General features: G+C 71.3%; 103 protein-coding genes, 7 pseudogenes and 1 riboswitch (1 of these 111 only partly in view). Of the genes and pseudogenes, 60 read left to right on the top strand and 50 right to left on the bottom strand.

The window, feature by feature from the left end; translation table 11 throughout:
• Positions 1-1,840, top strand: the 3' portion of a protein-coding gene (locus ABD369_RS25935; RefSeq protein ID WP_344638954.1) for a coiled-coil domain-containing protein. The gene continues 431 nt to the left of window position 1, outside the view; only the last 1,840 of its 2,271 coding nucleotides appear in the window; its start codon lies off the left edge, out of view; it ends in the stop codon at positions 1,838-1,840.
• Positions 1,841-1,998: 158 nt separating this feature from the next.
• Here the strand turns inward: ABD369_RS25935 and ABD369_RS25930 are convergent, their stop codons facing one another.
• The 3 genes from ABD369_RS25930 to ABD369_RS25920 form a co-directional block, all read right to left on the bottom strand.
• A complete protein-coding gene (locus ABD369_RS25930; protein ID WP_344638953.1) occupies positions 1,999-2,316 on the bottom strand; it encodes a hypothetical protein in 318 nt (105 codons plus the stop codon).
• Positions 2,317-2,587: 271 nt separating this feature from the next.
• Positions 2,588-5,359, bottom strand: coding sequence for a cation-translocating P-type ATPase (locus ABD369_RS25925; protein WP_344638952.1), 2,772 nt, complete (start codon positions 5,357-5,359; stop codon positions 2,588-2,590).
• 516 nt (positions 5,360-5,875) lie between these two features.
• Positions 5,876-6,331, bottom strand: coding sequence for a hypothetical protein (locus ABD369_RS25920; protein WP_344638951.1), 456 nt, complete (start codon positions 6,329-6,331; stop codon positions 5,876-5,878).
• A gap of 151 nt (positions 6,332-6,482) precedes the next feature.
• Here ABD369_RS25920 and ABD369_RS25915 point away from each other — a divergent pair.
• The 3 genes and pseudogenes from ABD369_RS25915 to ABD369_RS25905 form a co-directional block, all read left to right on the top strand.
• Positions 6,483-6,584 (top strand): annotated as a pseudogene (locus tag ABD369_RS25915) (DUF2267 domain-containing protein); the annotation flags it as partial.
• A 53-nt stretch (positions 6,585-6,637) separates the two neighbouring features.
• Positions 6,638-7,036 (top strand): DUF2267 domain-containing protein, encoded by a 399-nt coding sequence (locus ABD369_RS25910; protein WP_344638950.1) that lies wholly within the window; start codon positions 6,638-6,640, stop codon positions 7,034-7,036.
• A 168-nt stretch (positions 7,037-7,204) separates the two neighbouring features.
• Positions 7,205-7,849 (top strand): carbonic anhydrase, encoded by a 645-nt coding sequence (locus ABD369_RS25905; protein WP_344638949.1) that lies wholly within the window; start codon positions 7,205-7,207, stop codon positions 7,847-7,849.
• Between the two features lie 32 nt (positions 7,850-7,881).
• On the opposite strand, the gene ABD369_RS41250 is transcribed toward ABD369_RS25905, so the two are convergent.
• The 3 genes from ABD369_RS41250 to ABD369_RS25895 form a co-directional block, all read right to left on the bottom strand.
• Positions 7,882-8,103, bottom strand: coding sequence for a glycosyl hydrolase family 65 domain-containing protein (locus tag ABD369_RS41250; protein ID WP_425557771.1), 222 nt, complete (start codon positions 8,101-8,103; stop codon positions 7,882-7,884).
• A 158-nt stretch (positions 8,104-8,261) separates the two neighbouring features.
• Positions 8,262-8,816: a transposase gene (locus ABD369_RS25900; RefSeq protein WP_344638948.1), complete on the bottom strand. Its 555-nt coding sequence runs from the start codon at positions 8,814-8,816 to the stop codon at positions 8,262-8,264.
• On the bottom strand, positions 8,774-10,126 hold the full coding sequence (locus ABD369_RS25895) for an NAD(P)H-dependent glycerol-3-phosphate dehydrogenase (RefSeq protein WP_344638947.1): 1,353 nt from the start codon (positions 10,124-10,126) through the stop codon (positions 8,774-8,776). Before ABD369_RS25895 ends, ABD369_RS25900 begins: the two co-directional genes overlap by 43 nt.
• Positions 10,127-10,467: 341 nt before the next feature.
• Here ABD369_RS25895 and ABD369_RS25890 point away from each other — a divergent pair, with 341 nt between their 5' ends.
• From ABD369_RS25890 to ABD369_RS25865, 6 genes and pseudogenes are all read left to right on the top strand, one after another.
• Positions 10,468-12,819: a phosphoketolase family protein gene (locus ABD369_RS25890; protein ID WP_344638965.1), complete on the top strand. Its 2,352-nt coding sequence runs from the start codon at positions 10,468-10,470 to the stop codon at positions 12,817-12,819.
• A gap of 167 nt (positions 12,820-12,986) precedes the next feature.
• Positions 12,987-15,000 (top strand): annotated as a pseudogene (locus tag ABD369_RS25885) (phosphate acyltransferase).
• A 115-nt stretch (positions 15,001-15,115) separates the two neighbouring features.
• Positions 15,116-15,388 carry a hypothetical protein gene (locus tag ABD369_RS25880; RefSeq protein ID WP_344638946.1) on the top strand — a complete coding sequence of 91 codons (273 nt, stop codon included), beginning with the start codon at positions 15,116-15,118 and terminating at the stop codon, positions 15,386-15,388.
• A gap of 70 nt (positions 15,389-15,458) precedes the next feature.
• Entirely contained in the window at positions 15,459-15,668 is a 210-nt protein-coding gene (locus tag ABD369_RS25875) for a ferredoxin (protein ID WP_344638945.1), read from the top strand.
• Positions 15,658-17,028, top strand: coding sequence for an NAD(P)/FAD-dependent oxidoreductase (locus ABD369_RS25870; RefSeq protein ID WP_344638944.1), 1,371 nt, complete (start codon positions 15,658-15,660; stop codon positions 17,026-17,028). The genes ABD369_RS25875 and ABD369_RS25870 overlap by 11 nt, the downstream gene beginning before the upstream one ends.
• 35 nt (positions 17,029-17,063) lie before the next feature.
• On the top strand, positions 17,064-18,275 hold the full coding sequence (locus ABD369_RS25865) for a cytochrome P450 (RefSeq protein ID WP_344638943.1): 1,212 nt from the start codon (positions 17,064-17,066) through the stop codon (positions 18,273-18,275).
• 373 nt (positions 18,276-18,648) lie between these two features.
• Here ABD369_RS25865 and ABD369_RS25860 read toward each other — a convergent pair whose 3' ends face one another.
• Positions 18,649-20,205, bottom strand: coding sequence for a UbiD family decarboxylase (locus ABD369_RS25860; RefSeq protein WP_344638942.1), 1,557 nt, complete (start codon positions 20,203-20,205; stop codon positions 18,649-18,651).
• Positions 20,206-20,383: 178 nt separating this feature from the next.
• On the opposite strand from ABD369_RS25860, the gene ABD369_RS25855 reads away from it, so the two are divergent.
• From ABD369_RS25855 to fumC, 3 genes are all read left to right on the top strand, one after another.
• Complete coding sequence (locus ABD369_RS25855) at positions 20,384-20,815, top strand: pyridoxal-phosphate dependent enzyme (RefSeq protein WP_344638941.1); 432 nt, start codon at positions 20,384-20,386, stop codon at positions 20,813-20,815.
• A gap of 182 nt (positions 20,816-20,997) precedes the next feature.
• Positions 20,998-22,671 carry an NAD-dependent malic enzyme gene (locus ABD369_RS25850; protein ID WP_344638940.1) on the top strand — a complete coding sequence of 558 codons (1,674 nt, stop codon included), beginning with the start codon at positions 20,998-21,000 and terminating at the stop codon, positions 22,669-22,671.
• Positions 22,668-24,152 (top strand): class II fumarate hydratase, encoded by a 1,485-nt coding sequence (gene fumC, locus ABD369_RS25845; protein WP_344638939.1) that lies wholly within the window; start codon positions 22,668-22,670, stop codon positions 24,150-24,152. The genes ABD369_RS25850 and fumC overlap by 4 nt, the downstream gene beginning before the upstream one ends.
• Before the next feature lie 164 nt (positions 24,153-24,316).
• On the opposite strand, the gene ABD369_RS25840 is transcribed toward fumC, so the two are convergent.
• From ABD369_RS25840 to ABD369_RS25825, 4 genes are all read right to left on the bottom strand, one after another.
• Positions 24,317-25,528, bottom strand: coding sequence for a copper resistance D family protein (locus tag ABD369_RS25840; RefSeq protein WP_344638938.1), 1,212 nt, complete (start codon positions 25,526-25,528; stop codon positions 24,317-24,319).
• A 239-nt stretch (positions 25,529-25,767) separates the two neighbouring features.
• Positions 25,768-26,358 carry a GNAT family N-acetyltransferase gene (locus ABD369_RS25835; protein ID WP_344638937.1) on the bottom strand — a complete coding sequence of 197 codons (591 nt, stop codon included), beginning with the start codon at positions 26,356-26,358 and terminating at the stop codon, positions 25,768-25,770.
• A 332-nt stretch (positions 26,359-26,690) separates the two neighbouring features.
• A complete protein-coding gene (locus ABD369_RS25830) occupies positions 26,691-27,455 on the bottom strand; it encodes a maleylpyruvate isomerase family mycothiol-dependent enzyme (protein WP_344638936.1) in 765 nt (254 codons plus the stop codon).
• 53 nt (positions 27,456-27,508) lie between these two features.
• Positions 27,509-29,506 carry an aldehyde dehydrogenase family protein gene (locus ABD369_RS25825; protein ID WP_344638935.1) on the bottom strand — a complete coding sequence of 666 codons (1,998 nt, stop codon included), beginning with the start codon at positions 29,504-29,506 and terminating at the stop codon, positions 27,509-27,511.
• Positions 29,507-29,633: 127 nt separating this feature from the next.
• On the opposite strand from ABD369_RS25825, the gene ABD369_RS25820 reads away from it, so the two are divergent.
• A complete protein-coding gene (locus ABD369_RS25820) occupies positions 29,634-30,053 on the top strand; it encodes a MarR family winged helix-turn-helix transcriptional regulator (protein ID WP_344638934.1) in 420 nt (139 codons plus the stop codon).
• A gap of 156 nt (positions 30,054-30,209) precedes the next feature.
• On the opposite strand, the gene ABD369_RS25815 is transcribed toward ABD369_RS25820, so the two are convergent.
• On the bottom strand, positions 30,210-30,860 hold the full coding sequence (locus ABD369_RS25815; RefSeq protein ID WP_425557765.1) for a formylglycine-generating enzyme family protein: 651 nt from the start codon (positions 30,858-30,860) through the stop codon (positions 30,210-30,212).
• A 709-nt stretch (positions 30,861-31,569) separates the two neighbouring features.
• Between ABD369_RS25815 and ABD369_RS25810 the strand changes: the two genes are divergently transcribed.
• Together ABD369_RS25810 and ABD369_RS25805 are read left to right on the top strand one after the other, a co-directional pair.
• Positions 31,570-34,035 (top strand): hypothetical protein, encoded by a 2,466-nt coding sequence (locus tag ABD369_RS25810; protein ID WP_344638932.1) that lies wholly within the window; start codon positions 31,570-31,572, stop codon positions 34,033-34,035.
• A gap of 150 nt (positions 34,036-34,185) precedes the next feature.
• Positions 34,186-34,677 (top strand): GNAT family N-acetyltransferase, encoded by a 492-nt coding sequence (locus tag ABD369_RS25805; RefSeq protein ID WP_344638931.1) that lies wholly within the window; start codon positions 34,186-34,188, stop codon positions 34,675-34,677.
• Here the strand turns inward: ABD369_RS25805 and ABD369_RS25800 are convergent.
• The gene (locus tag ABD369_RS25800; RefSeq protein ID WP_344638930.1) at positions 34,669-34,959 is read right to left on the bottom strand and encodes a hypothetical protein; all 291 of its coding nucleotides are present in this window, start codon (positions 34,957-34,959) and stop codon (positions 34,669-34,671) included. The genes ABD369_RS25805 and ABD369_RS25800 overlap by 9 nt on opposite strands.
• Before the next feature lie 260 nt (positions 34,960-35,219).
• Here ABD369_RS25800 and ABD369_RS25795 point away from each other — a divergent pair, with 260 nt between their 5' ends.
• The 3 genes from ABD369_RS25795 to ABD369_RS25785 all read left to right on the top strand — a co-directional run bounded on the left by ABD369_RS25795 (position 35,220) and on the right by ABD369_RS25785 (position 38,853).
• Positions 35,220-35,693 carry a hypothetical protein gene (locus ABD369_RS25795; protein WP_344638929.1) on the top strand — a complete coding sequence of 158 codons (474 nt, stop codon included), beginning with the start codon at positions 35,220-35,222 and terminating at the stop codon, positions 35,691-35,693.
• Positions 35,694-35,724: 31 nt separating this feature from the next.
• On the top strand, positions 35,725-37,020 hold the full coding sequence (locus ABD369_RS25790; protein WP_425557764.1) for an MFS transporter: 1,296 nt from the start codon (positions 35,725-35,727) through the stop codon (positions 37,018-37,020).
• A 504-nt stretch (positions 37,021-37,524) separates the two neighbouring features.
• Entirely contained in the window at positions 37,525-38,853 is a 1,329-nt protein-coding gene (locus tag ABD369_RS25785; RefSeq protein ID WP_344638928.1) for a cryptochrome/photolyase family protein, read from the top strand.
• A gap of 146 nt (positions 38,854-38,999) precedes the next feature.
• Here ABD369_RS25785 and ABD369_RS25780 read toward each other — a convergent pair.
• Positions 39,000-39,086, bottom strand: a pseudogene (locus ABD369_RS25780) (hypothetical protein); the annotation flags it as partial.
• A gap of 178 nt (positions 39,087-39,264) precedes the next feature.
• Between ABD369_RS25780 and ABD369_RS25775 the strand changes: the two are divergent.
• Complete coding sequence (locus ABD369_RS25775; RefSeq protein WP_344638927.1) at positions 39,265-39,423, top strand: hypothetical protein; 159 nt, start codon at positions 39,265-39,267, stop codon at positions 39,421-39,423.
• Positions 39,424-39,709: 286 nt separating this feature from the next.
• Positions 39,710-40,840: an amidase domain-containing protein gene (locus ABD369_RS25770; protein ID WP_344638926.1), complete on the top strand. Its 1,131-nt coding sequence runs from the start codon at positions 39,710-39,712 to the stop codon at positions 40,838-40,840.
• A 147-nt stretch (positions 40,841-40,987) separates the two neighbouring features.
• Here ABD369_RS25770 and ABD369_RS25765 read toward each other — a convergent pair whose 3' ends face one another.
• Positions 40,988-42,016, bottom strand: a complete 1,029-nt coding sequence (locus ABD369_RS25765) for an alpha/beta fold hydrolase (RefSeq protein ID WP_344638925.1) — start codon at positions 42,014-42,016, stop codon at positions 40,988-40,990.
• Between the two features lie 180 nt (positions 42,017-42,196).
• Here ABD369_RS25765 and ABD369_RS25760 point away from each other — a divergent pair, with 180 nt between their 5' ends.
• A complete protein-coding gene (locus ABD369_RS25760; protein WP_425557770.1) occupies positions 42,197-42,805 on the top strand; it encodes a helix-turn-helix domain-containing protein in 609 nt (202 codons plus the stop codon).
• A gap of 347 nt (positions 42,806-43,152) precedes the next feature.
• On the opposite strand, the gene ABD369_RS25755 is transcribed toward ABD369_RS25760, so the two are convergent.
• Positions 43,153-43,728: a CGNR zinc finger domain-containing protein gene (locus ABD369_RS25755; RefSeq protein WP_344638923.1), complete on the bottom strand. Its 576-nt coding sequence runs from the start codon at positions 43,726-43,728 to the stop codon at positions 43,153-43,155.
• A 90-nt stretch (positions 43,729-43,818) separates the two neighbouring features.
• On the opposite strand from ABD369_RS25755, the gene ABD369_RS25750 reads away from it, so the two are divergent.
• Together ABD369_RS25750 and ABD369_RS25745 are read left to right on the top strand one after the other, a co-directional pair.
• Positions 43,819-45,102 (top strand): MFS transporter, encoded by a 1,284-nt coding sequence (locus ABD369_RS25750; protein ID WP_344638922.1) that lies wholly within the window; start codon positions 43,819-43,821, stop codon positions 45,100-45,102.
• A 235-nt stretch (positions 45,103-45,337) separates the two neighbouring features.
• Positions 45,338-46,609, top strand: a complete 1,272-nt coding sequence (locus ABD369_RS25745) for a competence protein CoiA family protein (RefSeq protein WP_344638921.1) — start codon at positions 45,338-45,340, stop codon at positions 46,607-46,609.
• 179 nt (positions 46,610-46,788) lie between these two features.
• Here the strand turns inward: ABD369_RS25745 and ABD369_RS25740 are convergent.
• Positions 46,789-46,923 (bottom strand): annotated as a pseudogene (locus ABD369_RS25740) (ArsR/SmtB family transcription factor); the annotation flags it as partial.
• Between the two features lie 328 nt (positions 46,924-47,251).
• On the opposite strand from ABD369_RS25740, the gene ABD369_RS25735 reads away from it, so the two are divergent.
• Positions 47,252-47,779: a DinB family protein gene (locus ABD369_RS25735; protein ID WP_344638963.1), complete on the top strand. Its 528-nt coding sequence runs from the start codon at positions 47,252-47,254 to the stop codon at positions 47,777-47,779.
• A 201-nt stretch (positions 47,780-47,980) separates the two neighbouring features.
• Positions 47,981-48,403, top strand: coding sequence for a hypothetical protein (locus ABD369_RS25730; protein ID WP_344638920.1), 423 nt, complete (start codon positions 47,981-47,983; stop codon positions 48,401-48,403).
• Between the two features lie 307 nt (positions 48,404-48,710).
• Here the strand turns inward: ABD369_RS25730 and ABD369_RS25725 are convergent, their stop codons facing one another.
• The gene (locus tag ABD369_RS25725; RefSeq protein WP_344638919.1) at positions 48,711-49,988 is read right to left on the bottom strand and encodes a vanadium-dependent haloperoxidase; all 1,278 of its coding nucleotides are present in this window, start codon (positions 49,986-49,988) and stop codon (positions 48,711-48,713) included.
• A 664-nt stretch (positions 49,989-50,652) separates the two neighbouring features.
• Positions 50,653-51,837 (bottom strand): erythromycin esterase family protein, encoded by a 1,185-nt coding sequence (locus ABD369_RS25720; RefSeq protein WP_344638918.1) that lies wholly within the window; start codon positions 51,835-51,837, stop codon positions 50,653-50,655.
• A gap of 77 nt (positions 51,838-51,914) precedes the next feature.
• Here ABD369_RS25720 and ABD369_RS25715 point away from each other — a divergent pair, with 77 nt between their 5' ends.
• The 3 genes from ABD369_RS25715 to ABD369_RS25705 all read left to right on the top strand — a co-directional run bounded on the left by ABD369_RS25715 (position 51,915) and on the right by ABD369_RS25705 (position 53,814).
• The gene (locus tag ABD369_RS25715; RefSeq protein ID WP_344638917.1) at positions 51,915-52,601 is read left to right on the top strand and encodes a MerR family transcriptional regulator; all 687 of its coding nucleotides are present in this window, start codon (positions 51,915-51,917) and stop codon (positions 52,599-52,601) included.
• A 280-nt stretch (positions 52,602-52,881) separates the two neighbouring features.
• Positions 52,882-53,028, top strand: a complete 147-nt coding sequence (locus ABD369_RS25710; RefSeq protein WP_344638916.1) for a hypothetical protein — start codon at positions 52,882-52,884, stop codon at positions 53,026-53,028.
• Positions 53,029-53,220: 192 nt separating this feature from the next.
• Positions 53,221-53,814, top strand: coding sequence for a hypothetical protein (locus ABD369_RS25705; protein WP_344638915.1), 594 nt, complete (start codon positions 53,221-53,223; stop codon positions 53,812-53,814).
• Positions 53,815-54,081: 267 nt separating this feature from the next.
• Here ABD369_RS25705 and ABD369_RS25700 read toward each other — a convergent pair whose 3' ends face one another.
• From ABD369_RS25700 to ABD369_RS25690, 3 genes are all read right to left on the bottom strand, one after another.
• Positions 54,082-55,152: a UbiA family prenyltransferase gene (locus tag ABD369_RS25700; RefSeq protein WP_344638914.1), complete on the bottom strand. Its 1,071-nt coding sequence runs from the start codon at positions 55,150-55,152 to the stop codon at positions 54,082-54,084.
• A gap of 12 nt (positions 55,153-55,164) precedes the next feature.
• On the bottom strand, positions 55,165-55,287 hold the full coding sequence (locus ABD369_RS25695; RefSeq protein WP_344638913.1) for a hypothetical protein: 123 nt from the start codon (positions 55,285-55,287) through the stop codon (positions 55,165-55,167).
• A gap of 157 nt (positions 55,288-55,444) precedes the next feature.
• Positions 55,445-55,840 carry a MarR family winged helix-turn-helix transcriptional regulator gene (locus tag ABD369_RS25690; protein ID WP_344638912.1) on the bottom strand — a complete coding sequence of 132 codons (396 nt, stop codon included), beginning with the start codon at positions 55,838-55,840 and terminating at the stop codon, positions 55,445-55,447.
• Positions 55,841-56,084: 244 nt separating this feature from the next.
• Here ABD369_RS25690 and ABD369_RS25685 point away from each other — a divergent pair, with 244 nt between their 5' ends.
• Positions 56,085-56,789 (top strand): SDR family oxidoreductase, encoded by a 705-nt coding sequence (locus ABD369_RS25685; protein WP_344638911.1) that lies wholly within the window; start codon positions 56,085-56,087, stop codon positions 56,787-56,789.
• Between the two features lie 176 nt (positions 56,790-56,965).
• Here ABD369_RS25685 and ABD369_RS25680 read toward each other — a convergent pair whose 3' ends face one another.
• Positions 56,966-57,469, bottom strand: a complete 504-nt coding sequence (locus ABD369_RS25680; protein WP_344638910.1) for a class I SAM-dependent methyltransferase — start codon at positions 57,467-57,469, stop codon at positions 56,966-56,968.
• Between ABD369_RS25680 and ABD369_RS25675 the strand changes: the two genes are divergently transcribed.
• From ABD369_RS25675 to ABD369_RS25650, 6 genes are all read left to right on the top strand, one after another.
• A complete protein-coding gene (locus ABD369_RS25675; RefSeq protein WP_344638909.1) occupies positions 57,435-58,013 on the top strand; it encodes an ArsR/SmtB family transcription factor in 579 nt (192 codons plus the stop codon). The genes ABD369_RS25680 and ABD369_RS25675 overlap by 35 nt on opposite strands.
• 239 nt (positions 58,014-58,252) lie before the next feature.
• On the top strand, positions 58,253-59,023 hold the full coding sequence (locus ABD369_RS25670) for a helix-turn-helix domain-containing protein (protein WP_344638908.1): 771 nt from the start codon (positions 58,253-58,255) through the stop codon (positions 59,021-59,023).
• 205 nt (positions 59,024-59,228) lie between these two features.
• Entirely contained in the window at positions 59,229-59,849 is a 621-nt protein-coding gene (locus ABD369_RS25665) for a GOLPH3/VPS74 family protein (protein WP_344638907.1), read from the top strand.
• Between the two features lie 269 nt (positions 59,850-60,118).
• A complete protein-coding gene (locus tag ABD369_RS25660) occupies positions 60,119-60,628 on the top strand; it encodes a YbhB/YbcL family Raf kinase inhibitor-like protein (RefSeq protein ID WP_344638906.1) in 510 nt (169 codons plus the stop codon).
• A 713-nt stretch (positions 60,629-61,341) separates the two neighbouring features.
• The gene (locus ABD369_RS25655; RefSeq protein WP_344638905.1) at positions 61,342-62,379 is read left to right on the top strand and encodes a hypothetical protein; all 1,038 of its coding nucleotides are present in this window, start codon (positions 61,342-61,344) and stop codon (positions 62,377-62,379) included.
• Positions 62,380-62,595: 216 nt separating this feature from the next.
• Positions 62,596-62,925: a hypothetical protein gene (locus ABD369_RS25650; RefSeq protein ID WP_344638904.1), complete on the top strand. Its 330-nt coding sequence runs from the start codon at positions 62,596-62,598 to the stop codon at positions 62,923-62,925.
• Positions 62,926-63,015: 90 nt separating this feature from the next.
• Here the strand turns inward: ABD369_RS25650 and ABD369_RS25645 are convergent, their stop codons facing one another.
• A complete protein-coding gene (locus ABD369_RS25645; protein WP_344638903.1) occupies positions 63,016-63,909 on the bottom strand; it encodes an MBL fold metallo-hydrolase in 894 nt (297 codons plus the stop codon).
• Positions 63,910-63,920: 11 nt separating this feature from the next.
• Positions 63,921-63,988, bottom strand: a riboswitch (guanidine-III (ykkC-III) riboswitch).
• A 206-nt stretch (positions 63,989-64,194) separates the two neighbouring features.
• Positions 64,195-64,446 carry a TetR-like C-terminal domain-containing protein gene (locus ABD369_RS25640; RefSeq protein WP_344638902.1) on the bottom strand — a complete coding sequence of 84 codons (252 nt, stop codon included), beginning with the start codon at positions 64,444-64,446 and terminating at the stop codon, positions 64,195-64,197.
• Positions 64,447-64,561: 115 nt separating this feature from the next.
• Between ABD369_RS25640 and ABD369_RS25635 the strand changes: the two genes are divergently transcribed.
• The 8 genes from ABD369_RS25635 to ABD369_RS25600 all read left to right on the top strand — a co-directional run bounded on the left by ABD369_RS25635 (position 64,562) and on the right by ABD369_RS25600 (position 71,260).
• Positions 64,562-65,170, top strand: coding sequence for a GNAT family N-acetyltransferase (locus tag ABD369_RS25635; protein ID WP_344638901.1), 609 nt, complete (start codon positions 64,562-64,564; stop codon positions 65,168-65,170).
• A gap of 126 nt (positions 65,171-65,296) precedes the next feature.
• Complete coding sequence (locus ABD369_RS25630) at positions 65,297-66,313, top strand: DUF4129 domain-containing protein (RefSeq protein WP_344638900.1); 1,017 nt, start codon at positions 65,297-65,299, stop codon at positions 66,311-66,313.
• Positions 66,314-66,432: 119 nt separating this feature from the next.
• The gene (locus ABD369_RS25625; protein ID WP_344638899.1) at positions 66,433-66,804 is read left to right on the top strand and encodes a hypothetical protein; all 372 of its coding nucleotides are present in this window, start codon (positions 66,433-66,435) and stop codon (positions 66,802-66,804) included.
• A gap of 25 nt (positions 66,805-66,829) precedes the next feature.
• Complete coding sequence (locus tag ABD369_RS25620) at positions 66,830-67,846, top strand: AAA family ATPase (RefSeq protein WP_344638898.1); 1,017 nt, start codon at positions 66,830-66,832, stop codon at positions 67,844-67,846.
• 38 nt (positions 67,847-67,884) lie between these two features.
• Complete coding sequence (locus tag ABD369_RS25615; RefSeq protein ID WP_344638897.1) at positions 67,885-69,300, top strand: DUF58 domain-containing protein; 1,416 nt, start codon at positions 67,885-67,887, stop codon at positions 69,298-69,300.
• On the top strand, positions 69,297-69,824 hold the full coding sequence (locus ABD369_RS25610) for a hypothetical protein (protein WP_344638896.1): 528 nt from the start codon (positions 69,297-69,299) through the stop codon (positions 69,822-69,824). The genes ABD369_RS25615 and ABD369_RS25610 overlap by 4 nt, the downstream gene beginning before the upstream one ends.
• Positions 69,825-70,408: 584 nt before the next feature.
• Positions 70,409-70,747 carry a DoxX family protein gene (locus ABD369_RS25605; protein ID WP_344638895.1) on the top strand — a complete coding sequence of 113 codons (339 nt, stop codon included), beginning with the start codon at positions 70,409-70,411 and terminating at the stop codon, positions 70,745-70,747.
• 279 nt (positions 70,748-71,026) lie between these two features.
• Entirely contained in the window at positions 71,027-71,260 is a 234-nt protein-coding gene (locus tag ABD369_RS25600; protein ID WP_344638894.1) for an MOSC domain-containing protein, read from the top strand.
• Positions 71,261-71,415: 155 nt separating this feature from the next.
• On the opposite strand, the gene ABD369_RS25595 is transcribed toward ABD369_RS25600, so the two are convergent.
• Positions 71,416-72,069, bottom strand: coding sequence for a GNAT family N-acetyltransferase (locus ABD369_RS25595; protein WP_344638893.1), 654 nt, complete (start codon positions 72,067-72,069; stop codon positions 71,416-71,418).
• 388 nt (positions 72,070-72,457) lie between these two features.
• Entirely contained in the window at positions 72,458-73,258 is an 801-nt protein-coding gene (locus ABD369_RS25590; protein WP_344638892.1) for a hypothetical protein, read from the bottom strand.
• Between the two features lie 701 nt (positions 73,259-73,959).
• Here ABD369_RS25590 and ABD369_RS25585 point away from each other — a divergent pair.
• Positions 73,960-74,499, top strand: coding sequence for an LppU/SCO3897 family protein (locus tag ABD369_RS25585; RefSeq protein WP_344638891.1), 540 nt, complete (start codon positions 73,960-73,962; stop codon positions 74,497-74,499).
• A 39-nt stretch (positions 74,500-74,538) separates the two neighbouring features.
• On the opposite strand, the gene ABD369_RS25580 is transcribed toward ABD369_RS25585, so the two are convergent.
• The 5 genes from ABD369_RS25580 to ABD369_RS25560 form a co-directional block, all read right to left on the bottom strand.
• Positions 74,539-74,667 (bottom strand): hypothetical protein, encoded by a 129-nt coding sequence (locus ABD369_RS25580; protein ID WP_344638890.1) that lies wholly within the window; start codon positions 74,665-74,667, stop codon positions 74,539-74,541.
• A gap of 221 nt (positions 74,668-74,888) precedes the next feature.
• Positions 74,889-75,563, bottom strand: a complete 675-nt coding sequence (locus ABD369_RS25575; RefSeq protein WP_344638889.1) for a class I SAM-dependent methyltransferase — start codon at positions 75,561-75,563, stop codon at positions 74,889-74,891.
• Positions 75,564-75,679: 116 nt separating this feature from the next.
• Positions 75,680-76,159, bottom strand: coding sequence for a hypothetical protein (locus ABD369_RS25570; RefSeq protein WP_344638888.1), 480 nt, complete (start codon positions 76,157-76,159; stop codon positions 75,680-75,682).
• Between the two features lie 91 nt (positions 76,160-76,250).
• Complete coding sequence (locus ABD369_RS25565; RefSeq protein WP_344638887.1) at positions 76,251-77,153, bottom strand: serine hydrolase; 903 nt, start codon at positions 77,151-77,153, stop codon at positions 76,251-76,253.
• Positions 77,150-78,037, bottom strand: coding sequence for a LysR family transcriptional regulator (locus tag ABD369_RS25560; RefSeq protein WP_344638886.1), 888 nt, complete (start codon positions 78,035-78,037; stop codon positions 77,150-77,152). Before ABD369_RS25560 ends, ABD369_RS25565 begins: the two co-directional genes overlap by 4 nt.
• A gap of 83 nt (positions 78,038-78,120) precedes the next feature.
• Between ABD369_RS25560 and bla the strand changes: the two genes are divergently transcribed.
• Complete coding sequence (gene bla, locus ABD369_RS25555) at positions 78,121-79,026, top strand: class A beta-lactamase (RefSeq protein ID WP_344638885.1); 906 nt, start codon at positions 78,121-78,123, stop codon at positions 79,024-79,026.
• Between the two features lie 141 nt (positions 79,027-79,167).
• Positions 79,168-80,502, top strand: coding sequence for a hypothetical protein (locus ABD369_RS25550; RefSeq protein WP_344638884.1), 1,335 nt, complete (start codon positions 79,168-79,170; stop codon positions 80,500-80,502).
• On the opposite strand, the gene ABD369_RS25545 is transcribed toward ABD369_RS25550, so the two are convergent.
• Positions 80,463-82,082 (bottom strand): AMP-binding protein, encoded by a 1,620-nt coding sequence (locus ABD369_RS25545; protein ID WP_344638883.1) that lies wholly within the window; start codon positions 82,080-82,082, stop codon positions 80,463-80,465. The two genes, ABD369_RS25550 and ABD369_RS25545, sit on opposite strands and share 40 nt — an antisense overlap.
• Positions 82,083-82,427: 345 nt before the next feature.
• Between ABD369_RS25545 and ABD369_RS25540 the strand changes: the two genes are divergently transcribed.
• On the top strand, positions 82,428-85,082 hold the full coding sequence (locus ABD369_RS25540; protein WP_344638882.1) for an amino acid permease: 2,655 nt from the start codon (positions 82,428-82,430) through the stop codon (positions 85,080-85,082).
• A 113-nt stretch (positions 85,083-85,195) separates the two neighbouring features.
• Entirely contained in the window at positions 85,196-87,379 is a 2,184-nt protein-coding gene (locus ABD369_RS25535) for a SpoIIE family protein phosphatase (RefSeq protein ID WP_344638881.1), read from the top strand.
• A 122-nt stretch (positions 87,380-87,501) separates the two neighbouring features.
• On the opposite strand, the gene ABD369_RS25530 is transcribed toward ABD369_RS25535, so the two are convergent.
• Complete coding sequence (locus tag ABD369_RS25530; protein ID WP_344638880.1) at positions 87,502-87,726, bottom strand: hypothetical protein; 225 nt, start codon at positions 87,724-87,726, stop codon at positions 87,502-87,504.
• 365 nt (positions 87,727-88,091) lie between these two features.
• On the opposite strand from ABD369_RS25530, the gene ABD369_RS25525 reads away from it, so the two are divergent.
• On the top strand, positions 88,092-88,628 hold the full coding sequence (locus ABD369_RS25525; protein WP_344638879.1) for an HIT family protein: 537 nt from the start codon (positions 88,092-88,094) through the stop codon (positions 88,626-88,628).
• A gap of 116 nt (positions 88,629-88,744) precedes the next feature.
• Here the strand turns inward: ABD369_RS25525 and ABD369_RS25520 are convergent, their stop codons facing one another.
• Positions 88,745-89,497, bottom strand: coding sequence for an SOS response-associated peptidase (locus ABD369_RS25520; protein ID WP_344638878.1), 753 nt, complete (start codon positions 89,495-89,497; stop codon positions 88,745-88,747).
• A 301-nt stretch (positions 89,498-89,798) separates the two neighbouring features.
• Here ABD369_RS25520 and ABD369_RS25515 point away from each other — a divergent pair, with 301 nt between their 5' ends.
• The gene (locus tag ABD369_RS25515) at positions 89,799-90,377 is read left to right on the top strand and encodes a maltokinase N-terminal cap-like domain-containing protein (protein WP_344638877.1); all 579 of its coding nucleotides are present in this window, start codon (positions 89,799-89,801) and stop codon (positions 90,375-90,377) included.
• Between the two features lie 312 nt (positions 90,378-90,689).
• Here ABD369_RS25515 and ABD369_RS25510 read toward each other — a convergent pair whose 3' ends face one another.
• From ABD369_RS25510 to ABD369_RS25490, 5 genes are all read right to left on the bottom strand, one after another.
• Entirely contained in the window at positions 90,690-91,640 is a 951-nt protein-coding gene (locus ABD369_RS25510; protein WP_344638876.1) for an NAD-dependent epimerase/dehydratase family protein, read from the bottom strand.
• Positions 91,641-91,948: 308 nt separating this feature from the next.
• Positions 91,949-92,704: a dienelactone hydrolase family protein gene (locus tag ABD369_RS25505; protein ID WP_344638875.1), complete on the bottom strand. Its 756-nt coding sequence runs from the start codon at positions 92,702-92,704 to the stop codon at positions 91,949-91,951.
• 276 nt (positions 92,705-92,980) lie between these two features.
• A complete protein-coding gene (locus tag ABD369_RS25500) occupies positions 92,981-93,277 on the bottom strand; it encodes a hypothetical protein (protein ID WP_344638874.1) in 297 nt (98 codons plus the stop codon).
• Between the two features lie 235 nt (positions 93,278-93,512).
• A complete protein-coding gene (locus tag ABD369_RS25495; protein WP_344638873.1) occupies positions 93,513-94,394 on the bottom strand; it encodes an NAD-dependent protein deacetylase in 882 nt (293 codons plus the stop codon).
• Between the two features lie 70 nt (positions 94,395-94,464).
• Complete coding sequence (locus ABD369_RS25490; protein ID WP_344638962.1) at positions 94,465-94,824, bottom strand: FtsX-like permease family protein; 360 nt, start codon at positions 94,822-94,824, stop codon at positions 94,465-94,467.
• A 133-nt stretch (positions 94,825-94,957) separates the two neighbouring features.
• On the opposite strand from ABD369_RS25490, the pseudogene ABD369_RS41245 reads away from it, so the two are divergent.
• From ABD369_RS41245 to ABD369_RS25480, 3 genes and pseudogenes are all read left to right on the top strand, one after another.
• Positions 94,958-95,020: pseudogene (locus ABD369_RS41245) on the top strand (hypothetical protein); the annotation flags it as partial.
• A 162-nt stretch (positions 95,021-95,182) separates the two neighbouring features.
• Positions 95,183-95,317 (top strand): annotated as a pseudogene (locus ABD369_RS25485) (LuxR C-terminal-related transcriptional regulator); the annotation flags it as partial.
• A gap of 234 nt (positions 95,318-95,551) precedes the next feature.
• Positions 95,552-96,652, top strand: coding sequence for a M20 family metallopeptidase (locus tag ABD369_RS25480; RefSeq protein WP_344638872.1), 1,101 nt, complete (start codon positions 95,552-95,554; stop codon positions 96,650-96,652).
• A 537-nt stretch (positions 96,653-97,189) separates the two neighbouring features.
• Here ABD369_RS25480 and ABD369_RS25475 read toward each other — a convergent pair.
• The 7 genes and pseudogenes from ABD369_RS25475 to ABD369_RS25450 all read right to left on the bottom strand — a co-directional run bounded on the left by ABD369_RS25475 (position 97,190) and on the right by ABD369_RS25450 (position 104,617).
• Positions 97,190-97,855, bottom strand: a complete 666-nt coding sequence (locus ABD369_RS25475; RefSeq protein ID WP_344638871.1) for a PhzF family phenazine biosynthesis protein — start codon at positions 97,853-97,855, stop codon at positions 97,190-97,192.
• Positions 97,856-97,969: 114 nt separating this feature from the next.
• Positions 97,970-99,376 (bottom strand): outer membrane protein assembly factor BamB family protein, encoded by a 1,407-nt coding sequence (locus ABD369_RS25470; protein WP_344638870.1) that lies wholly within the window; start codon positions 99,374-99,376, stop codon positions 97,970-97,972.
• 175 nt (positions 99,377-99,551) lie between these two features.
• Positions 99,552-99,857, bottom strand: a pseudogene (locus tag ABD369_RS41240) (GNAT family N-acetyltransferase); the annotation flags it as partial.
• Positions 99,858-99,888: 31 nt separating this feature from the next.
• Entirely contained in the window at positions 99,889-100,449 is a 561-nt protein-coding gene (locus ABD369_RS25465) for a histidine phosphatase family protein (RefSeq protein WP_344638869.1), read from the bottom strand.
• A 198-nt stretch (positions 100,450-100,647) separates the two neighbouring features.
• Positions 100,648-102,603 (bottom strand): S53 family peptidase, encoded by a 1,956-nt coding sequence (locus ABD369_RS25460; RefSeq protein WP_344638868.1) that lies wholly within the window; start codon positions 102,601-102,603, stop codon positions 100,648-100,650.
• A 629-nt stretch (positions 102,604-103,232) separates the two neighbouring features.
• A complete protein-coding gene (locus ABD369_RS25455; protein ID WP_344638867.1) occupies positions 103,233-103,748 on the bottom strand; it encodes a carboxymuconolactone decarboxylase family protein in 516 nt (171 codons plus the stop codon).
• Positions 103,749-103,963: 215 nt separating this feature from the next.
• Positions 103,964-104,617, bottom strand: coding sequence for a peptidoglycan recognition protein family protein (locus ABD369_RS25450; RefSeq protein ID WP_344638866.1), 654 nt, complete (start codon positions 104,615-104,617; stop codon positions 103,964-103,966).
• Positions 104,618-105,246: 629 nt separating this feature from the next.
• On the opposite strand from ABD369_RS25450, the gene ABD369_RS25445 reads away from it, so the two are divergent.
• The 5 genes from ABD369_RS25445 to ABD369_RS25425 all read left to right on the top strand — a co-directional run bounded on the left by ABD369_RS25445 (position 105,247) and on the right by ABD369_RS25425 (position 110,345).
• The gene (locus ABD369_RS25445; RefSeq protein ID WP_344638865.1) at positions 105,247-106,401 is read left to right on the top strand and encodes a GDSL-type esterase/lipase family protein; all 1,155 of its coding nucleotides are present in this window, start codon (positions 105,247-105,249) and stop codon (positions 106,399-106,401) included.
• A 442-nt stretch (positions 106,402-106,843) separates the two neighbouring features.
• Positions 106,844-107,257, top strand: coding sequence for an NTP pyrophosphohydrolase (locus tag ABD369_RS25440; protein WP_344638864.1), 414 nt, complete (start codon positions 106,844-106,846; stop codon positions 107,255-107,257).
• Positions 107,258-107,710: 453 nt separating this feature from the next.
• On the top strand, positions 107,711-108,982 hold the full coding sequence (locus ABD369_RS25435) for an SCO2583/SCO2584 N-terminal domain-containing protein (protein ID WP_344638863.1): 1,272 nt from the start codon (positions 107,711-107,713) through the stop codon (positions 108,980-108,982).
• Positions 108,983-109,155: 173 nt separating this feature from the next.
• Positions 109,156-109,791 (top strand): hypothetical protein, encoded by a 636-nt coding sequence (locus ABD369_RS25430; RefSeq protein ID WP_344638862.1) that lies wholly within the window; start codon positions 109,156-109,158, stop codon positions 109,789-109,791.
• A gap of 107 nt (positions 109,792-109,898) precedes the next feature.
• Positions 109,899-110,345 (top strand): type II toxin-antitoxin system PemK/MazF family toxin, encoded by a 447-nt coding sequence (locus tag ABD369_RS25425; RefSeq protein WP_344638861.1) that lies wholly within the window; start codon positions 109,899-109,901, stop codon positions 110,343-110,345.
• An 83-nt stretch (positions 110,346-110,428) separates the two neighbouring features.
• On the opposite strand, the gene ABD369_RS25420 is transcribed toward ABD369_RS25425, so the two are convergent.
• The 3 genes from ABD369_RS25420 to ABD369_RS25410 form a co-directional block, all read right to left on the bottom strand.
• Entirely contained in the window at positions 110,429-111,070 is a 642-nt protein-coding gene (locus ABD369_RS25420; RefSeq protein ID WP_344638860.1) for a DUF6461 domain-containing protein, read from the bottom strand.
• Positions 111,071-111,309: 239 nt separating this feature from the next.
• Positions 111,310-112,203, bottom strand: a complete 894-nt coding sequence (locus tag ABD369_RS25415; protein WP_425557761.1) for a GDSL-type esterase/lipase family protein — start codon at positions 112,201-112,203, stop codon at positions 111,310-111,312.
• Positions 112,204-112,580: 377 nt separating this feature from the next.
• Positions 112,581-113,384: an MBL fold metallo-hydrolase gene (locus ABD369_RS25410; RefSeq protein ID WP_344638858.1), complete on the bottom strand. Its 804-nt coding sequence runs from the start codon at positions 113,382-113,384 to the stop codon at positions 112,581-112,583.
• A 198-nt stretch (positions 113,385-113,582) separates the two neighbouring features.
• Between ABD369_RS25410 and ABD369_RS25405 the strand changes: the two genes are divergently transcribed.
• The coding region (locus ABD369_RS25405) for an ADP-ribosylglycohydrolase family protein (RefSeq protein ID WP_344638857.1) at positions 113,583-113,865 on the top strand (283 nt) is incomplete at its 3' end.

Raw genomic sequence — 113,865 nt, 5'->3', positions numbered from 1 at the left:
CGCTGTCGAAGTGGCGGCCTGGTTCGCGAGCGACCGCGCCCAGACGGTGGCCTCGGCGCTGGGCGCCGCGCGCACCGCGCTGGACGAGGTGAACCGGCGGCACACCGAGGAGCGGACCATGGCCGCGCTGATCGGCGCGCTGCGCGAACGGCTGGACCTGGCCCGCGCGGGCCTCCTCCCGGCGGAGCCCGAGGACGGCGTCGCGCTCCCGGAGCAGCTGCTCGACGCGATCCGCCAAGTCGAGGAGGCGCTTCACCGCGCCGCGGCGGCCGCGGCCGCGACCGTGCCGGGCGAGCGGCTTCCCGCAGTGCGCGCCTCGGTCAGGAACGGCGACGCTGGGCTGCGCACACTTGAAGCGGCCCGGGAGAACGCCACCCGGCAGCTGGAGCGCGACCGGAAGGAGCGGCAGCGGGAACAGGCCAAGCTGGCCGACGAGGCGAGGCAGCTGTCCCGGAAGCTGAGCCGCGATATCGCCTCCTTCCAGCGCGATATGGCCCTGGCCCGGCCGTCCGAGGCGCAGTGCGCGGCCGACCCGGTGCTGGCGGCGGGCGTCGACCGCGTCGACGCCGCGCTCCAGGTCGCCGCAGCGGCCGCGCGCGGCGGCGAGCCGGACCGCAAGCAGCTGGTCGCCCAGGCGCTCCAGCAGGGCCGCAGCGCCCTCGGCGAGCTGGCCGGCGTTCGCGCGGAGACGACCGAACTGACCGACGCCGTCGCCGGCTTTCGCAGACAGCTGGCCGAGACGGCTCCCCCGGAGGACAGGGCGGCCGCCACGGCCGAAGCCGCGGCGATCGCCGCGGAGCGGCGGGACGCGTGGCTCGCCCTGGCGGCGGCCGAAGCGGCGCTGCGCACCCCAGGCGGGCACCGCGCCCGCCGCGTCTTCGCGGCGCTCGGCGACGGACGCGCGGCGCTGGTGCGGCTGATAGCGCTGCGTCGAGGCGAGCCGGTCCCGCTGGAGCTGGCCACACCGGACGAGCTCGCCAGGCCCGATTGGGAACGGCACCCGACCAGCTCCGCCGCCCGGTTCCGCTTCCGCGGCACCGGACCGGCCGAAGTGCTGGTGGACCGCCCCGAGCCCGGCCGCCCGGCCCTGGTGGAGTTCTCCGTGCGCCCGCCGACCGAGGACCTCTCGTTCCTCGGCGACCGTTCGCATCTTGACTTCGTGAGCCGCACCGAGGCCGCGACCGAGAGCTTCGAGGGCAAGAAGCTCACCGGAACCGCCCAGGGTGTCTTCCTGCTGCCCATCGGGATCACCCACCTGAAGGTCGCCTGCGATCCCAAGGCGAAGTGGACGCTGCGGCTGGCGCCCACCACCGAGGCGCCCGAGGTCACCGGCAGGCTGCGCGGGCAGGGCCCCGTGGTACTGCGCTGCACGGGACGCGGTGCGCGCCTGCTGCGCGCGCAGGCGCTGGCGAAGGACGAGAACTCCTACATCGGGTACGTCGACGCCGCCGGCGAGCGGCGGTCGCCGCGCTTCGGCGGGTTCCTCGGCGGCCTCGCCGCGGATCTGGTCGCCAACGGGATCGGCGAGGCACGCGGCGAGCGCTGGGTCGAGGGACCCGGCCTGGTCGTGGTCGACAGCGTCGGCCGCTGGGAGGTGGAGACCACCTCCGAGGGATCCGTCCCGAAGGCCGCGCGGCCGAAGGCGCCCACGGCCGAGCTGCACCGGGAGCTGCGCGAGCTGGTACGCGCACGCGAGCCGCTCTGGGAGTTGATGGCGCTACGCCTCTACCAGGCCCACACCGGGGCCGGCCGGATGCACGGGACGCCGTACCTGCGGGCTGTGATCAACGAGGTGTACCTCGCCGCCGAGGCCGAGCGGGAGCAGGCGCGGCAGCTCTGAGCCCCTTCGGCGGGCGCCGGGCCGGCCAGCGTCATGACGGGCGATCCACTCCAGTTGTCGCAGGATGTTCTCCGAGCGTGCCGGGCGGCGCACCGCGAGCACATCGATGCCGGTCTCGCCCGTCGAGGCACAGACGAACACGCTGCCGTCCAGGGCCATCATGGCGAAGCCCGGGTGGCCCGCGTGCACGCCGAGGAACGCCGATTCCGCGCCCCGGCCCATGATGTCCCAGGGGCCTGGTCCATCTCGTCGAACTCGGTGCCGCGGTAGCGCATGCGGCGGGCCGGGACGAGTTCCAGGGCGTCGAGTTGTGCGGCGGTGTCCTCACGCTCGTGCAGCTCGACGACGCCGACCGCGACGTCATCGCCCGCCTCCATGAGCCGGCGGCCCTCGGCCAGCAGCGCGTACGTCTTCCCCGCTCCGGGGGCGATACCCAGGTAGAGGTGCAAAGTGCCCCGGGGGACGGTCGGCGTCATCCGCCCTCGCCTCCCTCGGGTCTGCTGTTGCCCTCACGTGCAGGATCCCGCGTGGTGCTGCGCATCGCATCTCGCCGTGCCCTGGGCAGGCCGGGGTGGTGGGAGTGGGCCGCAGGCAGCAGAGAAGCGTCTCACAGCCGTGCCAACGCCGAGGAGGCTGTCACGGTACCGAGGGCGGCGAGTCCGCCGTGGATTCGGCGCCACCCCCACGAGGGCTTCTCGCTGGCCAGGCGGATGATCAGGGCGCGGGTCCGACCGGACCGTGGGAGGTTCACGCCGCCGGTGCGGTTCCGGATTCGGTGGCGGCGGTGCGGCGGCGCATCAGCCAGCGGCGTAGTTCGTCGGCGCCCCACACGATCACGGGGTAGGGCAGGAGCAGCACCAGGTTGTGGGCGGGGAGGGCGGCGGTTTCGAGGAGGGATTGCAGGGGTGGGGCGTAGACGCAGGCCGCGGCGAGGACGAGTTCAGCCGCTATGGCCGCCAGCAGGTGGGGGTTGCTGGTGATGCCGATCGAGCGCAGGGACGCGTGTTGTGTGCGTACGGCGAAGGCGGTTCCGATCTGGCCTGCGATCATGCCGAGGAAGCTCATGGTGGTGGCCTGCTGGTAGACGTGGTGCAGCTCGCTTCCGGGGCCGACGGGGGCGCCGGGGTGCCAGCCGCCGGCGATGAGGACGGCGAAGAAGCCGGCCATCTGCAGGGCTGCGACGATCACGCCGAGGAACAGCCAGGCGCGCACCAGCATGGGACCGCGGATCACCGGTTCGGTGTGCGGGCGCGGTGGTCTGGTCATGGTGCCGGGCTCCATGGGCTCGCGGCTCAGGGCGAGGGAGGGCAGGGTTTCGGTTCCGACGTCGAAGGCGAGCAGTTGCAGGACGGTCAGGGGCAGCGGTACGGCTCCGCCGCCGAGGGCGAAGACGAGGAACGGGACGACCTCCGGGGTGGCGTGGGCGAAGATGTAGACGATGAACTTGCGGACGTTGTCGTAGACCTGTCGCCCGGCCTCGATGGCGGCGACGATGCTGGTGAAGCTGTCGTCGGTGAGGATCATGGTCGATGCCTCGCGTGCGACGTCGGTGCCGGAGCGTCCCATGGCGACGCCGATGTCGGCGCTGCGCAGGGCCGGTGCGTCGTTGACGCCGTCGCCGGTCATGGCGACGACGTGGCCTTGGGCGCGTAGGAGCTCGGCGATGTGGAGCTTGGCTTCGGGTGAGGAGCGGGCGAAGACGAGTTCTCGTTCGCCGGCAAGGACGTCGTCGAGCTGTTTTTCGTGCAGGTGCCCGAGGGCTTGGGCGTTGACCACGGTCGGCTGGTCGCCGCCGACGCCGACCTGGCGTGCGACCGCCTTGGCGGTGAGGGGGTGGTCGCCGGTGATGACGATGATGCGGATGCCGGCGGTGTGGCAGCGGGCGACCGCCTCGACGGTCCCAGGGCGGGGTGGGTCGAGCATGGTGACCAGACCGAGGAAGCACAGCTCGGTCTCGGCCTCCTCCCTGGGAGGCGGTGGCTGACCGGGCGGCAGGGCGCGGCGGGCGAAGGCGAGGACCCGTAACCCCTGGTTCGCGAACGCCTCGACTTGGACGGTGACCCTGATCCGTTCCTCCTCCGTGAGGGCGACCTGTTCGCCGTCCGGCGCGAGCCGGGTCTCGCACCGCGGCAGGACGGCTTCCGGGGCGCCCTTGGTGTGCAGCCAGTCGCGGTCGGCGGGTCCGGTGTCGAGGGTCGACATGAGTTTGCGTTGCGGTTCGAAGACGTAGGCGTGGCGGCGACGGCGGGTGCGGGTGTCCGGGTCCACGTCGGCGCCCAGGAGGCGGGCGGCGGCGAGCACGGCCACCTCGGTCGGATCGCCGGTGTCGCCGTGGCCGTTCGTGCCGAGGGCGGCGTTGTTGCAGGCCGCGGCGGCGGCGGCGAGGATGGCGAGGGTGGGGTCCGGCTCACCCGAGGGGGCGCCGGAGCGCAGGTCGGCTTGGGCGGTCGTGGTCCAAGTCGTCGCGGGCCGCATGTGGTTCTCGGTGAGGGTCCCGGTCTTGTCGGTGCAGATGACGTCGGTGGAGCCGAGGGTCTCCACGGCACTGAGGCGTTTGACCAGGGCGCCGCGACGGGCCAGGGCTCTGACCGCGACGGCCAGCGCGAGTGTGATGACGGGCAGCAGTCCCTCGGGGACGTTGCCGGCGAGCAGGCCGACCGCGAAGACGACGCTGTTCCTGATGGACAGGCCGGCGCCGAACACGGCGATGGGGACGAAGGCGATCGCCATGGCGATGGCGATGAAGGCGATCAGCCACGCCACGCGCCGTACCTGTGCCTCCAGGGGGCTGGGGCGCTCCTTGACCCGTTCGGACAGTGCGGCGATGCGGCCGAGCTGGGTGTGCATGCCGGTGGCGAAGACCACGCCCCGGGCCTCGCCGCCGGTGCAGGTGCTGCCGCTGAAGACGAGGTCCGGTGCGTCGAGGCGGTGGGCGCGAAGGTCGGTGAGCTCGGCGGAGCGCAGCACCGGGACCGACTCCCCGGTGAGGGTGGACATGTCGACGTCGACGGCACCGGAGAGCAGGCGGACGTCGGCCGCGATCCGCACACCCTCCTCGATGACCACCATGTCGCCGGGCACGAGTTGTCGCGCGTCGATGACCGCCGGCTCGCCGTCGCGGACCACCGTGACGTGCGGCGGCAGGTAGCGCGCCAGTGCCTCTACGGCGCGCTCGGCCTGGAGTTCCTGGACGAAGGCGAACAGGGCGTTGAGCACGATCACCAGGACCACGGCGATGGCCACGTTGCGGCTGCCCACCGCGTACGACAGCGCGGCGGCCACCCACAGCAGCAACGCCAGCGGGTGTGTCACCTGCCGCGCGAGCTCACCCGGCCACCGGCGTCCGCCCCGCCGCCGCAGTTCGTTCGGTCCGTACTGCAGCAACCGCCGCGCCGCCTCCCGCGCGGACAGGCCCCGCCGGGAGGTGTGCAGATGATGCAGGAGCAGGTCCGGCGGCTCGTCGGGAACGGGCTCCGCCAGAGACTGCACGCTCGCCTGGGCCTCACTCGCATCGGACATGCCTCACCCCGCCGGTGATCGTGAGGTCGACGTTCGTCAGGCACCCTGCGCAGCCTCGGGCCGGGGCAGGCTGCGCAGCCCACGCCGGGGGAGCGATCTCCCCCGAAGTACGGTCGAGGTTCAAGGATTCCTCCAGGAGTAATCGACAACTTTCGGGGGCCCGGCTGGGGATCCGAAGCGGTGACCGCGTTTCGGAAGGCAGCGTCCCAGCTGTTGAACCGGCGGGCGAGGCAGGGCACTCCGAAGAGGGCCCGCGTGTTCGACAGGCTACTCTGCGTGTCGACCATGGGGGCGCAGGCTTTTGGACACGCTGGCCCAGGCGTCGCACTCCCGTTCTCAGGCGCTGGAAACGGCAGGGCAAGCCGAGCCGAGCAAGACGAAAGCGAACGGCGACGATGATCCACCAAGGACCTGGCCGCCCCTGGGTCCCCTGCCCGGCTACCGTGTAAACGATTGCGCGGCTGCACTGGCCCCACCGAAGGCACAGCAACGCCGCACCAGCTCGTTCGTCACTGGCTAACTCGTGTTGGGCGACGAGCGGGCGGCGTTCACGAGCACATCGGCCGCCTCGGCCGGAAGGTCGAGGTGATGAATGAGCCACGGGACGTCATGGCCTTGCGTCGCGAAGAGCCACGCGACGTACAGCCGGTTGAGGCTTGGCGCATCCGGAGCGCGCAGAAGCGGTCGGACGGCCTCCATCGGGAATCCCTCGAGATCCTGGCGGCTGAACCAATCGCCGTCCGTGACCTCCGGCAGTGGGCGGCGGGCCTCTCGAACGGTTCGACGGGAGTGATGCAGGACCGCCGCGGTGGTGACGAACGCTGCGGCTGCGGCGCCGATGAGGGTGCCGCCGACCAGCGGACGGTCCTCGACCGGGGCGATGCAGAGAGTGATGATCTCCAGTAGCAGGAGGAGCAGGATGCCGAGCAGCGACATGCCTTCGCCTGTTCGCGGGCGGAATCCGGTTCCCATCCTGGCTACTCCTCCTGTCGTCATGATGCCCCGGATGCGGCCCAGTCGATCTGACCGGTTCAGGGGAGAGCCTCCTGCTCCGGCGGTCAATGCCGTCCTCCACGCGCCGGAGCGGCTCACGGACGCCTGACCCGATCAGAACTGGGAGGAGTCGGACGCCGCCGACGCCGACCTCATGGGGCGCATCCTGCTCCAACTGCCTCCCGGCTACGAGCTCCTCTTCGGCCGCCCCGAATCCGGCCACCGATCCTGACCCGCACCGCGCCGCCGCCACCGCGCGGCCGGCCCACCCGGAAAGCCACCGCCATGACACGGCAGCGCCACCTCCTGAAGCAGGTCCGCACCGCAGGCCGCTACATCACTGACCAGGAAGCCGAACGCGCCCTGGACGCGGTCCTGACCGCCCTCGGCTCCCAACTCACCGGCGACGAACGCTGCGAGCTGGCCGCCGTCCTCCCCGACCGTTCCCGCGCCACCTTCACCGCCCAGGTCCCCCTGCCCGAACCGGCCACGGCCCCCGCCTTCGTCGAAGCCGTCGCCTGCACCCTGAACACCAGCCTCACCAACGCCCGCTGGGACGTCTCCTCCGTCCTTGCCGCCCTCACCACCCTCGCAGGCGATCAGCTCACCGACCGCCTCCTGGCCCACCTGCCCCGCGGCTACGCGCTCCTGTTCGGCCGAGCCGACCTCACCGCCGCCGCCTGAGAAGACGCCCGGCCCGGCTGGCGGCGCTGGCCATTGAGGGCGAGCGGGCCCCGGTGACCGCCGGCGTCCGTACCCGGGCACGCAGCCACCAGGCCGCACCGTCGCCCGTGACGGCCGGCGGGCAGAGCCGATCGCGCGGCGTTACGGAGTGGGCCGTAGTCTGCGGTCATGACTGACATCCTGGCCCCCACTCCCGCCGAAGCCTTCGAGCTGTTGCTGGCCGGCAACCAGCGGTTCGTCACTGGCTCGCCCGAGCATCCGAACCAGGACGCCGCGCGCCGCACCGAGACCGCCCCCGCGCAGAACCCGTTCGCGGTGCTGTTCGGGTGCTCCGACTCCCGCCTGGCAGCCGAGATCATTTTCGACCGGGGGCTGGGCGACCTGTTCGTCGTCCGCACCGCCGGACACGTCATGGGGCCGGAGGTGCTCGGCAGCATCGAGTACGGCGTGAGCGTGCTCGGCTCCCCCCTGGTCGTGGTGCTCGGCCACGACTCCTGTGGCGCGGTCGCCGCGACGAGGGCCGCCGTCGAGGAGGGCACCACCGCGGACGGCTACGTGCGGGACGTGATCGAGCGGGTGACCCCCAGCGTCCTGGCCACCCGCGCCGCCGGGCACACCGATGACGCGGACTTCGTAGCCGAACACACCCGGCACACCGTCGACCTGCTGCTGGATCGCTCCCGCACCCTCGCCGAGGCGGTCGACGGCGGCCGGGCCGCGGTGGTCGGCCTGTCCTACCGCCTGGTCGACGGCACCGCCCACCTGGTCACCGCCCTCGGGCTGGACCTGCCGGTCGACACCGCAGCGGCGTGATCCTCAGCGTTCCCGCAGGTGCGGAGCGGCCGTCAGTGGGGGCGCTCGGGCCGGCGTCCCGGTGGCTGGGAGGGTTCTGGCAGGGCGGTGGGCGGCTTGAGGGGGCGGGTTTCCACGTTGCCGCAGCGTACGGTCACGGTCTGTCCGCAGTGCTGGATCTGGATCGGTTCTCCCTCCGTCAGGGTGTATGAGGCCTGTGTGCGCGTGATCTCGACCCGCAGGCATCGCTGCCGGACCTGTACCGAGAAGGCCAGTCGGCTGGGCCCGAATCCACCGAGGTGATTCGAGAATGATCACGTCCGGGGTCTGGTTGGGGGTGACTGGGTAGAGGGCGTGGGGTGTCCGCTGGTCTGCCCAGCTCTTCCACGTCTGCTCCGGTCGGGCCCTGTCGGGCTGGTGGTCAGGTTGTTGATCAGACCGGTGGTGGGTGGGCGGCGTTGAAGAGGTCGGTGAACGCGTGCTGCCAGGGCCAATGGCCGGGCAGATGGAGCGTCAGCCGTCTGGCCGGGCGGGCGATGCGGGCCGGGACGTGGATCAGGTGATCGCGCAGGGTTCCGGTGGTGGCCCTCGCGTGGAAGGTCCCGGCGAGGGCTCCGGCGGCCCGCAGCAGGTTGTGGGCGATGGCCCACAGGGTCAGCCATGCGTTGTTCGCCTGGAAATTGCCGGAGGGCAGGTGAGCCAGTACTGATCCCTTGCCGTCCGCGATGACCTGCTCGATCGTGGCGTGCTGCCGGTGGTGGAGCTCGGCCTGCAGCATGGTGAACGGGCTGTCGGTGAACACGGGGTGGTAGCGCCAGGTGGTGAACAACTCGCCCTGTCCGGCGGCTGCTTCGGCGCCCCGGCGGCGGACCCGGCGCACGATCAGGCGAGCGGTGGTCTGTTCGGCCTTCTTGCGTCCGGAGAACGCGGTGTAGCGGGTCTCGGCTACCTCGGCGTCGGAGACCAGCTCGCCGGTGTCCGGGTCCACGAACGCCTCGGGGTAGCGGATCGGTGTCCAGGCGTCCTCGCCGATCGCGCTGATCGCGGCGGCGATAACCCGCCTGCCGCGTCGGTGGGGCGGGTCGCGAGGGCGGCCAGTGTCCGGGGCGCGTGCAGCACTGCGGCCGCCAGCCGGGCGGATGCGGCGCGCACGCCGCCGTTCACCTGCTCGCGCAGCGCACCCCACGATCCGATCGGCTCACCCACGGGCGGCTCGCACTGCCACTTGTGTGAGGCGTGTCTACGCCGACGGCTGTGCAGCAGGGCCAGCATCTGCATGCCGCCGAGCCCGTCGGTGAGGCTGTGGTGCGTCTTGAGCAGGTAGACGGCCGGCCCCCCGTCCGGGCCCTCGATCAGCAATGCCTGCCACGGCGGTCGAGCCGGGTCGAAGGGCTCGCTGACGACCGTCTGGCACACCCGCAGCGCCTGTTCGAACGTCGCCGGTGTCGGCAGGAGCTGGCGCCGGACGTGGAAGCTCAGGTCGAAGTTCGGGTCCACGGCCCAGAGGGGGTTGCCCAGGCGCAGCGGCGTGTCCACGACGCGCATCCAGGCTCGGGGGAGGATCCGGGTGGCCCACTCGTGCGCGGCCAGGAACCGGTCCCGGTCGGGCGTGCGGTCGAGGACCTCCAATGCGGCCACCGGAGAGCGCAGCCTGGGGTCTGCCTCCAGGCGCCACAGCATCGCCTCGAAGTCCGGACTCCCGCCCATCGCGACCCCCAGACGGGTCATCTCGGCAACCCCTCGGCTGATCACCAGAGCCCGGGTGTTGTCCCCGGTCCCCAGACCGTCCGCCATCCCGGCGGCGATCGCAACGACGTTCTTGACCGCGCCGCCGACTTCCACACCGATCACGTCGGTAGCCGTGTACACCCGGAAGCGGCTCGTGCGCATCAGGCGCTGCGCGACGGACAGATCAGGGATCGCCAGGACCGCCGCAGCGGCCAGCCCCTCGAGCACCTCCTTCGCCAGGGTCGGCCCGGACAAGACGCCGGCGGGATGGCCGGGAAGCTCCTGCGTGATCACCTCGGTCATCCGCTTGTTGGTGTGCTCCTCGAAGCCCTTGGCGGCACTCACCACGGGGATCCAGGGGCGGACTCGGGGCGTCAGCTCCGCCAGGACCTGCCGGAACGCGTGCGTCGGCACGGCCATCACGACCACGTCCGCCTGCTCGGCGGCATCGGACAGCACCGCCGTTGCCCGCAGTTCCGGATGCAACGGCTGGCCCGGCAGGTAGTCTGGGTTCTCGTGCGCTGCGGTGATCCGCTCGGCCAGTCCCGGCTCCCGCGCCCACAACAGCACCGGACCAGCACCGGACCATTGCGGGCGGCGAGCGACGCGATGGCGGTTCCCCAGGAACCGGCGCCGACCACCGTCATCCGCGGCGTGCGCATACCGCCAGGCTGAGCAGGCGAGCAGGGCGACTCAAACGCAGTCCGGGGACGACCGCCTGAAGCCACCCGAGCGGCAACGCGGCAGAGTGCGAGAGCAGCGGTCGACCCGTTCGCCCCGCGTGCGCCGCACCGACGCGGCTGAAAGACTGGAGATTCCCCCGTGCAGGGTCGAACGGCAATCACCATCTCCTGGCCGGGAGGTTCTCCGTGCACCCCGAACCCGACAACGGCGCATCCCCGTCCGCGCCGCTGGATGACCGGGAGTTCGCCGAGGTCGATGCCCAGTGGCGTGCCGCGAACTACCTCGCGGTCGGGCAGATCTACCTGCTGGCCAACCCGCTGCTGCGCGAGCCGCTGCGTCCCGAGCACGTCAAACCCCGGCTGCTCGGCCACTGGGGTACCTCACCGGGGCTGAACCTCGTCTACACCCACCTCAACCGGGTGATCAAGGTCCGCGATCTGAACGCCATCTGCGTCTGGGGCCCCGGCCACGGGGGACCTGCCGTGCTCGCCGGTTCCTGGCTGGACGGCAGCTACACCCGGACCTACCCGGACATCACCCGCGACGAGGCCGGCATGGCGAAGCTGTTCCGCCGGTTCTCCTTCCCCGGTGGCGTACCCAGTCACGTCGCCCCGGAGACGCCCGGCTCGATCCACGAGGGCGGGGAGCTGGGCTACTCCCTCTCCCACGCCTACGGCGCCGCGCTGGACAACCCCGACCTGCTGGTCGCTTGCGTGGTCGGCGACGGCGAGGCGGAAACCGGCCCGCTGGCCGCCTCCTGGCACTCCAACAAGTTCCTCGACCCCGTCCACGACGGCGCGGTGCTGCCGATCCTGCAACTGAACGGCTACAAGATCGCCAACCCCACCGTGCTCGCCCGCATCCCCCAGGCGGAGCTCGACGAACTGCTGCAGGGCTACGGTCACGAACCGATCCACGTCACCGGCGACGACCCACACACGGTGCACCAGGACATGGCCGCCGCCATGGACCGGGCACTCACCACGATCGCCGCCATCCAGAGCGCCGCCCGCACCGAGGCCGTCACGGCACGGCCGCGCTGGCCGATGATCGTGCTGCGCACCCCGAAGGGCTGGACGGGCCCGCACGAGGTGGACGGCGTGCCGGTGGAGGGAACGTGGCGCGCCCACCAGGTCCCGCTGGCGGAAGTACGCGACAACCCCGACCACCTGCGGCTACTGGAGTCGTGGCTGCGCTCGTACCGTGCCGAGGAGCTGTTCGACGAACACGGCCGCCCCCGGCAGCAGGTGCTCGCCTGCCTGCCCGAGGGCGAGCGCCGCCTGGGCGCCAACCCGCACGCCAACGGCGGACTGCTCACCCGCGAACTACCCGTGCCGCCGCTGGAGAACTACGCCGTCGACCTCGACAAGCCCGGCACCAGCCTGCACGAACCCACCCGTGTCCTCAGCGACCTGCTGGAACAGGTCATGGCGGACACCGCCGAGCGCCGCGACTTCCGACTCGTCGGCCCGGACGAGACCGCCTCCAACCGCCTGCAGGCCGTGTACCAGGCCACCGGAAAGGCATGGCAGGCCGAGGTGCTGCCCACCGACGAACACCTGACACGCGACGGGCGGGTGATGGAGATCCTCTCCGAACACACCTGCCAGGGCTGGCTGGAGGGCTACCTGCTGACCGGCCGGCACGGCCTGTTCTCCTGCTACGAGGCGTTCATCCACATCGTCGACTCGATGGTCAACCAACACATCAAGTGGCTGCGCACCACCCGCCGCCTGCCCTGGCGCGCCCCCATCCCCTCGCTCAACTACCTGCTCACCTCGCACGTCTGGCGCCAGGACCACAACGGCTTCTCGCACCAGGACCCCGGCTTCGTCGACCACGTCCTCAACAAGAGCCCCGAAGCGGTGCGGGTCTACATGCCGCCGGACACCAACACCCTGCTGGCCACCGCCGAGCACGTCCTGCGCAGCCGCGACTACGTCAACGTCGTGGTCGCCGGCAAGCAGCCGTGCTTCGACTGGCTCACCCTGGACGAGGCCCGGGAGCACTGCGCGCGCGGCGCGGGAATCTGGGAGTGGGCCGGGAACGAGGACGGCACCCGGGAGCCGGACGTCGTGCTGGCCTGCGCCGGCGACGTACCCACCCAGGAAACCCTGGCCGCCGCCGACCTGATCCGACGCCACCTGCCCGACCTGACGGTACGGGTGGTCAACGTCGTCGACATCGCCCGCCTCATGCCCGCCGAAGAGCACCCGCACGGCATGCCCGCCAACGAGTACGACTCCCTCTTCACCCGCGACAAACCCGTCATCTTCGCCTACCACGGCTACCCCTGGCTCATCCACCGCCTCGCCTACCGCCGCACCGGACACCCCCACCTGCACGTACGCGGCTACAAAGAAGAGGGCACCACCACCACACCCTTCGACATGGTCGTCCGCAACGACCTCGACCGCTACCGCCTCGTCATGGACGTCATCGACCGCGTCCCCGGCCTCGCCGTACGCGCCGCGATCGTCCGCCAACAGATGACCGACGTGCGCACCCGCCACCACTCCTGGATCCGCGAACACGGCGTCGACCTACCCGAGGTCGCCGAATGGACATGGCCGCACTGACCGTTCGCGTCCGATCCGCGCGATCCCCGGTACGCCACCGCGTCCGCACCGCGCGATGCCCGGCCCGGCCCTGACCACCGCCGACCGTTCACGACAGGTCCGACGAGAAGGTACGACAACAACTACCCGTGGCAGCAGACCAGCCTGGTCGAGGACGGAGTAGGGGCGTGACCCGCAGCGTGTACATCACCGGCGTCGGACGCGGTGACGGCCGCGAGGTCGTCGACCTGGGAATGATGGAGCTGCTCACCCGCCACGTAGCGCGGGTGGGCGTGTACCGCCCCTTGACCCGTGAGGGCCCCGACCACTTGTTCGACCTGCTGCGCTCCCGCTACCGGCTCTCCCAGGTCCCGGCCACCGCCCATGGCATGAGCTACCCACACGGCGCATCGCTCCAGGCCGAACACGGCACCGACGAGCTGGTCTCCCGCCTGGTCGACCGCTTCCACGCCGTCGCCCGCGAGCACGAGGTCGTGCTCGTCCTCGGCTCCGACTACCACGACACCCGACTGCCCGCAGAGCTGACACTCAACGCCCGCCTCGCGAACGAGTTCGGCGCCTGCGTGCTCATCGTCGTGGGCGGCATGCGCCAGAGCGCCGATTCAGTCGTCACCGAGATGCACAACGCGCACCTCGCCTTCACCGCGCAGCACCGCGACGTCGTCGCCGTGATCGCCAACCGGGTCGCCCCCGACTGCGCCGCACAGGTCGCCGAGCGTCTCAAAGGGCGCCTGCCGGTGCCGGTCTACATCCTGCCCGAGGACGCCTCACTCGCCGCCCCCACCGTGGCCCAAGTGGTCCAGGCACTCAACGGCGAGGTACTTCTCGGCAACGACACCGGGCTCGCCCGCAGCGCACTCGACTACGTCTTCGGCGGCGCGACGCTGCCCACCCTGCTGCCCGCGCTGAGTCCCGGCTGCCTCGTGATCACCCCCGGCGACCGATCCGACCTCGTCGTCGGATCGCTGGCCGCACTCGGCCGGCGCCCCCGCGATCGCCGGAATACTGCTCACCCTGGGACAGCGACCGGGACCCGACATCATGACACTCGCCGACCGACTGGCACCCGGCACACCGGTGATTTCGGTGGCCAGCCGCTCCTTCCCGACGGCCACCGCGTTGTCCACCCCGGAAGGCAAGCTGACCGCGGCCACCCCCCCGCAAGGCAGAGGTCGCGCTCGGACTGTTCGAGACGCACGTCGACACCCGTGAACTCACTCGCCGCCTGTCCATGACCCGCAGCACCAGAGTCACGCCGATGATGTTCGAACACCAACTGACGAACGGGCCAGCTCGAGCCGCCGCCACATCGTGCTACCCGAAGGCACCGAGGAGCGCATCCTGCGCGCCGCCGGCGTGCTGCTGCGCCGTAACGTCTGCGATCTCATGCTCCTCGGTGAGGAGAGCGCAGTCCGCAAGCGGGCCGCCGACCTCGGCATCCACCTCGACCTCGAGGCCGGGGAACACGAAGAGGGCGCCATCTGCCGGATCGTCGATCCGCAGCACACGCCACCGCGCGAGTCCTTCGCACAGACCTACGCCAAGCTCCGCGCCCCCAAGGGCATCACCCTCGCGATGGCCCACGACCGGTCATCAAGACGGCGGCGGGCGTCTCGATCGTCTCCTCGGTCTTCTTCATCTGCCTGCCCGATCAGGTACTGGTATACGGCGACTGTGCGATCAACCCGGATCCGAACGCGGAACAGCTGGCCGACATCGCCATCCAGTCGGCACAGACCGCCGCGCAGTTCCACATCGAGCCGCGGGTGGCGATGCTGTCCTACTCCACCGGGACCTCCGGGGCGGGCGCGGACGTCGACTAAGGTGCGAGAAGCGACCGCGATCATCCGCGAACGCTGTCCCCGGCTGCCGGTCGAGGGCCCGATCCAGTACGACGCCGCGGTGGACCCCGGGGTAGCGGCCACCAAGTTGCCCGGCTCGAAGGTGGCGGGCCACGCCACCGTGCTCATATTCCCGGACCTCGATACGGGCAACAACACTTACAAAGCCGTCCAGCGCTCGGCAGGCGCGATCGCCATCGGACCGGTGCTGCAAGGACTGCGCAAGCCGGTCGACGACCTGTCACGCGGCGCCCTCGTCCAGGACATCGTCAACACCGTCGCCATCACCGCGATCCAGGCACAGGGGCGGAACCCAGAGCCCGGCCCGTCGACACGTTGAGGTCCGCGGCGCCGACGGGGGCGACCGAGCTGGAACTGAGGGACGGCCGCGCGGTCGCGGCCGTAGGTGAAGCGCGTGTGTGGCGCGGTGCAACGTCGCGAGGAGGACGGCACCCATGGATCCAAGCAGCGGTTACGCCGTGGCCTCGCCGGTCGACCAGTATCTGGGCTTCCGGTCCCTCGCGTGCGGCGACTACGGGTTCGACGAGGACGGCGCCGACGGCCACGACCGCCACAACAGTCTCATGCACCTGATTGCGGAGACGACAGGTCATCGCCCTGATGGCTGCTCGTACCTCACGGCGAGGGCGTCCGTGGTCGCCAACGCCGGGGAGCAGGTGTCGATGGTCGACGGCTCTCCGCTCCCCGGCCCTTCTCGCCGGGGATGACCCGTAGCCATGCGGAGGTCCGGTTCATCCCCCACGCTGGAACGAAGGGGGTGACGGAGGGAGTAATGGGATGCAGATCGTTGTGGACCTCACACGCTGCCAGGGCTATGCGCAGTGCGTGTTCCTCGCGCCGGAGGTGTTCCAGCTGCACGGGCAGGAGGGGCTCCTGTACACCCCGGCCGTTCCCGACGACCAGCTGGAGCGCGTGCGCCAGGCCGCGGCGGCGTGCCCGGTCCAGGCCATCCTCCTCGGCAAGGAGGTGAGCCCCGGTGGCCGCTGACCTTCGAGAAGGCCGGATCGTCATCGTCGGCGCGTCGCTGGCCGGGTTGCGGGCCGCCGAGGCGCTGCGCGAGGAGGGCTTCACCGGCTCACTGACCATGGTCGGGGACGAGCCCCATCCGCCCTACGACCGACCGCCGCTGTCCAAGCAGGTCCTGCTCGGCCAGGTCCCGGCGGACTCCACCGCTCTGCCGATGCGCCGGGACCCGGACGCCGACTGGCGGCTCGGAGTCCGTGCCACCGGCCTGGACCCTCTCAAAAAGCGAGTAGTGCTGGCCGACGGCGAGTCGCTGCCGTTCGACCGGCTGCTGATCGCCACCGGCACCCGGGCCAGGCCCTGGCCCAAGGCGGAGGAGGCCGCCCTGGACGGAGTGTTCACGCTGCGTACCCGCGAGGACGCCGCCGGGCTGGCCGAGCGGCTGGCCGCGGGGCCGCGGCGGGTGCTGGTGATCGGCGGGGGCTTCACCGGCTCGGAGATCGCCTCGGCCTGCCGGGAACGCGGTCTCGACGTCACGGTCACCGAACGCGGCCCCGCCCCCCTGGTGGGCGCGCTCGGCGGCACCTTGTCGAAGCTCGCGGCCGCCATGCAGCGCAACAACGGGGTGGACCTGCGCTGCGGGGTTACCGTCACCGCCCTGCGCGGCGACGGGAACGGCCGGTTCACCGGTGCGGACCTGTCCGACGGCAGCCGTGTGGAGGCGGACGTGTGCGTCGCGGCTCTGGGGGCGGTCCGCAACGTCGAATGGCTGGCGGACTCCGGACTGGCGGCAGGCCCGCGCGGGATCGCCTGCGACGCCGGGTGCCGGGCCTTCGACATGTACGGCATCGTCACCGACGACGTCTTCGTGGCCGGTGACGTCTCCCGCTTCCCCCACCCACTGTTCGGCTACCAGATGCTCTCCCTGGAACACTGGGGCAACGCGGTCGCGCAGGCCGAGGTGGCCGCCCACAACATGGTCAATCCCGGACCCCTGCGCCGCCCCCACCTCGCCCTCCCGACGTTCTGGTCGGCCCAGTTCGGGCTCAACATCAAGTCCGTGGGCGTGCCCACCTTCTCCGACCACGTGGTCATCGCCCAAGGCACGCTGGAGGAGCGTCGCCTGGCGATGGTCTACGGCTACCAGGGCCGGGTCACCGCCGCGGTCACCGTCGACATGGCCAAGTCACTCGACTACTACACGCACCTGATCGAGACCGCCGCCCCCTTCCCACCCGCGCCCGGCGCGTCCGACCGCCCGCTCGCGGCCGAGATCCCGCTCCCCTCCGACGTGCCCGATCCGAAGGCTCTCTCCCACGGCCCCACCGTCGCGCTCACCGGCCACCTGCCCGACCGCCGACTGACCGTGGTCCAGCCCACCTGACCCACATCCCGCCCAACCACGAGGAGCCCCGCCCCATGGCCGCCGCCGACACCCTCCTGGAACGGATCACCGACTACGCCAACCGCCCCAACCCCTACCCGCTCTACACGGAACTGCGCGAAGCCGGTCCCGTCGTGCGGCAGGCGGACGGCAGCTACCTGATCGGCACCTACCACGAGATCACCGCGCTCCTCCACGACCCACGCATCAGCGCCGATCCGCGCAACCTCACCGCCCCGTCCACGCAGCCATCCAAGGAGACACCGAAACCGCCGTTCCTACGGCTCGACGACCCCGAGCACCACAGGCTGCGCAGCCTGGCCATGCGACCGTTCGGCCCGCCGCACAGCCCCGGCCGCATCGACGCCATGCGCGGCCAGATCACCGAACTCACCGAGGAACTGCTCCAGAACCTCCAGGACCGCACCGCGATCGACATCGTCGACGACTTCGCCTACCCACTGCCCGTCACCGTCATCTGCCGGCTGCTCGGCGTCCCACAGGAGGACGAACCACGGTTCCGGCAATGGTCCGACGCGATCGTCGCCTCCGCCGACGTCAGACCCGACGAGGAGGCTTCCGCCGAGCGGGACCGGGCCGGCGAGCAGGCCCGGATCGAGATGGGCCAGTACCTGGTAAACCTCGCCGAACAACGCCGCGACCATCCCACCGGCGACATGCTCTCCGCCTACATCAACGAACCCGACCCGGCCATGCGGCTCACCCACGAGGAACTCGCGGAAACCGCCGTACTGCTCCTCATCGCCGGACACGAAACCACCGTCAACCTCATCACCAACGGAGTCCTCACCCTGCTACGCCACCCCGACCACCTGGACCGGCTGCGCCGCGAACCCGACCTGCTACCGGCCGCGGTGGAGGAGCTGCTGCGCTACGAGCCCCCGGTCCACATGCGCCAACGCATCCCCCTCGCCGACGTGGACATCGCCGGCACCACCCTCCCCAAGGGCACCTCCGTCGTACTCGCGCTGGCCTCCGGCAACCGCGACCCCAAGCGGTTCCACGATCCCGACCGGTTCGACCCCACCCGCCCGGACAACCAGCACCTCGGTTTCGGCAGCGGCATCCACCTGTGCTACGGCGCACCACTCGCCCGTATCGAAGCCCAGGCCGCACTCGGCGCACTGATCCCCCACCTCCCCAGCGCAACCCTCCTCCAGGACCCACCCCCCTACCGGCACGCCGCCATGCTCCGCGGACCCCGCCACCTCCCCATCCGACTCTGACCGACCACAACGCTGCCCGCGACCAGTTCTGGCGCCCGCGCAAAGGCCCCCAACACTGCGGGCACCGGAGAGAGTATTGACATCCAGGTCGCACGGTCCGCCCCTGGGTGTGTTGCCGCCAGACCGGGTCGTACTTGTAGCCGACCATCTCACGATCTTCTCGCCTGCCCGGCCCCGATCCAGCGGCAAGGCCGGGCATAGCTTGCCCGGCCCGATCTCACAGAACATTCGTCGAACGAAGTCAACTGCCAAAGCGACAGGGGATGGCGGGCCGCCATGCGCCCGCCGTGACTGCCGCCTGGTGCGCCGTAGGCCGGTCATGCTGCGGCATTGCCAGATCGCCTCGCGAATGTACCGGACTGCGGACCCACCGCTACCCTCGGGTGCCCGCCGCGAGCGCGGAGAATCCTGGGAAGCCGAGCTTCTCCAGCGTCGTGCTGCGGCAGACGCCGGGGATGACGACCGCCAGGTCGCCAAGCTGGCCGGATCGCGGTCGCCGACCCCTCCACCGCGCCTGGCGACTGAAGGACGCCCTACGAGCCGTCTTCGCCCTGGCCAAGCACCGCCCAAAGCCGATCAGGCCGCCAACCGGATCCGACGCGGCAGGGCCGGGGGCCGGCCGCCCGGGTTCGACAAGGACCGCTAAGTGCGCCTCGCCGTGCTCCGGATGCGCGCGGCTCGCGAACGCCCAGATCAGCTGCGCCGGGTCGGCGATGTCGAAGTCGTGCTCGACCAGCAGCAGTTTGGGTACGCCGAAGGCGAGCTTGCCGGCGCCGAACACCACCTCGCCGACCCGCTGCGCCATCTCCTTCGACCCCAGGCCCGAGTCCTCGTGCCCCGACGGCTTCAGTGCGACGACCCACCAGTGCGCCGCGGACTCCAGCACACCCCAGCACGCTGACACGGGAACCCCCGCCTCGCGCAGCACATGCACCATCTCCGCGGCGTGCGGAAGGCCCCAGCCCGTGTGGTCCTCCTCGACCGGCGCGCCGGCCACCGCCACCGGCAGGATCGCGTCGTTCCGGTGGGTGACCGCCGTGACGTGCAGGACCGGCTTGGGCGAGTGGCTGCCGCGGTCGGGGTACCCCGGGTACTCGCCCATCGGGCCCTCCTCGACCAGATCGGTCCGGGAGACGTACCCCTCGATGACGATCTCGGCGGTGGCCGGTACGAGCAGGTCCACCGTCTCGGCCTTCACCAGCTCCAGCGGCTCGCCGAAGTAGGCGCCGAGGAAGTGCGACTCGTCCTCGCCCTCCGGCAGCGGCATCCCGCCGACGTAGGGCAGCCCGGGTTCGACGCCGAGCGCGACCGCGACCGGCATGTCCTCGCCGCGTTCGGTCCACTGCGCTCGGATCATGCCCAGGTGCTGCGGCGGCGGGATCAGACAGGCCAGGCGGTTGCGGTCGACCAGCATCATCCGGTTGATCGACCAGTTGGTCCACGCCCCGTCGGGTGTCCTGGCGATGTTCATGCCGAAGGACTGGATGTAGCGGCCGCCGTCGCCGTCGTGGATCAGCGGGGTCGGGAACTTCAGGAGGTCGACGTCGTCGCCCTTCATGACGTTCTCCTTGCACGGCGCCGCGGCTCGGTCCACCTCCACCGGAGGGATCGGCTCGCGCCGCCGGGCGTCGGCGAGGGCGGTGACGATCTCGGCGCCCCCGGTGTCGGCGGGCAGGCCGAGAGCGAGCGCGATCCGGCTGTAGGTCAGGCCCGGCTGGGCCGACAGGCCGCCGGGCGCCGACAGCACCCGGAATCCCTCATCGATGTCGGTGATGGTGTTGAACAGTGGTGCCGGGGCCCGTAGTTCATAGGTACGGCGTGCCACCGCGCCGAGCTCCAGCCGCCAGTCGACTTCCTTGTCGATCGGCTGGATCTCGCCGATGGCATCCAGCGCGGCTATGAAGTCGCGCAGGCTTTTGAGATGTTCCACGACAGTCCTCCTCGCTCGGGAACTGACGGTAGGCACACCGGATATCGCGGCTCTAACGCCGAAACATCGCGGCCCGGAGCTGCCGTCCCAGACCGTTCCTTCAGCAGGGTGCGTGCCCATCGCTCGGCGAAGGTGTCCGAGTGCGGGCTCCGACACCTGATCTGGCTGGTCGGGTCGGGTGGGAGGGGGACACGGCCGTCCCCGTCACTCGGGCGGTACCGCGGCCGGTCTGGCACTGGGGTTGCGGCTGGCCGGACTGCGCACCCGGGTGCTGGGAGTCGTGGTCAACGACACCCTCCGCCTGGACACACCGACGCTCACCAAGTCGGCGCGGAAGTCACTGGCGCTGCTACGGGACCGGGGCGTCGGCCTGCCGGAAGCCGAGTCCAGCCCATCCGACGTGGTCACGGAGTACGGATGGCTCGGCACCGGCTACGCGCACCCCACCGCGCAGGGCGCGGCAGCGCTCGACCGGGCGAGGTCCGAGGCCGGTCGAGCGCTGGAGCAGACCTACACCGCCAAGGCCTTCGCAGCGTTCCTGGAGCTGGACGCGGCCGGTCGCTTCGGCGGGGAGCCCGTGGTCCTTCTCAACACCTTCGGCCCCAGGTAGCCGCCCGGCGGGGGCGCTCGCGACAGGCAGGACAGTCGCAGCCGTCGACGCTTCGGACCGGCGCGAGATCAACGCGCGGCAGTGGGATCCGTGTGCGCACGGTAGAGGTAGCGGCGGGGAATGCTCCCGGCCCGGGGTCGCCGGGCGGTGCACGCGTCGCACACGCACGTGGGGAGAGCCACATGACCAAGAGAACCGTGCGGACGCCTGCCGCGCCAGGCATCCTGATGGATCCACTCCGCAACCGGGGCGTGGCGTTCACGCAGGCGGAACGGGACGAGCTGGGCCTGACCGGGCGGTTGCCGTCCGGGGTGCTGCCGCTGGAGCAGCAGGCGCAGCGCGCTTACCAGCAGCTGCAGGCGCAGGGCAGTGACCTTGCCAAGAACGTGTACCTGGAACAACTGCACGACCGCAACGAGATCCTGTACTACAAGATGCTCACAGATCACCTGGTGGAGCTGTTGCCGATCGTGTACGACCCCACGGTCGGCGAGGCGATCGAGAAGTACTCCCACGAGTACCGCCGCCCGCGAGGCGTCTTCCTGTCCATCGACCGGGCGGACGACATCGAGAAGGCCTTCGCCACGCTCCAGCTCGGGCCCGATGACGTGGATCTGATCGTGTGCACCGATGCCGAGGAGATCCTGGGCATCGGCGACTGGGGCGTGGGCGGGATCCAGATCTCGGTGGGCAAACTGGCGGTCTACACCGCGGCGGCCGGCATCGACCCGAGCCGAGTCGTCCCCGTGTCACTGGACGTGGGCACGGACCGTGAGTCACTGCTGAACGACCCGCTGTACCTGGGCAATCGGCACCCCCGGGTCCGCGGCGCCGACTACGACGCGTTCATCGAGAAGTACCTGCGGATCGCGTCCTCGATGTTCCCGGGTGCGCTGCTGCACTTCGAGGACTTCGGCCCCGACAACGCCCGGCGGATCCTCGAGACCTACGGCGGCACCTACAGGATCTTCAACGACGACATGCAGGGCACCGGCGCCATCACCCTGGCTGCCGCGCTGTCGGCCGTCAAGGTCAGCGGCGTGCCGATGCGGGACCAGAAGCTTCTCGTGTTCGGCGCCGGCACCGCGGGAGTCGGCATCGCCGACCAGTTGCGCGACGCGATGATCCGCGACGGCGCGGATCCCGGGCAGGCCACCGCGCAGGTGTGGCTGATCGACAAGCAGGGACTGCTCACCCGGGACATGACCGACCTGCGGGACTTCCAGCGGCCCTACGCGCGTGACCCCGCGGACGTCGCGGACTGGGCCAGGGACGACGGGGCCGTCTCGCTGCTGGAAACCGTCCGGCGGACGGCGCCGACCATCCTGCTGGGGACCTCCACGGCGCACGGGGCGTTCACCCGCGAGGTCGTCGAGGCCATGACCGAGGGCACCGAGCGGCCGATCATCTTCCCGATCTCCAACCCCACCTCCCGCATCGAGGCCATGCCCGCCGACGTCATCGCCTGGTCCGGGGGGAAGGCGCTGGTGGCGACCGGCATCCCCGTCCCGCCCGTGGAGTTCGAGGGCGTGACCTACGAGATCGGGCAGGCCAACAATGCGCTGCTGTACCCGGGGCTGGGCCTGGGCACCATCGTCTCCGGGGCGTCCCGGGTGACCGCGGGCATGCTGCTCGCCGCCGCGCAGGCGGTCGCGGACCAGGTCGACCCGACCGGACCGGGGGCCTGTCTGCTGCCGCCGGTGGAGAACCTCCGGGCGTCCTCGGCGATCACCGCGACGGCCGTGGTCGAGGCCGCGCTCGACGAGGGCGTGGCCACCGCCAAGCCGGCCGACCCCGGCCAGGCTGTTCGGGAGGCCATGTGGGCGCCGGTCTACGGGAACGGAGTGACGTCATGACCGCGCAGCACTCCGGCGTCGACCGGGTCGCGGAGGACCAGGCCCCGAAGATCCTCGATCTCCCGATCGGCCTGGACGCGACCGGTACCCGGCGGGAGACCGACTCCATGGGCGCCATCGACGTCCCCGCCGACCGCTACTGGGGGGCGCAGACCCAGCGCTCCCTGATCCACTTCTCCATCGGGGACGACCGGATGCCCAAGGCCGTCTACCACGCCTACGGCCACGTCAAGAAGGCGGCCGCGATCGTCAACGGGCGTGCCGGGCGGCTACCGGCCTGGAAAGCCGACCTGATCGGGAAAGTGGCTGACGAGGTCATCGCGGGCGAGCTCGACGACCACTTCCCGCTCTACGTATGGCAGACCGGATCCGGCACGCAGTCCAACATGAACACCAACGAGGTGATCAGCAACCGGGCGATCCAACTGGTCGGCGGCGAACTGGGCAGCAAGTCCCCGATCCACCCCAACGACCATGTCAACATGGGGCAGTCGTCCAACGACACCTTCCCCACCGCCATGCACATCGCCGCGGTCAAGTCGGTCCACGAGCGCCTGCTGCCCAGTGTGCAGGCGCTGCGGCAGGCTATCGAGGTCAAGGCCGGGCAGTGGCACGACGTGGTGAAGATCGGCCGCACCCACCTGGAGGACGCGGTCCCGCTCACCGTCGGGCAGGAGTGGTCCGGCTACGCCCACCAGTTGAAGCAAGCCGTCGACCGGGTCACCGGGTCCGCCGAGGGCCTGTACGAGCTCGCCGCGGGCGGTACCGCGGTCGGCACCGGGCTGAACGCCCCGCCCGGATTCGCCGAGCAGGTCGCCGCTGAGATCGCCTCTGCGACCGGCTTCCCGTTCACCACCGCCGCCAACAAGTTCGCCGCCCAGGGCGGCCTGGACGCGATGGCCGGCGCCTCCGCCGGGCTGAGGGCCCTCGCCGTGCCGCTGATGAAGATCGCCAACGACATCCGGTGGCTGGCCTCCGGTCCACGCTGCGGCCTGGGGGAGTTGATCCTCCCGGCGAACGAGCCGGGCTCCTCGATCATGCCGGGCAAGGTCAACCCGACCCAGTGCGAGGCGATGGTCATGGTCTGCATCCAAGTGCTGTCCGAGGACACCGCCATCGCCTTCGCCGGATCCCAGGGCAACTTCGAGCTCAACGCCATGCGCCCGGTGATCATCAACAACTTCCTGCACGCGGCCACCATCCTCGCCGACGCGTGCGCCAAGCTGCGCGAGTACTGCATCGAGGGCACCCAGCTCAACCACGACCAGATCGACGGCTACGTCAACCGATCACTCATGCTGGTCACCGCTCTCTCTCCGGTCATCGGCTACGACAAGGCCTCCGCGATCGCGCACAAGGCCAACGACGAGGGAACCACCCTGCGCGAGGCCGCACTGGCCTCCGGCTACATCGGCGCCGAGGAATTCGACCGCATCGTCAATCCGGCCGGCATGGTCGGCTCGGCCGAGTGGCAGGGATGAACGGGGTCCATGTGCGCCACATCGTTCGGGCATCGGTGGGTGGATGGGCTGGGCGCTCGCGGGAAGCGCCGATCGGCATACCGGAGTTGTCCGCTTGCTCGAAGCATCCGGCACGGCCGGTGCGGACCGGCGGGCGAGGGCCTGCCGGTCCGCACCGGTGGGGTTCACCCCGCGGTCGGGGTGATCGTGTGGCCGCTGGCGGAAGGTGCGGGGGTCCGGCCGGTCGGGCGCCGGGAGAGGGCGTCGGAGGCCTTGGCCGTGGCGTAGAGCGATGCCGCGAGGGTGAGGGTGAGTGCGGCGCCGGCCGTGAGGACGCTGCCGGTCGTGACGGCCGGCGGGCTGCCGGCCTCGGAACGGGCGGAGCCGCTGAGGAAGGGGACGACGGCCAGGACGCCGACTCCGAGGGCGACCTCGCCCCAGACCACCGCGGGGAAGTGGCGCAGCGTCAGGTGAAGGAGTGAGGAGGTCGCGTCGCTGCGGCGGGCGCGGGCGATGCGGGGCATCAGCCAGAACTGGTTGACGCCGCCGGCGGCGACCATGCCAAGGACCAGCACGATCTTGATGAGGAGGAAGAGCCCGTAGGTGGTGGTCCACAGCTGCCCGACGCTGCCCACGTGCTTCCAGGTCATCCACAGGCCCGAGACCAGCACCGACCCCACGCAGACCAGCGCCACGAGGCTGAACCGCCGCCAGAGGTCCGCCCACAGCACACCGGCGTTCTCGCTCAGCAGGCGGCGGGCACCGGAGAGCAGGGCGAGCAGGGCCAGGCCACCGAGCCACACCGTGCCACCGATGATGTGGAGTTGATCGAACACCAGGTCAAGCACGCGGTCCGCGGCTGTGGGGGCGGTGGCCGGCACCGCCGCGATGAGGGTCACCCCGAGCGAGAGGGGGAGTCCGATGAGCGCGAGGGCGTCCGGGCGGCGCTGCGCACGCGGGCTGAACAGTGCGAGCAGGGCGGCGGACGCCAGCACGAGGACGATGTTCTGGATCAGGTAGAGCGTGCCCTGTGCCACCCAGGCCCCCGGCCCGGCGGGTGCGTGCAGGAAGTCCCATATCCGTCCCGGTGAAAGGGCTTCGCCGAACGGCATGCCCTTGCCGGCCCGGGCGACTCGGGCGGCGAGCTGGAAGTAGCCGGTGACCAGCAGCAGCGCCCCGGCCCAGGCCAGGCAGGCCGCCGCCCGCCGGCGTAGGGCCGTGACGTCACCGGTCTCGGTCCCCGGCGCGTGCAGTGCGGGGCGAACCGCGGCCACGTACGTCACGGTGGCCCCGATGGCTCCGCACAGGCCGACGAAATAGCCGGATTTGGTGAGTATTCGCCAGAGGGGAGGCATGGTGTAGCCGACCGACGACGCGGCCAGGTGCGCAAAACTCATGAAGGTAAGGCTAACCTAAACATCTGGTGGGTTGTCCACACCGCCGACGGGGGCGGTTCAGCCGTTGTCGATGCCTGACCGGGCGGCGGGCCGTCGGCGGGCGTTGCCGACGGGCGGTCCGTCACATCACGGCCGCCGCCCGGCTGCACCGGTCGGGCGACCGGGAACCCGCCACGAACGGCGGGTCGACCTAAGCCGGGGGCCGAGTCCGGTACCGGCTGCCTCCCCGCCTTGGTGCCTCAGGACGGATCGGTCAACTGGCCCGGCACACCCAGGAGGTGGACGCGGCGCCCTGCCGCGTCCACCTCTCCGGTGGCCTGGAAGCCCAGGCGCGCCGCGAGCCGGAGCGAGGCCAGGTTGTCCGCCCGGATCAGCGCGTAGGCGGGCAGTTCGGGGTGGTGCGGCCGGGTGTGGTCCAGGGCTGCGCGTGCCGCCTCCGCGGCGAGGCCCTGCCCCCAGGACGAGGGTCGGAAGCGGTAGTAGAGGTTGAGCGCGCGCACGTGGTCGGCCGGGCCCTCGTGGGCGTCGTCGACCGGTCGGTCGCCCCGGGCGATCCCAACGGTCGCGACCTTGAGTCCGGCGAACCCGATCACCTGCGTCGGCTCGGACGTCCGCACCACCGTGAAGTAGCCGACGCCGTCGCGGGACCAGTCCTCGATCCAGCGGCGCAGCCACCGCTCGCCCTGCTCGGACGAACGCATCGGTCCGTCCGGGTTGTGGCGGTTGGTCTCGGGATCGCCGTGGACGGCGAGCACCGCCGCCAGGTCGACCCGCTCCGGACGGAACAGCGACAGCCGCTCGGTCCGCAGAACCGGCTCCCGTGTGATCATGCGAGCGAGCCTACGGTGCAACGACCGCGCGCCGGGAGCCGGCCTCCTCGTCTGTTGAACGCGCGCCCGGCGTAGCGGAACCGGCCGCGTTCCGCCCCGTGGATCTCCCCGGAACGGGGCAGGGGCGCCGCCGCCCTCCAGGGCGTGGCCGCCGCCGGCGGAGAGGCGGCCGGGCAGCGGCCTCGGGGACTCGCCCCAAGACCGCTGTCCGGAACCGCGTTTCGGGCGGTCACGCCACCCCGTCCGACGGATGGACAGATCGCCGTCGTGGTCCGGAGACGGCGCCCCGGACGGGCGGCGGTGGTGGCCCGGCCGGTGTGCCCGGGAGAGGGTCAGAACGCCGAGTGCGTGAACCAGTGCGCGAGCAACTCCTCGTCCCCGGCCGTTTCGACCGCTTCGGCCGTTCGGTCCAGTCGGCCGTAGAGCAGCAGCAGGAGGTCGGCGGCGGTGGCGCGGACGGAGGCGTCGGGGCGGTCCGCTCCGGTGGAGCCGGCGTCGAGGCCGAAGCCGTCCGGGCGCAGCCGGACCAGCCAGTCGCCGTCCGCGTCGGTGCAGGTGAAGCGGATGGTCCGGTCCTGGCCGCGGAGTTGGGCGGTGCCGGGGGCGAAGGAGGCCGCGAACGGCAGGTTGACCAGGAACTCGTCCACGCCGTCCGCCGCGAGCGTGCGGTCGATCGCGGGGTGAAGCCCGAGGGCGAGCTCGGCGTCGGCCCGGTGCACCAGGGTCTCGAACAGCATCCGGCGGGCCCAGAACCGGGCGTGCTGGTCGGCTCCCCAGGCCCACATCGGCGTGTCCGGGTCGATGGTGGCGAACGCCTCGGCGGCCTCGACGGCGCTCTCGGCCAGCCAGTCGGGGTAGGCCGCGGGGTCGGTGGGCAGCTTGAGGTCGACGTCCCGGCTGCGCGGCGGCTGCTGGACCCGCTGCCGCAGCAGCACGGAGAACCACCGCTGCACACTGCCGGTGTGCCGGATGAGGTCGGTCAGCGTCCAGCCGGGGCAGGACGGTACGGGGGTCGCCGGATCGGCGGCCTCGACGGTGCGGACGAGATGGGCCGTCTCGGCCGCGATGGCGGCGCGGTGGTCCGGGGTGGTGCTCAAGGCAGGGCCTTTCCTGTTCCTCGGTTCGGGTGTCGGTGCGTCGGTTCGGGCGGTCAGCCGAGCGGCTTGTCGAGCACCGCCTTGGTGTGGCTGAACGTCTCGATGGAGTACTCGCCGTGGTATCGGCCCATGCCGCTCTCCCCGACACCGCCGAACGGCAGCTCGGGCACGGCGAGATGGGAGACCGGCAGGCCGAAGGCGAGTCCTCCCGAGGAGGTCTCCTCGGTCAACCGCCGCTTGGTCTCGGCCGATTCGGTGAAGGCGTACAGGGCGAGCGGCTTGTCACGCTCGTTGATGAACGCCACCGCCGCGTCGAGGTCGGGGACGGGGACGATCGGCAGGATCGGGCCGAAGATCTCCTCGCGCATCACCGGTGCGTCGGGCGCGACATCGGCGAGCACGGTGGGCGCGAGGTAGCGGCTTTCCCGGTCGTGCTGTCCGCCGGTGACCACTCGGCCGTCGTCGAGCAGTGCGGTGAGCCGGTCGAAGTGGCGCTCGTTGACGATCCGTCCGTACTCGGGTGCGATCGACGGGTCGTCGCCGTACAGCGCGCGGACGGCCTCGGCCAGGTGCGCTCCGAGTTCGGCGGCGGTGTCGCCGACGGCGAGGACGTAGTCGGGGGCGACGCAGGTCTGGCCGGCGTTCTGGAACTTGCCGCGGGCGAGCCGCTGCGCGGTGGCGGCCAGGTCGACGCCGGGTTCGACCACCGCCGGGCTCTTGCCGCCGAGTTCGAGGGTGACCGGTGTGAGGTGCCGGGCGGCGGCCGCCATCACGATCCGGCCGACCGTGCCGTTGCCGGTGTAGAAGATGTGGTCCCAGCGCTGCTCCAGCAGGGCGGTGGTCTCCGGGACGCCGCCCTCGACCACGGCCGCGGTCTCCCGGTCGAGGTAGCGCGGCAGCAGCCGGGCCAGTGCGGCGGAGGTGGCCGGGGCCAGCTCGCTGGGCTTGAGCACGGCGGTGTTGCCGGCCGCCAGCGCGCCCACCAGCGGGGCGAGGGCCAGCTGGAGCGGGTAGTTCCACGGCGCGATGATCAGCACCACACCGAGCGGATCGCGGACCACCCGGGCCTCGGCGAGCCGGAAGGCGTCGGGCACGGCGGCCGGGCGCGGGCTCAGCCACTGCGCCAAGTTGGCCACGGTGTGGTCGAGTTCGTTGAGGGTGAAGCCGATCTCGGTGCGGTACGCCTCCTCGGGGCCCTTGCCCAGGTCGGCGTGGAGAGCGGCGAGCAGGGTGTCCTGCTGCTCGGTGAGCAGTGCACGCACCGCGGCGAGCTGCCGCAGGCGCCACTCCAGCGGCCTGGTGCGGCCGGTGGCGAAGCGGGCCCGCAGCCGGGCCGCCACCGTGGTCGGATCGGTGGCCACGGCGGCCAGCAGCGTCCGGGCCAGCTCGGCGGAGGAGGCCGGGTTCTGGCCGGTGTGGAGGTTGCGGTCGACGACGGTGTGCGGAGCGAACGGCGCTGCGGCGACGAAGTCCGCGCCGAGTGCGCTCAGCCGGTCCTGGAGGAGCCATGCGGCCCGGTCGGCGAATCCGGCCGCGGTCTCCTCGGCGTTGCTGAACGCGGTCATCCGGTAGCCGGCGAACGTCGGGCTGCCGTCCTCGTGGCGGGCGGCGAGCAGGGCGGCGGGGGCGTGGCAGAGCAGGCCGAGGGGCTTGCCCGAGTCGAGGGTGCGGATGAGGATCCGGCCGGAGGTCTCGTTGCCGGCGAGGTCCTCCATCGGGCCGTGGCCGCCGGGATAGAAGACCAGGTCGTAGGCGTCCGGGTCGATCTCCTCCAGCCGGGCCGGGCCCTCGAGTCCGGCCCGGATGCCGTCCAGGTAGGCGGCCAGTCGCTCGGCCTGCGCCGCGCCTCCGGCGGCGGCCGGGGTGAGGCTGGCCGGGTCGACCGGTGCGGCGACGCCGCCGGGGGTGGCGATGGTGATCTCCAGACCTGCCTCGCGGAAGATCCGGTGCGGCTCGGCGAGTTCCTCGGCCCAGAAGCCGGTGGGGTGCTCAGTGCCGTCGGCCAGCGTCCAGTGGGTGGCGCCGGTGACGACGAACAGGGCGGAGGTCATGGCAGTGCTCCAGCAAGGGGTGCGACGGGGAGAGGCTTGATGACCTGGAAGGTTGAAGCCTTCAAGCAAAAGAGAAGGTAGGGCTCAAAGGTTGAGGATGTCAATCAAAGTCGCGTAGGCTCGCCGCATGAGCCAGCCCGAGCCGCCCCCGACGCCCGTCCAGCTGATGGACCGGCTCGCACACGCGGCTGCCGCCTACTACCGCAACTTCGCCTCCGTGGCGGCCGGGCACGGGCTCACCCTGATGCAGGGCAAGATGCTCAGCCTGCTGCGCCGGCCGATGCCCATGCGCACCCTGGCCGATCTGCTCACCTGCGACGCCTCGAACATCACGGGTATCGCCGACCGGCTGGAGGCGCGCGGGCTGGTCCGCCGCGAGGTCGACCCGGCCGACCGCAGGGTGAAGAACGTCGTGCTGACCGAGCAGGGGGAGGAGACGGTCCGGCTCATCAGGGCCGAGCTGATGACCGGCCTCACCGGCCTGGAGCAACTGGACGACGAGGACCGGCGCACCCTCGGCCGCCTGCTCGGGCAGGTCTTCCCGTAGCTGGTGGTCGGTCGGGTGCGTCAGAGTGGCGGTTCGGGGCCGCTCGGTCCGGCACTTCGCGGGGCGACCGGTCCCGCGGCAGGGGACGCTCGGTCCGGCGGTTCGAGGCGCCCGGGTGCGCCTGCCGGGGTGCGGTGGGCCGGCGCAGTCCTCGGATCAGCGCATGACGGAACGCGCGACCCGGAAGCCCACGTCGTCGACCTGGAAGCTCGGGTGGGAGCGGCGCCGCGCGGAGGCCCGGCAGCTCCAGTGTTCGTCGAACCAGCCGCCGCCGCGCAGTACCCGGTAGGTGCCGTAGACCGCGGGGTCGTAGAGGTCCCAGCACCAGTCCCAGACGTTGCCGAGCATGTCGTGGAAGCCCCACGGATTGGGCTGTTTGCCGCCCACGTCGTGAAGTCGCCCGTGCGAGTTGCCGCGGTACCAGGCGACCTCGTCGAGCGGTCCGTAGTGCGCTCCGGTGGTACCGGCGCGGCAGGCGTACTCCCACTCGGCCTCGGTCGGCAGCCGGTACCCGTCGGCGGACGCGTCCCACTCGACGGATTCGCCGTCGGCGCCGATGCGGTAGGCGGGCGCGAACCCGTCGTGCCGGGACAGCGCGTTGCAGAACCGGACCGCGTCCCACCAGGAGACGCCCTCGACGGGCAGCCGGTCCCCATGGGTGGTGCTCGGCCGCCTGCCGGCGATCCGTGTGTACAGCTCCTGGGTGACGGGGAAGGCCGCGAGCCGGTAGGAGGCCAGCTCGACCGGCCAACTGCGCTGCGTCCGCCGGTCCGACAGCGTTACCCGCCCCGACGGGACCGTGATCATCTCGATTCCTGCGCCAGCATCCACAAGCAGGTGATCCTAGCGGCAGCCGTGGCGGGCAACCGCGCCGCCGGGATGCCGGGCCGCGTGCGGCTACGGATGGAACTCGACTTCCGTGACGGGTACTTCGGCGAATGCGGACGATCCAGCGGGCCCGGAGAGCGCTGGCGCCCTACGTCAACCCCCGCTGTGGGATCGTCCGCTCCGCGCGCTCTCCTCGGCGTCCCCGGTCGAGATCCCGGTCAGGGCCCGTCTCGTCACCCGGCGCGGGTACCGGGAGCCTCGGTCAGGACCGGGGCCCGCCGGGCGAGGGCGGCGGCATCCGGGCTGCCCTCTGCCCACATGCCCGGTGCCTCCGGGCAGCACGACCCTCATCAGACTCTCCCCCCTCGAAGCCGGTCGGAATGAGCCCAACCCAAATCTGAACATGTTCAAAAGATGCTCCCTCGACCCTGCCGAGAGGCTCCGAGTCGATGACGGCCGGCGGAGGGCCGACCTCCTCGGCCGCAGAACTCCGCGTTCGCCGCCGCGTCGGGCAGGTCGAGGGTGGTGCCGTCCACCGGGATGTGCTGCACCAGGGCTCGAAGAGATGACTGCCTCCGCTCCTGGATTGCCCCCTTTAGGTGCCCGATGCGACCGACGGCCCCGGAGTCCCGTTTGTCAGACCCACCGGCTAGCGTCCTGCCGTACCTGGAAAGTGAGGAGTCGGCAGGTGGGGGAGATCAAGCGCGTCGCGATCGCGGCCGCGTACCAGCTGGCGGAGCCGTCGATGATCGACGTGCTGATGGAGCGGCTGCGTGACGAGACGCTGGACGTGCTGAGCCACGAGTACGAGTTGTCGCCCCGGCTGACGGACGCCGTCATCGCCTCCGGCGACCGGGCCCTGCAGGTCGCGCTGGCGGCGAACTCCTCCGGTGCGCCCGGTATGCGCAAGGCGCACCTGCGCCTGGCGCGCCTGGGCGATCCCGGGGTCGGTCGCGCGCTGTACAAGGCGAAGCGGTGGGCCGACAGCTCGCATCGGATCCGGGCCGCCGTGCTGGCCGCCGCCGATCCGGCGGATCCGGCGTGGCGTGCGTCGGGCGGACTGGTCGAGGAACTCCTCAGTCCCTCGGCCCGGCACGTGCTACGGCCGGCGCTGCGGGCGCCGTTCCCGGAGCTGGTCGTGCGCGCCCTGGGCGAACACGGCCGGAGCCTGCCGAGGGGGATGGTGCTGGCCTCCTGCCGGGACGTGCTCGCCCACGGCGGCCGCGACGGGCTCGCGGCGCTCGCGGACCACCTCGCCGAGCGGGACGAGCTGGGCCACCCGGGGCTCGTCGAGCTGCTGCGCCGGGCCGCGGCCGATCCGGACCCGGCGGCCGTGCTGCACGGTGAGCCCTCGGCGACCGACGAGATCACGGCGGAGGTTCGCACCGGTCCGATGTGGAACCTGCCGCAGGACACCGCGGTCGACTGGGACGAGGTGCGGGCCGAGCACCGCCGCCACCCGTTCTCGGTCGACGCGATCATGACCCTCAACCGGCTGCCCGGCTGCCCGCCGGAGTTGGCGGTCGAGGGATTCCGGGCCGATCCGGCCGGGACGATGGCCAGGGGCACCGGTCCGCTGCCGCCGTCGGTGCTGATCGAGCCGGATCTCGCCCTTGACATGCCCGGCTACCGCCTGAGGCAGGCTCTCACCACCGGTCTGACCGAGGGTTGGCTGCCGTGCACGTGGGTGCTGTCCGAGGTGCGGCCCGCGGCCCTCGCGCTGAGCGTCATGCCCACGGCCGGCACGGCTGGCGAGGACACCCGCGCGGCGGTCCGCGAACTGGTCGCCCCGCTCGGGGCCGAGCCGGCCGCCTGGATCGCGCTCTACCGGCGGGTCAGCCGGTTCCAGGGCACGGCCACCGCCCTGGTGGCCGCCGCCTGCGCCGAGGCCGGCTGCGGTGCGACAGCTTCCTGGCCCCGTCCGCTCAAGGCGGCCTTCCCCTCCCGGGAGCCGGAGGACGCCCGCCGGATCTTCCAGCTCCTGTTCGAACATGCCGAGCAGGACGCACAGGAGAGCCTCATCCCCTTCCTCGACGAACGGGCGATCCAGCACCTGCTCGTCTTCGGCCGCCCCGCGCGGCGGATCCGCGACCGGATCACCGCCGTCCACGGCAGGTCCGCACAGATCGCCCACGCCTCCCGCTGGGACCTCCCGAAGGAAGACGTCGAGGAGTTGCTGGAGCTCGACGACCCCGAGGTGAACGCGAAGCTCTACCTGTACGGGGCGATCGCCTTCGAGGAGCGGGTGCGGATCCTCGCCGGCCGGGGCCGTGGCGACGGCCAAGTCCCCGTCGCGCCCCAGCTCCTGGCCGACCTCGTCGAGGTCAAGGCCGCCCATCGCCGCGACTGGCTGACCGCCGGTCACCTCTCCGGCGATCCCGGGGTACTGAGGGCGACGCTCAGCAGGTGCAGGCTGCACACGGAGGGCGGCCGGCTGCGCACCCTGATCCACCTGTGGGAGCGGCACGGGCCGCAGGAGGTGGAGGCCTTCCTGGACGAACAGCACTTCCCGGGCCGCCGCAACTCCAGCCACCCGCTACCCGCCAGTACGCACCGGGGCGTACGGAAGGCGCTGGCCGCGCCCGACGGGTTGGCCGTGCTCCGCTCCCTGCTGGCGGCCGAGGAGGCACCGGAGCGGCTGGTGGCGCTGCTGCGCAGGACCGCCGCCGGCTCCGTCGCGGACCGGGTGCGCCACCTGGTGGCGGAGGGCACCCGACTGCCCTGGCCGCAGCTGATGTCCGCCCACACCGCCGAGCCGCTGCCCGGCGCCCAGCTGGCGGCTCTGGCCTCCGCGCCGGACTGCCCCCGGACCCTCCTCGTCGAGGCACTGCGCGCGCAGCCCCTCGCGCCCCGCGCCGAGGGGATGGACTGGCTGCCCCGGGCTCTCGACGACGGCCGGCTGACCACCGGCGACGTCCTCCGGCATGCCCAGCCGGCTTCCGCGGTGGTGGCCTTCCTCACCGCGACGGACATCAACTCCCGTCCGGCCAGGCCACGTTGGCGGCCACCTCACCGTGAGGCGGCGCGGCTCCTCCGGAGCCACCTGGGCGCCGATCCTCAGGCGTGGGCGTCCGCCCTCCGCCTGCTCCCCGACTTCACCGGCTCCCTCCCCGAACTCCTCACCGCCGCCGCCCGCCGACCCGGAACCGCCTGACACCTCGTCGGCACGCCAGAGCCAGTATTGCTCGCCGCTTGTCCGCCTCCGGTGGCTCGCGCTCTGCCGGTCTGCGCCAAGGCAGTTCGCACCCCGGCGGGCGGCGCCGGTCGGGGCCTCGCCACTCGGCCGCCCCGTACGCTGTCGCACATGGTGAAGTTGGAGCAGCTCCGGGCGGACCACGCGGACGTCCTGCTGGTGTTCGAGCAGGAGAACCGGGAGTACTTCGCACGGTCCGTGCCGGATCGCGGGGGCGCGTACTTCGCCGAGTTCGCCTCCCGGCTCCGCGCCCTGCTCGCCGAACAGGACGCGGGGCTTTGCCACTTCCACGTCGTCGTGGACGACCAGGGGGAGTTGATCGGCCGGGTCAACCTCGTGGACGTCGCGGAAGGGACAGCCGAACTCGGCTACCGGATCGGCGAGCGAGCCGCGGGCCGGGGCGCGGCGACGGCCGCGGTCGAGGAGGTGTGCCGGCTGGCTGTCGTGGCGTACCGGCTCTCCGTGCTCACTGCGGTCACCACCCTCGACAATCCGGCGTCCATGGCCGTCCTCAGGCGCAACGGGTTCACGCCGACGGGGGACATCAGCATCGGTGGGCGCCCGGGCATCCGGTACCGGCGCCCGCTCGCCGTCTCACGCTGACCGCCGACGGCCGGAGCGCACCCGATCAGGCCGCACTCCGAACGGCCAGGTCCGCCAGCCGGTCGGTCGCGCTACGAGGGTCGCGTCCAGCGCTTCGGGCGGGACGACCTCGTCGCACAGCAGCAGGACCGGCGGGCCGGTTACCTCGACCTGCTCACTGAAGAAGATCGTTTGCTGTGCCATCCGGCTTCCGGCCACCCGGCCCAGCAGCAGGTTCGCGGGCGGGGTTGTGCCCGCGGTGAGCGCGGGCGGGGAGAAGCAGGCGTCGACTCCGGCGATCACTCGGTCGAGAACGAGCGCGCCTGGGTGGGCTCGTTCCCGAGTCGTAGAGTCAGCGTCAACTAGCGCCAATTCACGGCTATCTGATACTGTCTCGGTCGAATCCTCGAGATGCCCGGGCTGATTTCCCGAGGCGCCGCGTGCGATGGGCTGCACAGCCCCATCCGTCCTTGGCGACTGCGCAGGCGAGCACATGTGAAGCCCGGCCCACCGCCATGCCGGCTTCGCCATGTCCCGCACCGACGGGAGCGAGGCCGGCGGACGTGCACCGGAGTTTCCCGGAGCACGGGAAGCCATGGTCGTCTCCGGACGACATCCCATCGCCTGCCGCCCGGTGGGTCTCGACCGTTCCACCCTCGGGGAGTTTCCGGCCCGGCTGGCCGCCGTGGCGGCACGGCGGCGCGGGCGGCGAGGGCGAGGACGCCCGGATCGCCGCGATCGTTCCGTCCGCCGGGATGGAGCGGCTCGCGTCGGCCGCTGCGGCAGAGGTCCCCGACGTCTCCGGGAGTGCGGACCTCGACCTCGAACGGCGGGTCGTTGTCCTGGGCGTGCATCAGGTCGAGGGGCTGGAGTTCGACTCCGTCGTGGTGGCCGGCCCCCAGGGGATGTCGGACGCCCCTCCACGGGGGTTCGGCGACCTCTGCGCGGCGTTGACCCGGATCGGCCGGCGCCTGCACATCCTGCATTCCGGACCGGTGCCGAATGTGCTGAAACACCTTTCTCGGTACGGCCATTGACAGCAAATCGGCATTGTGTCTATAAACTCGTATGACTTCACAGTCTCAGTCACAGAAAGACATCGATGATGAAGCGTCAACACCTCCCCAGGAAGGCCCGCTCCGTGGCATTAACGGATTCCGCTATTTCTGGTCGTCCCGCGTGGTATCCGGTCTCGGGTCCGCCGTCACCACCGTCGCCCTGCCCGTCCTGATCTTCCAGGAGAGCAGGTCCCCGCTGCTGGTCTCCCTGGTCTCAGCCGCCGGCACCCTGCCCTACCTGGCCTTCGGCCTGATCGCCGGCACGGTCGCGGACCGGGTGGACCGGCGGGCCCTGATGATCGTGACCGACTGGCTCAATGCCCTCTGCCTGGGCTCCATTCCGCTGGCCTGGGCCATGGGAGTGCTGACCGCCAGTCATGTCCTGGCGGTGGCGCTATTGTCGGCCAGCCTTTCCCTCTTTTTCGACGCCGGGGTGTACGGATTCGTCCCGGAGGTCGTCGGAAAGGAGAATCTGGCCCGGGCTAACAGTGCGATTTACGGCGCGGAAACGGTGGTAAGGATCGCCGGCAACGCCCTGGCGGGCGGACTCATCCTGCTGTTCCGGCCCGGTGGCACACTGGCACTCGACGCCGCGTCCTTCGCCGCCTCCGCCCTCCTCCTCCGGGCCATCGCCCACACCACGCCCAGCTCCGCGCCCTCGGCGGCCAGGCGGCCGGGACTCCGGGAGTCCGTCAGGGAGGGGCTCCGCTTCCTGTGCGGCCACCCCACGCTGCGGGTCCTGACGGTGGTCGGCACCCTCCAGTCGTTCTCCGGCGGTGCCATCGTCGGGCAGCTGGTCGTCTTCGCCGACCGGGTGCTGGGCATCCACGGATCCGACGGGCGGATCGGCCTGCTCTACATGGCCTGGAGTGCCGGAGGCATCGGCGGATCGCTGCTGCTGCCCCGGCTGCGGCGCCGCTTCGACGCCTACCCGCTGCTGCTGTGGGTGCTGCCCGTCGGGGCTCTGCTCGGCCTTCTCGTCGTCCTCACCTCCGACTGGCGCGTCGCGCTCGTGGCGCTGACGGCGTGGGGATCGGCGTACCTCGTGGTCCTGGTGAACACGATGACCTACTCCCAGGAGGTCACCCCGCCCGAGCTCCAGGGCCGGGTCAACACCACCCGCCGGATGCTCTCCTCGGGTCTGGGTGTCCCGCTCGGCGCGCTGGTGGCCAGCACCGTCACGGTACGCGTCGGCATCCAGTCCGGAATGGCCACTGCCGCCGTCGCGACCGCCCTGGCCGCGGTGATCGTGTGGGCGGTACGGCTGCTCCGGCTGCTGAGGCCGTCGGAGTCGGCCCAGGCGTAGCCGGCGCCGCGGGCCCGCCCGGCCCGGCCGCCGGGCAGGGCCGGCCCGCACACCGGGCCGCGGCCGCTCGTCGGTGTCCATCCCCGCCACTGGCGGTGAATTCCCTTGTGTTGTCGGCGAGTTGGGCGAAGCTGATCCCACTTGTCATGGCGACCAGCGTGTAGGACAGGAGTGGTCCGCCCAGGCGTCGGACCACCTCGTACAGCGACTCCGCGCTCTGCTCGGCCACCCAGTCCGGGCTCGGGCACGACACCCCCGAGCGCGAGTCGCCGAGTTCGCAACTCCGGTCGGCACCCGGGCGGTACGGTTGCGGCAGCCCCGTGCTGACGACCTCCCTGCCGGCCTCCGGCAGCGGCAGACCGATGCCTGGACGCCGGTCGACCTCGACCGGAGCCGACCGGGAGGCGTACGCGCTCAGCACCGGCGCCCACCTGACACTCCCGCCCGAAGCCGCCGACCCCGACCCACCCCTCCCGTACCGACGAGCACCCTGGCCGGATTCCCATGACCGTCTCCATCGCCCTGCTCACCCAGGACCTGCGACTGCACGACAACCCCGTACTGCGCGCCGCCTGCCACGAAGCCGACGAGGTCGTACCGCTGTTCGTCCTCGACCCCGACATCGAAGCCGCAGGCTTCGCGGCTCCCAACCGGCTGGCCTTCCTCGCGGACTGCCTCACCGATCTGGACGGATCACTCCGGCGGATCGGAGGCGGGCTCGTGCTGCGCCGAGGCCGCTCGGCGACCGAGACCGCGAGGCTGGCCGACGAACTCTGCGCGGGTTCGGTACACGTCGCGGCGGGAGTGAGCGCCTTCGCCGGGCGCCGCGAGCGCGAGTTGCGCCGGCACCTGGGCGACCGCCTGCACGTCCACGACGAATCGCTCACCGTCGTCCCGCCCGGTGAGCTCACTCCGGCCGGCAAGGACCACTACGCCGTCTTCACCCCGTACTTCCGTGTCTGGCGGCAGGCCGGCGAACGCCCGCCCCACCGTGCGCCGGTGGCCCTGCGTACGCCCGCCGGGATCGCGAGCGAACCCGTCCCCCGGGTGAAGCCCGACTCTCCCGGCCTGCCGGAGGGCGGCGAGTCGGCCGGCCGGCGGCTGTGGCGGGCCTGGAACGTCGACCGGTACGAGGAACTGCACGACGACCTCGCCGCCGACGCGACGTCACGGCTCTCGCCCTACCTCCACTTCGGCTGCCTGTCCGCCACCGAGCTCGCCCGGCTCGCCGAACGTCAGGGCGGGCCGGGCGCCGAGGCGTTCGTCCGGCAGCTGGCATGGCGGGACTTCCACCACCAGGTGCTCGCCGCCCGGCCGCAGTCGGCCTGGACGGACTACCGCGCCAAGCGGGACCGCTGGTGGAACGACGAACTCGAGGCCGAGGCCTGGCGCCAGGGCCGCACCGGTTTCCCGATCGTGGACGCCGGCATGCGCCAACTCGCCCACGAGGGCTGGATGCACAACCGCGCCCGCCTGGTGACGGCATCGTTCCTGGCCAAGACGCTCTACCAGGACTGGCGGATCGGTGCCCGTCACTTCCTCGCCCTGCTGGTCGACGGCGACATCGCCAACAACCAGCTCAACTGGCAGTGGGTGGCCGGTACCGGGACCGACACCCGCCCCAACCGGATCCTCAACCCGCTCGCCCAGGCGGACCGCCTGGACCCCGACGGGGCCTACGTCCGCCGATGGGTCCCCGAACTCGCCGACCTTCCGGGCCGAACTGTCCACCGGCCCTGGAAGCTGGCGCGGACCCCCGGTGGGTACCCGCAACCGATCATCGACCCCACGGACATCTCGACCCGCCTCCGTACCGGGCGCGGCCTGGACTGACCACACGTCAAGGGCGTGTGCAGCAGGGGCGGCCATCCGCCGTCAGGTCCGGGTGCGCCGATGCCGGTGGCACCCTCCGGCATCGGCGCGCTGATCCGGCGCACTCCCAGGGCCCGCAGCCGCCGCTCCAGCTCCGTGAGAAGGGAGCTGCCGATCCCGCGACTGCGCCAGCGGGCGGCCAGCGCCACCAGGATCACCCAGGCGCGCTCGGCCTGCGCCTGGGCCACGGCCATGCCCACCAGCTCGTCACCGACCACCGCGACCACGGCGGGCTGGCGCGCTCGCGCGGCGGCCATCACCTCGGAGACGGGGAAGACCGGGAGCGGTTCCTCGCTCAGACGGCTCTGGTCCCAGATCTCGATCGCCTGATCGAGATCGTCGTCGTGGAAATCCCGCAACCGCCAAGCCGGCATGGCCACCTCCTCGCCCACCGCCGCCAGGCTCCCACCAGCCGCCGAAGACGGCGACCACTCGGCCCGCGTCGGCTTCGTCAGGCTCTCTGCGATGCCCTGGAAGCTCGGTGGCGACGCTCCGCTGACTGCAATCACCCTGGTCGCCATCCGTGCCTGAACCATGACTACGGGTGACTCATCGCCCCCGCCGGCGCGTCGCCCGGGAACGGTCGGTGAGCCGAGAGTCCGGGCGTGCGGGGCCCGTACGGCACGGAGTGTGGCGCTGCATCGTAGGGCGCTCCGCATGCCGACAAGTTCTCCATGGCTGCCCGGCTCCGCAGGTGCCGATTGACAGACGGTCATCAATTTATCGGTTTGGATGGTTTTCGGGCGAAGACCCCCGAAAAGATGCGAAGATTCCCCTGCCCGGCCAGAGCTGACCGGGCGTTAGGGGAGATAACCACGTGAGGCGAACCATATTGAGCTCCGCTGTGGGCGTTGCGGTGACGGCGGTCCTGTCGGCCGCATCGCTCCCGTCGGCCTCGGCCGCGGATGCGGCCGGGACTGGCGGGACGGCGGACAAGGCGACCGTCGCGTCCTTCCAGCGGATGACCCAGGCCGTCCTGGGCCAGCGGACGGCAGCGCTCCTGGACACGGCCCCGGCGCGGCGCGAAGCCCTGCGGTCCGACGCGCGCGTCGGCCTGGCGGCCGGCCTGGCGCGGGCCGAGGACACCGCGGTCTCCTCGTTGCGGGACCGCAAGGCGCGACTGGCGGCCGCGGGGGAGGCGTACGGCGCCGGCAACACCCAGGTCTCCGTGGACAAGGTCAAGATCAGCGGCGGGCGGGCCGATGTCGAGGTCACCGAGACCACGACCCTGACCTACAAGAACGCCCACGGTAGCGAGCCCGCGACGACCGGCTTCCAGGCACACCACAACGTGACCTTCGCCGCCTCCCACGGGCGTTGGGAACTGACGGCCATCAAGAGCGAGGATGCCGGCGCCCCCGCGGTCAACGAGCCCGCCGCACCCGTGGCGAATCCCGTGGACGCCGATCCTCCGGAGGGGACCCCTGCCGCCACCTCCTGGCCGGCGGCGGCGCGCCCGAAGACCGCAGGGAGCAGCGGGTACAACTACGCGGCCATGGCGGCGTACGCGGAGAAGTACTGGAACAACTACAACCCCGCCTACCCGCACTACAACGGCGCCGGCGGGGACTGCACCAACTTCATCAGCCAGTCGCTGAAGGCGGGCGGCTGGAAGGACGCCCCCGGTGCCGACTCGGACTACCACAGCTGGTGGTCCAACTCCTCGGGCCAGAGCTGGTCCTGGGTGGGCGTCAACGAGTGGTCCTGGTTCGCGCTCTCCAGCAAGCGGGTGACGAACCTGGCGAACGTCTACCAGCTGGGCGTCGGCGACATCCTGCAGATGGACTTCGACCGTGACGGTTCCAAGGACCACTCCATGATCGTCACGTACCGGAGCCCGAGCGGCATGCCGTACGTGACCTACCACTCGAACAACACCTACCGCAGGTCGGTGGCGAGCCTGGTGATGTCCAACCCGAACGCGGTGTACTTCGCCTACCGCACCTGACGGTCGGTGCCGCAGGCCCTGCCGTCCGCGTCTGTGACGAGCGGACGGCGGGGCCTGCATAACCGCCTGTGACCGGCGGTGGGACCCGTTCCAGCCTGTTCCCGCGCCGACTTCCCGGCCCTCCAGACCGACTGACGGTGGGTCGGTCTACAGGATCACCTCAGTGTGGGCTTTGCAGGCATCTTGGCCGGACCTCTGGAGGGTGGCGAGCCAGTCGGTCAGCAGGCGGTTGACCTCCTCGGGCCGCTCCTGCTGGATCCAGTGGCCGCAGCCGTCCAGGAGGTGGGAGGCGGACAGGGCGGGCATGGTGGCGGGGTGGGCGTCGATGGCATCGGCCATCCAGGTGGTGGAGGCGTCCAGGGCACCGCCGATGAACAGGGACGGCTGCGTGATCGGGGCTCCGCGGTGCGGGGCGAGGTCTTCCCAGTCGCGGTCCATGTTGCGGTAGCGGTTGAGGGCGCCGGTCAAGCCGGTGCGCTCGAACTCCCCGGCGTAGACGTCGAGGTCGTCCTCGCTCAGCCAGGCAGGGAGCGTGCCGGCGGGGAAGCGGTCGCGCAGCCGGCCGCCGCGGGCGACGAAGTGCGGGTCGGGTTCGCCCTGGGCGGGCATGGTGTCGGCGGACAGGGCCGCGTAGAAGCCCGCGAGCCAGCCCCGGACGTCGGGCTCGATCTCCGCCTCGGCACGGCCGGGCTCCTGGAAGTAGGAGACGTAGAACTCCTGCTCGGGGCCGCCGATCTGGCCGAAGACGTCGGTGGGGCGGGGCCCGCCGGGCGGCGCGTAGGGGACGCTCAGCAGGGTGACGGCGCGGAAGACCTCGGGGTGGAGCACGGCGGAGGCGGCGGCGATGTTGGAGCCCCAGTCGTGGCCGACGACCACCGCGCTCTCCTCGCCGAGGGCGCGCACGACGGCGACGTTGTCCTCCACCAGGTCGAGCATCCGGTAGGCGTCGCTCGCGGCGGGCTTGGAGGAGCGGCCGTAGCCGCGCACGTCGATCGCCACCGCCCGGTAGCCGGCTGCGGCGAGGGCCGGGAGCTGGTGGCGCCAGGAGTACCAGGACTCGGGGAAGCCGTGCACGAGCACGACCAGCGGGCCGGCGCCCTGCTCGACCAGGTGCAGGCGCCCGGCCGGGGCCTCGACGGTGCGGTGGCGGAGTTCGGCGGACGGCTCGGGTTGCATGGGCTTCTCCTCGGTTCGCGGGCGGACGCGGGTACCCGTCGATCATGCGGCGCGGCGGCCGTCCGACGCGATCAGCGTTGCCATTCTGACAAACTTGCAGGAAGGGGCCAGGTCATCACGGCCGGAGAGGAACAGGGCGAAGTGGCGGACGACGACGGCATAGTGGACAAGCTGGCGGCGATGGGCCCTCGGCTGCGGACCGTGCGCGAGCACCGCGGTGCGACGCTCAACGGCGTCGGCCGGGCGACCGGCATCTCGCCGAGCACGCTGTCGCGGATCGAGACCGGCCGCCGCAAGCCCACCCTGGAAGTGCTGCTGCAGCTGGCGAAGGAGTACGGCGTCTCCCTGGACGAGCTGGCCGGCACCGCACCCGCGACGGTGCCCCGGCCTTCCGCGCTGCGGCGTTTCGGCGACGACAAGGCGGTGCTGCCGCTGACCCGGTACGTCGGCGGCCTCCACGCCCACAAGCACGTCCTGCCCGCCGTCGAGGAGCCGCCCGGGCGGCCGCGGCAGATCTCCCACGACGGCTACGAATGGCTGTGCGTCCTGTACGGGCGGCTGTGGCTCGCGCTCGGCGACCAGGACCTCGTCCTGACCGCCGGGGACGTCGCCGAGTTCGACACCCGCACCCCGCACGGAGTCGCGAATGCCGGCCCCGGCGGACCGGTCGAGTACCTGATCATGTTCGGGCCCCAGGGTGAGCGCCTACGGCCGCGCACCCCTCCAGCCGCTGGTCGCGGGGCACACCAGCCAAATCGCGGCCGGGCCGGTCACCAGACACAGCCGTGAGATCCGGAACTCGTCCCAACATGGGCTTGATTCGCTTTGGCGGACACTCCTGACCAGGGGGTACGGTCCCGGTGAGGATGATGTCCATCATGGAGAGCCGTGCGTTCGCCGCGCGGGGCGACGGGGTAGTGCTCGTCGGCGATCTGTGGACTGCCTGGGGTCGAGCGCGGATGGCAGGCGGCCTCGATCGTGCTTCGATCACCGCGCCGGAGCCGTCCAGCGCGTGGCAGGCGGCGTCGCAGGCCGCGCCGCGTGCGTCGGCGGCCAGGCCGCTGCCGGTAACTCTCGGGCCGTACGCTTGAATCAGCGGCAGAACCGAGCCGGGTCGATGGGGGAATGGCAGCCGTTCAGAACCGTTCCGTTGTGGGAGAGGGCCTCCGCTCCGCCTGCTTGCGACGGCGGTGCTCCGCGACGCGTGCGCGGGACGCGCAGGTGGTGGAGCAGTAGCGGCGAGGGCTGCCGGAGCCGATGCCGAGATAGAAGTTCCGGCAGTTCGGCGCCGCGCATGCGCCCCAGGTGATGCGGCCGTGTTCGCTGAGGATCTGGGCCAGGGCCAGGGCGCTGGCGGCCAGGAACCAGTCCGCCCAGCCTGCATCGTCACCGTGGTCCACGTGGAGGTGCCAGGGGTGACCGTCGTGACGGGACAGGCGGGGGGCGGCGGCATGCTCGGCCAGGAGGGCGTTGAGAGCGAGGGCGGCGCGGTCGGTGTCGGTTTCGGCCAGGGGCCCGAACATGCGGATCGCGGCGCTTCGCAGGGCCTGGGCATCCTGTTCGGAGAGCGCCGCTTCCGTCAGGTCATCCGGATGCTCGCCGTGGAGTGCGAGCAGGTCCGCGACCGCGCTGCGAGGCAGGTCGGGGTCGGAGCGCACCGCGTTGGCGATGTCGATCAGACGTTGCGAGGCCTGGAATCCCTGTTGCCGCATGGCAGTTCCTCCCGCGTTCCGCTTCTGGCGGCCCATCCTGCCGCGCGCCTAGTGTAACGTCTTGCTGAAGATTCCCGTTACATGTCAGGGGTGGACGTGCAGGGACGCGCGGGAGTGCGGCAGTACCTGGTGACGGCGTTCTGCGCGCGACTGGCCGACGAGGGCGTGGCCCTGGCCGTGGTAACGCTTGCCGTGCATCGCACCGGCGGTGCGGCGCAGGGCGCCTTCGTGCTGACGGCGTGGATGGCACCGCATGTCCTGGCCGCACCGCTGGCCGGCGCCCTGGCGGCTCGGGCACGGCGGCCCCGGCTCTTCCACACGAGCGCGCTCGGCGGCTTCGCCATGGCAATTGCCTTACTCGGGTTCGGTGTTGGCCGAATTCCCCTGCCCGTGGTGCTGGCCGTGGCGGCGGTGGGAGGCTGCTGCGGCCCGGTCGTCTCCGGTGGCATGTCCAGCCTGGTCACCCGCATCTGCCCGGCGGGCTCTGACCAGGACCGCGCCTACGCGTGGGACGCCGTCGTCTACAGTGCCGCCGCCATCGCGGGGCCCGGAGTCGCCGGACTCGCCGCCGGTCTCTCGCCCGCCGCGGCCATGTCCGTCATGTCCGTAGCCGCGGCCTGCGCCGCCGCACTGGTGGCCGTGCTGCCCCTCCACCCCGAACCCGCCCGTGACACAAGTGTGGCGATCCGGCTGCGTGGTGACTTGGCGTCAGGACTCGCGACGGTCTGGCGGTACCGGGAGCTGCGTGCCATCACCGCGGCCACGTCCCTCGCCTTCGTCGGCATCGGTGGGCTGACCACGATCGCGGTGCTCCTCGGCGAAAGCCGGAACCATCCCGAAGCAGGCGGCCTGCTCATGACCGCATTCGCAACCGGGGCCCTGGCCGGCAACGTTGCGATCGCCCGCGCGCGGCCCGCTGCACCGCCGCACCGCCTCGCCGTGCTCGGCATGCTCGGCACCGGTATCGGCCTTGCGGCAGCAGCCATCGTCCCCTTGCCCCTCGCGGCTGCGGCCTTCTTCGCGATCGCCGGCGCCTGCGACGGACTCCTGCTGACCGCCACCCTGCGGCTGCGCGCCCATCATGCTCCACCGGCCATGCGGACCCAGGTGTTCACCATCGGCGCCGGACTGAAGATCTCCGCCGCAGCCGTCGGTTCGGCCCTCGCCGGACTGGCGACCCCGAACTCCGGGCCCCGGTACCTGATCGGCATCGCCGTCCTCCAGACGGCGGCGGCACTGAGCTACCTGCTGATCCGGCGCAGCCCCCACCGCGCCGCCCGGCTCCGCATCCCGGCGCCCCCGGCGGATCGGCCACAGGGCGCGGCAGCAGGGGCGCAGCCCGGGGGAGCTGACGGCCCGCGCCCGGGCGGCTGACGCGTGCAGAACCGGGGCGGTCGGATGCGACGGATCCACGTGAGCGAGAATCCCGGCATGGTGATGGCACGGCACTGGTACCCGTCGGCTCCCGTCGTGGACGCCGCGCCCGGTCCGGCGCCCCACCACCAGGCGGCACTGCCGGATCGGAGCACAGTACGGTGGACTAATAGTCCAGAAATTCGACTTGTCATCACCCTGATGGACCATCAGTAGTCGCATTTATCCTCGAGCCATGGCTAATGGCGTGTTCCATACCGGATACGGCATAGAGATCAACCTGACCCTCCCGGACCTCGGGCATCCGGAGCGGCCAGGACTCCTCGAAGAGATCACCCAGCCTGTGGCCCAGCGCGACCGCGAGCTTCTCGAGTGCCTGGAACATCGCGACGGAGGCGTCTGCCGGTCAGAACTCGCGGACAAGTCCCCTTGGATGGCGATCCGGACGGTCCGGCGGAACGGCCGGCCGATCCTGCGCGCGGCCCACCTCCCGGTGACCCACAGCGCCACGCCGGAGGAGAGCGCCAAGCGGAAGGCGATGAAGGAGCGGATCGCCCGTGCCGCCGTCCGCGCGGGACTGGCTGTCGAGACGGAGGTCCGGTCGGAGAGCGGGAGCCGGGTATCCGATGTCCTCGTCACCGGGCCGGGTGGCCGGCGGATCGGCTGGGAGGCACAGTACTCGCCGATCAGCAGCGAGACCGTGCGCAGGCGCTCGCGGATCGCGGCGGACGGCGGGATCACCCCGCTGTGGGTGACGGCGTCCGACGCGGCGACGCTGATCGACCGAGCGCCCTGGGCCCGGGTCGACGACGTGCCCTGGCAGTTGATCGACTCACCCTATGAGATGGCCGTCCGGGGAGGGGTGCGGCACTTCCAGGCCTGGAAGTGCACGGTCACCAGCGAGCGGACCTGCCCCCTTCGGAACGGTGCGCACTGCGGCGAGTTCCACTTCGGCTGGGAGCTCCCGGCGCTGTGCGTCCCACCGAGGCCGGCCACCTCGATCGACCGGCTGGTCGTGGCCAGCGCGGAGGGCGAGTTCGTCGCCGTGCGGGTCCCGGACCAGTGCGATCCCCACAAGAGCATGCGGATGTGGGTCAGTTCGGCGGACCGCGACACCTGGTGGGAGATCGTCGGACCACCGCTGTCGGAGGAACGGCAGGACGGGACCGCGGTCGACGAGGAGATCACGTTCACGCACGAGGAGATCGACCGCTCCTGCCGCTACGGTGAGGAAACGCTGGCCTTCAACAGACCCCGCCCGCGCGGCGGGGACGCGAGCCTCGTCCACACCTTCCCCGAGGTCCCCGAGTTCCTGCGGCCCGTCGAGGCGGCGCCGCGTCTGCGAATCACCGATCGTGAAAGGAAGTCGGCCGCACAGCGATTGCGCTGCCCCGTGTGGGAGATCGGTCCGTGCGACCTCTGCTCCGCGCCCATCCGCCGGTACGGGACGTTCTGCGGCGTGACCTGTCGGCCGTGCCGGATGAAGGCTGCCGCCAGGACCGCGTGATCACGTTCCGTGGGCCCGTCTCCCGCAAAGCCCGTACCAGCCCGACGAGTTGCCTTGGCACCCGAGGTCCGGGCAGCTGGCGAGCCCGGGTCGAGCCGGTCGGCGCGGCGCTTCACCGCGCCGGACCGGCCGGTTGCCGGATCAGCCGCGGTGGATCACGGGGCGGTACGAGGGCGAAGTCAACGCAGAACGGCCTCCAGCAGGTCGGTGCCCAGCCGGGCGCTGGCCGACAGGTTCAGCTCGTACAGCACGTAGCGGCCACGGCGGCGGGTCGTGAGCAGGCCGGCCCGCCGCAGGACGGCCAGATGGCGAGAGCGGCCCCGGTGGTCGGATCGAGGTCGGTGTCCTGGGCTGTGTGCAACTCCTGGACGAGCTGGGCCACATCCTCCGGACGCTTGCGCAGCGTGAGGGAGGCGTGCAGTTCACGGAGGATCTGTTCGGCGGTGGGCAACGACATGCGGCACACCCTGTCATCGCCCCGATCGGACCTCCACCGGTTTTCGGGCCGCTGTCCGTGGCCGCTCTCTGCGTCTCAGCGCCGAGCGGACCGGAGGAGGAGGCCTTGGCCTCGGACCGGGCACCGAACCAGGTAGGACCGTGCGCCAGTTGGCGCTTCAGCAAGGCGGCGGGCAGGATGACGGTATGACATGGATGGCACCGCCCGTCGAGCGGACCACGCAACTGGCCGACCTGGCTACCGTATCCGAGCGGCAGATGTTGGAAGGCTGGCTGAGCTGGCATCGGGAGACCCTGCTGGCCAAGTGCGCCGGGCTTGAGCCCACTCAGTTGGCGCTGACGACCGTGGAGCCCTCGAACCTGACCCTCCTCGGCTTGGTCCGGCACATGGCGGAGGTGGAGCGGTGGTGGTTCCGACGGAGCTTCGCGGGCGAGACCATCGGGGATGTCTTCACCGGTCCGTCGGATGGCGACGAGGGACTCGAGGGGGTCGACGAGGCCGATGCGGAGCGGGACTTCGGACTCTTCCGAACCGAGGTCGAAGCGTGTGACGCCGCAGCAGCCGGGCGCGGCCTGGACGAGACGTTCACCTCCTCCCGAGGCGTATCCCTCAGCCTGCGCTGGGTCTACATGATGATGATCCAGGAGTACGCCCGGCACAACGGTCACGCCGACTTCCTACGGGAACGGACCGACGGCGTGACGGGTGACTGAGCCGCACGACCTCTGCGGCCTTCTCATACGGAAGTGCCGGCCTGGTAGTCGCTCCTCGCGTTCTGCCCGGCGTCCCGCGCGTGGCCGCCGACTGTCAGTCCGCGATCCTAGACTCTCCGTGTGCCAAGGATCGGCATACGGACGAGCCGTGCGGCAGCGCATGTGCCCGTTCCGGACGGACCGTCAGAGTGGGGGATCGTTGTGAAGGGAACGAAGAAGCAGGCGCTGGCCGGGGTGGCGGGCGCGCTGGGGGTGCTGCTGGCGCTTGCGGGGCCGGCTGCGGCGGAGCAGGGTACCGGGCAGATCCTGCCCTACCCGGGGCCGGACGGGCTGATCTGGATCCCCGAATGGATCGGTGACGGCGGTGCCGTGACGGGCGGTGCGAGCCCGGAGCGGCCGTTCACCGTGACGGTCGGCTGCCAGGGGGGTGGCTCGGTCCTCGTCACCGTGTCGCCGCACTTCGGCGACAGGACGCCGGTCTCCTTCCGGGTCAACTGCCCGGTCGGCGCCACGGCCGTGGGGTCGGTGGTGCTGACAGGTGAGCAGGGGCGCGACTTCTACGTCGGCGTCGCCGCCTCCGACCAGACCGTACGCTGGGGCCTGACGGCCACTCAAGCGGACTGAGTCGACAAGGCACCCGGTCCGACTGGTGCCTGCTGCGCAGCGGTCCGCCTGCCATCCGGGTCGTCTGATCTTCGGGTTCGGTATCGGCAGGTCGCCGATCTCGTGGCCGAGCAGGACACGGATGACGTCAAGGTCCGTCATCATGAGGGCACCGGTCGGCCGGACCACGGGACGGATACCTATCCGGTCGCCCCGGCGGCCCGGTCGCGCTCCGAGCGCGGCAGCAGCCGGCCGTACCGAATGCATCCGGTACGGCCGGCTCCTGGCCACCGAACCCGCGGCGCGTTGGCGCCGCGGGTTCGGGCGGTCAGAGGTGGTGAGCCACGAAATCAGCCACCTGCGTGCCGAGTTGCTGGCCCGCGCGGTTGTCGATGGAGGTGTGCTGACCGGTCCAGACCCGGCTGAGCCATGCTTCGGTGGCGGCGTCCTGGAAGCCGGCGAAGGTCCGGGTGACACCCTTCGACGTCACCGCGAGCCGGTGCTGGGCACCGTAGATCCCGGTGAGCGTCGTTGCCGCCGCTTGGCTGAGAGCGCCGTGGGCGCCGGGGTAGGACGGATCCGGGGCGGTCGGCAGCAGGGGAGTCCAGTTGGGGTCACCGACGACGATCGGGTTGTAGTGCGTACCACCGAGCCGGATGGCGGTCACGGGCCGCCACACGCGGTAGGCGTACTTGGCGTCGTACATCGCGATCGCGGTGTCGGCGAGGGACAGGTCGAGGTGGGCGAAGACCTTCACCGCCTTCTCAAGGCTTGCGTTCTCGGAGGTGACGAGGCCCTGTGCGACCTGGTTCCAGACGTTCCACACGGGTGCGGCCGCCCAGAACCCACCGGCCGCGGTCTGATCGGGTGTGCGTGTCGTACTGGTCTTGCTCCCAAGGCTCTTGACCTCGGCCAAGGCGGTCGCGTATTCGGAGGTGCTCACGGCCGGCGGCGCTGCGGGGCGGAACTGGCTTCCGCTGGTCAGCACGAACGGCTTGACCGAGCCCCAGTTGGTGAACACCGGTGTGGGGAAGTCGGTCGGCGCGGGCCGGTAGTCACCGGCCATGGTGCCGGCGCTGAACGGCAGCGGCTTGGCCGAGGACCCGTCATCGGACCGCAGGCTGATCAGCCGGCCGGCGACCGCGGCTCCCACGCGGATGCCCGCCTGCTTGCCGGAGTCATTGGGAATGGCGGACAACTGGCTGTTCAGCCGCTGGTCCACGTCAGCGCGCTTGGCCGGGTACAGGGCGACCAGCACATCGTGGGCCGCCTGGTCCGCCGCGGCGTCAGCACGGGCGCCCTGCGGCGCCGACACCGAGAACAGGTAGGGTGGGTCGGCCCGGGTGATCGACACCACCGCGTCGTACTCGGCGGCCTGGAGGAGTGCGAAGCTGCGCGTGGGGTGGACGGTGGACGGTTGCGCCTTCGGATCGCTCAGGATGGTGATGAGCTCGCGGTTCCACTCCACGACCGACATCCCGGACCCCGGGGCGGTGGCGCGCGGGCTTGGCGACTGAGCGGCGGTGGACCCGAAGGCCGGGCTGGTGAGTCCGGCTGCCAGCGCGGTCCCGATCAGTACGGCGAGTGTCTTCTGCTTTCCACCCATGGCCTGTGGCTCCTTGTCGCTGGTGGCGGGCGGTGGCAAACCGGTGGCCGTACACGCCGACCACTTCGACCGCTTGGGCCACTGCGGACCAGACGGTCAGCGGACACCGGGGATCGAGCGGGGAGTCCGCATCGCGTGCTGGAAGGAAGTACGCTCCGGTACACCTGCTCCGGAGTTTCGACGGGGACGCGTGAATCGAGTTCCCGTCTGCCTGATTCCGGTACTGGGAAAGTTCGTTGAATAGTCGCAACCGGACTCACCGGGATACCGGCCCGTGAGGCGGCGCACGTCACCCACACCAAGGATCGGGGAGGCTGACCGGGCTCGAATGCTCCTGCAACCTGACCGCCTCTCTGCGTCATCAAGTCGCTTGCCAGGTAAAGAGTGCGGGTACCCGGCCCATGCCGCAACTCCGACCTCGCGGTCGTCGGGTACTCCGGATGCGAATGCTACCTTCACGCGCTGGACACGGCATGTCGTCATCCCGGGCGAGCCCGGACGCGACCGGTCCGCTGCGCCTCAGGTCGCGGAGTGGCGTGCTCTACACCCATTCGGGGGACCCGGGATCGGAGCGGCTGGGGCTGCTGCTTCGCGCGCAACGGGCCGGCGACGTCGTCCTCGCCCGGCCGACCGGGCCCGGTGCCCGCGTTGCCACCGTGGCGGCTCAGATCTCCTTGACGAAGATGATGGCGTCGATCTGATCGGTGGTGGCCGGGTCGAGGGAGAAGTAGGTGTGGTCGGCCGGGACACGGGGTGTCGGCTTCCGGTCGAGGGCCGTGGCGAGGTGGCAGGGATCGATGACGGCGCGGGTGTGGGGGAGGGTCGACAGGAGCCCTTCGAGGGTGTCGGGGTGGGGGACGTCGGAGCCGCGGGTGCCGAAGGTGGTGGCGGCGAAGGCGTACTGGTCGCCGAGGTGCGTGCCGATGACGGCGCCCGCGCTCCACCACTGGAGCGGCAGGCCGGCGAACTGCACCCGGCTCGTGTCGCGCTGCAGGTGGCGATTGTGGGCGAACGCTAGGGTGGGGCCGCGACGGGCCTCGCGGCGGACGATGGCGTCGAGGTTGTCGGCCATCATCGCGTCGCGCAGGGACATGAGCGTACTGACGCGGGTGGGCGCGGTGTTGGCCAGGCCGTCGTGGTAGCGCAGGAGTCCGGCGGCGGTACGGGCGTGCAGTTCGGCGCGCCAGAAGTCGTCGGGGGAGGTGACGGCGGTCAGGTGCGGGGCGTGCGAGGTCAGCAGCGCGCGCAGGTCGTCGGCGATCAGGCGGAGTTCGCAGGCCTCGGAGGTGCGGCCGACGGACTGGGCGGGGTCCATGAGGGCGGCCGGGTTGGTCCAGCGCTCGTCGGGGCCGAGCAGGTCGTCGAGGGTCTCGTGACTCCAGACCGGGTCGAGGTGGGCGGCGAGGTAGTCGTGCAGCGCGGTCAGGGCCGGGCGGGGGCTGGCGGCGCCGGTCATCTCCAGCGGGCCGTCGAAGCCGTAGAAGCGGAGCCGATCGTGTGGAGGGCGCCGCTCGTTGTGGGCGCGCATCCAGCACAGGAGTTCGCGGTTGGCGGGTGAGGCGCCGAAGTCGGGGCTGAAGCCGCGGCTCATCGCCCCGTCGAGGGTCCCGATGCCATCGGCGACGTACGCGTCGGCGGCCAGGGCCGACAGGCAGTCGCTCTCAATGGCGATCGACCGGTAGCCCCGGTGTTCGACCAGGTGACGGAAGAGCTCGTTGCGCAGCTCCGGGAAGGCTTCGACGCCGTGGGTGGGTTCGCCGAGGCCGAGCAGGCGAGTGGCTGGGGACAGGAGCGCGGTAAGGGCGCCGCCGCTGAAGGCACGGGCGGCGTCCCGGATCGAGGCTGTCATGACTTCAACTGTATCGTTGAACCTTCGGTGTAAACTTTCCTGGTATTTCCGGCTGTTGACGAGGAAAAAGCTTCAAAATGCCATTGCGGCCCATCGATCTGGCGCGCGAGCACGGCCTGTCCACGCAGGCGGTGCGCAACTACGAGGAGGCGGGGATCCTGCCGCCGGCCGAGCGCTCGCCGCACGGCTACCGCCTCTACGCTCCGCGCCACGCGGCGGCGTTGCGGGCGTTCCTTGCTCTGGTCCCCGCGCACGGCCACGCGACCGCCGGGGCAATCATGCGGGCGGTGAACGGAGGCGCGGCCGAGGAGGCGCTGCCGCTGATCGACGAGAGCCACGCACAGCTGGCCGACGACCGGTCCACGCTGGAGGCCGTCGCAGGGGCGCTGCGCGACCTGGCGCCGCCGTGTGAGCCGGGGCCGGGCGTGACGTACATCGGGCCGTTGGCGCAAAGGCTCGGCATCCGGCCCGCGACGTTGCGCAAATGGGAGCGCGTCGGGTTGATCGTGCCCCGGCGCGACCCGCGCACCGGTTACCGCGTCTACACCTCCGCCGACGTGCGCGACGTGCTGCTGGCCCACCAGCTGCGGCGGGGCGGACACGGGCTGGAGCAGATCGCGCGGGTACTGGAGCGGGTGCGGGCGGCCGGCGGACCGGAACCGCTCCAGGCGACACTGCGGGAGTGGCGCGACCGGCTGACGGCGCGGGGCCTGGCGATGCTGGCGGGCGCGGCCGCGCTTGACGCCTATCTGGGGATGTCATAGCGCCTGGCGGCGGTGACACCGGCGGTGCGTGCAGGCGGCAGCCGTACGGAATCGCTTCACACGGCGCGCCGTGTCACCTCGGCCGCCAGGGCCAGCAGCTCCTCCAGCCGCAGCCAGCCCGCCTCGACGCCCTCCGGTCCTCAGGCGATCCCTTGGACTCGGTTGGCGTGCGGGCAGTCGGGTGTCGGCGGCTGTCCGGAGGCCGAAGGCTTCCATCCCCCGTGCGGGGGAGCCGAGTTGGACCTCGTGCATGATTCGGCGGAGCGGACTGTGAGACAGCATGGGGCCATGGTCACGTTTCGAGCCGATCCGCGCCCTCGGCGCATGGGCCGGCGCCCACGGCGACGCCGTCCTCGCCGCCCAGGAGCGCTTCGGCCGCGTCCAGGACCTCAGGGCTGTTGCGAAAGTGGATCAGGACGGCGGGTGATCACGGCAACCCGGATGTGGTGCGGTGTCGGTGGCTGTTGCTGCCGGTGCTGCCGCTCGGTGAGGTGGTGCCGGGAGACGGATGCCGGGTCCCCGCCAACCGGGCGAGGCCGCGAGGTGGACCGGCATGGTGCAAGCGGGCGTGGTGTTCTTTGGCCGGACACTGATGGCCCGGAGACAGGCAGGAGAGAGCGTGGACGACCACAGCCATCAAGGCATCCCGGGCACCGTGGCAGGCGGAGCGAGTCGCGGTACCGGTGGTCAGGCCGGGGTTCTCGGCATCGCGCTCGCCGCCGTACTGACGGCCTCACTCGCCGAGGGGTCGTGGGAATGGTTCTCCGCCTACCTCGGAGTGACGCTTCTCGCGGTGATCCTCTCCTTCGGCCGTCTACCGGCCTGGACACCTGGTCTACGGTCCGCCTACGTACGGAGTGTGGCGGCGTACTCGCTGGTCGTCGGCCTGTGCGTGGCTATCGCGCTGGCCCCGGCGCTGCAGCGCTGGAAGTGGCTCTTTCCGATGCCGGGCACCCGCAGCGGGTGCGTCGAGCTGGGCAGGTACGAGGACATGCGGGAGCAGGTCGCCCTCGGCAATCCGCCCGGTGGAGACGGTGCTGACATGGCGTACGCGCGGAACTTCCAGAGCCGGCAAGCCGTCAACGACTGCCTGGCGTTCACGACGACTCGGTGGCTGCCGGCGTACGCGTTGGGGACGGCGGTGCTGGTGGGGGTGGGATCGTGGTCGTTGGGCCGGTCCCGGGCGAGGAGGGAAGCGGCCGAGTCCGCCTGAGGTCCTGGCCGGCTGTGATTCGGGCCCTGCCGCAAGCTGGGCCGGCGGTGGGCGGGGGGCTGTACTCGGTGCTCTGACGGGGGCATCGGGACGGCACGGCCCGCTGTCCCGATGCCCCCGGGTGTCAGTCGCAAGACCCTCGAGGTCGAGGGCCGTTGCCGGGGACACGTCCTCAGCAGTGGTGGCAGGTGGACTTCGGTAGACCGCCGGACCACGCCCCGGCCGCCCGACTGCTCGGTACCGGCGCAGGCAGACGGGCGCAGCCAGTCAGGCTCTCGCCGCGGGGCGGTCGGCCTTCGGCCGGCCGTGCCCGTCAGGTGACGGAGTTGTCTCCGTCTGCAGGGCGGCGATGGTGAGATCGGTTGCCGGGCCGTGCCGCACCACGCTGATGGTCTGAGCGAGTACGAGTACCAGCAGCGCGCCCACGCCCGTCGACCGCGCGAGTGCACCCCAACCGGCCTGATCCATCGCCAGGTGCGCCAACTGCAGGATCAGCATCCCCCGGCCGATCGCCGCCGCGCCGGCGATGAGCGCCTCCTCCCGCCGGTGCCCGACCTCGCCCGCCAGCGCGCGGAGGATCACCAATGCCGCGGCGAGGCACAGGGCATAGGAACAGCCGAGGACCAGCGTGGGCCGAGGAGTCGCGGCCAGGATGACGCAACTGCCCACCGTCCAGCAACAGGCGCTGAAGAGGCAGGTCGCGCGTCGTCCGTGCCTGACCAGGAAGGTCCGCTTGCCGAAAAGGGTGTCTCCGCGCACATCGCGGAAGTCCTTGAGTAGGATCCGGCCGATGAAGCCCGTGTAGAGCCCGAGGAGCATCAGCAGATCGCGCGCCTGGAGGGCGGTGCGGGTGGCGGTGAGGGCGAGCAGGTACGGCAGTGCGACGTAGCAGGCCGGAAGCACCAGGGCCGCGACGGCTCCCCGGTCGGCGAGGCGGACCGGGCGCAGCGAGTACCCGGCGCTCACCGCGAGGGCCGCGAGTATCAGCAGCCCGGGCCGGGGCCCGAGCACGAAGGCCGCCCCGAGTGCGACCGCGGCGGACACCACGGCCATGACGACGAGATCCCGGCTTCCGGCGGCGGCGGTGACCAGTGGCCGGCTCCGGTCACCGGGAAGGTTGACCCGGTCGATGGCCTGGTCGGAGAGGTCGTTGACACAGACCGAGCAGAGGAGGAAGGCCATGACCGGTACGAGGCACTCGGCCAGCAGCAGCCGGTCCTCCGCGTGGCCGGCTTGGGCGAGGCCGAGTGCGGCGTAGAGGGTGAAGAGCAGAGCAACGGCTGGGCGGCTGAGTGCGATCAGCACACGGATACGGGCAGCTGTCGGTCGGGAGGTCATCCGTCACCCTCATCACTTGTTCGGAAACAACCGGATCGAGCCGGTCCAGAGCAGCACCAGCACCCCGAGGACCAGCAGCCCACCGAGCGCCAGGACGACTGCGAGCGCGCAGCCGATCATCTCCAGGCACGACATCGGCCGCTTCCCGGATGCGGACCTGCGCGGTGTGGACCGGTGTGGTTGGTCGGGCGGTGACCACAGAGCTCCCACTAACTCTTCCTCTTCTGCTGAATCTTGACGAGCCGTCCGCCAGTCTCCACGCGAAGTCGTCCCGGCGCCTGAGTACTTGTACTCAGGCGTCACCCTGCCGAGCGGTCCTCCGCCGACCGGTGGAGCAGCGCTCGGCGGGGGACAGCTCGGCGGGAGAGCGATCGGAGGGCATGACGGGATCGGCGGTCGGGTCTCGATCGCCTGCCGTACCGGGGCCTGTTCGGCGGGTGTGAGTTCCGGGCGTCTGCTCGACGAGGACGGCCGTCGTACGTTCCAGGAGCTCACCGAGGGAGGCGCGCTCGGCGGGTGTGAATGCGGCGGTGAGCGAGCGCTCCAGGATGATCACCTCCTGGTAGGCGCGGTCCAGCGCCGCCTGCCCCTCATCGGTCGGCGAGGCGATCTGCACCTTGGCGTGTACCGGGGACGGCTCGCGCCGGATGAGCCCCTTGGCCTCCAGGTTGGTCAGGACGCTGGCCATGCTCTGCTGGGTCACCCCGCAGGCGCGCCGTCTGGGCGGCGGACATGCCGCCCTCACGGGAGAGGGTCAGCAGCACGGTGTACTGCGTCATGGTCAGCCCGGCCCTGACAGACTGGAGGCCGCAGTCCGGCGGCTGCGTGAGGGCGCCATCCACGGCAAGAGCGTCCTCAGCGTAGCGGGCTGACCTGCCGACTGAACCACCGCCTGAACCACCGACCGGGCCACCGATCAGAAGGAATGGACAATGGATCCTCTCGCACCGATCTCGCTGGTCACCGGCGCCAACCGCGGAATCGGACAGGAGACCGCGCGGCAACTCGCCGATCTCGGCCACACGGTGCTGCTGTGCGCACGCCGCATCGAGGACGCGCAGACGGCCGCCGACCGCATCTCCGGCCTGCCGGGCACCGTCCTGCCGCGCCGGTTGGATGTCACCGATCCCGACCTCGTCCACCGCCTGGCGGCCTCCGTCGAAGCGGAGTTCGGCCGCCTCGACGTACTGGTCAACAACGCGGCCATCAACTACGACACCGAGGCGCGCACCGTCGACGTCGACCTGGACGAAGCGCGGCGCACGCTGGAGACCAACCTCTTCGGGGCATGGCGAGCCGTCGAGGCCTTCCTCCCGCTGCTGCGGCGCTCCGCCCACCCCCGCATCGTCAACGTCTCCAGCGAATCCGGCTCGCTGGCCGAGATGTCCGGCGGGACACCCGCCTACGGGATCTCCAAGGCCGCACTCAACGCCCTCACCCGCAAACTCGCCGCCGAACTGCGCCCGGACGGCGTCCTGGTCAACTCCGTCTGCCCGGGCTGGGTCGCCACCGACATGGGCGGACCGGGCGGTGGTCCCGTCGAGCGGGGTGCCGCAAGTGTGGTCTGGGCGGCCGTCCTCCCCGACTCCGGGCCCTCCGGAGGGTTCTTCCGCGACGGGCGGCCACTGCCCTGGTGAGCGGGCGGGCGGGCGGTTTCGGTGCCGGCACCGACCGCTTCCCTCGGCTTCGCCGTGACGCGGACGTTGATGGCCTGGGAAGACCTGCGGAGGAGGGCGGATCCTCCGGCGCGGTACCGGCGGCGGAACCGGCATGCCGTCGTCGCAGGGGCGAGTTGTCTCTCCTTAACGGTCGGTTACCCATCTGCGATGAGCAGCCGGTACCCGTAGTCCACGCTTTGCCGGCCAAGCAGGTCGGCGTGGCGGCGATGCCAGGCGCCGGAGTCGAGATCGGCGCGTAGCCGGGCGATGGCCGGCTCCACGACGGAGGGCGGCAGTTGCGCGAAGGTGGAGCTGGCCTGCCGGACGACCGGGTCGAGGTAGAACTCGGGGCGGCGCCAGTAGGCGATCTGGAAGCCGTCGGTGAAGTCGTGCGGGATGGGAAAGGGCAGCACGGTGTGCGCATCGAGCGCGTCGGCGACCTCGGGCAGCGGGGTGAACCGGGCGTGCTCCAGCTCGCGGATCTCCGGCAGGTACTCCTCGAGTAGCCACAACTGCGGCCGGTGGACCGGGTCCCAGGTGAAGACGACCTGCCTGCGGGCGACTCGGCGCAACTCGCTGAGCCCGCGCCGCAGGTCGGGCCAGTGGTGGACGGTCATGATTGCCATGGCCGCGTCGAAGGAGCCCTCCGCGAACGGCATGATCGCTCCGCACTGGCCACGCATACAGGCCGTGCTGCGCGCCGACATCCTGTACCGCGCCCGACAGTTGACCGATGACGGTGCCGCGGCGCTGTTCCGCGGTATCGATGCGGGCTTGGGGTGGCAGGACGGCGCTCTGGTCATGGACGCGTGGCCCGGTGAACACCACGACATCGCCGTGGAGGGCCGCGGAGTGACCTTCACGCCGTCCCTGTTCTGCGACCACGCCGTCACGCTCGTCGATCCGACCCTGCCGCCCAGGATCTGGTACCCGGCCCGTGGCCGCGCCACCGTGTGGCACGCCGGTACCACCGCCCCGCCGCCCGCCCTGGCGGACCTCCTGGGCCGTACGCGCGCCCGCATCCTCGCCCACCTCGCCGAGCCGTGCGGCACTTCCGACCTGGCCGGCCGCCTCGGGCTCAGCCCCGGCACCGTCAGTCAGCACCTGGGCGTCCTGCATCGCGCCGGGCTGGTCACCCGGGCTCGCCACGGACACACGGTTCTGTACCTACGCAGCGAACTCGGGGATCGGCTGGCCACCTGATCGCACCCTGCTCCAGCCCCGGACCGGCCCTCGGCCGGGGCAGGGGGACCGGGCCGAGCCGATCGAACCGAAGCGCGGCGCCGGCGTGAACAGGCCGCAGACCAGGCCGCCATCAGCCCGCGACCCGGTGGCCCGGCCCCTGGACGACGAGCGCTCGGCCGTCCTCGCTCCTTAGAGGGCCAGCGGCTGCGGCAGGCTGTGGCTGCCCTGATCTACTTCTGCCGATCGGCCTGCCTGCCTTGCCTGTTGCCACCGCGCGCCCGATAGTCCTGACCGCCGCCGAGCGGCATCGACGGAAGAAGGCCGCCTACGGTCACAGGACCGAGCACCGGGACCGGGTGCGGGCGCGGATCGTGCTCCTGGCGGCTCGGAGCAGGTCCAACGCGCGTATTGCCGTCGAGGCGGGAGTGCACGTCGTCACGGTGCGCATATGGCGAGGCCGGTTCGCCGACCTGGGTCTGCGCGGCCCGCTCGACCGTCAGCGCACTGGCCGGCCCCCCGTCTTCACACCCCTGCAGGCCGTGCAGGTCAAAGCGTTGGCCTGCCGGCTTCCCGCCGAGACCGGCGCGCCGCTGTCGCGCTGGTCGTGCCCGGAACTGGCCCGCGCGGCGATGTCGCGGGGCATCGCCGCGTCGGTGTCGGCCTCCACCGTGCGCCGCTGGCTCGACCAGGACGCGATCAAACCCTGGCAGCACCGTTCCTGGATCTTCATCACCGACCCCGACTTCCACCCCAAAGCGGCCCGCGTCCTGGACCTCTACGCCCGCAGCTGCGACGGCGAGCCGATCGGCGCGGACGAATACGTCATCGGCGCGGACAAGAAGACAAACGACTTCACCAGCCTGACCCAGGTCAAGGACCGGCTCCGAGACCTCGAAGACCGCTACAACGCCACGGCACAGCCGTTCCAGTGGAGGTTCACCACCTCCGACCTGGACGATCTGCTGGCCAGACTCGACCGGCACACCACCGATCACCAGGAAGAATCCTCCGCCGCCCAGCCAGCCTGATCACCCCCCCGAAGGACTTCCGGAGCCGACCACTTAGGCTCGTACGTGGGAGTACTCGTCGGTGGTCCGAGTGCCGCCCGGCACGCGAAGCCACTCGCCCCTGCATTTACCGATCGCGGCAGGTGACCTTGCAGTCGGGCATCATGCGGGTGCCGGACGAGCCGACGCCGCACCGCTTGCCGGTGCCAGTGACGTGGAGCCTGCCATGACCACATCCCGGGACTTGATGATCACTGCCATGGAGGTGGAGTCCAGTCGCCCTGTGGAGCGAAGCGAGCTGTCGCTTGCGCTGGCGGGAGCCGAGTTGATCGACCTCCTGGCTGTCGGGGCCGCCACGCTGGACGGCGATCAGGTCGTGCCCGGCCACCGGACGGCCATCACCGATCGCCTGCTGGACCAGGCCGCGGCGTCGCTCGTCCGGGAATCGCCGTACGAGTCGATCGGCGACTGGCTGTGGCGCAGAGGCCGTGGCCTGGCTGCGGCCTACCTGGACGCCTTCGAGGTGGAGGGGCAACTCACGCGGCAACATTGGCACTGGATACCTCTGCGGACCGGTCCGCCGGTGCTGGTGGATTCGCTTGACCGCCGTCTGGCGGGGGACCGCTGGGCCACGAACGAGCCAGTGCTCGCCGCCCTGGGGGCGGCCGTGGGGATCCCTGACAAGGGGATCGGAGACGCGCCGAGTGTGGCCGGCGGCGCGGTGGAGGACGACGCGGTGGAGAACGTGCTCGCCGAGGTCAATGGCGCGTTGGTGGAGCTGGAGGCCGTACGGCAGCGGCGATCCATTGAGAAGGCGGCCTTCGACAACATCTGGCGAGGCGGCTGACGATGGGCGTTGGTGGTGCCGATCGATGTGGGCGTTCAAGCCCGTGACGGTCGGCGGCCGAGATGATGAGCGGCATCCTGCGACGGCTCTCGCCGGCGACTGTCGTTGATGGCTCTCGTCAGCGCACAGGGGCGTCGATGACCGATCGTCCTGGAGTGGGCACCTAGAGTGGTTCCGTGCGAGTTCGAGGGAGCCGAATCCGAGCGTGTGCCGTGGTTGCGGGGGTACTGCTGGGGTGTGCTGCCTGCGCCTCCAGCGCGTCCGGACCCGTGCCTGACGCACGGGCATCCACCGCGGCGACCACGCTGACGGCCGCTGCCTCCACCGGCCCGTTCACCCTCACCCGGGGGCAGGGCTTCGACCAGTCCGGTGCGTTCATCCCGCTCATGACCTGCGACGATCCGAAGGACTACTCGCCAGGTCTGGAGTTCGCCAACGTGCCGGCCGGGACGGCCGAACTCGCCCTCACCATGGTCGACCTGGACGTGCAGAAGATCCACTGGTTGCAGCTCGGGATCCCGGCCGGCACCCGTGGGATCACCGCCCACCGCCTCGTCCCGGGGGCCCGGGAGGCCCTCAACGACTTCGGCGAGACCACCTACACCGGGCCCTGCCCACCCCCTGGTACCACCCACAGATACCGGCTGACCCTGTACGCACTGCGCGAACCGGTGCCGTCCTCCTCTGACAGCAGTACGCCACCGGCCCAGACGCTCAAGGAGATCGAACGCCGGGCGTTCGCCTCGGCCGCGCTGGTGGCGCCGTACACGCGCCACTGACGTCCGGCCAGACGGCAGGCGCGGCGCCGGGTCCGTCCGGGAAGGGTGCGGGGCGGGCGCTGTCGGGCGGCCTGGTCACTGCCCGGGTCGCGCGCCGAGGTTTGCTGGGAACGACCCAAGCACTGGCTTGGACTGCGCGTCGACGTCCGGTGGTGTCCGAATCTCTGCCGCGCGGACCGTCGCGGCCGCATGACAAGATCGCATCTTGCGGATGTTCTCTCGATCATGGACCTCGAACCGCGGGAAGTCCCATCGTCTCAGGTCGGAGGCCATTCGCGCCTCAGGTCCGAGCGCTGGAGCCGCTGTTGATCGGCGGAGGCGTTTCCAGGCACGGCGGCCGCATCGACCGAACGGCCACCCACCTCGATGTCAATGAGCAGGCTGAGGTGCCCAGGGCTGCTGGCTCCAGATCGGCGATGCTGCCCGACACGATCGCGCGAAACCCTCCGGGAAGATCGGGGAGTTGGACCGAGTGACGGCCGGGCAGGTAGACGTGATGCCGTACGAACGGGGAGAGGCAGGCGACGTCCCCGTCGCGGACGTCGAAGCACAACCGCGAGGGAAGGGGGATCATTGAACGGCCACGATCCAGCGGCCGGCGGACCGGTCGCGGACATCCTCCGTGCGGCCGTCACCCCGTCCCTCGCGTGGGGGACGGGCATCCTCCGTGCCGTCGATGCCCCTGCGGGATCCACGACTTCAGAGTTGGTGCCATGGCTGAAGACGAACGGGAACGCAGGCTGGACGGCTTCGTGGCAGCACCGGGGCCACTTGCCGCAGAGCACGGTCCGGCAGTCCTTCCGGGCCGACTTCGGTGGGCCGCGGCCGCCGCGCCGGCGGCGGCGATCTGCTACGGACTGTGGCAGGCCCACTGGTTGCTCAATGGTGCGCCGTCCTTCGGGCGTTTCGGTACGGACCTGCTGGTCCTTCCCCGGTGGGGTGTCGTCGTGCTGTGCGCTGCGGCCGCCGTGATCGCAGGGCTGCTGCGGATGGCGACCCGGCCGCGCCGACCGCTGGTGGTGGCGGCCTGTGCGGTGAGCGCCGCGCTGCTGGTGTCCTGCCCGCTGCTGCTCCTGGACGTGATCGGTCGGCTGATCCCCGGTCTGCACATCCCGCACGACCTGCCGGGCGCGCTGAGCAGGGCGGCGTGCCTCACGGTGGCCGTCCTGCTGTCGGTTGCCGCGCTCTCGCACCGGCGCCGTCTGTGGGGTGGCTGCCCGCAGTGCGGCCGAACCGGGGAGCCCTCGATCCCCAACCCGTCGGCGGTTCCGCCGCGTTGGGCCTGGTGGGCGGCCTACGGCGCGGTCGCGGCCTGCTGCCTTCGGATCGCCGCGCAGTACGGTCTGGGCTGGGGCGCCCCGGGGAAGCTGACGTCGGCGGAAGCGGTGTCGCTGGCCGTGTTCGAAGCGGGCTTCCTGCTGGTGGGGACGGTACTCCCGCTGTCCCTGGTCCATCGCTGGGGCCGGGTGCTCCCACGCTGGGTGCCGCTGGTCGCCCGGCATCGTGTACCCCGATGGCTCGTGCTGGCACCGGCGTCCGGTATCTCGGCCGGGCTTCTGGTCTACTTCGGGGTCGGTATCGGGCAGTTGGTCGGCGACACGATGCATCCGAAGCCGCATCCGGGTGCCCTGCCGCTGTCCTTCCTGTGGGTGGCGATGCCCGCGTACTGGCTGTGGGGCCTGGGGCTTGGCGCTGCCGCGCTCTCGTACCACCGTGCCACTCGCCGGCCGTGCCGCCGGTGCGGTCGCTGAGCTTCTCGCTGTCGACCGAGTCCCGGGGATGCCGTACGCGGTGAGCGCGTTGAGCCTGCCGGCCCGTCTTCCCGACGGATCCCGGCACGTCGGTGTGTGTGGAGGCCTTCGCCCGCTGCCCGCCCGAGGCCCGTGTTGCCGCAGTGTCCCCGAGACCGAGACGGCCGGGCGGCCGACCGGGCTCAGCCTCGGCATGCTGTCGTGAGAGAGTGCAGCATGCCCTACCATCTGCGGTTCTTCTTCGAATGCGGCGTGCCGCACACCCCGTTGTGGCCAGGTCCGTCCGGCGCTCCCGACCTTGACGGCCCGTACGGCTCGCCCTGCGAGCTGGACCTCCTCCCGATCACTCCTGACACCCGGATCCGACTGGAGGGCCTCTGCGAGTGGTATCAGTCGTCTCTCGACTGGGACGACCCCGGGGGTCCGTCTCCGTGGTCCGAGGAGCAGCGCGAGCAGTTCGACCGGCAGGCGGACGGCGCGCTGGAGACCCTGCGCCGTGAGCTCGGAGACGGCTGGACGGTGGAGGACCGGCGCCACCCGTCCTGAGACCGGTCTGCCGGTATGCCGTCCTGGGGCGCCACCGCCTCACGAGGCGTCGGGCCCTGGACCCGCGCGGTGGCCCGCAGGAAGTCCCGGTCAGTCGCGCGGCGGGTCGGAGGGGCAGAGGACGAAGTCGGGGAAGGCGCGTCGGCTGGGCCGATCGTCGCCGACCTCCCGGATCGCCGCGCGGATGTCGTGCAGGTGGCCGGTGGTCAGCTGAAGCGGGGGCTCGTCGGGCTGGAAGGTGGTGCGGATCGGGTAGTCCACACCCGGCTGCCTGGTCATCTCGATGTGGCAGCCCAGCACGTGAGTGACCGGCCGGCGGTCGGAGAACTCGATCAGCCGGTCGATGCTGCGGGCGAAGGCGGGCCAGTCCTGGATGTAGAGCCGGCCCGGGTAGACCGTGTCGCCAGTGAGCAGGAATCCGGTCCACGGGTCGTAGAACGTGACCGCAGCCTCGTGGTGACCCGGGGTGGCCAGGCACTCCAACACCCGTCCACCCAAGTCGACTTGTGCCACGGCGTCAGGGTCCTCGTCGAACCCGAAGTACTTCCGGGTGGTGGCCAGGTCCGCTCCCACCACCGTGGTGTCGGGGCGGTCGCTGAACTGGGGGTCACCCGCGATGTGGTCGCCGTGCGGGTGGGTGTGCAGGACCAGCAGGTGGTACCGCTCCCGTGGGTGCCGGGCGAGCCACCCGTCGACGAGTTCATCGATCACCCGGCGCAAGGGGAAGAACTCCGCGGAAGCGGTGGCTCCGGTGTCGATCAGGACCGCTTGGGCGTTCCCGAACAGCAGGAACAGGAACGGCGCCTCGTAGTCGACCGCCATGTTCTGCCGCAGGATGTACGTGTGCCGGTCGTAGGCGTGGACCTGGATGTCCGGGTCGGTGTTGTGTTTGGCTGACGGCGACCCGTGGATCCACCGGACGTCCAGCGCACGGGGCTCGGGAGCCGTGCCGGCGAGATCGACCCAGAACGTGCCCGCGTCCACGACGTCTCCTCAGTGCGTCGTCTTGGCAGGCCGGGTACGGCGCACATCTCGTCCGGGGCAGGCGCTGTTGAGCCTCCGCGGGGACGGTACCACGGCGAGTGCCGACTGCGATCGGCACGACCTGGACTCGCCGCCACGGTAGAGGACTTGGTCCCGCCGGCCACATCGCCGTACTCTCGTACGCGAGTGCGGTGTGCTACGCGCTGCCGGGCGGGCGCAAGTGGCCGAGCCGGTGTTGGGCGAGCCGGGTTCACCGATCGGCCCTTCCGCAGCGGTGACCGCCCGTCAGTGTCCCGTTCCCGCGAACCGGTCCACCAGGACCTCGAGCCGCCGCGACGCCTCCCGCCGGGGAAGCCGGCCCGAGCTGGTGAGCGAGACCAGGCCGTGCAGGGCCGACCAGAAGACCTCGACGAACAGCGCCGGTTCGGCGTCTCCCGCGAGGTTGCCGAGCGTGTCCAGCAGTGTGTCGAACGCCTCGCGCAGCGGGGCCGGTGTAGCCGCGTCGGCGAACGGGAGGCCGGTGTCGAGGAGGAACATCGCCGGCGACCGCCGCGAGGTCGTCCGCCCGGTCAACCCGAGCGGCCGGAGCGGGGCGCGGTTCCCTGTGCGAAATCCGAGTGCAACCGGTCTTGCACCACGGCACGATGGGCGGATGGAACTGCCGCCTGACATGCCTGAACTCACCGTTGATGGAGGGTTCACGCTTCGGCCGTGGCACCTTTCGGACCTTCGGCTCGTCCGGGAGGCGTCGGAGGACGATTACATCCCCTTGATCACCACTGTGCCCTCGCCCTACTCCGAGCCGGCAGGTGTCGCGTTCGTCGAACGGCAGTGGGGCCGCGTGACCGCGAGGACCGCATATCCGTTCGTCATCGTGAACTCGCACGGTCGGCCGGTCGGCTACGTGGGGCTGATGCTCAAGGACTCGGCGCAGGGCCGTGCGTCGTTGGGCTACTGGGTCGTCAAGTCGGCGCGTGGTCAGGGTGCTGCCGCGGCCGCGCTCGGCGCAGTGACCTGCTGGGCCCTCCGCGAACTGCGGATCCCTCGGCTCGAGCTGTATGTGGAGCCGTGGAACACGGCTTCCGTGCGCACCGCCGAGCGCGCGGGGTTCCGACGCGAGGGGCTGCTGCGAGGGTGGCGGCAGGTGGGGGACGAGTGGTGCGACATGCTGATGTATGTGCTGCTGAACGACGGCGATACTCGACATTCTGTCGAACCCGTGGCCCCCGTCCTCCCGGTCCGTATGCCCGGCCGCTCGTAGTTATGTGATGTCCAGTCAGTCAGGATCGCTCGGGCGCTGACAGATATTCGATCGTTGTGCGAGACTCCCCTTGACGACCGGTTCGGTGGTGAGTGCCGTGCCGGCACAACGGGGGAACAGAGCGGCATGAGCACAGGTACGGGCCGAATACCGGCTCGGTGGGCATGGCCACGGCTGGTGGTGGCGGCGCTGGTCACGGGTGCGCTGGTGCTGGCAGCACTGGCACTGCAATCCGCTTCCGGTCAGGGGCCCGCGCCCGGGCCGGGGCCGCTCGCCGGGCACCGGGCGACAGTCCTGCTGCTGTCCCTGGGTTGCGCGGTCGGCGGTGGTGTGCTGACAGTCCACCACCGGACGTCCACCCGCGGGACGGACACCGCGAGCCCGGTGGCGTGGCGCCTGGCCTCGGCCGGGACGGTGCTCCTCCCGCTCGCGGCGGTCATCGTACCGATCACACTGATGTGGCTCCCGGCTCCGCCCGCCGAGCGGGACGACAAGCCGATGGTGATCGGGCCCGGAGCACAGCCGGGTCCCGTCACGGAGCCGTCGCAGGGGTCCTCGCAGACGGTCGGGCCGGCGCCCGACGGGCGGTCCGCCAGCCGGTTCGACCTGAGCCAACTGCTGGCCGTGGTCGGCGTGTTGCTCGTGGTGCTCGCGGTCGTGGTCGGCGCCGTGCTGCTGTGGCGGCGGTTCGGCCACCGCCGCCGCGAGCCGGAGTCGTTGGACCTCGGCAACACCGAGCCACTCACCGGCCGCGCCCTCGCCGATGCCGTCGACGAGGGCCGCCGAGCCCTGCACGGCGCCGACGTCCGCGCTGCGGTGATCGCCTGCTACGCCGCCATGGAGACGTCGCTGACCGACTCCGGAGTCGTCCGCCGGGCTTCGGACAGCCCGTCCGATCTGCTGCAGCGGGCGGAAGCAACGGGCCTCCTCGCCGGTCCGCACGCGTTGGCGCTCACCGTGCTGTTCCGTGAGGCGCGCTACTCCAGCCATCCGCTGGACTCGGGCCAACTGGAATCGGCCCGAGCGGCGCTCGACGCCATCGCGGCCCAACTCGCCGAGCACGACTCCCGGACGGGCCAGGGTACGGCGAGAAGCCGTACGGAGCGCCGTACCGCGTGCCGGGCGGGGGCGGGAGCCCGGTGAGGCCGATCCTTCCTCGGGGAACCCCACGGATTCTGGCGGCGCTCTGCACGGCGCCCGGCGGTGCCGAGACGGCGCTCGCGCTGGTCGGCGGGCTCCGCGCGGCTGCCGCCGGAGCCGCAGTGATCACTGCCGTCGCCCTGGTCACCGCCCGCTACACGACGGGCTTCCACTCCCAGGACAGTGCGCTGCGTGGCCCCCTTCGGCTGATCGAGGAGCAGCGGGCCGGCCTCGGTGACTGGCGCCGGGTGGTCGAGAACGGACTGACAGGCCGGGGAGACGGCGCTGAGGTGCTCCGACGGCGGTTGCAGTGGCTGTACGCGGCCCGGCTGGCCGAGCGGCACGCCGTCTCCCTCCACGACCGGCCCCAGGCCGCTGCCGCCCTGGTCGGTCCCGAGGTCTGGCCGCTGATCGACCCCGCGTGCCCCGTCACATCCGAACCCGTCCCCGCGCCGGTGCTCCGCGCCGCCGTGAACCGCCTCTCCAGCCTCTGACCGACAACAGCACCGTAGGAGCGCAGTGAGCAGCACCCATCCGACCGACGCCGGGCCGTCGACCCCGGCCCTGACTCCCCGCCAGGCGGGGGAGCGTGCCCGACGGATCCTCGACGAGGTCGGCCGCGCCGTGGTCGGCAAAGCCGAGACGCTCGAACTGGTGATGTCCGGCGTGTTGGCAGGCGGCCACGTCCTCATCGAGGACCTGCCCGGTCTCGGCAAGACCCTGCTGGCCCGCTCCTTCGCCACGGCGCTGGGCCTGGACTTCCGGCGGATCCAGTTCACGCCGGACCTCCTTCCCTCCGACGTGTCCGGCGCACCCTTCTACGACCAGCGCAGCGGCGAGATGGTCTTCCGGCCCGGCCCGCTCTTCACCCACCTCCTGCTGGCCGACGAGATCAACCGCACCCCGCCCAAGACCCAGGCCGCTCTGCTGGAGGCGATGGCCGAGTCCCAGGTGTCGGTCGACGGCGTCACCCGGCCGTTGCCGGACCCGTTCGTGGTGATCGCCACCGCGAACCCCATCGAGTACGAGGGCACCTACTCCCTCCCCGAGGCCCAGCTGGACCGGTTCCTGCTGCGGGTGCGGATGGGCTACCTGCCCGTGGCCGAGGAGGCCGCGATGCTGCGCGCGAGGCTGGACCGCGCCACTCCCGAGACGGTGCTGCGGACGCTCGCCGATCCCGCCGAGGTGCTGGCCATGCGGGCCGCGCTGGAGCAGGTCGAGGTGGACGACGACCTGGTCTCCTACGTGGTGGCATTGATCGACGCCACCCGCTCGCACCCGCAGATCCAGGTCGGAGCCTCTCCGCGCGGCGGCCTGGCGCTGATCCAGCTCGCCCGTGCCCGCGCCGTGCTGGACGGCCGCGACTACTTGATCCCGGAGGACATCAAGAGCCTGGCGGTCCCCGCGCTCGCCCACCGCGTCACGCTGCGCCCTGAACTGTGGGTGCGCCAGATCGCCGCCGACGACGTGATCGCCGAACTGACCGAGAGGGTCGCCGCCCCGAACACGGTGCCCGGCCTGGCTGTTCACCGGTGAGGCCCGCTCGGCCAGGCGGCTCGGCTCAGCGGACTTCCGTGCGGGCCACCCATCGGACCGGGCAGATCGACCGGTCCCTGCACGGCACGCCGAGAGACCGGTCCCTGCAGGGCACGCCGAGTGACCAGGCGGACCGGCGCAGCGTGGTCCGGGCCCTGGGCCCCGCACCGGCCTCCACTCCCGCCGCTCTGCCCGCCGAACCCCCGCCTCACTGGCGAGCGAGCGAGCGGGCGCTGCGGCTGGCCACGGTGTCGGCGGTCGCCGGAGCCCTCGCACTGCTCACCGGGAGGTCCTGGCTGCTGGCCCTCGCCGCAGGTCCGGCCGTACTCCTGATCCTGGCCGCGGCGGGCCGAAGCCGCCCGGCCCGGTTCGAGGCCCGGGCCCAGATCGGACGGCGCCGCGCCTTCGAGGACGACACCATCGACGTCCGGATCGAGCTCTCCTTCGACGGGGTCGTCGGCTGGGTCGATCCGGGCGTCTACGCCGGGCCCGGCATCGAGCTCGGCAGCCTGGAGACGACCGGTACGACGGTCGAACTCCGGCTCACCGCCCGTCGATGGGGCCGCTGGTCACTCGGTGCGGTGGACCTGGATGTTTATGACCGCGGCGGGCTGACCCGACGTACCGTCCGGGTCGACCTCGGCGAGGTCCAGATCTTCCCGACACCCTCGCAGTCCTCGCTCACTCCCGTTCAGGTCCGGCTGCCCGAGCGGATCGGCGAGCACACCGCCGGGCAGAGCGGCGAGGGCGTGGAGGTGGCCGGGGTGCGTCCGTACGTCTGGGGGGAACGTCAGCGGCGCATACACTGGCCCTCCACCAGCAGGCGCGGCACCGTCCAGGTCAACCAGTTCGTGGCCGAGCGCACCGCCGACATCGTCGTCCTGATCGATGCGTTCGGCGACTTCCTCGACCCGACCGACGGCACCTCCAGCCTCGACGAGACGCTGCGCGCCGCCGCCGGGATCACCCGCGCGTACCTGCGCAGCCACGACCGGGTCGGCGTGGTCTCGGTCGGCGGCAGTACCCACTGGGTGAAGCCGGGAAGCGGGGCAGCCCAGTTCTACCGTCTCGTGGAGTCGGTCCTGGAGGTGCGCAGGGACCTCGGCTACCACGTCCCCGACATCCCCCGCCTGCCCCGGCCGGTGATCCCGGCCGACGCCCTGGTGTACGTGCTGACGCCGCTCGGCGACCAGCGCATTCTGGACGTGCTGCACGACCTGACGGAACGTGGCAACCCATTGGTGGTCATCGAGGTGCCGACCGGCGACCCCGAGCTCGACCCGAACGACACGCTCGCTGACCTCGCCCTCCAGCTGTGGCACGCGAACTGCGAGGCCGTCCGGTTCACACTGCGCAGCCGGGGAATCCCGGTGCTCGGGCTGCGGCCCGGCGAAGGTCTGGACCTGGCGCTCGCACCGCTGCAGCGCGCGCGTATCCGTGGAAGGAACCGATGACCGACCAGCCGACCGCGGTCCGGCTCGCACGCAGCCTCGGGACGGCCGTGGCAGCCAGCGCACCCGTCGCTCTGCCCGAAGGCCCGCTCGCCGCAGTACTGGTACCGGCCGGTGCCGCGCTGGCGGCCTGGTGGGCGAGCCCGGCGACCGTACGGCGGCCCGTCGCGGTCACTTTCACCCGACGCGCGCAGCTCGTCCGGCACCGGAACACGGCGCTCGCGGTCGGCTGCGTCCTGCTGTCCGCCCTGTCCACGCCGCCGATCTGGGCAGCGGCCTGCGTGACCGCGCTGCTGCTCGGCTACCTGATGTGCGTGGACGCGGCCGCCGGTCCGGCGGGGCTGCGACAGCTGCGCAGCCGCTGGGTGCCCGCCGCGGCCCATACCGCAAGCGCCCTCGTACTGCTCGCGTCCTACGCGTCCGTGGCCCCCAGCGGGTGGGGGCGGATCATCGCGGCGCTGGCGGTGGCCTGTTCGGCCGCCGCGGTGGGACTGGCGCTCTGGTCCCGGCGTTCGGATCAGGGCTGATGTCGCGGTGCGAGAAGGCGAGTTACGGCCTCCGAGGGCCAGGACGACCTTCGCCGTCGCGGTGGACGTCACGGTCGAGGAACCGCACCTCGAAGCGTTCCTGTCCGCGGACGGGGCATCGGCCGGGATCCGGAGGCCCTGAGGCCTCGGTGACTTGTGGATGTGCGTGATAATGCCCGTCGTGACTTCTGGTACAGATCGCCCCAGATGGTGGTTCGCGCTTCGAGCCGGCCTGTTCTTCCTCGTGGGCGGAGGTCTCGCGCTTTTCGCGTGCGGCATGGTCTCGCACCGGACGGCCGCGGCGCCGGCATGGGGCGGCTTGCTCTTCGGAGCCGCCGTGGCGGCGATCCTCAGCGCGGTGTTCCCCCCAAGGCGCGGACGAGGGCGTTGAGCCTCGTTCCGATCCTCGGCAAGGCGGTGGCTCGATCCGCCTCGCAGGTCTGACCGGACTTCCGCCGCGCTCCGGGCGAGCAGGAAATTCGTCCCTCCGACCTGTCACATTCGCGCGGGCGGCGGGGTCAGTCCAGTGAGGCCGTACCGAACCGGTTGCGGCGAACTGAGCCCGATGAGGAGCACCTGCCACCATGTCCACCGCACACGTCGTCGTCACCGTTCTGGGCGCCGTCATGGCCGGCTTCTCCGCCGGAGCCGTCTTCACCCGCGCCGAGTTCGTCGTCAAGCCCCTCGCCGACTACGGCGTCCCCCGCTCCTGGGGGCCCTGGCTCGGTACCGCCAAGGCCGCCGGGGCCGCGGGCCTACTGATCGGACTGGCCGTCCCCGTCATCGGCAACCTTGCCGCCCTCGGTCTGATCCTCTACTTCCTGGGCGCCGTCATCACCATCATCCGCGCCCGCTCCTACGCCCACATCCCCTTCCCCCTCATCTACCTCGCGCCCGTCGCCGCGTCGCTCCTCCTGGCGTGAAAAGCCCGACGCTGCCGGCGCGGATCGATCTCCGTGAGGCCCGGTTCGCCGGTCCGGAGACGACCATCCGCGTCAACGCGTGGATCAGTACCGTGTACGTCGTCGTGCCCGAAGACATCGAGGTACATGTCACGGGCACCGGAATCCTGGGCGCCTTCAAGCAGGACCGCGAAAGCGCGGACCACTCGGCGGCGCACCGGACAGACATCACCGGCATCGTCGCTTGCGGTGCCGTCCACGTCGTCCAGCTGCAGCTGTCGACGGTCACCGGCCCCGACGTTGCTGGTCGGACCGGAACTGCGGCTGCGGGGGACCGCGTTGACCCCGCGCTGTGCCGTCCCGACCCTGCCGCACGGCGAACTACCGCCGGATCCCGAGGCGTTGCGGATGGTTGCCCGGGAGAACCGGGTCGAGTCGATGCCGGGGACGGCCGCGCTGCCGTGCGCCGGGGTATACGCGCAGGTGGTGCGGCCGGGCCGGATCGAGCCCGGGGACACGGTCAGGCTCGGATGACGGCGGCACTGGCGGCTCACCCCGGACGCCGCACAGCCGAAAGGGCCGCCCCGCCCGCAGCCGGGCAGCCCCTCGACCAGAAGAGTCCGCCAGTACCGGGCCTGTTGGGCCGGCCGGGCCGCGGCGGGGAGTCGACCCCGTCGGGCCTCGGTCCGTCAGGAGTCGGTTTCGGAGGGCTCGAACCACAGGCTGGCCATGGGGGAGTGGGTGGTCCAGCCCAGCGTGGAGTAGAGCGCCTGCCCCTCCGGGGTGCCGACCAGCACGCCGGTGGCAGCGCCGGCCGCGTGGGCGGTGTCCTGCAAGGTCCGCATCACCAAACTGCCGAGGCCTCGACGCCGGTGCCCCGGCGAGGCCTCGATCTGGTCGACGACGGCGGTGCGGCCGGTCGGGGCGACCTGGCCGCGGGCGGCGAAGTGCCCCTCGGTGGTGCGGACCAGCACACGGGTGACGCCGCCCCGAGTCCACTTGGTCAGGGTGTAGCCGGCCGGCACCTCGGGCCGCTCGGGTGCGAGCGGCACGGTCATCAGGAACCCGGGCTGGTCGAACCGCCAGCCGGGTCCGAGCCACGGGCGTACGGTGTCGTCCGTCGCGAACAGCTTCAGCCACGTACCCGGCGCACTCGTGTCGGCCACGATCTTGCGTACGTCGGCCTCGCGGGGCTCGGGCAGCACATGCCGCGACACATGCGCGGCCTGCCCCATGTCGATGGTCCAGCCCCACGGTTCGTCGATCGGATCGGACGCGCCCCGCGAGACGATCCAGCCGTCGATCCACATCCGTACGAGCTCGCCGACCGTGACGTCGCGCACTGCCGCCCCCTCAGCTTGTAATAGGTGAATGACCTGAGCGTAGCTTACGAGTGAGATGGATGGCGAGAGCCGGTGGCGCTTTCGTCGGTAGGTTGACTGACTGGATAAGCCGGCATCCAGGTGAACCGTTCAGCGGTACGCACGCTGATCCCGGAGGCAGCGATCTGTGGTTGCCGGGGCGGACGCCGCTCGCGCCGACCTCGGTGAAACGGTGCTCGCTGGGGAAGCGGCGCGCACGCCGCCGGAGGGCGGCGGGATCAGGCGTCGACCATGCCTCCACCCTCGTGGCGGCGCAGCACGCGCGTCTTCTTCGGGCGCTCAGGTGACGGGTCGTGGAGTCAACGCGGCTGCCGATGCCGGGAGTCGGAAGGGGAGGCTCGCAGCCGGGTCAGCCGCAGTGGCTCCAGCCGCTGCTCCAGTTGTTGCCCTGGTACGAACCGCCCCATCGGACGCAGTTCTTCGGGGCGTGCTCGGTGACCGGGCCCGCGTAGTAGGTGAAGCTGCCCGGGTTGCCTGCCGAGGCTCCGCCCTGGACGGCGAGGGTCGCGTTCATCGGGACCGCGCCGCCCGGGTGGTCGGGGATCGTGACGACGCAGTTGTTCCCGGTGGCGTCGTTGAAGAGCAGATACACGCTCGCCCCACCAAGACCGTGGGAGTCGACGACCTTGTAGCCGCTGCCGCACACCTGACCGGCGTTGTACGGGTTGGCGGCTGCCGGCGGTGGAGTCGGCCGGCCCTTGGAGCCAGGGCTGTCGCTCGGGCTCGGGGCCGTCGGGGCCGCAGGGGCCGCCGCCGTCGGAGTGGCCGGTCGTGAGGCCGCGGTGCTCGGAGTGCCGGAGGCGCTGACCGAGGCCGACGCCTGGGCCGAGGGTGAGGCTCCTTCAGTCGGAGCGGCGGGCGTGCTGGCATTGGCATCGACCGAGGGGCTGTGGGCGCCGTCAACCCGGTTGACTCCGCTGGCGGCGGGGTGTGCGGCGTTGCCTTCGGAACCGGAGATCTGAACCACGGTGGCGATGATGCCGCCGATGGCCGCGGTGGCCGCGACGCCGGCCGCCACCACACGGATCTGCTTGCGCCGTCGGACCTCCTGCTCATGACGCTCCGCCAGGGCCGCCCAGTCGGGCTGCGTCGTCGCGGTCACCAGCGGCTCACCGGTCCAGGCCGGTCCTGTTCCCCGTGTCTCCGTCATGATGCGACATCCTAGGGCCTGTCCGACGAGTCGCCTGACTGCATGGTGCGTTGATCGTTCTAGTCGGCGCGGGCGGGCTGACTTGTCGAACTGAGACCGGGCTCGGCCGGGGCGCTGCTTGCCGGAGGGCGCCGTGACCAACGGCCGACCGCCGATGTCGAAGCCGAACTGGAGGCCGCGTTCAGTCCGCTGGATCCGGCCGGGCTGCTGCTGTCGATCAGCGGGCTCGCCTCTCTTGCCTACGGGCTGATCCACGCGGGGGAGGTGGCTTCCTGGCGCCCCGCGGAAGTCTGGCTACCGACCACCGCGGGACTGATATGAGCCGGTGCCGGAGTAGGTCTGACAGCCCGGTCTCGACGGTAGGTGAAAACCGACTCATCCATCGTCGAGACCAACGAGATGAACTGCCACTCCTGGCCCGACCACGTCCGGCGCACCACCGGCGCCAGCAGCTGACCACATCCCAACCGTGCCGCTGAGAAGCGTGCGCACGACCGGCCGCGGTTCGAGGGCGTGTCTGGCAGTTCAGGACGGGCGGCAATCCGGTGCATGTGCTGGTAAAGGCCAGCCAAAGTGCAGGAATTGTAGGGGGATGGACCGCAGTGTGGTCTCTGGACCGGCGAAGGGTCGCCGGGTTGGCTAATCTTCGGATGATCAACATCTGTTGATCACGCAATCCGTCAGTCATGGGGGTCACAGTCATGTCCGCGCCACCACCCTACCCGCAGCAGCCGTACCCGCAGAATCCCTACCCGCAGCAGCCATATCCGCACCAGCCGTATCCGCAACAGCCGTACGGACACGCGCCGTCGCCGCAGCCGCCGTACAACGGTCAGCAGGCGCCAGGCGGGCCGCAGGGCCCGCAGCGGAAGAGCCCGCTGCACGTAATGCTCTCCATCGGCATCGTCCTGGCGGTCTTCGGCGGCGGCGCCTGGTACGTGTGGAAATACAACACTGATCCCAACGGCGGCAAGGCCAAGGCGGAGGCTTCCCGCTCCGCGCAGGCGGAGGAGGCCAGGACGCACGACCCGAGCATCGGAGACTGCGTCAAGATCCAGGATCCGGACGGCAAGCCGCTGCCGACCGTCGTCGACTGCAACGCCGCCGACGCCGAGTACAAGATGGCCCGCAAGCTGTACGGCCCGGACAAGCACTGCGGGAACGATTTCGACTACGGCATCCAGGTCACGTACAACCGGGGCACCGACTACACGATGTGCTTCACCAAGGTCCGCCGTTAGGCGTAGCCTCGGCCGACCGCCCGCAGAAGCGGCGGTGGCTCAGACGGCGCCGGGCCCGGCCACCGAGGAGACCGGCAGTCCTGCCGGCGGCTGCTCCCCTGCCTGGTGGTGGTCCGTGGTCGGCGAGAGGCCGGTGTCCGCTGCGATCGAGGTGGCGGGCGCCGGCACCTGTTCCGGAACCTGTCGGGTCGCTCAGGTTGATGGCCCATCCGTAGCGGGCCCGTCACCTGTGGTGAGTGCCTGAGCGTCTTGCCGGCTGTTGCCCAGGTCCGGCCGGTGTCGCCAGCGGCGTGTGGTCGGTATCAATCGGTTCCGGGCTGTAGCGTGCCCCACCACCTGCCGCAAGGCCGGACGCCGCCCGCCGCGTCCATCAGCTCCCACGGGACCGCTCATCGACTCTCAGGCTCGGGGGACTCCGGTTTGTGCGCCAAGAAGCTGGCTATCGTCCGCTTCATCCCCTCGCCGGGCTCCTGCACCAGTCGCGCAGTGACGACGAGCCCGGCGTGGCCCAGCAGTTCGGCGATCCGGTCTGTCGGCAGCAGGTACGACTCGAAGGACACGGGGTGGTTGCCGTAGGCCTGCGTCAGCCGCAGATGCTCACCGCTTCCCACATAGCCGACGAGCAGAAGATGTCCGCCGGGTGCCAGGGTGCGGTGGAACTCGGCGAACACGACCGGCAGCAACTCCGGCGGCGTGTGGTGGGTGGAGTAGTAGGCCAGGACGCCACCGAGCTCTTCGGTGCCGATCTCCAGCGCGGTCATCGATCCCACAGTGAACCGCAGGGCCGGGTAGGCCGCTTGGGCCAGTTCGATCATTTTCGGTGAGACGTCGATACCGAACGCCGGCACCCCCAGTCCAGCCAGGTGGGCCGTCACCTTGCCGGGACCGCAGCCCAAGTCCGCGACTGGCCCTCGGTCGGCGGCCTGTACGAGTTCCGCGAACGCGGCCAGCATCGCGCGCGACAGCGGATCCAGCTCGGTGGGGGACTTGACGCGTGCGACGTAGTCGGCGGCGACGGTGTCGTACGACTCCCGGATCGCGGCGAGGTAGGAGAGCTCTGTCACGCGGCCAATGTAGACGGGAGCACCGACAGGACCCCGGTGAGAGCCGGCTCCCAGGTGCGGTGCGCCCGGAGGCCCGGAACGAGGCCGCTGTCCGGCGGCGAATCAGCCCTTCGAGGTCACACCCTGGCCGGCGCCTTCCGTCTGGAGCGGTACTCCGCTGCGAAGGCGGTGAGGATGGGGAGGGCGACCGCCGTAAGCCCCAGCCCGAGCACTGCCGGGGCGACGTAACCGGGAGCGCTGTCGGCGGTGAAGCTGCCGCCGCCCTTGTCGAGGTGGCAGACGAGGCGGATGGGCAGGTACTCGATGCGATATCCGTCGACATGGGCCGCCTGGTCGACCCCTCCGGCTCTGACGCATGCCGGAGCCGGGCTGGAGTCCGCGCCGCCGCCCTCGGCCTCCATGAGCGGACCGACGACGTGGAGAGCGCCCCACACGTACACGGCGGCAGCGGCCGCTCCCGCGAGGGTGGCCAGGCCGTGAGAGGTTCTGCCCACGCTGGAGTGCCCGGTACGTCGTCGGGTCAGGGTGGCGCAGCCGAGGCAGATGAGCCCGACGGCGACGATCCCGCCGGCCAAGATGATCAGTAAAAGGATCATCACTTCAATGTAGTTGAACTCCGATGCAGTTGAACGCCATACCGAGCTGACGGAGCTGCCGGCAGCTTGGACGCCGGCGCGTCCCCCTCGCTCACCACGCCCGCAGCTGATCGTGGAGGGACCGGGCCACATGCGCCATCACGGCTTCCGCCGTCGGCTGCGCGGCCGCGGGCACGGTGGACTCCGTCAGGGCCGCGACGGCGTAGCGCGAGCCGTCCTCGTGCTCGACCACCCCGATCTCGTGGCGCAGATTGAGCAGCGTGCCGGTCTTGGACGACCAGCGTGAGGCGTCCGAGCGGAAGTCGGGCGCGAGCCGGTGCCGGATGATGTTCTCGCTCATCAGTGAACGTACGTGCGTGGCGACGGCGGCAGGGATCCGGGTGGGAACCCACAGGGCCTGGAGGAGGTCGACGCAGGCTCGGGCGGTCCCGGAGTTCGCGCGGCTGACGTCCAGTTGGGAGACCGGGTGCCCGCGCCGCGCGGTGCGGGAGCCGATTGCCAAGGACTGGGCGAACTGCACCTCGCGCGCCTCGAACCGTTCCGCCGGGGTCCGGGTGAGTTCGCGCATCAGGTGGCGGACGGTGATCCCGGTGATACCGGCGTTCGCCAGGGTGTGGTTGACCTCAGCGGGTGGCACGAGGCCGAACAGGACGTCCGCCGCGGTGTTGTCGCTGAGCGCGGTGCTGAGATAGAGCAGGTCCTCGACGGCGATCCGGGCGGGGTGGCGGAACCTGCTGAGTCCCACCGGACCTGCCGAGGTGATGCGCCCCGGCGGCACGTCGATCACGGCGGCCCCGTCGATCCGCCCGTCCTGGATACGCTCCAGCACGGCTGTTGCGAGCGGCACCTTGACCAGCGACGCGATCGGCAGCTCGACGTCCGGGTCGATGCCGAGCTCGTCACCGGTGGCCAGGTCCCGGACCAGGAACGATCCGGACAGCCCGGCGTCCTCGAGCATGGAGCGCAGCTCCCGGACGGCCCGCTGTGCGTTCATGGATGCTCCCGTCCGTCGACCGGTACCCCGAGGCAGCGCGCGATCGGCTCCCACAGCTCCTTGCTCACACGCCGTACGTCGTCGCCGCTGCCGGCGCGCAGCTCGTAGCCGCGAGCGACCGGCGTACCCGCCAACGCCCGCCAGTACAGCCCCAGTTCGTCCGCCTGAGCGGACGAGCAGAGCAGCAGGGCGCCAGTACGCATGGTCTCCGACACCGCCGCGGTGAGCGAGGCCGCGACCGAGATCTGCGCGGGCAGGAGGGCGGCGCGGTGGCCGAGTTGCTCCAGCCGGTCCCGGACGTGGGGCAGGTCGTCCTCCGGCTGGATCCAGATCCGCTGGAACGGGCGCCGCGGTTGCCGGTGGCGGAGCGTCTCGATGCGCAGCGGCCGCGGATCGGTCCTGACCGCGGTGGCCACCCCGAGTGGTACGGCCCAGGTGGCCTCGTGCGGAGGAACCGCGACCAGCGCCAGACGTACCTCGTGGGCGTTGAGCAGTTCCATCCGCGGGGCAGGGCCGGCGGCACGCAGGCCGAGGACCATGCCCAGTTCGCGGGCGGCCGCGTCCAGCACGGCCAACTGCCGGATCGGACAGGTCTCGGGGACCGCGAAGGCCATCGGTCTGAGTCTGGCCTGCTCGGCGTCGCACTCCAGCGCGTCCGCGAGTTCCACCAGCCGCTTCGCGGACGGCAGCAGGTCCCGCCCGAACGGGGTCAGCACGGCGCGGCGGCCGGAGCGGTCGAACAGGAGGCCACCCAGGTGCCTCTCAAGAGCGGCGATCCGTCGGCTCGCGACCGGCTGCGGCACTCCGGCCGCCTCGGCGCCCAGGGTGAAGCTCCCCCGCTCGCCGACGCGCACGAACACCCGACACGCTCCGACCAAGTCCACCTCGGCATCGTATGCCGAAAACGCATGGAAGGTCACAGATCCGTCTTTGATTGCATGAGACGTGGGGCGGCAGGCTGTCGGCCATGCCTTTCATGAAGACCGGTGGCGCCCGGCTCGCCGTAGCCCTGCTCGCGGCCGCCCTCCTGACCGGATGCGCCCCGAACGACAGCCACACTCCCGCGCCATCCCGCACCGCTGCCACGACCCCGGCGGCCGAATCCTTCAAGCAGCTCGAGCAGCGCTTCGGTGCCCGGCTGGGGGTCTACGTGCTGGACACCGGCTCCGGCCGGGAGGTGACCTATCGCGCGGACGAGCGGTTCGCCTTCGCCTCCACCTCCAAGGCCCTGGCCGTCGGCGCCCTGCTGCGCCACAGCTCCGACGCGGACCTGGACCAGGTGGTGGCCTACCGCTCCGAGGACCTGCAGAAGTGGGCGCCGATCACCTCGAAGCACGTTGACACGGGGATGCGACTGCGCGAACTGGCCGCCGCCTCCCTGCAGTACAGCGACAACACGGCGGCCAACCTGGTCATGGACCGACTCGGCGGCCCCGACGCGCTGCAACAGGAACTGCGCGGCCTCGGCGACACGACCACCGACGTCAACCGCACCGAGCCGACCCTCAACGAGGCAACCCCGGGCGACCCCCGGGACACCAGCACGCCCCGCGTGCTCGCCGCCGACCTGCGCCGCTTCGTCCTCGGCGACATCCTTCCCGACGCCCGGCGGCAGCTGCTCACGGACTGGCTGCTGGGCAACACGACCGGTGCCCCCTACATCCGCGCGGGCGTGCCAGCGGGTTGGAAGGTCGGGGACAAGACCGGGAACGGCGGGTACGGCACCCGCAACGACATCGCGGTCGCCTGGCCGGACGGCGGCGGCAGCCCCGTCGTCATCGCCGTCCTGTCCGACCGCGGCAGGGCCGACGCCACTTCCGACGACGCCCTGATCGCGCGGGCCACGAAGGCAGCCCTGAGCACCCTCCGCTGATCACGGCTGATCGGTCGTCCGCCGTCCGCCACGAGGCCGACCATCTCGCCGACCGCCGGCTCCCGCTGGAACTCCCGGATAGGCTGCGAGGTTCGAACTCGACCATCGAGGGAGATCCGAGCATGGGGGGAGTGGTGGTCGATGGATGACGTGACCGCGCGCTACCTGGAGCTGTGCCGCGAGGGCGGGAGCGGGCTGTGCGACGCGGTGACGGGGGCGGACCTGCCGGTCTCGCTGTGCGACGCGCGGTTGCTGGCCCGGCCGCTGTTCGTGGCGGAGCCGGCCTTGCGGGCGGCGGCGGACGACCTGCTCTCCCTGTTCGGCACCATGGCCTCGCTGCCCGACCGCCTGTTCGACGGTGACCTCGGGCGCTACTGGTCGGCGCTGGGGGGCGACCCCCGTCTTGTTCCCCTACTGCGGCGCTACACGCCGGGCGGGCCGACGGCCCGATTCGGACGGGCCGATCTCTACCGGACCGAGCGGGGATTCGCACTGCTGGAGTTCAACGTCGGCGGGGGCGTGGGAGGCTTCGAGCTGGGCGAACTGCCGCACGCTCTGCGGGCCGTGGATGCCTTCGCCGACTTCGCGGAGCAGTACGGGCTGGGCCATGTGCGCACCGCGGAGCGGGTCGCGGCCACGCTGTGCGCGGTGGCGCCGCGCCCGTCGCCCGTGGTGGCGTTGGTGTTCGCCCCCGGGATGCTGGCCCCTTACCGGCAGCCGCTGGCGCCCACCGTCGCCGTCCTGGAGGGACAGGGCCTGGACGTGGTCCTGGGCGAGCTGGGCGAGGTGAGGGAGAACGGTGGGAGGCTGTTCGTCGGCCGGGCCCGGGTGGACGTGGTGCTGCGGTTCTTCGCGGTCGACGACACCATCGGGTTCGAGGAGCACATCGAAGCCGTCATGCGCGCCCATGAGGCCGGCGGCGCGGTGCTGTGGACGGGGTTGGACAGCACCCTGTTCACCAACAAGGGCGCCCTCGCATTGATCTCGGATCCACGGTGCGACGCCCTGCTGTCCCCGCAGGAGCGCCAGGTGCGCGACCGGATCCTGCCCTGGACCAGGATGCTGACCAGCGAGCTGGTCGACCAGTGCATGGCGGAGCAAGAGGAGCTGATCCTCAAACCCTGCCGGGGCCTTGCGGGCGCGGGGGTCGTCACGGGATGGAACCGTCCCGAACGGGACTGGCGCGCTGCCCTGCGCCGGCATGCCGGTCAGGGGTTCGTGGTCCAGCGCAGGGTCGTACCCCGCCTGGAGGCGGTGGTGGACCCCGTGACCGGTGGAGATCAGGAGTGGATCGCGGTCTGGGGCCTGTTCGTCACGCCGGACGGTTACGGCGGCAACGCGGTGCGCGCCCAACCCGCTGCGGGCGGCGGCGTCATCGGCTACAGCACCAGCACCGCCACCCGCGCGACCGTCGCGTTCAGCCACCCCTGCCCCGGTCAGCCGACGGCGTCCGCCTCGGCGGCCGTGGTGCCGTGAAGGAAGCCGTCCTGCCCGGTCCAGTACGGGGCACGCAGGGCCTTCTTGTCGACCTTGCCGATGGGGGTGAGCGGCAGCGCGTCGACGAACTCGAAGCTGGCCGGCACGTAGACGGGCCGCTCCAGTTCGGCCAGCACGTACTTGCCGAGCTCTTCGGGCTCGACCCGGGCACCGGGGGCGGTGACGACGACGGCGTGCGCGGCCTGCCCGTACAGATGGTGCGGAACGGGGATCACGGCGGCGGCCCGCACCGCGGGGTGGGCGCCCAGAGCGTTCTCCACCAGCGGTGAGTAGATCGTGGAACCGGCCTCCCCGGTGATGATCACGTCGTTGCGGCGGTCGAGGAGGAAGACGTAGCCCTCCTCGTCCTGGTACCCGATGTCGCCGGTGCGCAGCCAGCCGCCGGGGTGGAAGGCCGCCGCGGTGAGTTCCGGCTGGTTGACGTAGCCCGCCATGATCCGGGGGCCGCGCGCGCAGATCTCGCCGGACTCTCCCGGCGTCACTGACAGGCCCTGCTCGTCGCGGACGGAGACCTCCGTGTCGGGGAACGGCTTCCCGGCCGCGCGCAGCAGCCTGCCGTCGTCGAGCACATGGTCCGGTGAGGTGAGTGCGGCGATGCCGAACGCCTCGGTCTGGGCGTAGAGCTGCCACAGCACCGGCCCGAACCGCTCGACGGCCTGCTGGGCCCGGTCGGCGGTGATCGGGCTGGCACCGTACATGATCCGGCGCAGCTTCGAGCAGTCGACGCCGGCCAGGTCCGGGTGGTCGAGCAGCCGGTACAGCATCGGCGGCATCGTCATCATCGCGGTGATCCCGCCGCCGGCCAGCGCTTCGATGACGGCCTCGGGGGTGAAGCGGTCCAGGAGGGTGATCGTGCTGCCCTGGGCCAGGCTGGTCAGCGCGTACAGGCCGCCGACGTGGCAGATCTGGCTGGTCACCAGCAGGTTCACCGGCTCGGGCAGGAACGGATGGGCAAGGATCGTCTCGTACATCCGGTGCCGGTGCAGCACGCACTTCGTAAGCCCGGTCGTTCCGCCCGAGCACAGCACCGTCTCCACCTGCTCGGCGCCCGCCCAGCCCTCACGGTCGTCCGGATCCGCCTGTCGGGCCGCGGTCATCGCGTCGAACCCCGGCCCGCCCGGCCCCAGCGACCCCACGCGAGCACCGGCGAAGGCCGCCGTCACCGCCTCGGCGCACGGCTGCGAGATCCGGTCGTCCAGGAACAGAACGTCGGCCGGCACGTTCGCCGCGATGCTGGCGTACTCTGCCGGCCCCCGGTCCGCCGGCATCGACAGGAACCGTGCCCCCACCAGATGCGCCGCGAACGGCACGCACACCGCCTCCGCCCGGTTCCCGCTGGCCAACGCCACCGTCGTCCCCGCCCCCAGACCCAGCGACCGGAACACCGCCGCCAGGCGCCGGATCGTCCCGGCCAACTCGGCGTAGGACAGCCGCACATCCCGGCACACCACAGCCTGCCGCTCCCCGAAACCCGGGAAGACCTCCTCCACGAGCCATGCGGCATAGCTGCGCTCCGGAACTTCGCCTGTCCTGCCCGTGAGCGCTGAACGGTTGACCATCGGGGCTCCTTGATCTGTCGAGCCGCCGGCCGCAGTAGGGTCGGCGCCTCCGCGAGATGCGGACGGTGCGCGACCGGAAGGTCACACACAGTCCTACTATTCATCCCACAGGTGATCTTCCGTGGCGATGTTCACCTCCGGCGGAAGGACTCCGGCCGGCCAGCCCCTCGTCGGCCGACGCCGGGGAGGAGCGTGAGGCTCCGCAGGCCGACTTCGGCGAAACTCCGCCGCTCCCGGCGAGAGTCGGCTGCTGTGGCGGGCCTGATCGGCCCCGGGGACAATAAGGATCATGAGCTCTCTCGGTCGCGCGAGCTCTCCCGGCGAGATGCGGAGTTGGATTCGGATGTGAAGCTCTTCGGTGGTCCGGTCGAGTCCGCCGCGTCGCTCGCGCCCGGCCCCCGCGCGGGTGAGAAGGGGCTCAAGACCGGCGCGCTGGGACTGTTCTCCTCGGTCGCCATGGGTTTGGCCTCCACCGCTCCGGCGTACAGTCTGGCGGCAACGCTCGGCCTGATCGTGGCAGGGGTCGGTCTCCAGGCCCCGATCATCACGATGCTCGCCTTCGTCCCGATGCTGCTGATCGCGTACGCCTACCGGGAACTCAACGCGAGCGACGCCGACTGCGGGACCACCTTCACCTGGGCCTCCCGCGCCTTCGGCCCGCGCATCGGCTGGATGGGCGGCTGGGGCATCATCGTCGCCGACGTCATCGTCATGGCGAACCTCTCGAAGATCGCCGGCATCTACGGCTTCCGGCTGCTGGGGTTCGCCTCGCTCGCCGAGAGCCGGCTGTGGACCACTGTCGCGGGGGTCGTCTGGATCGCCGTGATGACCGCGGTCTGCTACGCCGGCATCGAGGTGTCCGCGGCCCTCCAGCGCTGGATGGTGTGCGTCGAGATGGCGGTGCTGATCCTGTTCGCGGTCACCGCCCTGGTCAGGGTCTACGCCGACGGCCCGCCAACGGCGATCCACGTCTCCGCCTCCTGGTTCAACCCGCTGCACGTGTCGTCGGTCAAGGCGCTGACCACGGGCATCCTCGCTGCCGTCTTCGTCTACTGGGGCTGGGACACCGCCGTCGCGGTCAACGAGGAGACCTCCGACAGCAGGCACACCCCCGGACGGGCGGCCGTCGTCTCCACCGTGCTGCTGCTGGGCATCTACGCCCTGGTGGCCACCTCGGCCCAGGCGTTCGCCGGAATCGGCACCGAGGGCGCCGGCCTGGGCAACAAGGCCAACTCCGGGGACGTGCTCTCCGGCCTGGGCGGCGCCGTCTTCGGCACCCGGGGCCCCGGCTGGTTCTTCACCGAGCTGCTCATCTTCATGGTGCTGACCTCTGCGGTCGCCTCCACCCAGACCACGATCCTGCCGCTGGCCCGGACCGTCTTCTCGATGGCCGCCCACAAGGCCGTCCCCTCGGGCTTCGCCCGGGTGCACCGCAGGTTCCTCACCCCGACCTGGTCGACCGTCGGCATGGGCCTGGTCTCCGTCGCCTTCCTGGTCATGCTGACCGTGATCAGCCGGGACGTGCTGGCCGACTCCATCGACTCGGTCGGCCTCGCGATCGCCTTCTACTACGGCCTCACCGGATTCGCCTGCGTCTGGTACTACCGCAGGCTGCTCACCCGCAGCCCCCGTGACCTGCTGTTCAAGGGCCTGCTCCCGGGGCTGGGCGGGCTCATGATGTTCAGCCTGTTCTGCTACGCAGCCTTCGACGTCTACGCCGACCCGAACTACGGCGCGACCTCCTTCGACCTGCCGTTCATCGGACGGATCGGCGGAGTGACCGTCGTGGGCCTCGGCGCCCTGGTGGTCGGTGTCGTCCTGATGCTGGTCATCACGCGGGAGCACACCGCCGCCCTCAGGCTGCAACGCGGCCTGCTGCCCCACCGCCTGCCGCCGCTGACCGGGGTCGAGACGGCCAGCCGCTACGTGCCCGCCGACAGCCGCGCCGGGGTGGGCGGCGACTGGTTCGACGTCATCCCGCTGTCGAGCACCCGGGTCGGCCTGGTGGTCGGGGACGTGCTCGGCCACGGCCTGCGCGCCGCCGCCACCATGGGCCGCCTGCGCACGAGCGTGCACGTCCTGGCCCGGCTCGACCTCGCCCCGGACGAACTGCTCGCTCACCTGGACGACGTGGTCGGGCAGACCGCCGAGGAGCAGAGCGCCGAGGAGCGGGCGCATGGCCACGGCGGGGGCAGACCGGGGACCGGCGGCGACGAGGCTCTCGGGGTCACCTGCCTGTACGCGGTGTACGACCCGGTGTCCGGGTGGTGCAGCATGGCGCGCGCGGGCCACTCGCCGCCCGCCGTCGTCGACCCGGCCAGCGGCGACGTCAGCTATCCGGGCCTTCCGGCGGGGCCGGCCCTGGGCCTGGGCGGGGCGCCCTTCCAGAGCGCGGAGTTCCAACTGCCAGCCGGGAGCCTGCTCGCCCTGTTCACCGACGGTCTCGTCCAGGCCCGGGACCACGACACCGACACGGGGCTCCGCCTGCTCGCCGGAGTCCTCACCCGGTACCGGCGCCCCCTGGAGGAGCTCTGCGACCGTACCGTGGCGGCACTGCTGCCCGGGCCGGTGGACGACGACGCGGCCCTGCTCCTGGTCCGTACCCGGATGCTCGGCCGGCACCAGGTGGCGGTGTGGGAGCTGGACTCCGACCCCGCCACGGTGGCGACTGCCCGGGCCGCCGCGAGCGGGCAGCTGTACGAGTGGGGGCTCGAGGAACTGTCGTTCACAACCGAGTTGATCGTCAGCGAGCTGGTCACCAACGCCATCCGCTACGCCTCCGCCGGGCCGATCCACGTTCGGCTGATCCGTGACCGCAGCCTCGTCTGCGAGGTCTCCGACACCGGCCACACCTCGCCCCACCTGCGCAACGCCGCCACGGACGACGAGGGCGGCCGGGGCCTGTTCATCATCGCCCAGCTCACCCGGCGCTGGGGCACCCGCTACACCGCCACCGGCAAGACCATCTGGGCCGACCAGCCCCTGCCGAGCATGGAGTGAGGCCGGCCCGGGCGAGCCGGGCCCACTGCTGCCCGGCACCGCCGGGCGGCGGTGTGACAAAGTGGGGTAAAGCGCACCGGCGCAGGTGGGGGAAGCAGGGAGGTGGCCCTGTCATGTCAATACAGTCTGATCGTCTCGGTCCGACCACCACACACCCCGCACTCCTGCACTCGCACAGCGAGGTGTACACGGACCTGTTCGGACAGGCTCCGGTGATCTTCGCCGCGCTGAGCGGCCCGAGGCATGTGCTGCAGGCGGCGAACCCGGCTTTCTTCGACGCCTTCACGGGGGGCCGGCCGGCCATCGGCCGGCCGGTCGGGGAGTTGGTTCCGGAACTGGCCCAGCAGGGCTTCCTCGAGCGGCTCGACGAGGTGTACCGCACCGGCACCGCGTACCGGAACCGGGGCGGGCGACTCGTGCTCGGCGGACCGGTGGCCAGCCGGGAGGAGTTCTTCGACGTCACCTGTGAGCCCCGCCGGGATGCGGTCGGCCGGGTCGACGGGCTGGTGGTGATCGCGGTGGAGACCACCGCGCACCACCACGCGCAGCTGCTGGCTGCCGAGCAGCGCGTCCTGCTGGAGCAGATAGCCCGTGACGCCCCGTTGGGCGAGATCCTGGGCGGCATGGCGCGGGCGATCGAGGAGCTGTCCCCGGACATGATCGTCTCGGTGCTGCTCGTCGATTCCGACGGCCGTCACCTGCGTCACGGTGCCGCCCCGCGCCTGCCCGACTTCTACAACGAAGCGGTCGACGGGATCGCCATCCGTGACGGCACGGGCTCCTGCGGTACGGCCGCCTACCTGCAGGTACCCGTGATCGCCAGCGACATCGCCACCGATCCCCGTTGGGAGGGTTACCAGGATCTGGCGGAGCGAGCCGGGGTCGCAGCGTGCTGGTCGACGCCGATCCACGGCCTGGACGGACGGCTGCTGGGCACCTTCGCGATCTACCACCGCACCCCAAGGACGCCCGAGGACAAGGATCTGGCGCTCAGCGCGGCCTTCGCGCGCATCGCCGCCCTGGCGATCGAGCGCCATCACGCGGTGGAGACGAGCCGTGCCGCCCAGGCGCGGGAGAAGGCGGCCCGTGAGGATCTGGCCTTCGTCCTGGAGGCCAGTACCGCGATCGCGTGCGAGCCGCACTACTCCGACTGCCTGGAGCGACTGTCCCGGTTGACCGTGCCGGCCTTGGCACCGCTGTGCGCCGTTCACGTGGTCGAGCACGGCCAGATCCGGCGGATCGCCGTCGCCGCCGCCAGCCGAGCCGAGGAGGACCTGCTCGACCGCCCCGAACTGCGGGTCGAGATCGACGACGCGGTCTCCCGCGTGCTGGCCCGTGGCGCCACCGAGACCGGCCGGGCCGGCTCCCGTCCGGGCGGCCTGCCTGCGCGGCTCGGCATCACCGGCTACGTGTGCGTGCCGCTGGCCACCCACGGCCGCATCTTCGGTGCACTGACCCTCGTGGCCACCGAGCAGCCGCTGGACGACCACACCGTCGCCCTGGCGGAGGAGCTCGCCCGCCGGGCCGCTTCCAGCGCCGACAACGCCCGCCAGTTCACCGACCGCGTCCGACTCGCCCGCGACCTGCAGGCCGGCCTGCTGCCTCCCGAACTGCCCGAGATCCCCGGCGCCGTGCTCGCGGCCTCCTACCACCCCGCCGGCGAAGGACTCGACGTCGGCGGCGACTTCTACGACGTCTTCCCGCTTCCCGACGACCGCTGGGCGCTCATGATCGGCGACGTGTGCGGACGCGGCGCCCTGGCCGCCACCACCACCGGCATGGTCCGTCACAGCGCACGCACCGCCGCCCGCCTCCTCAACGACCCGGCGGCGGTGGTCGCCGCCATCAACGACGCTCTGACGGATCACGCGGTCGGCGACGACTGCTTCGTCTCACTCGTCTACGGCGAACTGCGACACACCTCGTCCCACCTGGCGCTGGACCTGATCCGGGCCGGCCACGTGCCCCCACTCGTGCGCCGAGCCGACGGTACGGTCGAGGAACTCACCCAGCCGGGCCTGCTCCTGGGCGTGGGCCCCGACTGCGACCCGTCTTCCTGCAGCGTCGAGCTGTACTCGGGTGACAGCCTGATCCTGGTCACCGACGGCATCACCGAGGCCCGTTCCCGCAGCGGCGAGCTCTTCGGGGAGGAACGCCTGGCCGATGCCCTCGGCGGACTCAGGACCTCGTCCCCCACCGCCGGGAGGCTCCTCGAGTCGGTCTCGGCCGCGGTCGCCGCTTTCGCCGGTGACGCCACGCACGACGACCAGGCCGTGCTGGTCCTCACCGCCTGCTGACCGTGGAACCGCTTGCGGGGCGGGAGCGTTCGCGAAAGGACGGGCTGCCGGGAGAGTGCCGATGGGTGCCCCGGCGGATGCCGGGGCACCCATCGCGCTCCACGGCCCGGGCGCCCCGGATGTCAGCCGTGCCACAACTCGGCCACCGAGGCGGCCAGCGCGGTGGCCTGGGCGTGGCCCGCGCGGGCGGCGGCCGGGCGGCGTGTGTCGTCGGCCGGGTTGCGGCCCATCGCGCGACGAGCGGCACGGTCCGGGGAGAGCAGGATGACCTGCGCCCCGTCGCCGGACAGTTCCGCGGCCTGCTGCTGCGCGCTCGGATGCGGGCCGACCGCGTGGGGGATCGGCACGACCGCCAGCACCCGGCGGTACCCGCGAATCGTGGAACGGTCCCCGGTTGTTTGCCCGACGATGGCACCCGTACCGGGGAGTGTTCCCCGTTAACGGTGTCGAGGCGACCAAGGGGCCGTGCTGGGCGGGGCGCCGACGGTGCGGTGCAGCGATGCGCTGTGCAAGCGGCAGGTGTCGGTGAGAGGACGGCCAGCGAGGTCTTCGCCGGACACGGGCTGGACGCCCACTTGAAACACCCGATGCGGTTTGCCGCGGCCGACGGAAGGCCGAGCACATGCATGAGAACCGCACCGAAGACCGCACCGTGCTCCCCGCTCCGGCCGGGTTCCGCCGTCGTGTGAGTCCGCGTTGTACAGTCCGATCCATGACTGGCGACTGGCAAGCAGACAGGATCGGCAGCGCGCTACGAGGGGAGAACCCCACCGTGCTCCGGCGCCTCGACGCCGGGTTCGCCGTGATCGGAGACGTTCAGTTCCTGCCCGGTTACTCGGTCCTGCTGACCGACACGCCCGGTGCGCAGCGGCTGTCAGACCTGCCCCGGCCGAAGCGGATGGCGTTCCTGGGCGACATGGAACGGCTCGGCGAAGCCGTCGAACGCGCCTGCACACGGCTGGATCCGGCATTCCGCCGGGTGAACCTGGAGATCCTCGGCAACACCGACCCCTTCCTCCACGCCCACGTGTGGCCGCGGTACGAGTGGGAGCCTTCGGACGTTGTGGGTAGGCCGGTATGGCTGTACCCGCGGCAGAACTGGCACGGTGAGGAGTTCACGCTCGGCCGGCAGCACGATGGGCTACGGGAGGCGATCGGAGCCGAGCTGGATCTTCTGACCCAGGTGGCGCGGGCTGAGCCGATGCCAGGGCAGACACCGAGACCGCCGCGAGACTACCGATCTTGGTGACAGCCATGTAGCAGCCAAGCTCCGACTGCGGGCCTTCCATGAGACGGACGGCCCAGATGGGAATTCCGGTCGCACTGCATCGGCGGGCCTTTCGACCGCGGGCGGTCGCCGCTCCATCAGTCCTCCACGCCCTCAGGGGGAGGAACCTCCTCCAGCAGCTGCGGCCCGTTGTTCCGCACGCTGTTGACGGCGGTCGAAACCGGCCGGGCGATGAGATTGCCGCCGGCAGGCTGGGCGAGCAGGTCCCGCAGAAGGTCGGTGTCCTGGTGCTCGGGGTTCAGCCAGTCGTCGGTGGCGTCCGGTGCGACGGCGAGCGGCATGCGGGGGTGGATCCGGCCGGCGGCGTCGGTGGCCTCGGTCGTGATGATCGTGGTCGTGGCGAGCCAGGCCTCGGGGTGGTCCTCGGGTAGGTCACGGTTGCGCCAGAACTCGAACAGCCCCGCCATCGGCATGAGAGAACCGTCCTCCGGCGCAATGAAGTACGGCTGCTTGCGGGGCCGCCCGCCGGCCGGAGCGGCAATGGTCTCCCACTCGTAGAAGCCGTCCGCGGGAAGCAGGCACCGTCGGGCGGCGAACGCCTTGCGGAAGGACGGCTTCTCGTGGACCGTTTCCACCCTGGCGTTGATCAACTTGCTGCCGGTCGACGGATCCTTCGCCCACGACGGCACCAGCCCCCACCGCAGCGCACGCAGTTGCCGAACCGGCTCCGGCCCCTCGTCGCGAACCGGCCGCTCCAGCACCGCCCACACGCGGTCAGTCGGCGCCACGTTCCAGCTGGGCGCCAGCGTCTCCACCGGCGTCCACCGCGTCACACCGAACAGCTCGACGAGGTCCTGAGGAGTGGAAGTGGACACGAATCGACCGCACATGACTTCACCGTGCCACACGATCAGCCCGCCACGGAGCGGCGACGCGCTTGTCGGCTCTCCGCTGCCGCCGGTGATGTCACCGGCGAGGACCGGCATCGGCAGGTGTTCGGGGGCGATGATGCTGATGTGACAGCGAGAAGGCGGGCACCGGTCGATGAGGGGTCGCGGCGGCCCTCGGAGAGAAGGGGGCAAGCGGGATGACTACGAAGTCACTGGCGGACGTCCGGACGTGCAACTGCTTCCGATAGATTGATCACAGCCCGTCAGAAGACAGCGAACAACGACGTGTGAGGGAGTTCGCATGGCCGTCATCCATCGCACCACCATGACGCCCACCAAGCTGGAGCTGCTCGTCGAGTGGCTGCCGAAGCAGAGCTGGTACGTGGGTGACGGGGGAAGGCCGGAGCTGGTCAAGGCCGGTGGGTTCCGGTTGGACGATCCGGATGGTGCGGTCGGGATCGAGTTCATGGTCGTCGTGGACGCTTCTGCGCAGGAGCCGGTGGCGTACCTGGTGCCGATGGGCTATCGCGGTGGGGCGCTGGAGAACGTCCCCGGCGAGGCGCTGATCGGTACCTCTGAGCATGGGGTGCTCGGGACCCGGTGGATCTACGACGGCGTCAACGATCCGGTGGTGATGGCGCAGTTGCGAGCGCTGCTGAGTGGCGAGGCGATGACGCAGCACCAGGACGAGAGCGACACCCTGGACCCGACCGTCACCGTGTACGGAGCCGGCCCTGACGGTCAGTTCGATGTGCAGGTCAACCGCGTCCTGCAGCCGGCGGAGGCAGCGGAGGGGGCGGCCGGACGCGTGGTCGCCGGGTGGACCTGGCCGGACGGGACGGCTGTGCGGGGCGTGTTCGCGACCGTCGCCCGGCGGTGAGCTCCGCGGCTCACCGCCGGCGGGGCACCAACTCGGTGACGTCACGCACCTGGACCCTGGGACTCGCCGGCACACGGGGTGTCGTCCCGGCCGGCCGCTGACGGCTCTCGGCCGTCAGCCGGGCCACCGGCCAGGTCGTTCAGGCCGTCGTGAATTGGCGCCGTGCACAAGGTGGCGAGCAGGCTCATGCACCCGTCACCGGGGTGGCGAGCAGGATCACGCACCCGTCGCCGGGGCGGCGAGCAGGCTCATGCACCCGTCACCGGGGTGGCGAGCAGGATCACGCACCCGTCGCCGGGGCGGCGAGCAGGCTCATGCACCCGTCGCCGGGGCGGCGAGCCGCTCGAGCCACCACTCCACGGTGGCCTTGAGCTGCTCCTCGACCGGGGTGGCGCACACGGTGAACGCGGACTCGTAAGCGGACGAATCCAGCACGAACGGCCGGTCGAACTGATAGCGGACTTCTCGCAGTTCGCGGATCAGCGGTGAGAAGAGCGACGCCAGGCCCAGTACCGCCGGCGACAGCCGCCGCACCGCTACCGGGCCCGTCTTCGCATCGGCGGCAACCCGGTTGACCATCTCCCGGATCGACGCGGCGGGGGCCGTGGGCACGTGCCAGGCCCGTCCCCAGGCCCGTTCCTCGCCCGCGACCTCGACCAACGCCCTTGCCACATCGGGGAGATACGACCAGCTGTGCGGCGCGTCCGGGTCGCCGAGCACCGTGACGGGCTTGCCGTTCAGCAGACGCGGCATGACGCGTGCGGCCAGGTGGCCTCCGTCGGTCACGCCGGGGCCGAAGAAGTCCGACGCACGTACCTCGACCGCCCTGATACGGCCCGCCTCGTGCAAGGTCCGCGCCTGCTCCCAGAGCGCCGCCCGTACCCGTCCCTTCGGGCCGGTCGCCGCGAGGGGCAGGTCCTCGGTGATGGGACGGTCCACCGGGCCGTAGCCGTAGAGGTTCCCGAGCATGACCAGGACGGCCCCGGTCGCCTCGGCCGCCGCACAGATCGACGAGGCCAGCGGCGGCCACTCGGTCGCCCAGCGGTGGAGGGGCGGCGCACCGCAGCTGTGGATCGCGGTAGCGCCGCGCGCGACCTCGGTCAGCCGCTCGGAGGCCGTCGCGTCCAGCGCCACGTGCTCGATGCCGGGCTCCGGGGGGCGGCCCGACCTGGTGACCACGCGTACCGAATGCCCCAGTTCGGCCAGCAGCCGAGCGGTGGCCGCCCCAGCGGGCCCGTATCCGACAACCACATGAAAGCTCACCCCCACAGAGTAGCCGGGCCGTTGAAGCTGGTAACACGGGCATGATGAGCGGTGGTTGAGTCGACGCGGCAGATCAAAGACGGAACCGGCGGGACGGAAGCCGCGGCGTCCGGCCGGTTGGGGTGAGCCGATGAGAGGCCCGGAACCTCCTTACCGACCCCGGTTGAGAGTCTGCCGATCCGAATCGGGCACGCGTCCACCGTGCGGTCCGCTGCCCGCCACCGTGACCGCGGCCGGGCGGGCCCTGTTGGCCGCCCGGCCGCGGTCGGTCAGCTCTCGCCGGGCGCCCTGGGAGAGCTGCGTCCGGTTCAGAGCGTGCGGTCGAACAGGGCGAGCAGCTCGCGCCAGTGGCGCTGCTCCGCGGCGGGGTTGTGCGCGGTGGTGTCCGCCTGGCTGAAGCCGTGGTGAGCGCCCTCGTACACCTCGCTGCGGTAGCGGACACCGGCGGCGTCCAGGGCCTTCTCAAGGCGTGCGATCTGCTCGGGCGGCATGGAGGAGTCCTGGTCGGCGTGCCCGAAGTACAGCTCGGCGGTGATCCGGTCAGCCACCAGGTGCGGGCTGTCCGGGGCTTCGGTGGCCAGGCGGCCGCCGTGGAAGCCGGCCGCGGCCGCGACCCGCTCCGGATGCGCGCCGGCGGTCCGCAACGCCAGCCGGGCGCCCATGCAGTAGCCGGTGATGCCCACCGGCCCCGCCGCGACCAGCGGGGAGGCGGCCAGCCAGTCGAGGTAGGACTCGGCATCGGCCGTCACCAGGTCCGGGGTGAGCGAGTCGATCATCGGGCCGAGGTGTTCGAAGAGGTCGGGCCGCTGGGAGGTGTCGATGAAGTCCGGCAGGTCGACCACCGGCGCGCGTCCGTGTCGGTAGAGCACGTTCGGGACCAGGACGGTGTAGCCGGCGGCGGCGATGCGCTCCGCCATCTGCCTCAGCCAAGGGCGCAGGCCGAAGGCGTCCATGTAGAGCAGGACTCCGGGATGCGGGGCGTTGTCGTCGGGGTGGACCAGGTAGGCGTCGGCCAGGCCGTCCTTGGTCGGCACGTCCAGGGAAGTCGTGCGTACTGGCGTCATGAGTGGGAGTTGCTCCTCTGTCTTCCGGTCCTGCTCGATCCCGGAGGCAGGACCTTCGTGTGCTGAGCGATCCGGATCAGCATGTCATCTTTCTGACGTTCCGCCATATGGATTAAGACCGATCGGCACTGGGGAGCGTGGGAGAAGGAACGGGCCCTATTGCCGATCGGTCTATAAGTGGATGCCGTCTCGTGGTGAGGATCGACGGGACGTTCCGGGCGGCTGAAAGCCGGTCGTCCGGCCGACGCGGGGGAGTGAGGGCCGGGCGGTGAGGGGTCAGTCGGAGGGTGTGGTCGTGGCGGCGGCGAGTGTCGCGCGGAGCTGTCGGCGGAGGAGTTCGTCGGAGCGGATGATCTCGCTCTCGCTGCCTTCGCTGACGATCCGCCGGTCCCGTTCGGCGAGGGCGGTGAGCCGGCGGTGCTGGCTGCCGGTCAGGGCTGCCGTGTCCAGGGCCTGCAGGGCTTCGCAGGCGCCCTGCACATCGGCCTCCGTCTCGGCGGAGCGCAGGGCGGCTTCGGCGAGTGCCGAGTGGTCGAGGGTGGCGGGGTCGGCGACGGCGAGGAGGGCGAGCACCGCGGCGGGGGCCTGCTTCGGTTCGCCGAGTGCCCGGGTGAGCCGGGGAGTCAGGGCCCGTCCGGCCGTCCGTCCCGCAGTGCGGCATCGATCAGGGCACAGGCCACGTCCCGGCCGGCCGCCGTGCCCCGCAGCAGCAACGCCTCGGCGATCGCATACAGCGGGGACGCTCGCCTGACGGGCTTTCCGCGGCGGCTCGGCCCGTCCGCGCCCCCGGCGGCGTGACCCCGGCTCGTCAGGGCTCGGGCGACTCGTCCGCGTCCGCGATCCGCCGGGCCACCTCCGTCAGTGCGGGCCCCAGGGGCAGGCAGAGCTTGGCGGCGGCCAGGTCGTCCCCGCGGGTGGCGCCCTGGTTCACGATCGCCACCGGCATGCCCGCGCGAGCGGCGTGGCGGACGAAACGCAGGCCCGACATGACCGTCAGGGACGAGCCGAGGACCACCAGCGCCCGCCCGGCGTCGACCAGCGTGTAGCAGCGCTGGACCCGGTCCCCGGGCACACTCTCGCCGAAGAACACCACGTCGGGCTTGAGGACGCCGCCGCACTCCCGGCACGGCGCGACCCGGAAGGAGTCCACCAGCTCCTGCGGCAGCTCCGCGTCCCCGTCCGGGCACAGGGCGGCCTCCGCGTCCCGGAAGTCGCCGTTCAACTCATCGAGGCGCCGGTCGAGTGCCTCGCGCGCACTGGTGCGCCGGCAGCCGAGGCAGACCACCCGGTCGAGCCCGCCGTGCAGTTCCACGGCCTCGCGCGTGCCGGCCGCGCGGTGCAGGCCGTCCACGTTCTGGGTGATCACCGCCGATATGTGGCCCGAGTGGCGAAGCCGCTCGACCGCGCGGTGCCCGGCGTTGGGCTCGGCCCGGGCGATCGTGCGCCAGCCGGCGTGGCTGCGCGCCCAGTACCGGCGCCGGGCCGCCTCGCTTCCCGCGAACTCCTGGTACGTCATCGGCGGCCGGCGGCGCCGGCTGCCGGTGGCACCCCGGTAGTCGGGAATGCCCGACTCCGTGGACAGCCCCGCGCCGCTCAGCACCACCACACCCCGCCCGGCCACCAGCCGTACGAGCGTCTCCAGGCCGGCCGCGTCGGTTGCCGGGCCGTCGAGCGTTGCAGGCGCACCCATGCCTGCCAGCGTAGACCGATCCGCCCCGACCGGAGGTGCCGGACCACAGGTCTGCCGTCCGGCCCGGCCTTCACTCGGTGTGCAGCGCCGTGACGGTCCGAGTGCGAGCCGCCCAGGCCGCCGGCGCGAGGCAGCCGAGGACGGCGATGACCAGACCGCCGAGGCCCAGCAGGACGAGCTCGGGAGCCGGGTAGACGTCGAGGGCCGCACTCGGGAAGTCGAGGCCGGCGCGGTGGCCCATGGCGGGTCCCGTCACGGCGTGCAGGGCGAGGCCGAGCGGGAGCCCGATGCCGCCGCCGATCAGGCCGACGACCGCGACCGAGGTGAGGACCATGCCGACGGTCTGCCGCGGCGTCATGCCGAGCGCCTTGGCCACACCGATGTCGCGGGCCCGTTCACCTTTGTTCTCCCCGGATGCTCCGGCCTTCAGGTCGGGGAGATGGGGGTCCCCCCCCTGCCCGGAGGGTGGGGGAGGGTCCTTGGGTCGGAACCGCGAAGCGGCGGAGCGATCTTCGGAGGTTTGGACGTGAGCTGTTGTCAGTGACCTTCGGTAGGTTGACCATGTGCACCTTCGGTACTCCTGCCGTGTCTACCCGACGCTAGGTCAGCGTGCCGCGCTGGCCCGGGCGTTCGGGTGTGCGCGGGTGGTGCACAACGACGCCCTTGCGGCGCGGAGGTCGTCGAGCAGGTGGAAGAACTGGAACACCATGCCGATCCTGGCCCGGGTGAGTCGCGGCGGGCGGGTAGTGCGGCGCGGAGCCGTGCCGCGAGTTCGGCGTTGCTCAGCCCACCTGTCGGAGGCGACGGTCAAGACCCACGTCGCCCGCATCCTCGGCAAGCTCAGGCTGCGCGACCGTGCACAGGCGGTGATCGTCGCCTACGAAACCGGACTGGTCAGCGTCGGCACGGTGCGCCCGGTGTGACCCGGTTGTGCTGCGGGGCTTCAACTCGCCCACTTGTCAGGGGACATCACGCAGGAACACCGAACCGGGCTGCCCGGTCGACCAGTTCGGACCGCCGGGCTACCGGCGAGCCGCTTTTGGTCGACCGGCCCGTTCCGACCGGTGGTGACCTGCAGCGGGACAGGCACCCCGGCGAGTGGTGGGCCGTGCACGATCTCCTCCAACGCGGTCCGGCGCGCCAGCTACCCTCGCAGCATGACGATGCACAGGACCGCCCAAGTGAGTGTCGACGCGATGATCGAGGATCTCAGGACACTCGTCGAAATAGAATCCCCATCGCGCGATCTCGACGCCCTGGCGGCATCGGCCAAGACCGTCGCCGCCGTCATCGAGAGCCGCCTCGGCGGGCAGGCCGTCCTCGTCGAGAGCGAAGCCGGGCCGCACGTCCACTGGTCAGCCGGTGGCGACCCCAAGGTACTGATCCTCGGCCACCATGACACGGTGTTCCCGCTCGGCACCCTCGCACGCCGCCCGTTCACGGTCGAGGACGGGCACGCGACCGGCCCCGGGGTCTTCGACATGCTCGGCGGTCTGGTACAGGCCGTTCACGGCCTGGCGACGCTCGATGACCGGTCAGGCGTGGAGATCCTGGTGACCGCCGACGAAGAGGTCGGTTCCCGCTCCTCGCTGGCTCTCATCGAAGAACGAGCCCTTGCCTGCGGTGCGGTACTCGTGCTCGAGGGTGCCGCCGACGGCGGAGCCCTGAAGACCGGCCGCAAGGGCACCGGCACCTTCCAGGTCTCCATCGCGGGCCGGGCGTCGCACGCCGGCCTCGAGCCCGCGGCCGGGGTCAACGCCCTGATCGAGGCGGCCCACCAGGTACTGGACATCGCCGCGCTCGGCCGACCCGAGATCGGCACGACGGTCACCCCGACCGTCGCGTCCGCAGGAACCCTGGACAACGTCGTTCCCGCAGAGGCGACCGTCATCGTCGACGTCCGGGTCGAGTCGGCCGACGAGAAGGCACGGATCGAAGCGGCGTTCGCGGCACTGGCTCCCCATCTCGACGAGGCGCGGATCACGGTTCAGGGATCCGTCAGCCGGCCCCCGATGCCCGGGTCGGCGTCGGCCGGACTCTTCGCGGTGGCACGGCAGTTGCTTCCCGGCCTCGAAGGCAGGTCGGTCGGCGGTGGCAGCGACGGCAACTTCACGGCCGCACTGGGCGTGCCGACCCTCGACGGCCTCGGAGCGGTCGGGGGAGGGGCCCACGCCGACCACGAGTACCTGGTGGTCGAAACCATGGCCGAGCGGGCGAACCTCGTCGCCGGACTGGTGAACGCGATTCAGAACGCATAGGACAACGAGGACGCGAAGAGCCTGCGTACCGCAGACCGGCGAGCACCGGCCGCGGTTGTCGACCGGCAGGACTTCGGTCGTGCCACCGCTATCGTTCGTCGTCGTGGACGCTGCTGATCTCGACCGCCGGGCCCGCACCTACGACGGGTGGATCGCGCCATGGGCGGTCTCGATGCTGGTCGAGCACGGCCACCTCGACGAGGTCCGGCTACGGGCGCACAACGGGGACTGGTACTGCGCCAAAGCATGGTCGCAGGCTCTGCTCGAACAGGACCGGTGCGATGCCGCGCTCGACGTGCTCACCCCGTTCGCCGAGGCCGGCTGGCGGGTCGCGGCCGGCACGGTCGCCGGCCTCCTCGACGACGGGGAGGCACGGACGAGGCGACCGCCCTGGTCCGCCCGTACGCGGAGTCCGGTGAGCGGCTCCACAGCGGTGCGTCGCCCGGCGGACGCGCTGGCAATGCATGGGTGCCTCGGACCGGTTCAGCCGTACGCCACGTGGTGCGGCTCGTCGGCGGGGAACTCGCGGTCCACGGCTCACCGCTCGGACGGCGCCTCCATGCGGACCCGCCCGCCGATCTCGATCACCCCGTCGGCACCCGGCCTCGTCAGGATCTGCGATCCCCTGCCCTGGGTGATCTCCAAGGCCCGGCCGAGCCGGTGGGTGAGCAGCAGCGCGGCCGCTCCGGTCGCTTCGTCCTCGTCGATGCCGTCCCCGCGCCCGGGGAAGGCCCGGGCCCGGATCCGGCCTGCGGCCTCGTGTTGCCAGGCCCAGGCGTAGATCCATTCCCCTGGCTCGGGGACCGTCAGGGCGTCGATCTCGTCGGGGGAGGAGTACTGGCGCAGTGTGCGGGGCGGGGCCCATTCCGGCCGCGCGGTGATCCAGGTGAACTCGGGCTCGTGGCGGGCGGTGACGCTGCCGACGGGGAGGTCGAAGGCTTCCAGACCGAGCAGCCAGGCCGTGCCGACCAGGGGGTGGCCGGCGAAGGGGAGCCGTGCTCCGGGGGAGTAGATGTCGACCCTCCCGTGCTCCGGGTCGTCGACGAACACGGTCTCGCTGAAGCCGAGTCGCCTGGCGACCGCCTGCCTGGACGCCTGGTCGGGGACCGAGTGGCCGTCGCGGAGCACCCCCAGGGGGTTGCCGTACCGACCGTCGGGGCCGGTGAAGACGCGGAGTACGAGTACGTCAATGTCAGCGTTCACCTGGGCATTCAAGCACGTGGCGGAGCGGCCTCGTCCGGGTGATCGCCCGGCAGCAGGTGCACAGGGGAGGGGCTTCCTGCACAGCTCGGTGATGTCGGGTCAACCGAGCGTCAGTCAGGATTCGACGAAGGCCGTCACCCCGTTCAGCGTGCCGAGCAGGATGCGCGGCCCGGAGAGCGTCGGCGCGGCGAAGTCCGGCACGGATCCGACGGTGAGCTGTCGGCGGACCTGGCCGCTCGCCGGGTCGAGCGCATTCAGCAGCCCGTGCCCGTGGTCGACGGCCCAGACCGCGCCGCCGCCGACCACCGGCGAACCGGCCCCGTGCAGTGGCACCCGCCAGCCGGCCTTGATCGAGCCGTCGGCCGCCACCGAGAACCGGGCCAGGGCATCCGCGCACGGCAGGTAGACGGTGTCGCCGTCGACCGCCGCCGCGCCGAAGCCCCGGCAGGCCTGCGCTTGCGCCACCTGGCCGCCGACCCCGCCCAGGCGGTCCGCGACCAGGGTGTAGGCGATGCCGCTCTTGCCGGCGATGAAGACATGCCGTCCGACCAGCGCCGGGGCGAGCGAGCCGAGATCGAGGTCCTGCGCGTTGTCCTGCGCCCAGTCGGCCGGGGCGAAGAAGTCGGCCCGACGCAGGTCGGCGGTGAGCGCGAGTACCGAGTCCGAACCGTCGTAGCCGCCCGACGCACCCTCGGTGGCGGCGCCGTTGCCGACCGCGACGAACGCCCGGTCACCGCCGATAACCGCCCCGCCCGGTGACCAGATGCCGCCGCCGCGCGAGGTGGGCACGGTGTACGCGAGCGTGGGCCCGTCGCCGGTGGCCGGCACCGACAGCACCGTGCCGACGTAGTCCGAGCAGTCGCCGTACAGCCCGCCGTACGCGATCAGCACCCGGCCCTGCCAGAGCGCGAGCGCGCCGCGCTGCTGGTGCGCGATGCGCTGCCCGCGCGGCGGCTCGACCTCTCGGCTGACCAGCGGCGCACCGGTCGCGGCATCGAGGCCGACCAGCTGGTGCCGGCCGCCGGACAGCTCGGCGACCGCGAAGACGAGCCCGGTCACCGGATCGTAGACCGGCGTCCCGGTGATGCCCAACGGTGCGATGTTCCCGCACGGCAGCTCCGAACCCTGCGCGGGGGTACCGACGTTGCGGCTCCACAGCACGGCGCCGGTGGCGGCGTCCAGCGCGTACACCGTGTTGTGCTCGGTCGCCGCGAGCACCCGGCCGCCGACGACGAGCGGTTGTCCGTACACCGCGCCGTCCAGTGCGGCCGTCCAGGCGTGCACCGGCTGCCCAAGCGCCGCCGCCTCGGGCGCCACACCGCTGCGCGCGGCGTCGCGCTGGTACGTCGGCCAGTCCCCGGCCCGGAGCGCGACGGGAGTCCTGGCGCCGGTCGGGAGCCGAGCACTGCTGGGCACACCGGTGGCGAGCCACGGCGCGGCCGGTCGGTGGGTCGTGCAGGCCGGGCCGGCGGCGAGCAGCAGCATGAGGGCGAGCACCGAAATGGTCCGCGTGGTGGGCATGCCCGTCCCGCCTCCCGTCGTCCCGTTCGCCGTACGTCTGCTGAACGATCATCACCGGACGTGCGGGATTCGCCCGGGACGCCGCGCGGGGCTGCGAGTACTCGCCGGGGCGCGAGGCCGGATGATCAGGACGGTTGGGCCGGACGGGGACATGGATTTCGGGCAGCATCGCCTGGAGCAGGCGTGTCCCGATGCCGCGTCGGCGGTTCTGGGGCGACACGCGGACTGCGACGATGGCCCGCCCGCTGTTCTCGTCCGTGGGGAAGACGGCACTCGCTGTGCCGATCAGCCGCCCGTTGCCGCGCGCGACCCACAGCCGTTGCAGTCCCAGATGGGAAGTGGGTTGGCACGGCTGCTGCAGGTAGGAGTCGTACGGCGGTACCGGTGTGCCCGGGTGGTCCGCGACGGCGAGGTCGTACCAAGCGCGCAGTTCGTCCGCCGAGGCGCGATCCGCTGCGAACGGCGCTGTACCCAGGCTCATCACAACGTTCCTCCGCTGTGACCGACGGCGTTCACCGGGGTGGGGCGGGCCAGTCGGCCGGAAGCGTGTAGTGCCAGCCCGGGCGCCAGGCCGGTGGTGCTGCTACCAGGGTTTCCAGTGATGCGCCGGTGAGCAGGCAGTCCAGGGCCCATCGGTTGGCCGAGTGGGCGATCACCAGGATACGGCGGCCATCCCAGCAGGAGGCCAGGTCGTGGAGGAACGCGTCGGTAGCCGCGAGGACCTGGCGGTAGCTCTGGCCACCGGGGAAGGGAACGTCGATCCGTCGAGCCCGTTGGGCAGCGATGAGCGAGATCGATGTCCCGTTGAGGTCGCCGTAGTCGCACTCGCGCAGTCGAATGTCCTGGTGGATCTCGGGCCCGCCCTCGGGGAACGCGATCCGGGCTGTCTCGACGGCGCGGTGAAGGTCGGAGGTGAACACGGCCGCCAGTCCATCGGCGCGGCGGCGCTCGCCGAGCTCACCGGCCTGGCGACGGCCCAGTTCCGAGAGCCGGCCCGGGAGCCAGCCAGTGCCGATGCCCGCCTCGTTGTCGGTGGTCGTGGCGTGTGTCTCGTAGATGATCTCCACTGCCATCAAGGCTCCAGATGTCTCGGTAGGTCAGGCCGCTTCGGTGAGCGGGCGGCCTCCCCGACGGATGCGCCTTCGAGGCGTATACGGGTCGCGTCTTGCGCCGGCCTGCGTGGACCTCGCGGCGGCAGGCGTCGGTGCTGCGCCGGCGACAGCAGAGGCCCCCGGGCCACGAGGGTCCGGGGGCCGGCGTTCCGGCAGAGGCTAGCGAAGGAAGGGGAAGCCGTACGAGGTGACGTAGCCCGGGGCGGGCGTGCCCACGCCGGTCACGTCGTCGTAGCCGCGGACCGCGTGCAGAGTGCTGTCCTTGCCGAGGCTGCGCACGGAGGTCACCAGGCCGCCGGAGGCGTCGACGCCGTTGGCGAAGTCGACTCGCGCCACCGCGAGGTCACGGCCGGCGCCCAGCGGCTGGTCCGTCACGTCGTGGTAGAGCGGGGAGTTGTAGCGGGCGTAGATCGACGGGTTGGCGAAGCCGATCGGGAAGTGGCGGGCCTGCTGCGCCAGCGCCTGGATGCCCGCGATCACCGGTGCGGCCAGCGAGGTGCCGCCGATGCGGTACTCGTCGTACTTGACCGAGCCGTCGGGCCAGGACTGGGTCTGACCCACCAGGAAGCCGGTGTTGGGGTCGGCGACGGCCGCGATGTCCGGCACGGTACGCATCCGGGTGGGGCCGTTGGCCTTCGCCAGTGCGTCGGGGACGATGCCGCGCTGGTAGAACGGCTGCTTCACGGTGGAGCTGGTGCCGCCACCCGCGCCGCCGTTGAACGCACCGGGGAGGTTCGCCCAGCTCTTGCCGTCCGCCGCGAGGAGCGCCTTCTGGGTGCCCCAGCCGGTCTCGAACTGGTACTTGTCGCCCTTGCCGACGGCCAGCGAGGTGCCGCCGACCGCGGTCACCCAGGCCGAGTTGCCCGGGCTCTCGATCTGCTTCTTGCCGGAGCTGGCGACCTCGTCGCCGTCGTCGCCGGAGGAGAAGTAGAAGCCGATGCCCTCGACGGCGCCGAGCTTGAACGTCTGGTCGTAGGCGGCCGCGCCGTCCGGTGTCTCACTGCCCTCGAGGTCGGCCCAGGAGTTGGAGACGATGTCGGCGAGCCGGTTGTCGACGACCTTGTTGAGGGCGTCCAGCAGGTCGGGGTCGTTGCAGGAGGCACCGCCGACGTACACGATGTCCGCGTCCGGCGCGAGGGCGTGCACGGCCTCGACGTCCAGGGACTCCTCGCCGTACCAGCCGGATGCGCCGCAGTCGTCCACGCTGGTGTAGGAGGCCGGAAGCACCTCGGTGTACTGGCCCTTGCGGTAGGCCCGGTCGCCGTTGTGCTTGGCGTACTCGGCCGCGTCGTTCGCCATGGTCGGGGAGGCGTACGCATCGGTGATCGCGACGGTCACGCCCTTGCCGGTGTAGTTGCCCGCGCCGTACGCCGCCCGCAACTGCTTGCCGGTGTATCCGTGAATCGCGTACGGGAGCTTCGTGCCGTACGCGTCCGGCAGCGTGCCGGCGACGTTCGAGCCGTAGTAGGTCGAGTAAGGGCCCGAGTTGCGGAAGCCGGCGCCGGGGCCGGGCAGGGTGTCCCGTGGTGTCGCCCGGTGCGGCGCGTTGTCCAGGCCGGTCACCGTGAGCACCGCGTCGGCCAGCGTGCCGGGAGCGGAGACGGCCTGCTGGGGCGCCCGGTAAGTCCGGCCCTCCTTCCGGTAGTCGTGCAGCGAGGTGGCGAAGGCCGTCCGCGCGGCAGCAGCGTTACCGGAGACGGATATGTAGTGCCGGTTGGTGCCGGTGACGGTCAGACCCGACGACCGCAGCCACTTGGTGACCGCCTCGATCTGTGCCTGTGTCGCGCCGAAACGCTCCTGCGCCTGATGGGGCGTCAGGTACTTGCCGTACGAGGCCGACTGCGGGTCGGAGACGGCCGTGGCGTACGCGTCCAGGGCCTTCGGGTCCCGCCCTGCCAGGTAGACGCGGGCGTTGATCTGAGCGGAGTCCGGGGTGGCGCCCTGGTCGGCGGCACCGGTGGCCCAGGCGGGCTTGGTGCCCTCCAACGCGGCCCGCCCGCTCGGGACGGACTCGGCCTGAGCGGACGGCATGCCGATGACGAGCGCGCCGGCGAGCAGCGACAAGGTTGCCACCACGCTCACCCCAACACGCCGCTGGGCATGGCTGACTGTCATGTAACCCCCTGCGATGGAATTATTCGCGAGTGCACAAGTGCGCCGTTTGTATCGGTGTGTACCCATCGGTGTCCCCATGCGGACCCGGATGCACACGTTGTCTGTCCGGCTTGGCAGGGGCAGAGCATAGCGGCGGTGCGCAATGACCGATAGAGCGCAGTAGGCAACTCCGGAACTATCGCGGATCAGTGACGGCATGTTGCCGATGCCGCCTCCGGTGCGCAGTGCGGTGGCGCGGGGGCGGAGTCCGAACCGGAGGCCCAGTAGTGGGAGGGTGAGGACGGGGGCGTCCACGGCACACGCCTCGGTGCGGTCTGTGGCGACGCACCACCGTCAGGTCACGGGGCGGAGGAGAAGTGCCGTGCTCACAAGCGCAACCGCCCGCGGCCGGGTCGGGTGACTCGGTCGCGGGCGGGTAGCCGAGAGCGTCAACCCTTCAATCCCGCTCAGAGCTTAATTAATTGATGGTCAGTCAGGATTGAGGTCTGGTCTGCACGGCAGCGCGCAGGGACGAGTTGACCGGGGCGCGACGGGGCGCCGGCGGGACCCTCGTGCCGGCCCGCCGGCGGTCCTGGCCCCGCTGCGCTGCGGCACGGCCTCGTCGTAGGCCCGGTGTCCCCGCTCTGGTGTCAGGTCCACTGCTCGGAGGGCTTGACGCCGGGCAGGGGCTTGCCGATGAGGGCGATGGGGATGAAGAAGTTGACCTGACCGATGGCGATGGCGAGGGTCGCGAGGGCCTTGTCGTCGTAGTGCTCGGCGATGCGGGCGTAGAGCTCGTCGGGGACCCTTTCGCCGTCGGCGGCGGGCTGGAGTACGGCCTCGACGAGAGCTAGGGCGGCGGTCTCGGCACCGGTGAAGTAGGGGGCGTCCTGCCAGGAGGCGACCGCGGTGATGCGTTCCTCGGACTGTCCGGCGTTGCGCAGGCTGTTGGTGTGCATGACGGTCAGGTAGGTGTTGCCGACGATCTGGCCGGCGCGCAGCTGGACGAGGTCGATGGTGGTCTGCGGTACGGAGCCGTTGCCGACGGCCTTGAAGAGGGCGCCGGCCACGGCTCCCATCTCGGGGACGAGCTTGAGCGGGTTGGGCATCCTCGAACCGGTCGCGTTCCGGGCCGTGGTCGGGGTGCTGGTGGGCTGGGCGTCCATGGTGGGTGTTCCTTCCGGGTCTCTTGCGTTGCTTTCACTGCTCTGACCCGGCGGGGTGGACGGATGTGACAGTCGGACGGAAGTATTTTCTGAGGCGCGGAGTCGGGCGGGATCCCGGTCCGGCGGGCGCCAGGGGTCGGCCACCGCGGTTCTGATGGATCCGAGGCCGTCAGGATCGCCCGCCGTACCCCGAGCGGCGGGGGCGGACGCGGCGGCTATCCGCGAGCGGCAGGGCCGGGGGTGCTCAGGGAGCCGATCGGCAGGCCGGTACGGGACGGGGTCGCGCCGCGGAGGAGGTCGGCGGTGTGTTCGATGATCTGGGGAAGCAGGGCGTAGAGGGTGACGCCCGGGCACTCGGTGAAGCAGGCGTCGCGGTGGCCGGAGATGGCGTTGAACGGATGGCGGGTGCCGGCGGGGAAGCGGCTCTCGCTGTTCGTGGACGTCAGTTCGACGCGGGTTCGCGGATCGACGCCGTACGCGCCCAGCTGCCACGCGGCCAGACGGGCGATGGCCTCCAGCACCGCCGGGGGTACATGGGCGCCGGCCGGAAAGGTGCCGATCGCCGCGACGCCGACCGTCTCATGGTTGAAGCCCTGCGTATGAGCGCCGGTCACCGCCTGGTCGACGCCGCTCAGACGTCCCTCGTAGATCACGCCGTAGCGGTCGACCAGGAAGTGGTAGCCGATGTCGTCCCAGCCCCGGCGCGTGCGGTGGTCCCGGTAGATCGACCGGACGATCTCGGGCACGTCCTTGGGATCGTACGAGTCACCGTTGGCGGTGTGATGGATGAACAACGCCCGGACCGTGTGGTCGTGCTGCGGCTCGGGCGGGCTCGGCGCCTGGCCGGGCTGCCACAGCGACCGCGCCACGATCGAGGGTGGCGGCGGCTTCCAGAGGTCAGGTAGGGCGGTGGAGACCGGACCCCGTGACAACACCGGCTGGATCGAGGCCGCCGCAGGGTCGGCTTGCGCTGGTGCGGGGGGCGCGGGGGCGGCCGGTCCCGGTCGACGCTGCGGACTCCTCGCGGCGGTCAAGGTGACCGCCGCGCCCGCCGCGGCTCCCTGCGCAACGCGATGTAATAACTGGCGGCGGTCGATCTCCATGCCGCGAGACTAAGAGGATCGGCGGCGAGTCGCATGTCGTCCCGTGGCGCCCCGGCGCGGGCTGGGGAGCATTCCGGTGCAGGTCAGGAGGTGGAGTGGTCCGGTGGGGCCGCAGGCAACGGCACGTGGGCCGGGGTCGGTGTGGAGGCTGTCGATGATCTCGACGAGGCGGATCAGCTGCCCGGCGGGTGCCCCCGGACCCCGGGGAGTCGGCGCGCCGGTGAGACAACGGTGATCGTCCACCCGGATGCGGATTCCATTTTCTGCACGAACCGCTTCGCAGTGCGTACGGACCGACTAGGCTGCTTCGGGGCGGTGGATGAGAGTGCTCAAGCTCCGGCTTGCGTGCTCGATCCAGGGTGCTATCAGGCATTACGGCCTGTCAGGCCCAAGAGATGGCAGGAGCGGTGACGGTGGCGATGCGGGCGGTTCCGCTGGTGGGCGGGCCGGTGGAGTTACGGGGCGCGCTGGATCTGGAGATCACGCAGGCGGGGGTGATGCCGCGTCGGTTGCCCGCATGGACCAAGGAGCAGTATCAGGACCCGTCGGCGTACGGGGTGACGGTGATGCCCTCGGGGGTGCGGCTGGTGTTCCGCACCGATGCGCGCGAGCTGGAGTTCGAGGTTCTCACCTCCACCGGACAGCTCGACACCGACCCCGAACCCCGCCCGACCGGGATGCTGGAACTGCTGGTGGACGGTGTGCCCGCCGGGCGTCGGCAAGCGCCGGTGGGCAACGTCCTGCGGATGTCGGCCCACGGGGCCGTGCAGCGACTGACCCCTGGCGAGCCGGGGACGGTACGGTTCGCCGGGCTGCCAGCCGGTATGAAGGACGTCGAGCTGTGGCTGCCGCAGCAGACCCCTACGGAACTGGTGGCACTGCGCGCCGACGGCGATGTGCTGGCGCCGCTGCCGGACGGACGGCGCCGCTGGGTGCACCACGGCAGTTCCATCAGCCACTGCATCGATGCCGACGGCCCGACCGGCACCTGGCCGGTGGTGGCGGCCGCGCTCGGCGGAGTGGAGGTGATCAACCTCAGCCAGGCGGGCAACGCACTGCTTGACCCCTATGTCGCCCGGACGATCCGCGACATGCCCGCCGACCTGATCAGCCTCAAGGTCGGCATCAACATCGTCGGCATGGCCGCCTTCCGCAAGCGGACGTTCGGCCCGGCGGTCCACGGATTCCTGGACACGATCCGCGACGGTCACCCGGACACCCCGCTGCTGCTGGTGTCCCCGGTGGGCTGTCCGGCACTCGAGGAGACTCCCGGGCCGACCGTGCTCGGCCTGGACGGGAGGATCGCAGCCCTCGGCGACCCGGCCGGTGGGGCGCTGTCGCTCGAGGTGGTCCGTGCCGAGCTGGCGCGGATCGTGGCGGCGCGCCAGGCACGCGACCCCCACCTCCACTACCTCGACGGACGCGAGCTGCTCGGACTGGACGAGGCGGACGACCTGGCTGACGGCCTTCACCCCACCGCCGCCGCGTACCGTCGGATGGGCAAGCGCTTCGCCACCCGCGCCTTCGCGGACGACGGTCCCTTCAGCTGAGTTGCGGGGGCTCCGCGCCCACACGAGACGCAGAGCCCGAGCATTCACCCCCAGCTGCACGACCCGAGGTCGATTCCCTTACCTCACTGGGTACTTCGCAGACCGAGGCGACTCACCAGGCTGCGGCACCAGGGACTCCTGGCTGTTCGAGGCGGCTGCGACACCCACCGAGCTGCCAGGAGGCCCTGCCTTCCCGCGTCGACCGCTCCACGAGCAACGGTGACGATGTGGCGTGGCAGTCGGCAATGCCGCCGAGTAGCGCCGCGCCGAGGCTGGTGAGGGTGTGGACAACGGCGCCGCCGATCCGCTCCTTGGCCGTGAGGTGCGCGGCGCTCAGCACGCTGGCGTGCTGGCTGGCGGACGGCGCCGCCGGCGGCGGCAAGGCCGATCCGCTCAGCGTGCTCGCAGCCTCGGTCGCATCAGCGTGACAGGCTTGTCTGCCATGGATGCGAAAGCACTGCTGGTCGTGGATGGCGCCAACGTCGTGGGATCGGTTCCCGACGGTTGGTGGCGCGACCGCAGGGGCGCGGCGGAACGGCTGCGCGACGCGCTGGCCACGGTGGCCGAGCGGGGCCTACCGGACCGGACCGACGTCCCGGTGTGGGCACGGACCCGGCCTCTGGAAGTGGTGCTCGTGGTGGAGGGCGCTGCCCGCGGCCTGGTCGGTCTGCCACAGGTCCGGGTCGTCGAGGCGCCCGGAAACGGCGACGACCGGATCGTCGACGTCGTACGGCAAGCCAAGGCCGACGACCCGCAGCGCGCCTGCCTGGTCGTGACCGCCGACCGCGGCCTTCGGGCCCGCGTCATCGCCCTCGGTGCCGAGGTCGTCGGCCCCCGCGCCGTCCGTCCGGCCTGACGGACGGCGGCTTCCGCGAGAGCCCCACCGGCTGAGGGCGTGACGGTGCTGCGGTCCCAGCCGTCGACCTGGACCTGCGGTTGCCAGAGGACCTGCGGGACGGCAGGGCATGGCGTTGCGCAGCGGCGGCGTCACCGTCCCCGCCCGCGCGACCGCCTCGCCGCCGAGATCCAGGCGGCTGGCGGCCGGGCGCTGGCGGTGACCGCCGATGTCACCGACCAGGCCGCCGTCGACTCCGCGGCGGCCCGGATCCACACGAGGATGCGCCTGCGTCGATGCCCGCTGCACCCGCGATCGACTGAAGGCCGACACCGTGTGTACCAGCACCACCTCCCGCCCGTCCGAGCAGGCGTGATCGGACGGAGGGAACACCTCCGCCGCAGGTCACCGGCGCTCCATGCACCTCGACACCCCGGTGAAGCGGTCGGCAGCGGGTGTCTGCATACTGTCGCGGTGCCGATAGCTGAAGACCCCGAACCTCACCCGACCTCTGATTCGCCGAATGGCTCGGGAGCAGACGACCCGTTCGACCGACTCGTCCTCGACGACGAGTTCGTCAAGGCCGCCACCATCAAGGAGCGGTCCGGGCGCTCCCGCGTGCTGGCCGCGCGCTGGAAGCGCCAGCCGCCCCCGGAATCGCAGCCGTGGCGGCCGCCGACCGAGCTCCGGCGACGCCGGTTCGGCCGGAAGAGGAAGACCGTCTCGCCCTGGGGCGTCGAGCGACGCCGCAGCCGCGACTGGCAGACCCCGCTGTTCGTCGTGCTGGCGGGCGCGTTGGTGGTGGCCGGGCTGAACGTCGACCGGCTGCACGGCTGGTACACGAGCAACGTCGCCGACGGCCCGACCGAGGCCCCGGAGACCGCGGTGCCGACCGCGGCCCCGCCGACCCTTGCTCCGGACACCCCGACCGCGGACCACCCGTGGGCCGGTTCACCGGCCGCGGTGTGGCCGTCCGGAGCCGATGCGATCGTGCTGCCGCAGGCACAGGCGGTCGGGGTCTTCGACCAGGACGAAGTAGCAGCGCAGTTGAAGACCGTCAAGGACTTCCTCGTCGCGGCGAACCTCGACCCCAAGACGCTCGCCGGCGGAACCCCGCAGGCCGCACTGGACCTGTTGGGCGGGAAGAGCCGGGAGGAGGCGGAGGACGGGCTCGCCCACCCGGGCGGCACGAGCGACCCCAGTGACTGGGCCAGCCGCTTCAACCCGCGCACCGCGATCCCCGCGGGTGACGTGGTCAAGTTGCAGGGGCGGACGAGTTTCGAGGCGGACGGTAAGGACGGGATGGTGGTCCACACCGACTACACCTTCGTCTACGCCGTGCTCCCCGGGCCCGACGCCGGAAAGCTGACGCCGTCTCCCTCACAGGACCCCGCCCCCAGCGGCCTCGCAGCCGGTGCCACCCCGGGCGCGGAGCCGGCCGTCTGGACGGGAGCGGTCAGCGGTAGCACGGAGGTGACCCGCGAGATCGTGCGCCGCGTGATCGACTTCCGCTTCTACGATCCCGCCAAGTACGACGTCGAACCGGGAAAGCTGAACTTCAGCCACACGAACAGCTACTTCGGCAACAGTCTCTGCGGAGTTCACGACGGCTGGCTCGAGCCGGACTTCCCCGTCGTCACATCGGACGGCACCGAGCCGCGTGACGGAGGCACGATGGACCCGTACAACCGGAGCAAGCCGCTGCCGGACGGAACCGGCAAATGCGGCACGGTCACCCGGACCTGACCCCGGGTGGTGGTGCTGCCAAGCCGGTGGCACCACCACCCGGGCGGCCGCGCCGTGCCGCACTCCATGTCGTCGAGGCGGGCGATCGGGTGGTCGAAGCGATAGTCGACCTCCCCTCGGCCGGCTCGTACGGCACCGTGATTCCGATCTGCCGATGACCCTGGGATTCGACCATGCTGCTGACATACGGCGGAGAGACTGCTGCCGACGCCGACGCGCTCAGGACCGGCGGGGTTCCCCTCGTCCCCGAGGGATTCGTCTGGCCGAGCTGCCGCGAGTGCGGTGGGGCTATGCAGTTCCTCGCCCACTTGCCCCTCGGCGCAACGGTGGTGGCGGTGTTCTTCTGCCAGAACGACCCCGGCACGTGTGACGACTGGAACGCCATCGCCGGTGCCAATCGCGCCTACGTGCTCTCCGGCGAACTCACCCCGGCGGCAGTCCCGGCAGAGGGCGAGACGCTCCTGGGTGCGGTCACCGCTCTGAGGCTCCACCCCGCTGGCGAGCCCACGGAGGAGCCGGTCCTGGGACGACTCGGCGGCGAGCCGGACTGGATCCAGGATGACGAGACGCCCGACTGCCCCTCCTGTACCGCGCCCATGACGTTCACGGCCGAACTGGAGGAGGGCTACGACTTCGCCACCTCGGCGAACTTCGGTGGCGGTGGCCGCGGTTACGTCTTCGGCCACCGTCCCTGCCCCGGCCCGGAGTTCCGCCTGCTGCCGCAGCAGTTCGTTCGTCGTCATCACCCGAGCCTCCCAGCCACCGGCCGACGCCGTGCGCGGAGCCCCGACGTCACGCGCTGCAGGTAGGCGCCGCGGGGCCGACGACGGCACCTCGGGAGATGGCTAACTGGGGCGCTGCGGCCGGTTGACACTCGGGATCACCCTGTGGGCGGTCCGGGCGCTAGTCTTCGCGCATGACACAGCTGATCAACGAGGACATACCCGGTCGCTTCGGTCCGGAGGCCACGGTCGAGGTGGAACCGTACGGGGTGGGTGCGGTTCGTACCGAGTACTCGCCGCGGCACGACGGCGACCCCGACCCGGGCGAGATCGTTTGGACGTGGGTGCCGTACGAGGAGCGGGACGGCCGTGGCAAGGACCGGCCGGTGCTGGTGGTGGCGCGCGAGGAGGCGGGCAGTCTGCTGGCCGTGATGCTCTCGAGCAAGGGGCACGAAGGGGACCGGGACTGGGTGCCGATCGGCTCCGGTCCGTGGGACAAGTCCGGCCGGGACTCCTGGGTGGCGCTGGACCGGGTGATGCGGGTGTGGGACGGCGGGATGCGCCGTGAGGCCTGCGCGCTGGACCGGGCCCGCTTCAATCTGGTGGTGGACAGCCTGCGCCGCCGCTACCGCTGGAGCTGACCGCCCTCCTCCGCCCGGGTCCCGTCGGACGGCGGTCCGACGGGACCCGGCGCGGGGCGTCCGCGGGCGCCGTTGGCGTTCGGTCAGGTACGCGGTTCGGGGGCGGCGCCGCAGAGGAAGGCGGCGCCGTCCAGCAGCTCCGGGGTTAGCCGGACACCGGTGAGGTGTTCGGCGAGGGCGAAGGCGGCCTCGGTGTGGAGGGCGGAGTCGCAGTCGTCGTCCTCACGGAGGTCGAACCCGGCCTGCTCCATCATGGCCGCTGTGGCGTCGGCGTCGCTGCCGTCGCGGCCGAAGGCGAACAGCGGCTCGAAGTGCAGGCGGGTCCGGCCGTCCTCCTGCCAGTAGAAGTGGTCCACCGCGTTGATGTTCCGGAAGTGTGAGACCAGACGAGTGCCCCGGGAGAGGGCCTCCATCACGGGGACGGAGATGCCGAGGTGGCCGTAGTGCTCGACGGCCAGCGCCCAGCCCCCGACCTCGGTGGCGGCGATGAACAGCCGGTCGTCATCGTCGTCATCGTCCAGGACATCCTGGAAGCCGCCGTCCTCGAACTCGTCCGCGGCTTCCAGGAGAGCGGCGACCCCGGTGACTCGGTGCAGGGGCTTCGCGCCGATCCGGTCCAGCAGGTCTTCCGGCGAGAGCCCCTCCACCAGCGTGAGGCAGTACGCCTCGTTCAGAACGTCGTAGCGCTCGGCAAACCAACGGTAGTCGGCGGCATGTGCAGTCATGACGCCCATGTTCGCAGGCGACTGTGACAGCGTCAGAGCCGCCTGCGTCGGCACTGGGTGGTGGTGTGTCGGGCGCGGGCGGCACGGCCGTGTTCATGTCCTGGTGAGGGTGACGACGGCAGCGCACAGCAGGCGGATGCTCTGCAGGAACTCGTCGTCCTGGCTCAGCCGGGGTGTCTGCTCGATGAGCAGCGGAAGGGGGTCGGTTGTCCGTCCCGGCTCGGCGGCTGCCGGGTGGTTCAGCAGCCGGAGATGTCGATGTGCTGGTAGAGCACCTGGTGCCCTTCGGGGGTGGGGTGCAGGCCGTCCGTGAGCATTTCGGTCCTGTCGCGCAGCGGTTCCCACATGTCGAGGTAGTCGATGTGGTTCTCGGCGCACCAGGTCTTCAGGAACTCGCGCAGGGCCAGCGCCCGGGCCTGGGTGAATCGCAGGCCCTCGTAGTCGCCGGTGCGTGATTCGTCGATCCACGTCGGTCCCGCGACGACGAGTCGCGCGTTGTGGCTCAGGGCGGTGTCAGCCAGCGAGGCGAGGTTGTCCGCGACATGCGCCGGCATGTCGCGGTGAGCCTGCGCAGTGGCGGTCGAGATGGCGGAGTCGTTGATGCCGGCGGCGACAATGATGGTGTCGGGTCGGCGGGGAGGCAGGAGGGCGGGGGTCTGCTCGGCCACATCGAGCAGGGTGCTTCCGGGGATGGCCAGGTTGAAGACCCGGTGGTCGGCCTCGTTCCCGGCGATGTGGGTGGCCGTCAGGCGGGCTGCCCATCCTCCGTGCGGATCGCAGCGTCCGTAGGCGATGCTGTCGCCCACGATCACTATGCGTGCCGCCGGGCGCAGTGGTTTCGCATCCAGGTAGGCCCAGGCGCTCTCTCCGGAGGAGAGGAGTACCCGTCGGCGGACGTAGTCGTCCACTTCGTAGGCGTCAGCTGCAGCGAGCTCCTGGTCGGTGAGGCGCAGGACGGCGCCATCGACCACGGCGCCGAGCTTGGACTTCAGCGCCAGGTGGACGTCAAGGCCGCTGGTGGCGATCACGGACTGGTCGGTGATCGGCAGGGGCCTGGTGGTGCAGCCGGCCAGCGATGCCGCAGCACTCGGCACGGCTCGGCCGAAGAGTGTGATCTGGACTCGTTCGTCCATCAGTGTGCCGAAGGAAAACAGGGTGTGAGGGCGGGACTCGGTCACCGTGAGCGCCGTGGCCTTTCTTCCGGAATGATCAGTTCACCTTATCGGGCGAGTCGTTCACGGATGGTTGCCGTCGGGTCCCCGACGTCATCGACCGCGAGGAGCGGGCTGAGCTGACCGGACGAGTCGGAGTACGTCGCCGGCTCCACACGGCGGTTCACCGAAATGGTGGGCGTTCGGGAGCAGCACCTGACCGAACGTGAACTGTCCGCGCTGTGTCGTACCGGGGGAACGCTGCGCCCGGACGCCGGTTCCTCTGCCCGGACGCTCGGCGGTCGGGGTCTGGGCGCATTCGCCCTGCTCGTCCGCGCCGGAGTCCGCTTCGAACGCGGTCAGCTCGTTGGGCGCCCAGGGGCGCTGGTGGCCTGACCGATCTCGAAGGTCGCACCGGGCGCGGCGTAGTCGGTGGGGCCGTTGAAGCGCGCCGAGGCGCGCGCCACCGCCTGCTGTGGCGTGAGGAACCGACCGACATGCGTGACGATCAACCGGCCTGCCCGGGCCGCGCTGGCGGTCTCGCCGGCGTCCTCAGGGGTGTGGTGCACCTGGTCGCCCTCGGTGGGCACCTTCGCGCTCTCGGCCTCACACAGCAGCACGTCGCATCCGTCGGCCAGACTCGTCAGGCCGGCGCACGGTGCCGTGTCCCCGGAGTAGACCAGCGACCGACCCGCGACCTCGACGCGTAGCGCGAAGGCCGGGATGCCATGCGCCACAGCCCGGCTGGTCAGCCTCAGCGGACCAACGTTCACCTGGTGCCCATCGTGCAACTCGGTGACGGCGAAGGCGGATTCGATCGGGCTGCGGACCGACGTGTTGGTGAGGAAGCCCGCCAGCCGGTCGACGATACCGGGCGGGCCGTAGAGGGGGATCGGCGCGGCAAGGCGGACGTCCGCGTACAGAGCGCCGTAGTAGGCAGTGAGCAGGTCCGCGCTGTGGTCGGCGTGCAGGTGCGAGATCCAGATCGCGTCCAGCTCATCCAGCCGGGCGTGACGTTGCAGCGGGCCCAGCGTTCCACTGCCCGCGTCCACCCACACACGCGTGTCCCCACTGGAGACCAAGTAGCCGGAACACGGATTGTCCACGCTCGGAAACGGCGTCGCGCACCCCAGGACCGTGAGGCGAAGAAACTCGTCGACCATCTCGAGAGTCTAGAACACTTGATCCAAATGTCTTGAGATTTCTCTCGACGGGCAGAGCCGGCTTCAGGTGGCACGTAGGACCCGGACTCGGTGCGTCCCGCAGCGCGCGCCGTGCAGCCGGCCCCGGCGCAGGCCTTCGGTGCCGCAGGTCGGTGGTGGATAGTCTGGGGCAGTTGATCAAGCTTGGAGGGGGCGCGGGTGAGGCACCTGGAGTGGAACGAGTTGGCTGCGTACCGGGCGAGGGTCCGGGGCTGTCTGCTCGGCGGGGCGATCGGGGACGCACTGGGCAATCCGATCGAGATGAAGTCCATGGTCACCGTCGAGGCCCAGTACGGGGAGAAGGGCATCACCGGGCTGGTCCCGGACCGCCACGGCATGGTCGGGACGATCACCGACGACACCCAGATGACCCTCTTCACAGCCGAGGGCTGGCTGCGCGGCTACACCCGCATCATGACGGACGGCGGCGGCACGGAGACCG

It is taken from the genome of Kitasatospora cystarginea (genome assembly GCF_039533515.1).
GTDB lineage: Bacteria > Actinomycetota > Actinomycetes > Streptomycetales > Streptomycetaceae > Kitasatospora > Kitasatospora cystarginea.
The sequence above is the reverse complement of the archived record's forward strand: the minus strand, read 5'-3'. Positions and strand labels throughout refer to the sequence as shown.

Bases quoted from the DNA above. Each gene is read 5' to 3' on its own strand.
- ABD369_RS25930 (WP_344638953.1), bottom strand. From the start codon at position 2,316: ATGACGCCGACCGTCCCCCGGGGCACTTTGCACCTCTACCTGGGTATC.
- ABD369_RS25925 (WP_344638952.1), bottom strand. From the start codon at position 5,359: ATGTCCGATGCGAGTGAGGCCCAGGCGAGCGTGCAGTCTCTGGCGGAG.
- ABD369_RS25920 (WP_344638951.1), bottom strand. From the start codon at position 6,331: ATGGGAACCGGATTCCGCCCGCGAACAGGCGAAGGCATGTCGCTGCTC.
- ABD369_RS25910 (WP_344638950.1), top strand. From the start codon at position 6,638: ATGACACGGCAGCGCCACCTCCTGAAGCAGGTCCGCACCGCAGGCCGC.
- ABD369_RS25905 (WP_344638949.1), top strand. From the start codon at position 7,205: ATGACTGACATCCTGGCCCCCACTCCCGCCGAAGCCTTCGAGCTGTTG.
- ABD369_RS25880 (WP_344638946.1), top strand. From the start codon at position 15,116: ATGGATCCAAGCAGCGGTTACGCCGTGGCCTCGCCGGTCGACCAGTAT.
- ABD369_RS25875 (WP_344638945.1), top strand. From the start codon at position 15,459: ATGCAGATCGTTGTGGACCTCACACGCTGCCAGGGCTATGCGCAGTGC.
- ABD369_RS25865 (WP_344638943.1), top strand. From the start codon at position 17,064: ATGGCCGCCGCCGACACCCTCCTGGAACGGATCACCGACTACGCCAAC.
- ABD369_RS25850 (WP_344638940.1), top strand. From the start codon at position 20,998: ATGACCAAGAGAACCGTGCGGACGCCTGCCGCGCCAGGCATCCTGATG.
- fumC (WP_344638939.1), top strand. From the start codon at position 22,668: ATGACCGCGCAGCACTCCGGCGTCGACCGGGTCGCGGAGGACCAGGCC.
- ABD369_RS25840 (WP_344638938.1), bottom strand. From the start codon at position 25,528: ATGAGTTTTGCGCACCTGGCCGCGTCGTCGGTCGGCTACACCATGCCT.
- ABD369_RS25835 (WP_344638937.1), bottom strand. From the start codon at position 26,358: ATGATCACACGGGAGCCGGTTCTGCGGACCGAGCGGCTGTCGCTGTTC.
- ABD369_RS25825 (WP_344638935.1), bottom strand. From the start codon at position 29,506: ATGACCTCCGCCCTGTTCGTCGTCACCGGCGCCACCCACTGGACGCTG.
- ABD369_RS25820 (WP_344638934.1), top strand. From the start codon at position 29,634: ATGAGCCAGCCCGAGCCGCCCCCGACGCCCGTCCAGCTGATGGACCGG.
- ABD369_RS25815 (WP_425557765.1), bottom strand. From the start codon at position 30,860: ATGATCACGGTCCCGTCGGGGCGGGTAACGCTGTCGGACCGGCGGACG.
- ABD369_RS25805 (WP_344638931.1), top strand. From the start codon at position 34,186: ATGGTGAAGTTGGAGCAGCTCCGGGCGGACCACGCGGACGTCCTGCTG.
- ABD369_RS25790 (WP_425557764.1), top strand. From the start codon at position 35,725: ATGACTTCACAGTCTCAGTCACAGAAAGACATCGATGATGAAGCGTCA.
- ABD369_RS25785 (WP_344638928.1), top strand. From the start codon at position 37,525: ATGACCGTCTCCATCGCCCTGCTCACCCAGGACCTGCGACTGCACGAC.
- ABD369_RS25775 (WP_344638927.1), top strand. From the start codon at position 39,265: ATGGCCACCTCCTCGCCCACCGCCGCCAGGCTCCCACCAGCCGCCGAA.
- ABD369_RS25765 (WP_344638925.1), bottom strand. From the start codon at position 42,016: ATGCAACCCGAGCCGTCCGCCGAACTCCGCCACCGCACCGTCGAGGCC.
- ABD369_RS25760 (WP_425557770.1), top strand. From the start codon at position 42,197: ATGGGCCCTCGGCTGCGGACCGTGCGCGAGCACCGCGGTGCGACGCTC.
- ABD369_RS25755 (WP_344638923.1), bottom strand. From the start codon at position 43,728: ATGCGGCAACAGGGATTCCAGGCCTCGCAACGTCTGATCGACATCGCC.
- ABD369_RS25745 (WP_344638921.1), top strand. From the start codon at position 45,338: ATGGCTAATGGCGTGTTCCATACCGGATACGGCATAGAGATCAACCTG.
- ABD369_RS25735 (WP_344638963.1), top strand. From the start codon at position 47,252: ATGACATGGATGGCACCGCCCGTCGAGCGGACCACGCAACTGGCCGAC.
- ABD369_RS25725 (WP_344638919.1), bottom strand. From the start codon at position 49,988: ATGGGTGGAAAGCAGAAGACACTCGCCGTACTGATCGGGACCGCGCTG.
- ABD369_RS25720 (WP_344638918.1), bottom strand. From the start codon at position 51,837: ATGACAGCCTCGATCCGGGACGCCGCCCGTGCCTTCAGCGGCGGCGCC.
- ABD369_RS25715 (WP_344638917.1), top strand. From the start codon at position 51,915: ATGCCATTGCGGCCCATCGATCTGGCGCGCGAGCACGGCCTGTCCACG.
- ABD369_RS25710 (WP_344638916.1), top strand. From the start codon at position 52,882: ATGGGGCCATGGTCACGTTTCGAGCCGATCCGCGCCCTCGGCGCATGG.
- ABD369_RS25700 (WP_344638914.1), bottom strand. From the start codon at position 55,152: ATGACCTCCCGACCGACAGCTGCCCGTATCCGTGTGCTGATCGCACTC.
- ABD369_RS25695 (WP_344638913.1), bottom strand. From the start codon at position 55,287: ATGTCGTGCCTGGAGATGATCGGCTGCGCGCTCGCAGTCGTCCTGGCG.
- ABD369_RS25690 (WP_344638912.1), bottom strand. From the start codon at position 55,840: ATGGCCAGCGTCCTGACCAACCTGGAGGCCAAGGGGCTCATCCGGCGC.
- ABD369_RS25685 (WP_344638911.1), top strand. From the start codon at position 56,085: ATGGATCCTCTCGCACCGATCTCGCTGGTCACCGGCGCCAACCGCGGA.
- ABD369_RS25675 (WP_344638909.1), top strand. From the start codon at position 57,435: ATGGCCGCGTCGAAGGAGCCCTCCGCGAACGGCATGATCGCTCCGCAC.
- ABD369_RS25680 (WP_344638910.1), bottom strand. From the start codon at position 57,469: ATGCCGTTCGCGGAGGGCTCCTTCGACGCGGCCATGGCAATCATGACC.
- ABD369_RS25665 (WP_344638907.1), top strand. From the start codon at position 59,229: ATGACCACATCCCGGGACTTGATGATCACTGCCATGGAGGTGGAGTCC.
- ABD369_RS25655 (WP_344638905.1), top strand. From the start codon at position 61,342: ATGGCTGAAGACGAACGGGAACGCAGGCTGGACGGCTTCGTGGCAGCA.
- ABD369_RS25650 (WP_344638904.1), top strand. From the start codon at position 62,596: ATGCCCTACCATCTGCGGTTCTTCTTCGAATGCGGCGTGCCGCACACC.
- ABD369_RS25640 (WP_344638902.1), bottom strand. From the start codon at position 64,446: ATGTTCCTCCTCGACACCGGCCTCCCGTTCGCCGACGCGGCTACACCG.
- ABD369_RS25635 (WP_344638901.1), top strand. From the start codon at position 64,562: ATGGAACTGCCGCCTGACATGCCTGAACTCACCGTTGATGGAGGGTTC.
- ABD369_RS25630 (WP_344638900.1), top strand. From the start codon at position 65,297: ATGAGCACAGGTACGGGCCGAATACCGGCTCGGTGGGCATGGCCACGG.
- ABD369_RS25610 (WP_344638896.1), top strand. From the start codon at position 69,297: ATGACCGACCAGCCGACCGCGGTCCGGCTCGCACGCAGCCTCGGGACG.
- ABD369_RS25605 (WP_344638895.1), top strand. From the start codon at position 70,409: ATGTCCACCGCACACGTCGTCGTCACCGTTCTGGGCGCCGTCATGGCC.
- ABD369_RS25590 (WP_344638892.1), bottom strand. From the start codon at position 73,258: ATGACGGAGACACGGGGAACAGGACCGGCCTGGACCGGTGAGCCGCTG.
- ABD369_RS25585 (WP_344638891.1), top strand. From the start codon at position 73,960: ATGTCCGCGCCACCACCCTACCCGCAGCAGCCGTACCCGCAGAATCCC.
- ABD369_RS25570 (WP_344638888.1), bottom strand. From the start codon at position 76,159: ATGATCCTTTTACTGATCATCTTGGCCGGCGGGATCGTCGCCGTCGGG.
- ABD369_RS25565 (WP_344638887.1), bottom strand. From the start codon at position 77,153: ATGAACGCACAGCGGGCCGTCCGGGAGCTGCGCTCCATGCTCGAGGAC.
- bla (WP_344638885.1), top strand. From the start codon at position 78,121: ATGCCTTTCATGAAGACCGGTGGCGCCCGGCTCGCCGTAGCCCTGCTC.
- ABD369_RS25550 (WP_344638884.1), top strand. From the start codon at position 79,168: ATGGATGACGTGACCGCGCGCTACCTGGAGCTGTGCCGCGAGGGCGGG.
- ABD369_RS25545 (WP_344638883.1), bottom strand. From the start codon at position 82,082: ATGGTCAACCGTTCAGCGCTCACGGGCAGGACAGGCGAAGTTCCGGAG.
- ABD369_RS25535 (WP_344638881.1), top strand. From the start codon at position 85,196: ATGTCAATACAGTCTGATCGTCTCGGTCCGACCACCACACACCCCGCA.
- ABD369_RS25525 (WP_344638879.1), top strand. From the start codon at position 88,092: ATGACTGGCGACTGGCAAGCAGACAGGATCGGCAGCGCGCTACGAGGG.
- ABD369_RS25520 (WP_344638878.1), bottom strand. From the start codon at position 89,497: ATGTGCGGTCGATTCGTGTCCACTTCCACTCCTCAGGACCTCGTCGAG.
- ABD369_RS25515 (WP_344638877.1), top strand. From the start codon at position 89,799: ATGGCCGTCATCCATCGCACCACCATGACGCCCACCAAGCTGGAGCTG.
- ABD369_RS25505 (WP_344638875.1), bottom strand. From the start codon at position 92,704: ATGACGCCAGTACGCACGACTTCCCTGGACGTGCCGACCAAGGACGGC.
- ABD369_RS25495 (WP_344638873.1), bottom strand. From the start codon at position 94,394: ATGGGTGCGCCTGCAACGCTCGACGGCCCGGCAACCGACGCGGCCGGC.
- ABD369_RS25480 (WP_344638872.1), top strand. From the start codon at position 95,552: ATGACGATGCACAGGACCGCCCAAGTGAGTGTCGACGCGATGATCGAG.
- ABD369_RS25470 (WP_344638870.1), bottom strand. From the start codon at position 99,376: ATGCCCACCACGCGGACCATTTCGGTGCTCGCCCTCATGCTGCTGCTC.
- ABD369_RS25465 (WP_344638869.1), bottom strand. From the start codon at position 100,449: ATGGCAGTGGAGATCATCTACGAGACACACGCCACGACCACCGACAAC.
- ABD369_RS25460 (WP_344638868.1), bottom strand. From the start codon at position 102,603: ATGACAGTCAGCCATGCCCAGCGGCGTGTTGGGGTGAGCGTGGTGGCA.
- ABD369_RS25455 (WP_344638867.1), bottom strand. From the start codon at position 103,748: ATGGACGCCCAGCCCACCAGCACCCCGACCACGGCCCGGAACGCGACC.
- ABD369_RS25445 (WP_344638865.1), top strand. From the start codon at position 105,247: ATGGCAGGAGCGGTGACGGTGGCGATGCGGGCGGTTCCGCTGGTGGGC.
- ABD369_RS25440 (WP_344638864.1), top strand. From the start codon at position 106,844: ATGGATGCGAAAGCACTGCTGGTCGTGGATGGCGCCAACGTCGTGGGA.
- ABD369_RS25430 (WP_344638862.1), top strand. From the start codon at position 109,156: ATGCTGCTGACATACGGCGGAGAGACTGCTGCCGACGCCGACGCGCTC.
- ABD369_RS25425 (WP_344638861.1), top strand. From the start codon at position 109,899: ATGACACAGCTGATCAACGAGGACATACCCGGTCGCTTCGGTCCGGAG.
- ABD369_RS25420 (WP_344638860.1), bottom strand. From the start codon at position 111,070: ATGACTGCACATGCCGCCGACTACCGTTGGTTTGCCGAGCGCTACGAC.
- ABD369_RS25415 (WP_425557761.1), bottom strand. From the start codon at position 112,203: ATGGACGAACGAGTCCAGATCACACTCTTCGGCCGAGCCGTGCCGAGT.
- ABD369_RS25410 (WP_344638858.1), bottom strand. From the start codon at position 113,384: ATGGTCGACGAGTTTCTTCGCCTCACGGTCCTGGGGTGCGCGACGCCG.